This is a genomic window from Providencia sp. PROV223 (assembly GCF_028479245.1).
In the GTDB taxonomy this organism is placed as follows: Bacteria; Pseudomonadota; Gammaproteobacteria; order Enterobacterales; family Enterobacteriaceae; genus Providencia; species Providencia rettgeri.
Genome location: NZ_JAMPNG010000011.1, coordinates 56,253 through 144,347, shown reverse-complemented (window position 1 = coordinate 144,347; position 88,095 = coordinate 56,253). Strand labels below are relative to the sequence as shown.

Sequence of the window (88,095 nt, the reverse complement as noted above, 5' to 3'; positions counted from 1 at the left end):
TATGGGATGTAACACACAAACATGTGCTGTGAACCCAAATAGAAAACCCCTGACATCTTCTTCATTCTTGGCGGGACGAAAAGATTATCAGGGGTCATCAGAGTAATTCCGCTAGGGGGGAATGTTGAACTCCTAGCGGGGAGTATAGAATTATGCGCAAAAAAATTCAACTCCTTCCGTACAACATAAGTGCGGAGAGATATGTCTAATGGGATCTCAATTCCTGCAATTCCTTGTTCCATCGGTAAAATTCATCGGCATTATGCGCCAAAATTTTTAGGGCGATTACCGAAATTAGTGCCTGTGCGTCGCTTTGCGGCCGCATTAAAGCGTCACGATTGGAACCGCAACCCCCATATTTACCAACTGCGCTACAGCCGAAAGCAGCGGATATCCGTGCGTTCTGAGCGTCGAGAAACCTTTGATGCGCTAGCAATGGCCATGATTGCCTATGCGGATTACAACCCTGAAAGTGACGCGTTGTTTGAAGTGATGTGTTCGGTGGAGAAGTTGGCGGAATTGTGTGGTCAACTGTATCGCTATGACAGTGGTCGTAAAAGTTATGACCCCATACTTCATGCCTTACGCGATTGGGAACAAGCTAACCTGATTGTGATTGACCGCGATTTTGATATCGAGGCCAAGCAATACAAAGCCATGCGGATTTGGATACGGCCTGAATTTTTTCACGGGCTCGGCTTTTCGAAACTGGAATTACGTGACGTGGTGGCCAGTTTTAGCCGTTGGATGGAAAAACAAGGATTAAAGGAAAGCTATCAAAAACGGTACGCACAGCATGTATTGCGCCTCGCGCGCGCCAATGTCGCCTCCCTCGATAACAAGCATAAACTTCGCAACTTGCTCAACAAACTTAAAACGTTGGTGATTGGGGAAGATGAAGCGCTCAAACAAGAGAAAAAATATTTAGCTAAAGCGCTGAAGGAAAAGAAAGCCTTAGCGCAAAGTACGCGTGCGCCTGAAAGTCCAGAGCATGCCGCCTGGCGTCGCTTTGAAGCCTGGAAGGTAACGCAGCCTATCGCGGAGGTCATTGCCTTTGAGCGCAGAATGAAAGCCTTGTACCCGAGCCTTCAAGGACAAGCGCTCTATCTGCATTACTTGGCACACTTGCCCGACTCTTAATTTCGCCTGTTAAATTTACCGCCTTGACTGGCGGTGGTTTCGTTCGCCCTAAATCTGGATAGAGTGTTTTTTGAACAGCAAAATCATGATCTCAATCTCTGCATTCATCTCGACGATGACATCTCGACTATTTTCGTTGGATATTTATCCTATTAAATTCGAATGTATTTATTCTCTACAATTAACTTCGAATAATATTCGTGTTTTATCGTTAAATTCGTTTTTAGGTTCTGAACTAAACGTCCTTTTTTATAAAAGGAGTTGCGGCTCTGCTTTTTCAAGCCGCACACTCTAAAGAGATAAACCCAATAAAGCCTTCGCTTACAAGCCATAAATGGCTGTCGCTCAGATTACGGTGCAGCATTGTGCGATTGCCCCCGTAAAGCTGGCCTTTGGCCACCTTAACGCGCAGCTACAGCCGTTCATCGAGGCTACGCCTCTCGCCCGTCTCACTGCGTTTTTCAAAGGGTCAAATAACCTAAATAACAGTTTTAATATCATTGAGCTTAACCAGGACAGGGGGCGGATAGGGGGCATTAAACAGCGCGTAACCGCTAACGCGGGTCTCGACGGCCCTAACCACTATTCGTTCTTTGTGACTCTTTTTGCCGTCTACCGCCCTACGGGCTGGTGATTTAGGTGAAATTTCGTGATAATCTGCTATTAATGCATTGATGATAAAAATGATTTTGGTGTGAGGTTAGAATGGAACGCAAAACACTGACGTTAAAACGTTCGACGATAGAAAAAGAGTCGGAAAGTACCGAACCGGTTATTCAACGTCGCCGTAAACAGGTCGTGGTCAATACACAGCGTAAATCCCATAAACTCGCCAAAATAGCGCCAATCCAACCGCCTAAAAAAGAGACCTCTCCGCCCGCGAAAAATCAGAAAGCGGTTGTCATTCCGTTAGAAAAAAAAGTTATTCTGCCAACGCCGCCAAAAAAACATCTCCCCTTAGAGGAAGCTATCGCGAATATCTCAGCTTATTGGCCACAACTCTTTCCAAATGGACAACTTCGACCGATGGCGGTTGGCACACGTGAAGCCTTATTTGCCGATAAAAAGGTGCGTGAATTGCCGATTTCGTACAAAAAGCTAAAACGCAGCCTTGCGGCCATTAGCTATAGTGTCAAATACCGCACGACGATTATGCCTGGTGCGGTACGCTATGATAAAGACGGTCAACCGAACGGGACTGTCACGGAATCGGATGTCGCTGATACGTTAAAACGTATACAAAGACTCGCTAAACAACAATCACGATCCGCATGACAAAAACAATTCATTCCCCGATTTCTGTTGAAGAAAAAAATCATTGGTTAGGTAAATTAGCCTTTGCCGCTTTAGTCGCGCTCAAACTGGCGCAGTGGGATGGAAAAGCTGCCCGAAACGCCCAGTCCGAAAATCTTTTTCTGCTTCGCTGGTTACAAACGGCCCTGAAACAAAAACGATTTCACCGCTGCATCGTCCCTGATTTTGAATGGCTCATCCACCTTGGCTAACAACGGTTAATGACCTCAAAATTAAAATCACGGTTAGAATATTTATGGCGTTCGTGTTGTTGTGATATAGCCAGCCAAAGTGATTTGTTTCGCTTAACTTACGCGACTGAGTTGCTCAAAGATTTAGGGTGGGATAGCGTGGTACTCAGTGATGACCGCTGGCAAAAAATGATTGCGAAAAAGCCGAGGGTGACTGCAACCCCCACCTTCTATGTTACTGCCTCTGCTTTAACCACTGGATTCAGTGATGACGGAAAACAGATTGACTCGGTGGAGTTTTGGGTGCTGGGTGATAAAGCACAATTTAGTTAAGTCATCAAACAACACCATCTTCAGGGCGAATTTGATGACTCTTTACCGCACTATCATTTATTGCCGTTGTAGTCCCTCGTTTTTCTGTTTTTATCGATAAGAGGAAAAACAATGACTTGGGCTAAAACGCATTTAATTTTTTATTTATCGTCCATGATTTCGCTAATCCATTGAAATAAAGTCACTAAATGCACTGAGAGTGTGGATGAAAATGTAAATTAGACTTCACGTGAACATTGAAATCCGAAAAACAGACAGAAAATTAATTCTGCGTTATGATGCTCATTCTTTAGTGAGGAGTGAGTAACCGAATAATGAAACCTAAGCATACGCCGACGGCACATGATGCGGCTTTTAAAGGGTTTATGACGCAGATTGATAGCGCAAAGGACTTTTTTGACATTCACCTGCCTGAGCACATTAAAGCGTTGTGTGATTTCAGCACATTGGCACTGACAAATTCCTCGTTTATCGATAAACAGCTACGCTCTCGATTATCCGATGTGCTTTATTCGGTGCAAACAACGGAAGGTGAAGGGTATATCTACCTTCTCGTCGAGCACCAGTCCACGCCCGATAAACTAATGGCCTGGAGACTCATGCACTATGCTTTTTTAGCCATGAACCAACATCTTCAGCAAGGGCATAAAACGTTACCGTTAGTCGTGCCGGTACTGTTTTATCACGGTGGTCGTTCACCCTACCCCTATTCTCAATTGTGGACCGATTGTTTTCCATTACCGGATATGGCTAATGAATTATATACCCAGCCGTTCCCGTTGGTTGATGTGACGGTGATTGATGATAACGAACTAGTTAATCATCGCAAGGTGGCTGTGATGGAGCTGGCGATGAAGCACAAATATTTGCGGGATGAATTTGACACGATTATCCCCTTATTGGCACAAGCACTCAATCAACAGTATAATGATGATAACGACATCGTCACTATCCTCAATTACCTGTTCATTGCACTGGACTCCCCCAACTTTGAACATATTGTCCAGCAATTGAGTGAACAGGCAGATAAACATCAGGAGGTTATTGTGAATATTGCACAACGCTTACAAGATAAAGGACGTCAAGAAGGATTACAGCAAGGTATAGAGCTAGGTAGGCAAGAAGAACGACAACTTGCTCATCAGCGTCAACTGGATATGGCGCGTAACTTGCTTAAAAATGGGGTTAGCCTTGACCTAATTGTTGAAAGTACCGGTTTAAGCCGTGAAGAACTCATCTCCCTACAGTAGTCTGGCCCTATTTCGTTTTCATTTTTGTGCTTAACGCAAACGTCGCTAGCTCAATGAGTTCAGCGATGTTTTGCACTTTTTCATAACATTTATAGCTTCGCACGCTTACCTCCAGTTCCTCAGCCGCGCGTTCCTGACCCCAATTCATTCCCCGTCGCCACAGTTTCAATTCAAACCCAGTCATGAGTATTATTTTTCATGTTAAAAGTGTCATTATGTCACTTTTAACCGGTTTATATTGAGTTGTAAAGTGAGGAGTTTAGATCGCCATTTCGACTTTATTCATTTAGGGAAGATGGCATATAATCATCCAAATAATCATTTTATGGCGGTGTAAGGAAACCCAAATGAAAGACATTAACTTAATCTCACTCACGCAAGCAGCAAATACATTAAGTGAAGCCTATTTTACGCGTTATTATAAATATTAGGGGTTCTACGCCGGAACCGCCGAAATTTCCGAAATCAGTTTTTCAATGATCTTTAGGGACTTCAATAACACCATCAGCAAATCCTCTGTGCGAGTCGCTCCATCCATTTTGCAAAGCGATAATATCCTGGATATTGTTGGCATAGGTAATCCATCTGGACTTTTGATGTGCTATCCATTACCTGTTTAAATGCTTCCATATAGTCATAACATCCCTGTAAGAGTTCAGCATCTGCGCTTTCTGTTAGCGGAAATTGGCAGGTATAATCATGAACTATCTTAGCTAGCTGTCGTTGCTTTATGGTCAAGTCGATCATTTTTTTCCTCGTGAAAGAGTACGGTAAACTGTTGGTCGAGAGACCGAAAATAACTCAGCCAAATCACTAATCGAATATTGCCCAGTTTCATGTATCCGAAACAGCTCTTTTTGTTGTTTATCAGACAACTTCGGTTATTTCCCTCTAATTTTTCATTTTGCTTGGGTAATCGCCATCCCTTCTCGGGTTCGTAGACGTATTAAATCACCTTCAAATTCGGCAAAGGTCGCTAGCACATTGAAGAACATTTTTCCCATCGGGTCTGCTGGATCGTAAATGCTATTAGGGGGGCACGCCCATTTCATCGAAAAGTCCAATGTTTGCTCGTAACCCTGTAATACCAAGGTGTTAAGAGGATAATTGTTTTATAGATAAGTCATTTATTTCGCTGATTTCATCTATTTTGATATCTTTGAAATCGTATGTTTTGAGCAACCTATCAGGTTTTCTATCTAGCTATAACTTTTTCTCTCCCTCAGCAGGCCTTTAATTTTTTGGTGTAATATTTTGTTGATCGGACGACCTTTATATTTTCCTACTTGTTTGGCTTTTTGTGCCCCCTTGCGCTTGACGACGTCTATCTACATAATCCTTCCTAGCGACAGGTGCGAGCATGTCTAACATAAACATAAGACTTACTGTTACGTTTAAGAGCCGGATTTTAAATAAAACGGGAATAAGGTTTGCTATCCTATAAATTGTGTGGCTTAATGAACCTATTGGTTTGGAAGTACAGGCCTATTTATGTTAGTCAGTTTAAAGTTGTTCTCCATTTAGCGTTATCTAAGATACCTCTTCATTGCGAATTCCTTCTAATTAATTCCCATAAGTAAAAATAAAAATCAAACCTCATCTATGCCTTATGGCAATCAAAAATTAAAGGAAATTCTATGTCTAATACAATGACTGGTTTAGTAAAATGGTTTAACGAATCGAAAGGTTTTGGTTTCATTTCCCCACAAGATGGAAGCAAAGATGTATTTGTTCACTTCTCTGCAATCCAAAGTGATGATTTCAAAACATTATATGATGGGCAAAAAGTTAGCTTCTCATTAGAGAATGGCGCAAAAGGTCCAGCAGCAGCCAATGTGGTGGCGCTTTAAGGCAATATTAATATGAGATGTCCTTGTTGTAAGGGATCTCAGTATAGACGCTATCACTTTGATGTCTCAAAAAGTAATCCATATGGCGCTAAATGTATTTTCTGTAAATCTAATATGACGTCAGCTTAAATAACATATAGCTCATGAAGCCTCGTAAATACGGGGTTTTTTATTTTATATATCATTATAATCCCCTTGTGAGTGAGTTATGTGTTATAATACGTGACTCATCATACCTCATTGCTATAAAAAGCAAATCTTGCCGTTGCGAGTTTTTATTTTAAAAATAGATGTGGTATCCAAAGGATTTATTTCTTAAGGGATTACCTATGAACTTACCTACCTTTTATCAACGAATCTTATCACTTACGCAAAATGTATTAACTATTTCTGGGTTGCTTTTAGCGACACTTGCATTGGTCTACTGGATGTAAACGCATTCCGCCATTAACTCAATTGGAAGAGTATTTAGTCTTAGCAAAACTAAGAGTCGAGGTTCGATGCCTCGATGGCGGTCCATAAGTTATAAATCTTTTGTGAAATGTCAATGTGGAGATGTATGAACTATTATATTCAGACGACGATGGAACCCGAAGGTAATTACAAAATACACAAAATTGGGTGCAAACAAATGCCGATAACTTCAAATCGTTTCTGTCTAGGTAACCTACTTAATGCTATACGGGCAATAGAAGCCGCTAAAGCTTCAGGGTATAGCCTCATTAAGGTATGCTCATGTTGCATCAGTGGAAGTGCAAAGTAATAAGTTGAAAATAAAAATATACTGCCTAGTACAGCTAGTTTTTTTGTTTTCTATAACGACAAGATATAATTCACTTTGAGAGAGAAAGCTCAACTGCATTTATTTATTAGCAACAGTGCCCTTTGAGGGTATCTGGAGGAATTCTTTTTTCACGATATTTTTCGGCGATTTTTCTGAGTCCGTCATAAGTCCCAACTATTCCCTCGCAAATAATAAGTTGTTGCGTTTTTATCGCCTCATCTGAAGTAACCCCTAAATTATCGAGAGCGTGATTGAGCGACTGCATAAGAAAATCACCTGTTAATTTTATATTTTCCATACGATTAATTGAAATCAGATATTCTTATATAAAGTAAAAGCCCTAACATTAAATAAAAACTGTCAGGGCTTTTACGGTACTGCATATTTTACATTTAACATTAATGACTACTAACGTAATATTACTTTGATACTGCATTAAAAACGTACTTGCTTGTTACAATATGGTTTTTCTGAGTGATTTATTTCCTACAAACTTCGTTAAAATTAAATTTCTCTATAAAAACTAAACAGGTACATTTCTCCCTACGCGATATAGACTCTTGTTCCGTAGCCTTACTTCAGTTACTAACCATTGCAGTTGTAACCCACTAGAAAATCGCAGCCTGACATCATCGCGTTAATTACGTATTCCGTAATTATTGTATTAACAGCTTACATTTTGCTGTTGCGATAAATCTATCAAAAAAAAATTTGAAGTCAATACTGTTTTTGCTTACATATCTGATAAAATAAACAGCATTAACAATATATCATCCACTTTAATATTAACCGAGATATAAGGATCTTTCGTCTGCAGGTCTAGTTTTAAATCGTCGGTGTGCCCACAGGTACTGTTCTGGTGCTCTCATTATTTCTTTTTCTAGCACATGATTAATTGTCGTTGCATCTTGCAGTGCATCACCTGTAGGATAATTTTCTATTATTTTCCCCAGTACCAAATCATAGGGAATGCCATGACTATTGCGAATTAATGTGGCTGTAAGCGTTGGCGAATGAGATAACTGGGCTAATGTTGAGGGTCCTTTAGATGTTGACGTATTTTTAACAGAAAAAAATGGGGCAAAAACGGTACCTTTTCGACCAAAATCTTGATCTGGGGCAAACCAGATAGCTTGTCCTTTTTTTAATTCTTGTACCATAAATCTTAAATTTTTACGGTTAATCATTCCTTTCCCTGATCTACAACGTCCTTTTGTTTGAATGTATTCCATAGCCTTATTATTATGTGGCCTATACATCGCATTAACTGGAAAGCAAAGCCCCATTACCCTCCCGCCTAATTCTAATGACATAAAGTGAACTCCGATGATAATGACCCCTTTATTTTGGGAATATGCTTCTTGATAGTTAGATATCCCTTTGACTTGAAAAAGTTTTTTGATTTTTTTATCACTCCAAAACCACGCTATTCCTGTTTCAAATAATGCGATACCAAGCGCTCTTAAGTTTTCTACAACTAGAGCGTCAATTTCTTTGGCATTTTTATTTGGAAAACATAATTCCAAGTTTCTTTTTATTATTGAAACTCTTCTTTTAATAAAATACTTCGAATTTTTACCCAGAAACCCACCAAGTTTAATTTGCCATTTGTAAGGAAGTTGAACCAATAAAAATAAAGTCATAATCCCTATCCATGTAGTGGCATATTTGGGATGGAGTAACTTTAAAGAAAAAGGGTTTTTAGCATACATCAGATTTCTCAACATACAGTAATAATATAAGTTATGACGATAGATAATACTGATGTTATCGACAGATATCACGTATTCTATTATCCATTTTTCGTGAAAAATGGCTTTAAATAGTCACTCTTTGTATTTAACAAAACAGCTCTAGAACAATAAAACTACGTTGTAAGCCAGCCTTTTACATAGAATACTTCTGTCTTGCAGGCACAGAATAATAGGTTTTATCTTTTGCCATAATTTTAGCGCCACTTGATGATGGTTATGTATACAGTATTGGTGTGGGTACTAGAAGGTCAAAATAATTTCTTTGTGTACGAAAGCATTCGGTTTCGTACTGACGTAATAAGTGGTGTACGAAACCAAGCTTAATTAAATTCGTATATACGTTATTATTCGATATCTATTTCGGATGGATAATGTCGTTATGTCACGAGTTTTATGCTTATTGCTGAGTTTCGACACTGGAACAAAATACAGCAAACCAAAGAAGATAAATTGAAGTAGCTAGTTTTAAAGCTGAGCCCTATTGAATTATTTAAGAGCGTATTAGTGGATCGGTTGCAGCCAATGAACGACCCGGTTTTTCACGTCTACGGGATAAAGCCATAAAATACACACGGATCTAATTTATTATTTGCAACAAGCCTCTTCAAAACCGTCTACCCAAATTAAGTATTAATATAGTTTGTATTTATCACGTAATTTTAAATAAGCTTGATTTTCTTCACGCCAGCTTTGTTCAATCCAGGCAATAGTCTGCTCCTGAGTAAGCCCTTTTTCGGTTGCTTCATTCAGGATTGTTAAAAGCTTTTGGTTACCAACCAATTTAGCTAACCAGAGAGGGCGAATAACAAAATACTCATCCTGATATGTTAAATACTGAGCTTCTTTGTCACTGTCAATGCTAAGAGGATAACCTTTTTCATGAAATTTAAACCACCATTTTACAAAATAACTGATCGTTGGTTTAATATTCTCCTTATCGAGATGAACCAATGACTCTCCATAAACCTGTTTACCAGCTTGTGGCCATCCATACTGTTTTTGGCTAATATCAACAGTATATCGTGCAGTTTCGTAAAATTTTTCCGATGAAAAGCCCAATAGTTCAAATGGATGATCAGAGCCACGTCCCATATTAACACTCGTAGCTTCAAATAATGCTAATGAAGGATAGAGCTTTATCGATAAATCTGTTCTCAAATTTGGAGATGGGACCCTGGGTAGATGATATGGCATATCGTGACGATAATTATTCATCGGGATCACATGAAGTTTATCCGCAGGAAATTGATATTGGGCTTGGCCATGGGCTTTCCAATTAGTATCTTCACCACCCGTTAACCACCCCTCATTCACTATCATTAATGCAAACTCACCCGAGGTTAAGCCATGAACTATAGGGATGGGATGCATACCAATACCTGAAATGAATTGTTCTTCAAGTAGGGGGCCATAAACGATATCTCCCAGTGGGTTTGGTCTATCAAACACCATAAATTCTTTATGATGTTTTTGGAGGCTTTCGAGTAGATGATGCATAGAAATCGTATAGGTGAAAAAACGAACACCCACATCCTGTAGATCATAAACAACTATATCAACATCTTGTAACTGTTCTTCTGTTGGGTGTGCTCGTGAACGCCCCTTATCATCTCGCCCATACAGGGAAACGATAGGTAACCCACTTTGGCTATCAATATGGTCACTATCACCAAAACCAGCATCTTCGTTTCCTCGAATGCCGTGTTCAACAGAAAATAACTTAGTTACTTTAAAAGTGTATTTTTCTTGTTCCGATAACAACTTATCTATGGTATGCCTTTCATCTTTGTTAACAGAACTCTGATTGACCATTAAAGCGACTTTTTTACCTTTCAGGAGTGGGCCATAAATGGCCTCTCTATCTACTCCAAGTACAATATCTTTACTTAGCTCATTATTTGCTAACGCAAATACACTATATGCACTTGTCAGGAAAAAAGTTAAAAAATAAAAAATTTTTTTCATAATAAAACTCGCTATATCCAATAATCAACGGTTCGTGACATACTAAAAAGTATGGCGTAATTCGATTGCCCAGAACCAAAAATTATTATTTTCTTTAGTTCCTTTTGTCCATGTAACCTCGGGGCGATAGTACGTATCCCAGAATATGGATGTTCCATTTGTGATAGGATAGAGCAATTGAAAGCCATAGCGGCTTCTGTCTTTTTCTTTAAAAAGAAATTCCTGATTATTAGAATCACGGAAACTTTGTTTTCCTTTTGTTAGTGCATAACGAGTATAAGGCATAATCATGAGTCCATTATCAAATCGATAACGATATACTGCCCATAGAAAATGCTCATTATTATGTAATGTATTAATTAGATTTTCATCAATATAGAGGTAATTCACCCACAAAGAATTTTTCTTATTAAAGGTATACGTACCGCCAATAAAATGCTCATTAATTGAGCTCCAATTGCGCTTATAAACACCGTATTCACCTTTTGCACGTGCATAGTCGAGTTTTCGGTCAATAAAGCGAAATGATAAGCTTCCATTAAAACTAATATTATCTGAATATTTGTAATTGAATTGAGGCCTCACCCATATTTCATGGCGTTCTTCACCTTTTCGAATATCCCCTTTATATTGAGGCGCGGCTAATGCTGGATTACTGATGGATGCGTAATGCCAATTATCATTACGATAACCAAGACGTAATTTAAAGTTTCCAGGCTTATCATGAAACGTAAATGGAAAAGTTCGAGTAGCACCAACTTGCCAGCGAGTCCTATCATACTCAGAATTATTATCTAAATACGTTTTTAAAACCTGAATATCATACATCCAAAGTGAGTTATTTTGATAAATAAAAGCGCCAAAATAAGGAGATGTCGCTACACTCCCTTTAAGAAACTTCCAATTATCATCACTATCAATTTCTTGCTCAGTGCCAAGGTAAGATTCTACGTTCCATATTTTCTCTTTATTTTTTTTCTCTAAATCACTTTTCTTTTTTTCTAATTCATTAATTCTTTGGTTCAATTTTATAATTTGTTGGTCATAATCTATTTCAAACTCATCGGCTATTGACTGTGAGGAAGTAAAGATCATCATTAGTCCTATATATAAATAGCTTTTTTTAAACATAACGCATCTCCATTCAAATTAAGGACTAATCTTAATAAGATAAACCATGGCCATAAGGGTAAAGAATATCAGTGTCCTCAGGTGATTTTATATTGACAGGTAACTTACCTTTTGGAGTATTGATAACACCTTGCGTTGGTGTTGAAAGTAAGGAATTTAAACCACCACGAATATTAGTCTCTAAACTATTTCTCACATTATTTGTGACATCGAAGCCAGTGATACCATAAATGGCAATATTTGCATTTACGTTTTCTAGATACGCAATATCATAAGGATTTCGCGTTGAAATAACGACAAGTGGAACATTATTTTTATTAGCAATATTAATTATTTTTTGTGCATTTTTAGGTTGTAATGCAAGGTTATACGTCGCTAGGAGAACGAAATCCTGCCCCTTAATTATCTTTTCTATTTCATTTTCACTAAGGTCATCCGCCATCATTTTCACGACATGATCTTGGGTGGTAATTTTGATATCAGACTGGTTAGCAATATTCGCAAGATGTTTTTTAATTAATTCATTTCTTGGTTTTTCATCTGAAAAAATAATGAGGTTGTTATCACCCTTAAGTGAGTACGGTAAAACCCCTTCGTTCTTAATTAAAGTAATCGCATTTTCAGTCACCATATCTTCAATATTTTTATTGAAAGGCGAGGCTACTATTTTTTTAGCCTGCGCTATATCTTTCTCATCTGCACTAATTTTATTTTTTAATTTCGTCAAAACGACACGTTTTGCTGATTCATTAATACACTTTTCCAGCTCTTTATTTGTTTGTGCTTCTTTCTTTAAATAGTCATAAAGTCCATCAAGTTTTGTTATATGTTCAGGGTTAGAAAGCTCTAATGGCATTAAGATAATATCATTACCCGCTAAGATGGCTTGTTTGACAGCCCAATTGCCATCAAAATTTTTAGAAATTGCCCCCATATCCATGGCATCCGTCATAATTAGCCCATTAAAGCTCAATTCATCACGTAAAATATCCGTTAAGATCGCTTTAGATAAAGTGGCTGGAGTTCCAATTTCCTCTCCATTCAATGCCGTTATTGTATTATTGTCTAAGGAAGGAACAATAATATGCGCGGTCATTACTGCATCACTGTGGTTGATTGTATTTTTAAATGGGACTAACTCAACACTTCGCCAAGTTGCTGCATCAATAGGAATGATAGGGAGTGAAAAATGGGTATCTGATGAGACATTACCATGACCTGGAAAGTGTTTTATCGCCGTAAGAACAGGATATTTGTGTATCCCCATTATATAACTATTAGCGAGTTCAGTTACCAATTGAGGATTGTCTGAATATGAGCGCACGCCAATTACAGGATTATTTTGATTATTATTAACATCAACAACAGGACCAAAATTAAAATTAAAACCTAAATGAGATAATTCATATCCGTGGATCATCCCTGTTAGTTCAGCTAAGCCTTGAGAACGCGTCGCCCCTAACGCCATATTTCCCGGCATCTCTGTACCTTCGCGCAAACGAGTAACATATCCACCTTCTTGGTCAGTACTAATAAATAGTGGAAGATTACTTCTGGATTTTTGTAGCGCATTAATCAAATTAACTGTTTGAGGCGTATCAATTAAATTTTCTCTAAATAGGATGATTGAGCCTAAATGATATCTCTTAATGATATTTTCAATTTGTTCATTTGATTGAATAAATGGTTTTTTATTTCCCTTATTATCAACGCCCCAATATCGAAAATCTGGCATCAATAGCTGTCCAATTTGTTCTTCTAGGGTCATTGAATCCACAATAGTATTTGTGGAAACCTCAGGGTCACTCCAATATGTCTTTAATTTTTCATCAGGAATAATTTCAGCATAGGATAGGGATGTAGAAATTACCAACGATAACGAAACCAATACTTTTTTCATTTAATGTACCTATTTATTATTTACTTATTTTTACTTATAAAATAAGTTTTTTGATTAATATATCTGTGACATCACTCTCAATTAGAACTATTCCACTTTGCAATAAGAAGGGAATAATTAAATCAAAAAATAATATTTCACAATGAGATAACTTACAAATAGACGAGCTCACTCAGGAATATAAAAAAACAGAAAGGAATAAATCAATTGTAAGTATATGTTACAAGATAATATAAAATATAATTCTCTAATCAGATCCATCGGGGGATTCGAACAAAAAAGTACGGTTCCACTTTTGGTGATTTATTTAAATCATAAATTTTTTCATGCCTGTGCAATCTAAGAATACTTTAATACCTGTAGCCAACGATATAATGTTGGTATTTTAGCGACATATGGAATATCTTATTTCTGAGTTGGTAGATAGCTATTAAAAAGGGCTGTAAACGGTTTATTTGACCCTATATTTCCAGAAACTTTTTATCACTTATTTCATTATGAATTCGACACTGCAGGAACTTTAGCTGAGAACGATGACTCAGAGAACTGTGAGAATACCATTCATTCTAATGCTTGAAGGCTACTGTAAGATTCTTTACTGTAGTTAATCTATTAGGCTTTGGCATTAAACTTATGTAATCTCTCTTCATGATTTTTATAAAGCTTTCTGTAATACCGTTACTTTGGAGACTATCTACCGCTGTATGCCTAGCGGATAAACCAACTCGTTTAGGGAACCACCGCGCTTCATGGGCTCGATATGTTGAAATATTATCTACAACCACTCTACTGGCTTTGTCGGTAACCCGTTACCGAAGCGATGCTCCACTGCGCCTATCATGATATCTTACAAGGTTTCACTGTCAAAGCCTCTCGTACTAGCTGCCCAATGCACTGTTTTTCGAACACAACAGCCTAAAGCGAACGTGACGCACTGTTTTATACCATTATCACATTGGAATTCAAAATTATCTGAACACCAACGTTGGTTGCTTTCATTCACCGCCACTTTTGTTGTATGAACTTGTTTCTAGACAGAGATTGCGGGTTTACGTTCCAACAATAACGCTGACTACTTCATGATACTGTAAACATGTTTGTCATTAATTAGAGCGATATTTTCATTCTCAGATTGCCGACGTCACATCGGCCTGACCCGGCGATAGCCATACGTAAGCAGCTTACCAATAACATTATGTATACGAGCAAGCGCATCGCTACCATCTTGAGGTCTTGTCTTTCCAATCACTTTTTCGTTTTACTAAAACGTATAATTGCACTCGTGACACACATAAGGTTCGGTCACTAGGCTTCTTTTCCATCCTCGATTAATAAGGGGACGGGCACTATCAAATTTTTTTCTCGGCCATACCTGGTTGCTTCTTTAAGAAGTTAATTCTCCATTGTTTTTTTGCCGAGCAACTGTTGTAGTTCTTTAATTTGCTTTATAGCTGAGTCTAGCTAAGAGGCACTAACAGCCTGCTCACTTGCTGTCACCGGGTCAGACTTCGTTCTTGATACTGTTTATGTCAAAGGAAAAGCTGACTTGCCATCACACCATGTTGTCGATCAACCATGGAAACACTCATACCTGACTTAAAACTTTGCTGAGTAATGGCCATTTTTTCTTGTGGGGAACGTCATTTTCTGCATTCAGGACCTAATATCTCGAATATGTTATCTTCAAGAACTAGTCTAAAAGCTAGTATTAAGACTATCACTAATTTAAGTGATACGAACTCCCTGGAGACCTAAGGGATCAGTCAAACGTATTTATTTTAAGATCAATAATTTTCTCCCATTAACTAGTGTGTATGTAGAACACTTGTTGCAAATCAAGTTATGAGATAGAGCTTTTTTACTCAAAACTGGCTACACAACATAAATACGCTATTTATTAGGCGCTCTTTATCTAGCGATTGAACATAGTAAAAATACTTAATTTGATGATAAATTTCGACTTTATCCGTATTAATGACTCAAGTAATTTGTCGTTCTTAGCTATGATCTAGTGTATTTGAAATATAAAAATCCCAATTTGATTTCTCAGTATTGGTTTCGATATGATTTTCTTTAAAGTGCATTTAATTCAGAAGGTTACCGACTAATTATGAATAATACAGCCTAGCAAACATCGATGGTTATAACTAATTAATATTAGTGTATGAAAAATAGAGTCTATATGGGGTATTTTTTTCTCTCATATTAATGTGCCAGCTTTAACTCACTAAAAGGGAGCTATCGTTAGTTAAAGAGACATGAGTTAGCTAAGTATCAAATGAGATAAATGGCTGAATTAATACAGTTACAATTTACTCTATGTGTGAGTATTTGTGGCGCTTTATAGAACAATACAATTTTTAGTTATCGAATGTAAAATATTATCTAAATAAAATTGGATAATAAAAAAGGTGATAGAACAAGTAAAGAGAAAACACATAAACTAAAATATGAGTTCATATGTATCCAGTATGAAGTATTTTATTGATTTTAATTAATTATTTTATGTCATTCTTCGATATTTTTATGTGTAATCTTTAGGTGTAACGATAAAACGTCCATTAAATGGCATATCAAGTTTTATGATTATTTAGCCTCTAAATATACGGGAAGTATAGCGGGTTATTTTTTTAATGATATTACATTTTCTGAATGTGAATATTTATTATATATAGCTGGTTATAAATAGTACTAAAAATCTTGACTCAATAGAAGCTTTGTTAATTTTCTTTAGTTAAAATCCAGTAAAATCAATATGTAATGATTTATTCTGTGCTTTGCTTGAAATGTGTAATAGAGCTATGAGCATTAGAAATTGACGTATTTGAATAAGTTTTATTATGTCTAATTATGAAAAAATATTACATACAGATTTTTATTCTTTATTTTTTCTTTATTTTGATTGTTTTTGGGTTAATATTCTTTGTTATTTGTTTGTTTTATATTGTTTTTTAGTTAATGAGTTACTTTAGTTACTGTCTTATTTGGTTTTTTTGAAGTTAAGAATGGTGCTGTTAATATATTAATGTTGTATGAGTAGTGTTTTTTGAAGTTTGATTTTGATTTTGATGGATACTATAGTTGTTTATCTTGATTTGTGTCTTCTATGTATATGATGTATAAAAAGTCACTAATAAGTACATCTGTTTATATGAGTCTTTAATTCAACTTCTTTATGAGTTAAATCATGGATAGTGCCGAAGAAAAAAAATTTATTAATATTAGTTATCCTATATCAGAATTTGCCTATGAAATTGGAAGAGAGATCTATAGATTACGTAAGGCAAAAGGGATTACAGGAAAAGAGCTTGCCAAAATGCTAAAGGTGTCTCAGCAGCAAATTTCTCGTTATGAAAGAGGTGTTTGCTATATGAACTTTGACACTTTTTTGTTATCTCTCTTTTATTTAGATGAAAATTTTGATGGTTTTTTCTTCAAAGTATGGGGGAATCTTAGTAAGAAAAACACAACGAAATATAGAAAATATGGGTCTGTTTTTAACTCATTAAAAATTATTAACGAGTTTAGCGAGCATTTTTCTGAATCTTTTTGTAAGAGTAAATGAAATTATCTTTTTATAAAGATTATGAATAGATTTTTTAATGGTTTTTAAATAATGTTGAATTGAAATTTTTGATACATAAGGTTAAATTTAATTACTTTAGTACGTTAACTTTATATCTTCACGCTTACTCATATTTTTTATTTGTTCGTAATTTATTTTTGAATGTCTATTTTGGTAAGTAAACAATTATTTTTATTCTTTATCTTTAACTATTTTGTAAATTAATTAAAGATAAGAATGTTATCAAAACTGTTTGATAGCCAATTTAATAATTTTCTAGTGCTTTAGAGTAAATTTATTTTAAAATGATAATAATTATTGCTAGGAGGTGCGGGGATATCTTTATACATGAGACTATATCATGGAGCTGTCATTTATCAGTTAATGATAACAGCTCCATGATCATAAACTAAAATTTATCTAGTTATTTTTCAGTGAGATAATTCTACTTGAAAGAAATCATTAACATAGCATTCATTTCTCTCACTTTGATTTTTCATCCTCTTAATTTCTGAATTTAATTCAGAAAAGAAATGATTAATATCTACTTGTAATACCTCTAAGTAATTAATTATAGTATCTAAATCAATTTTATTTACACCTTTTTCATATCTAAATAGTTGCTGATCACTTTTATTTAATTTAATAGCCATGTCGTGAATTTTATATCCATGTGATACTCTTAGTTCTTTAAGTTTACTTGCAGCTAAATCTGATATTAATAACTTTTTCATTATTTATCTCCTTTGTTTTTTTCGTCTTTATAATACTAGTTTACTGATGATTATAAAGTGAAATTTATTTATTGTTTAAGAATTATTTAAATTGTACATTAATGATTTAATTGTAAAGGCTAATCATTAATAAATGGAATTTGTATTTTAATCTTTTGTTTCAACTAGTTTTTTTATTAATGCTCCTTCTTGGATATATTAACAATTAAATATAATTATTTATTTGGGTTGATAATAATTCACTTGCATTCAGAGTGAATAGTATAGAGATCTAGAAAAATTCAATTGTTATGATGTTAATTGGTAGTTAAAGAATAGCTAATTTAATTTTATATGATATTTATAGGTGACTATTAATATTGAAATTCTTATGATGAGTTAAGTTTTAAAATGATATTTTATATGTTGATTTTTAATAAAAAAAAGACATAACTAAGTAATTGCGGACATCATGCCAATCACCTTTAAATAAGTTGTTAAGTATAATAATTGTTAATAATATTATTATAAACGTTACTAAAAATTTGCTTGATTTTTTTATCATTAAATATTCATAAGTTATTTGATTTTCTATAAATATATCACATTGAGAATGAATGTAAAATTCAATTAAATATACTAACCTAGTAAATTATCACTTTAGTTATTAGTGTATTGGGCTTTGATACGTTACTTTATAGTAAAGATTGAAGGGAGGGGGAGCGCAATTTTTAAGTTAAATATTAATATGATGAGGTTACATTTAACGTATATTATTTTTTTAGTTGTGACAGATTAAATAATTACAAAAAAAATTCATACATATACATATCACTCATTATATACCCACTATCATTAAAGCATAGATAATACATATTATTATGTGTATATCCACATGAACTATAGTGATAATTTAAGTTTTTATTCTGTGATGGTTGGGGATTAATAGTATGATGTGTGGTCATTTTATGATGTAAAAATTGGTGAGTGTAAGATAAAAAGCAAATCACATATAAAATATGTTAGATAATATTTCATTTTTACTCGTTTGATGGGTTGGCAATAAAATATTGATAATTAATAGTTATCTTTCATTTTTTCAGATTTTTGCTTTTTTTTTAACGCTTAAAAGGCGTAACTCCTGATTGTTTTTCATTTATTTATTACATATTAATATAAAGTATTAATAAATATTAATTTCAGGTTAAAATTTTGTTTTTTGTTTGCTTGTTGAATTATAACACTATGGTAATGTTATCAAATTGTGATTGTTTAAAATTTAAACAAATGGGTTTTATTTTTTAATCGCATGATATTTAAGTGAATTTTTTGATTATTAAAAACTGTAACATTTAAATATTTAAGTAAATGTGCGAGGAGTGGGAGTTTGCTTTTAAAAGTTCACTCTTTATAATTGTACCCGTTCAGCTAAGTCCGTTTCGGATATTATATTTAATTACTAATTTTAAATTGGTAATTATTTTCATTTATTGGAAAGATTACTAATATGAATTTTGAAGAGAGTAGAATTAATAGCCAGTGCGACAATCAGGATAATCAAGTTTCAACTTACTGTGGAGCTGTTATTAAACAGATAAGAAGAGAGTGTGGAATGACTGGCGCTGAACTGGCAAAGAAACTAAATGTTTCACAGCAACAGATGTCTCGATATGAACGAGGTATTAATAAAATCTCAGTAGATATGTTATTTAATTTATCAATAGCATTAAATGTTCCATTTGAGAAAGTAATTAAACATGTTTTACTTGAGATGGAAAAATCAAATTCTGATGACGCATTAATGTTGAAAAAATTGATAGCGGCTTCTGATACTGTCTACTTTTATTAATTATAGTAGAAGAAATATTTTGTAGTAATAGAAATAAATCAAGTTGTTTATTTATAATTCATTGAGGAATATATGAAAAAATTATTTTTATTAGCATTAGTTTCTAGTGCTATGAGCACTTCTGTACTTGCTGCAGATATGGGGCACGGAAAAGTGAATTTCAAAGGCTCTATTATTGATGCACCATGCTCTATTTCACCAGATTCAATTGATCAAACTGTTGAGTTGGGCCAAATATCAAATATGGCGTTAGTGGATGGTGGTAAATCTAGTCCACGTAGTTTTGATATTGCTTTAGAAAATTGTGATGTAACAGCATTAACAAAAGGCGTTCAATTAACATTTAGTGGTGCAGCAGCTTCATTTGATAATACGAATAAAACGTTAGGTATCGTTGGTACTGGTTCAGGTGCTGGCGTACAAATTACGAATGGTAGCGGCAATATTATTACTTTAGGTACACCAACGCCATTCCAAAATATTCAAGATGGCAATAATACTCTGCGTTTTTCTGCGTATTTAATGGGTAATGGCGGTGATATTAAAACGATTACCGCAGGTGAATTTAGCTCCGTAGCTGACTTTACACTGTCATACGAATAATTGTTGTTTAGTAGCCAGCAAAAAAGGACATTTTGCTGGTTTATTTTAAAGGGAAGCCTGCGTAGAAGAGGAAGCAATGAAATATTTAACGCTCAGTAAACTGCTTTCATTGAGTCTCAGTATCTGTGCCCTCATCGATATTTCCCCTGCCACTGCGTTAGGCTCAGTAAAGATGAATGGCAGTATCATTGAAACGGCCTGCGCTATTGATGTAGGGAGTCGTGACCAAACTATTAATATGGGCAGCCTCTCTCTCAGTGATATCCGTCGAGATGGACAAGGACCTACACATCCGTTTGTTATTAAGTTAGTTAATTGCGTTCTTGAACGTCAAAACCCAAATAAACCTAATTGGCAATACTTTAGAGTCACCTTTGATGGTGCACATCAACGCGGATTATTTAGTGTGAATGGACAAGCCAAAGGTGTCGGATTGCAAATTCAGCGCAATGACGACGGAGCAATTATTGTTCCAGGACAGGCTCTGTCTCCTCAAACATTAACACAGGGCTCCCATGATTTAGCTTATGAATTAAAGTTGGTGGCTAATCATGCTCCATTAGTTTCAGGACAGTATTACAGCCAATTACGCTTTAAATTGGATTATGAATAATCCATTAATTGATTTTAGATGCCGAAATCCACACTTGGTTTTGCATCAAAATTAAAAGCTAAATGATTTTATTAATAAAAAAAGAAATAAGAAGGTCGAGATGATGGCCCTAGGTTATATTCATATGCCGTTGTTACGGATAAGCCGTCCTCGGTTGACAGCAATGCTTGTTGCTGTGTCCTTAAGTTGTAACAGCTATGCTGAGCAGATTGAATTTAATACGGATATTTTGGATGTTAATGACCGCGCAAATATTGATTTAGCCCAGTTTTCGCGTCCGGGCTTTTTAATGCCGGGTGAATATCGTTTTTCTATTTTTATAAATAAACATCAATTACCGGAACAAACCGTATTTTATTACGTCCCCGACGGCCAGCCAGATGAGAGCGTTGCCTGTTTAAGCCCTGTGTTAGTTGAGCAACTAGCGCTTAAACCTGATTTATTGCCAACATTAAAATGGTGGCATGATGGTCAGTGTTTATCACTCGATAGCTTACCGGGTACGGAAGTTAAAGGGGATTTAGCCGCTTCTGCTTTGTATATCAGTTTACCCCAAGCCTATTTGGAGTATACAGCCGAAAACTGGGATCCGCCTGCTCGCTGGGAGGATGGATTACCCGGCGCCCTTTTTGATTATAACCTCAATGCTCAGGTTGGTCAGCAAACTCGGGGCGGACAACGAACAAATGCTAATGTTAGCGGCAATGGTGTTGCGGGTGTGAATTTAGGTGTGTGGCGTATGCGTGCGGATTGGCAACTACGTTTAGACAAGCAGCAAGGTCAAGGTACTTCCCGTTCATTAGATTGGACGCGGTATTATGTCTATCGTGCAATTAAATCTCTCGGAGCAAAACTCACCTTAGGTGAAGATTATTTAGCTTCCGATATTTTTGACAGCTTTCGATTTACGGGGCTGAGTTTGATCACTGACATCAATATGTTACCGCCAAATCTACGGGGATATGCTCCCGAAATAACGGGGGTAGCCAAAAGTAATGCTACTGTTATCGTGAGTCAGCAAGGCCGTATTATTTATCAAACGCAAGTTGCTGCAGGTCCTTTTCGTATTCAAGACTTAAATGATGCGCTATCCGGTGAGATTAATGTTGAAGTTAAAGAACAAGATGGAACTATTCAAACGTTTACAGTGAATACAGCCAGTGTTCCTTACCTCACTCGCCCTGGGCAATTGCGTTATAAGCTTGCCGCTGGACGCCCAACTGATTGGCGCCACCAAGTGAGTGGTGAAACATTTGCGAGCGGCGAGTTTTCGTGGGGAGTCAATAACGGCTGGTCATTGTATGGTGGCGGTGTTGCTGCAGAGAATTACGCTTCTGCAGCGGTCGGTATCGGTCGAGATTTAATGATGTTTGGCGCGCTGTCTTTTGATATCACCCATGCGCGTTCACGGTTAAAAGGGTTAAGTGAAGTCGGTGATAAAACGTATCACGGTAATTCATATCGTTTGAGCTATTCAAAACGATTTGATGCCTACAATAGCCAAGTGACATTTGCGGGATATCGCTTTGCTGAACAAGGTTTTATGAGTATGTCTGAGTACTTAAATGCACAGTCTACGGGTGTCCGCCAGTATAGCAGTAAGGAAATGTATACGGTTTCCTATAACCAACAATTTCCGGAGTTGGGGCTCAGTGCTTATATAAATTATTACCATCAAACCTACTGGGATCAGCCTGATAATGACCGTTATAGTCTGTCTTTAGCACGCTATTTTGATATCGGTAAATGGAAAAATTTAAGTGTTAACTTGACGGCTTATCGAAATCGGTATCGGCAGACTAATGATGATGGCGCCTACCTTTCCCTTTCATTGCCTTGGGGGGAGAGTGGTTCGCTTAGCATGAACAGCAGTTGGGATGAGCGTGATAATTCTCAACGAGTTAGTTATTACGACCGATTAGATGAACGGACTAATTACCAATTAAGTACCGGATGGTCTCGTTCTGGTGGGTTAGTGAGTGGTTATTACACGCATCAAGCTGATTTGGCACAAATCAATGCAAATGCCACTTATCAGCAAGATAGATATCGTTCTGCTGGCTTATCACTTCAAGGTGGTTTTACGGCGATTAAGCAAGGTGTGGTGATGCATCGTGGTAATCAGCTTGGGGGGACTCGAATTTTTGTTGATACGGATGGTGTTCCTGATATTCCATTACGAGGTTATGGCTCAACCATACGAACAAACTATTTTGGTCAGGCTGTATTAACAGACGTGAACAGTTATTACCGTAATCAAGTCAGTGTCGATTTAAATACATTACCTGAAGATGCTCAGGTATCACAATCGATTAAGCAAGGTACTTTAACAGAAGGTGCTATTGGCTACCGCCAGTTCGATGTTGTGGCTGGGCACAGTGCAATGGCCTTATTGCGTTTATCTGATAATAGTGTTCCCCCATTTGGGGCACAAGTTTTCAATGTGAAAGGCCAACAAGTGGGAATGGTAGGGGATGATGGGAGTACGTATTTAACGGGGCTCAACCCTAACGATAAGTTACAAGTTCGTTGGGATGATAAAGCACAATGTGAAATCACCTTACCTAAAATATTGCCGAAGAGCGACACATTGTTAACGAATTGGTTATTACCGTGTCATGCGACTGACATCTTACCTCTTGAGCAGACTGAGACGGTTGTTGAATCGGATGCGGTAAGTTTACCGTCATTCTCTACGCCTCATTCATTAACTTCTGGGGCATCGGATAAGCCAAATTTGGTCAGCTCAAAGAGCTGGTTAAGAAAATAAAAACGACATGATTGAAGAGGTTTATCTCTTCTTCATACTAAGGTAAAAGAATATGTTACAGAGCAATAAAATCAATAAAAGAAATCATCATCCTATTGCCACTTTTTTGGTTGGAGCAATGTTGATATCTACGACACTGTCTTCCGCACAAGCTGCAGTCGCTTTAGATCGCACTCGTGCAATTATGACGGGTGAAGATAAATCCATTAGCTTAAATATCAGTAATGAAAATAAGCAATTACCTTATTTAGCACAAGGTTGGATTGAAAATGCCCAAGGTGAAAAAATCACGGAGCCCTTTACGGTATTACCTCCCGTTCAGCGTGTTGAGCCTGGCGCTAAAAGCCAAGTAAAAATTCAAGCACTGCCGAGTGTAGCGTCACTGCCGCAAGACAGGGAGTCCGTTTATTATTTCAATTTACGTGAAATCCCACCTAAGAGTGATAAACCCAACACACTTCAGTTGGCGTTACAAACGCGAATTAAGTTGTTTTATCGCCCAAAAGCGATTATTCCAACTCGCCAACAGATGGAAAATCCATGGCAAGAAAAAATCACACTTACTCGTCAAGGTGATCAATACAGTGTAGAGAATCCAACGCCATATTTTGTAACGCTTGTTGATGCCGCTTCAGTGAAAGACGGAAAAACGGTCTCGGGATTTGAACCGTTGATGGTTGCACCTAAAAGCAGTTTGCTGATGGGGGGGAGTGCAAAAGCCTTAGGAAGTCAGCCTGTGCTTACTTATATCAATGACTACGGTGGGCGACCAACGTTGACGTTTACTTGTCAAGATAATCGCTGTCATGTGGTATCAGATAAACAGTAACTTCAAACAAGATGACGTTAAAGCAGATTTCAACGCAGGAGAGCATCATGAAAGAAGCCAATAAGATACCTCATTATATGATGGCGTACGGTTTAGGATTGTGCTTATTCAGTAGCACAGCCCTCAGTACTGAACTTGACAAAGTGGATAACTGGGATGTCGATGGGGCTAATGGCACATTGTATATACATGGGGCTTTAACGGAAAGTGCTTGCCGATTAGCGATGTCCTCCGCATATCAAACGATTGAACTCGGGACATTAGGCACGGCGCAATTACAGAAAGTCGGTCAAACAGGTACCCCTGTCGCGGTACAACTGCGTTTAGAAGATTGTTTAAGTGGTGAAAGTCGTAATCGTAATAAACTCGGCAACTTATTGTGGAGTCCTGATATGCCTGCGATGAAAATTCGTTTTTTAGCTGCGGCAGACAATCAAAACCCACAATTAGCGGCCGTTACGGGGGCGAAAGGAATTGCATTACAATTGAGTAATGCTTCTTATCATCCTCTTGCAATAGGGCAATACAGTACTCCTGAGCTTGTTTCTCCGGGACAGAATCAATTGACTTATTATGTTACCCCGATTCGCACTACAGCAGGTTTAAGTTCGGGAGCTTATCAGGCAATTATTCGCTTTCAGGTAAGTTATGATTAGGAGTCAACGATGTTATTGATACAGCATGTGACCGTAGGAATTAAAGGCCTTATTGTGTTCAGCGTTCTTTTTTTTAGCACGCTATTGTTTGGAAGTTTATTCTATGTCGTACATGCCGATACCGCAAATCTGAATTTAACGTTGACCATTACGATGCCCCCACAGTGCACGTTTAGTAGTGGTAGTTCAATACAAATTGTGCGTTTTGAAGAGGTACAACAAGGATTAATTGATGGGGTGAGTTATAAGCGAACCCCCATTGATACCGGATTATCTTGCAGTGCATTAGAAAAAAATGCGTTGAATATGACGTTGTCATGGGATCCAGTAACCTTTAATGGTGTTTCTGCTATCAGCACAAACCGAACAAATTTGGGTATTGCCATTTATCGGGATTCGACTCGCTTAAGTAACGGAGCGTCAATTAACTTTACTTACGGTAATCCGCCGAACTTGTATGCGGTACCGATAAAACCTAGCGGTATGATGCTCAGTGATGCGGGATCTTTCACTGGCACAATGACCGTGACGTTAAATTATCAATAAACGCGGGACTATTTCATGAATAATACTCTCTTTGTTAGGTATTTTATCGGCCTACTTTGTTTATTGAGTCCGGTATTATCACGAGCATTGGATGTCTATTTTACAGGAACGCTGGTTGTCACGCCGCCAGAATGTACCGTGAATAGTGGTACGGTGGCAGATGTCAATTTTGGCGATATCCATGAAACACTAATTGACAATAGCAGTTATAAACGCACACGTATTGATTACACCTTAAATTGTACGAATGTCTATAGCAATGCATTAAAAATGACGGTTAGTTGGAGCCCGATTACGCTCAATGGACAAAATGTCATTCGTACTGGTCGGACGAATCTGGGGATAGCGGTTTATCAGGATTCGACTCGATTAAGTAATGGTGATGTTGTGAATTTCACTTATGGTAGCAATCAGCCTGCGCTTTATGCGGTGCCAGTAAAACCCTCGGGAACGGTATTAACTGATGGCGGAAATTTTAATGGGACATTAACTTTTGTGGTGGATTACCGTTAAGGAGAACAAGATGAAATTTATTCACCGACAACAAGTGGCACTCTGCTTTTTTTGTGTAATAAGCTCTCCATTTGCATTGGGGTTAGGGGCAAATCTTTATGGTAATTTAATCGTGACGCCACCTGAATGTATTCTAAATAACAATAATCAAGCGGCGATTCATTTTGGTGATATTTTATTAACGCGCATTGACGGTAATAACTACTTACAAACATTGCCATTGAGTCTATCGTGTACAGGATTAGCAAAAAATAATCTGACATTGACCTTAGAAGGTGACCCTACATTGTTTAATAGCAATGGAGCATTAAAAACAAGCAATGATAAATTAGGCGTTATTTTTTATATTAATAATATCCGGCAAGCAATTAATCAGCCAGTGAATATTAATTATACCTCTTTGCCTTCTTTAAAAGCCGCGCCGATTAAAAATATGACGGCGGGCTTTAATGATACAGATGGTGGTAGTTTTACTGCGTTGGCAACATTAAAGGTGAATTATCAATGAAAAAATTACTGATAAGCACAAGTCAACGTTATTGTTATTTATGCAGTTTAGGGGGGCTATTCATGATGATTTCCTCAGCGGTGGAAGCCAGTTGGGTTTTTGATGGTACGCTAGTACTGCCCCCCGCCTGTGAATTAGGACAAACAAATCCTATACGCGTTTCTTTTGGAAAGGTGGGGGTGCGTAAAGTGGATGGGAATCTATTTAAACAAGACATTCCGTATCAATTGAATTGTCAAGGTGACTTAAATCAACCATGGAATGTGACATTGACGTTCAGTGGTACACTGGCGGGTACGGGATTTGATAATGCAACATTACGAACAAGCAGCCCGATGAATAACGGAAAATTAGGCATTCAAATTCAAAAGGACGGGATACCGTTAGAGCTGAACAAGGCGTTTGCCATTGATAGTTCAAATCCACCCAGATTATCGGCGGTTCCGGTTAAGCGTGCTGGAACTGAACTGGTTGGTGATAATTTTTCTGCGACCGGGACATTGACCATCGATTTTCAATGACACGATAAAAGGAAATGAAAAAAATGCAAATACCATTACATCAATTATGGCCTTTAGTCTTGTCACTGAGTTTAGTGGCTGTGCCGCTTTGTGCGCAGTCGGAAACCGTACAATTTGATGGAACGTTGGTTGAGGACGCTTGCGAAGTATATCCTGGCGATGAAAATATCGAATTGGATTTTGGTACTATTGTAGATAAATATTTGTATTTGAATACTCGAACACACAGTCAGCCATTTACAATTCGGTTAATTAATTGCGATTTAGTGTTGGGGAAAGAAGTTCAAGTGACCTTTATGGGAACTGAAAGTGCCGCTTTACCGGGATTATTAGCGCTTAATGCTGGAAGTCAAGCAAGTGGTATTGCCATAGGATTAGAAGCTGGAAATGGAACACCAATTTTATTGAATAAACCAAAAAACTATATTCAGCAATTACATATGGGGAATGGTAATAATCTTAATCTGAAAGCGTATGTACAGGGTGAACCTACTCCCTTATTGACTAAAACAATAGGACGAGGAGCCTTTGAAGCGACTACAACCTTTATTTTAGAGTATGAATAATTATTTGAATTTTTATATATGAATAAATTATCAAAAATATATTTTATAATTGAGATATCTTTTTTATAAAAAATAAAATCATTAATTTTAAATATTAGGATATATAAGTGAAAAATAAACTTAATATAATTATGGCTTTACTAATTCTAATAGTCAGTGAGCAAAGTATTGCAAAAAATGTTACCCTTACTCCAGGAAGTAGTGAGGCGACTACAGGTAGGGTTGTCTCCTCAAAATGGTTAGATTATCAGATAACTAATGGCAGATTTATAGGAAATTTAGAAATACGAGTTCGTCTAGTGCGAGCTTCGTTTTATAGTGGTTCAGCAGCTACTAGTTACAATTTGTCAGCTCAGGGCTCTCCTCTTACGGTAACGCCTTGTATATCAAATGATGCTGGATATGGTGGTTGTTATCATAGGACTCCTTTTCCTGTAGTAGGCTGTACTAGTGCAGATCAAGGGGATATTAACATTTGTATGAATCGTATAGTTGGCACTGAAGGAACGATAGTGATTCCAGTAAATGAATCGACATATCAGCTCTCTAGTCCTAATTTCTGTATGCGAAGTTATTTACAATATCCTGATGTTAAAGCCCCTTATCCTGTCGATAGCTTGAGCATTTATTTTGACCCATATACAGTTTGTGGCGAGGATAATGGCGCACCTCCTCCTATACCTGAGTTGACTGGTTCTGTATGTAACCTAAATAGCCAAAATTTAAATTTAAATTATTCATCAACAAGCTTGAATGTTGGAGGTATTACAAAAAGTACAAGTTTAAATGTCTCATGTACTACGGGTGCTCCCCAAGATTACCAATTAAAATTAATCGGAAGTAATGTAGTAGCTGGGCGTCTTAATTTTGGAAATGGTGTTTCTGCTCAAGTCTCGTTAAATGGGAGTCAAGTTGAAGTTAATGGCACAGGGATTCAATTAAACAGTTTAACTAGCCAAACTATTCCGGTAAGTGCTACGTTAACTGGTAATGCATCAGTATCTGGTGTTAGTCAAGCGACAGGAATATTAATATTAGAAGCGTTATAGATAGGGGTTAAACTACATTATTGTATTAACTAATTAACTAATTAACTAATTAACTAATTAACTAATTAACTAATTAATTTCTTTATCATTATATACTTGATTAGAAAGGATGTTAAATTTCAAAATAGACATAAAATTTATTTGGCTTCTAAATTTTGCTATTCAAAAAAATAATTTATATTAGATAATGAAAGGCTGATTTTTTCTTAGGATAGATTGTATAGATCTTTCCTAAGAGAAATTTTATTATTGATAATTTCACAATGTTGCTCATATATAAACGGTATTATACATGCATCATTGCATATGTGGTTGTAAGTGATTATTTTAAGCAGAGTAGTGATTTAGTTATAGATATGGCTGAGAATTAGATACTAAAATCATCGCTATCATTTTTTTTGTATATGTGTAATCTGTTAATTTTAAAATACATTCCTATGTTATGATTGTATAGTGATCAGAAATTAGATATGCTTTTTCATATGTTTTTATAAAAACTGTATTGAATGATTTAAATATGAAAGAATATATATAATTATCTTGATAGTATAATAATTACCCATAATATGAACTAAATACTCAATTTTCAGCTCTGGTTGTAAATGAGATAAGAGTGCTTAGAAAACAAATATTATTACACTTGTGTATGAAACAAAAGTCGAAGATGAGATTATTAATGAGTTTACCAATTTTCAAATAGAGATGAATATTAACGATGAACATGTGATAATTATTCAGTGTAAGGGTTTATTTTAGTATTTTATTAATAGGCGTAAATAGTAAATTGATTGTAGATTTTTATAACATTAAATCTACATATAAGTAATTTTTGTAATAGTTCTCTCTAGTGTAGTCTTTTCTAAAATATAATTCCTAATATCATTGGGCTTTAACATCATATCCGTTTCTTGCTTAACATAATTAATGCAATCATTATTATATATGAAATTTTTTTTTGGTTAAAAAATATACATATAAACAAGATTGCTGATGTTTTAATTTTGTTTTATTTGTGCATTTAATGTTTGTTAATTGTTTCAAAAAAATGTTATGTAACTTTTTATATCAAGAAATGGGTTAAATTTACAGAAACATAATATAACTAATTGAATATATTTGCTTTTTAAATCTGTCGAAATATGATGCATTATACATGTTAAAAAATGTTTAAACTTATGAGTATGTGTAAATATCAATCATTACGATCATTATTTTGCTAAAATTTAGTGAAAAATTCTTAACATAAGCTATTTTCAAGAGGGTTATCACAAAAATTTTTTTTATCACATTGTTTTTTATTAAATAAATTTTAAGGATTCAATTTTAGTTGTTTCCTATCATATAAAGACGATCATTTGATTTTTATTTCAAAATTACTACATTATTGAGTAAAATACATCTAATCACTCTATTTTAGCCGGTGATAAAATTTCTTATTGGAGTTGCTATGATAACTGTAAATGATAACGTTAACATTGTTGTGGGAAATCACTTTTCTAAAGCTGTTGCGTCAGAAATTGCATATTTAAGGAAAAAAAATGGTTATACAGGTAAAGAGTTAGCACAATATGTCGGAGTCTCTCAGCAGCAGATATCTCGCTATGAATCAGGTACAAGCAATATAAATGTGGGTACACTAGCGATAATTTTAAACATTTTGGGATGTTCTCTTGAGAAGTTTTTTAAGAAAGTTGATACTCGTATGAAAGAAGATATTCAATCATTGGTAAATTAATTAACTGATTTCTATATTTTTTATTTTTGTGCTGATGAAATAATACTGAATACAATATTTGTTATTGGAATTCTTAATAGAGCTACTTTGTAGAAGTGCAGGGAGACAGTAAAGTTGCTTTTAAAAGTGAAATTATCAGCACTCTTTGTTAGATTAAACCGAATTCTATAGATAAAACTATAGAGTTTGGTTTAATAATTAATTTAAAATGTGAAAATATAGAGTTTATAACCAGTACTATTTGCAGTTTAACTTCACTATTGAGTATTACCCAAAAATCATCAATTAATGGTAGAATTTATGCTAACTATTTCAAGTGATTGATTTAATATTGAATTTTTGGTATTGAAAGTAACTAACTGCTTTTGGTATTTTTAATCATACACTTCATTAAGTGATCTAATCCATTGTTCTAACCTATTGCATATATTTTTCCATTCATCTAAGTGTATTTTATCACTTTGCTGCTTTGTTAGTTCTATTTCTAATTTTTGTAATTGGGTAGAGATATCTTTTCTATTTACAATGCCTAAAGCCCCTCTTAAGCGATGTACTATTTGTTTCATATCATCACTATTTTGTTGTTCAATGGCGTCATTAAGCTGAGTGAGATCATTCTGTAAATACTCAATTATTTTATCTTTATCTTTTGTTTTTAGAGGATTAATAAAGCTTAAAGGTAAGTGCTCATCCGTAATTAACTTATGAACAAAATATTGTTCTAATAATTGAGATAATCGCTTCAATTCAAGTGGTTTAACAAGCCAATCATTCATTCCTGAATGAAGGCAACGCTTTTCTTCTTCTTTTAGCCCATTTGCGGTAACGCCAATAATTGGACATACGGCTCCTTCATCTCTTAATATTTGCGTTAACTGATATCCATTCATGTAAGGCATATTTACGTCAGTGAGTACAAGGTCAATATTTCCACTGTAGCTATCCCATATTGCTAGCGCTTCTTCACCATCATCAGCTAATAAAACATTACAGCCAAATAACTTTAATTGTTCTGTTAAAACAGCTTGATTTATCGGGTTATCTTCCGCAATCAAAACAGTACAATCATATAGTTGGGTATGTGTTGTTGTACTTGTTTCAGAGACGTCCTCATTGTTATATAGGCTCAAAAGTTGTTTTGATAAGGTATGAATATTGATATTTAAATCATGAATAATAATTTGTTCTCCATGAAATGTAGTTAATTTATCTATATTATCTGCACCTATACATAATCTAGCCGCTTCAATATTTTTTTCTTGAAGTTCGATTTCATCCAGCCACACATTTACCTCCCAATGAATTAACCAAGAGTAGATATTCTCAGTTATTTTTTGATAAGGTGTTTGTAACCAAATATTCATACCGTTCAAACTAGGCCATGTTGTTTGATTTGATGAGGGAGGAAGGGGGATCTGAACTGTAAATTTACTTCCTTTATTTATTTGACTCTCAACATTTATTGTTCCGCCCATTAGTGTAACTAAATGTTCGCAGATAAATAATCCAAGGCCGGTTCCACCATACGTGTGTTGATCTGTATGCGCTTGAAAGAAAGGTATAAACAGTTTCTCTTTTTGCGATGATGATAGGCCCATGCCTGTATCAACGACAGATATGTCTATCTGAGCATCTTCTGATGAAACATAAATTGTAATTGAGCCTGTTTTAGTAAACTTAATTGCATTACTTAATAAATTACCTAAGATTTGTTGAAGTCGATATCCATCACCAAATCTTTTTGGAGCAATCTTGCAGTCAATACAACTGAAAAGAAGTAATCCTTTCTTATCAGCTAAATGGGTATAGGTTTCTATGGTAGAATGTATCGTATCTAGTATATCAAAAGGCTGATTATGTAAATGCAACTGATTAGCTTCAATTTTACTCACATCAAGTATGTCGCTAATTAAATGCATGAGGAGTTGTGAGGTTGTAGATATACGATTTAAATATCGGTTTTGCTCCTCTGATAGCTCCGTTGTGGAAAGTAGTTCGAGTGTTCCGATTAAACCATACAGGGGGGTTCTTATTTCGTGGCTCATTGTCGATAGGAAGCTTGATTTTGCTCGATTAGCATCTTCAGCTGCCATTCTAGCTTTATCAAGTTGTTGCTCAATTTCTATTTGCTTAGTAATATCTGTAAATGCACATAAAATAACCTCTTGCTGTCTATAATATGTAGAGGTATAAGCAATATATAATGTAAATTCACCAGAGGTAAAAGATGAAATATTACCGTAACTACTATTTTCTATCGATAACGAAGATATAAATTGACGATATTCACGAGAATAAAAAGGGGTGTTATTTTTGGGTAATTTTAACCATATTTCAGCTAATGGATTTGCAAAAATAATTTTTTGATCGGTTTTAGAGATAACACAGATCCCAATAGGTGTTGTATCAACAAGTGTTCGATTAAATGATTCACTTTCAAGTAAATGATTTTGAAATTCAATGGCAGGTTCAAGGACTGTACGTTTATACCATAGCTGGTATAACCAACCACAAAGAAGGCTAAAAAATACAGCACCAATTAGGCTAAGCGGTAACCATAAATTATCATCAAAAAAAGAATGATATTTAACCTGATAATAGCCTATCCATTCACCTGTTTTATTTTGTAACTTTAGAAATAAGCCATCTTTAGTATAATTCAAACCATCAGTGAGACCTTCAGGCAGAGATGAAGAACCTAGCAGTTGTCCATATTGATGATGTATTAACCAAAAATTATGGTTTAGTGTTGGATTAAGGATCCTTTCTAAAACACTAATCCTCTGAGGATTAAAAAGTGTTACTGCATAGATATCTTTTGGTGATAACTCAGCACCTTGCCATAAGTTAAAGTCAAATCCAGCGGGAATAATACCGACTAAATCATTCCCTAGCTCTAGAGTATGTATCCAGATAATTTTATTTTCATACGTATGTTTACCAAGTTGCTCTTGTTCGTTTGAATAGTGGGTGAGTTTTTCTTTGATGTCGGGAATTGAGCGACGTACGGTTTCTGTTACTGTTTTAAAAAGCTCAGCGTCAATAGTTTCATTACCAGTAAGTGTATTCACTGCGGGTACACTGATACTGATATTATCATGTTCATTGACAAAAAATACAGCAGCAGCCGGGAAGTAAGATGAACCCCAAAATGTGGAGTAATAATCAGCTAGATAGGCACCTAATGAAAATAATATGCTAGGGACGTGTGTACATTCTAAGTTATTATCACAAGCTAAGGTGAATGGCATTCCAACTAATGTTTCTTTTCCTTCCAGTAAGCTTAAAGGCCATTCTTCTGGAGTTTTCTGATATTCTAATGAATAATTTCGGGTTTCTATCATTTCAGAGAGATGGTTATTTTCTTTAGCTAGCTCGAGTAAGAATCTCTCTTGTTCTCTTAAATATCCAATATATGATGAAAAATCAACCTCAAGGCGACGTTTTTCTTGTTCAATGATTCGCTCTGCACTCCAGAACAAGGCTGCAAGCAATACAAGAAGAAGAGGAAGAGCGACAAAAATCAAACTATTGAGTTGATTTGAGGTATGTGTAATACGTGAAAAAGGAGATGGATATTTTTTCATAATATTGATAATTTCTATACAATGACTATTTATAATATAGGATTATTTTTATGAACTGTCGATTTTTCTTAGCAGTTTATCTTACGGATAATTGAATTAGTCTAAGTTATTTATTGAATATCAAATATTGAGTGTCTCCTTTTAGGAGTATCAGTTATTTTTCGATTCTTAATAAGAAGGTCATTAAAATTGAAATGAATTATTTTTTCTATCATGTTTAAATATTTTAGAAAAATTATATAATTATGACCACTATAAATTTAATTTAACTTTATGATTTTTATGAATAATATTTGGAGTGTTAATATGTCGCGATCATCTGCTAGTAATGAAAAATTGAATCCTAAAAATAAAATAATTGTCGGTATTAGCTCTTGCTTATTAGGTCAGCAAGTTAGATTTGATGGTGGGCATAAACGATTAGCTTTCGCTGTTGATGATTTATCTGACTATTTTGAATATCAATCTGTTTGTCCTGAAATGGAAATAGGGTTACCAACACCTAGGCCTGCATTGCGATTAGTTAAAGAAAATGAAATTAAAATGAAGTTCAGTGATGGGCGTGAGGGAGATTTAACCGATAAAATGTTACAATTTTCTACGGAATATTTAGAAAAAATAAGTAATTTAAATGGTTACATTGTATGTAAAAACTCACCTAGCTGCGGTTTAGAGAGAGTTCGTGTATATGATCCCGTTGGAAACGGTAATAAAAAAGCAGGTACAGGCATTTTTACGAGTCAATTATTAAAAAATATGCCTTGGTTACCGATTGAAGAGGATGGACGTTTAAGTGATACTCACCTTAGAGAAAATTTTATTAATCGAGTTTTTGCATTAAGTGAACTTAACCATTTAAAAATAAACAATTTCACACGTCAATCATTAATAGATTTTCATACCCGATATAAGTTAGTTTTATTAGCTCACTCACAGCCACTATTCCGGGATCTAGGTCGTTTTGTAGCTACAAATAGAGATTGGAGCTCATTAGATACGCTTTTTGCCGAATACCGGAATAGATTTATGTCTATATTACAGCAACAAGCAACAAGGCGTAACCATACAAATGTCTTGATGCATATACAAGGTTATTTCAAACAGTACTTAACCTCTAAACAGCGCCAAGCATTGAGTCAGCTGATTTTAGATTATAGACATGGGATCCAGCCGTTATTAGCGCCATTAACACTGCTAAATCATTATTTATCGGAGTATCCAGATAGTTACCTTAGTAAACAAAAATATTTCAGTCCATATCCACAATCATTGAGACTTCGTTATGGGCTATAAATTAATTCTACATACACAAAACGCTCATCTTCAATATACTTTCTAATATGATTCATGGTGATATGTGATTATGTATTGCCATAATTATGTTTTGATTTATAGCTTACTAAGCATTATCAGCGATAAATAAAGATAATAATGACGTCATACTCAAATTAATCCTTGTAAAACTGACCAATATTTATTATATAAAGACTTGGTAAGCGATAAAATCATCTAAATAGATATAAATTACTCTAGTAAGGATAAAAAACATCGAGTATAGCAGTGTTGACAAATAGATCTACACCTTATCATTGGAATATTACGTTTATCAATAGATTCTTCTGTTAAGAATATCTGTGAAATATATTTATCGTTAAGATTTTTGATATTTAATGAAGAAAAATCAATAATATAAATATTTAATAGTAAATATAATGACTCATGTATCATTAAAAATGACAGCATGAAAAAGATCGGCTTATTTTAAAAAATTTTGAAATGATCAATATATTTAGTTTATGTTTTTCTAGAATAAAGCATGATATTAATCAATAATATTTTTTTCTTGAAAGGGAATAAAATTTTAGGTTTATTTATTTTTTAGCATATTAAAAATATGTTAAAATTAAAACCACAGAAAGTTGATAATATTTAATTTTTATCTTTATCTTATGTAATACTTGGTATTATACTAGAACATTTAAATTTCATTTTGAAGAGTGAAACTATGAGAACACCTGTATTAGTGACTAAAAAAAATTTGTTACATCTTTGGATAACTACAAAACAAGTCTATCTTATGAAGGTTTATCTTTGAAAAATAAAGAAAAAAAACTGTCTATTCCAGAGCTAAAATATAAATATGCACGATAAATATGGTATATACTGTTATTCAGACACTGACGTTCTTATTAATTTGCTTAATATACGTGATGTAGAAGTTCTTGAAGAGGCCGAAAATAGCTTTTACAACAGAGAGATATCTTTCATATCAAAGTGATAAATTCGATATTTCTTAATTTAATTTTTCTCATTTAAATTTTTTTATTTTTATTTTTATTTTTATTTTTATCTTTTTCAAGATGTTTATGAGTGGGCAGGTAAGATTAGGAAAGTGGATATTTCAAAAGGTAATACCCGCTTTTGTACTTTTTCAAGGATCGAACCTGAAGTAATAAAGCTTTTTAATAACATCCCACAACTTGCAGATCATACTCATCTTACTGATTTAGTTAAAGATTTGGTAAGTTTATTCTGTGAACTTAATCTACTCCATCCTTTTAGAGAAGGAAATGGACGTACATTACGATTCTTTTTTGAAGATATGCTTTTTGTACTAGGCTATGAAATAGCGTGGCCCAATATCTCTCAGAATGATTGGATAGATGCGAATATTGCTGGTGTTTATCTGGATCTTGAACCACTAATTGCCATTTTTACATCAGCTGCACAGCCTAGATAGTAATTATTATTTATCTTCACACCGTGGTGTCTTAAAAAGCTTGTTATTAACTTAAATCCTTTTTGGTTGTAAATCATACCTTGTTTTTCGTCAAAAAGCCTTAATATAGCTAAATCTTTCTATAATCAATTTTAAGCCATTTTTATCATTATTTAATGAATCACATTAGAAGTGGTTAGAAATCCTCTCCTAATAGGTTTTGTGAAGCCTGTTTTTTGACCAATCCTTTTTGTTTTTTATTATTGCGCTTTATCGTCATTCTCCGCAAATGATGTATTTCGCTTATTTTCCCTTATTTAGTACGATCGTTATGAGGATCTTCACTATATCTTGTTTTTTTGAATGATTAATATTATCCGTGTTATGTAACTTATTGCGGTTTAAGGGAAAAAACGCAATAATACCTAAATTTAGCAGAGTTAAAAATCGGCTCTAAAAGGTGAAAGGATCCGATGATCGTCATGCGCGTGTGCGCGATTTTTCTGTTACCGCGTCACCTTTAATTTCAATAGACGATAATATTAAAGGTAACTATAAGTATAGTGATTATTAAGGTAATGTATTATGTCTGCTTTTTTTCCGGTCAAACCTGAAAGTGGTAAATCAATTTTACAGCGACAATCTCAAGCCCTTTTACAAAATGGTTATCTAGAGCGTGTGCGACAATTACGAAATTTGGCCATTGCAGCAGAGTTAGATTGTCCAAAATATTTATTGGCCCCAGAAGTGAATCAACTTTTACAATTTATTCCCGATCTGCATCAGCGTACGTTGATTGATACGTTATGGAATACGGGCGCTCGTATCCATGAAGCGTTGGCATTAACGAAAGGGGATTTTTACTTAGATGAAGAAACTCCTTTTGTGGTGTTAAGGACACTCAAGCAGCGGGAAAGGCAAACAAGCGTTGGTCAAACAAAGGTTAAATCTCGGCCTAAACGGATTGTTGCACTCTTTGATCCTCAATATGTGCAATTGATGAAAAGTTACTTTGCGACGATGCGATTGAAGAATCAAAGCCAGATTTGGCCAATCCAAAGTGATAACACGGTCCGAAATTGGCTACGTTCTGCGGTTGAACAAGCGGAAGTGAATGGTGCTTCATATGTTGTTAATCCGATCACCTGCAAAACATTTCGGCACAGTTTTGCGATGCACCTCATTTTTAATGGTGTCCCGATGAAGGTCATCCAAGCATATTTAGGACATAAAAAGTCAAGTTCTACAGATATATATACGAAAATATTCACTCTAGATACGATGTTGCATTTTGATATTTCTTTTAGATAACTATATTGGAAATTATATTTTCAATATCATGGTGATTTCAGATTGAAATACACAGTTAAAATTTAATAATTATAATAAAAATCAATAAATTATAGTGACCAAAATGATGGGGAGAGTGATTTTTAAAGAATAATATTACATAAGTAAATTAATTTTAAAATAATAAATATTTACTTATTTAATTTTAATATTAGTAATTTTTTTTACTAAATATAAAATATCTTCTTAATTTTAATTTTCCTAAGATCTATTAACATTGGCGATTTCAGACTGAAATACATTCCCGTTTTTATAATTAACTGTATATTTATCAATTCGTTATGGTTTATTTCTTGATGGGGATAAAATAATTCTGAAAAGGTTGTTTACAATATCTAACTTATGTAGGATTATTCTTTCTAGTTAAGAATGCTGCATACGGAGATTATCTAGCATGGTTAGGGTAAATAATCAGTTCAACAAAATTGCAAGCCGTTCTGTAAGATTGTTACAGTCATTGACATCTCAAGTTCAATCGCAAAAAGAAGAACTCAATGAAACGACTTATTATCAAGTTTACTCTAAAGCTGCGGTCGCTAAATTGCCTAAACTTACTCGAGCTAGTGTCGATTATGCCGTCAATGAAATGGAGAATGATGGATACTTGTTTGAGAAAAGACAAGCCGGGACAGCATCAAAATATGCGATGACGATCCAAAATATTATCGATATTTATCATCACCGTGGTGTACCAAAATACCGTGATCGTTATTCTGAAGCGTTTACTTTTTTTGTTGGTAATTTAAAGGGAGGGGTATCAAAAACCGTCAGTACAGTATCATTAGCGCATGCATTACGTACGCACCCTCATCTTATATATGAGGATCTTAGGATCTTAGTGATAGATCTTGACCCTCAGGCATCTGCAACGATGTTTTTGGATCATATGCAATCTATTGGAACTGTTGATACAACAGCCGCTCAGGCAATGTTACAGAATGTTAGCCGTGAGGAATTATTTAACGAGTTTATTTTACCTTCTGTTGTACAAGGCGTAGATGTTATCCCAGCGTCTATTGAAGATGCATTTATTGCATCTCAATGGGAGTTGTTGTGTGCGGAACATTTACCTGGGCATAATATTTATACTGTTTTACGTGAGAATATTATCAATAAAATTAAGCAAGATTATGATTTTATTTTTATTGATAGTGGTCCTCATCTTGATGCTTTTTTATCTAATGCAATCGCAGCAGCAGATATCTTAATGACGCCGGTACCACCTGCACAAGTTGATTTTCACTCAACATTAAAATATTTAACTCGCTTACCCGAGCTCATTGACTTGATAGAATCAACGGGGGTAAGCGTTAACTTGATCAGTAACATTGGGTTTATGTCTAAATTAGTCAATAAAACAGATCATAAATTATGCCATAGTTTAGCAAAGGAAATTTTTGGTGGAGATATGTTAGATGTTGCCTTGCCAAGACTCGATGGGTTTGAACGTTGCGGCGAATCATTTGACACGGTTGTTTCTGCTAATCCAGCCACATACATTGGCAGTGCTGAAGCGTTAAAAAGTGCAAAAATTGCTGCGGAAGACTTCTCTAAAGCTGTTTTTGATCGGGTGGAATTTCTTCGCATGAATAGAGGTTATTATGCAAACTAAAAGAAAAACTATCGGAAGAACGTTGAGTGCCTCAACGTTAACGCATTTAGCAACAGATCAAAAGCACTCACAACGTTTTATGCTTAAATCAGGTAAGTCAGCTATTTTTTATTTGACTGACATTCCTGCCGATGAATTAGCAGAGAAAACTTTTGTAAGGTTCTTAGTTAATGGTCGAGATCAAAACGCATTAACGCCAGAGTCACTTGCGGATATTACAAGAACCATTAAGTTACAACAATTTTTTCCTGCTATTGGTCACAAAATAAATGGAAAAATCGAAATTTTAGATGGCTCAAGACGACGTGCCGCTGCTTTATTATGTCATGTTGGATTATCTGTTTTAGTCACTGATTCAGAAATCAGTAATGATGATGCTAGGCAATTGGCTCTCGATATTCAAACTTCAAAAGAACATAACTTAAGAGAAGTTGGACTGCGGCTTTTAAAGTTACGAGAGAAGGGGATGTCACAAAAAGAGATTGCTCTTTTTGAGAATTTATCAGCGGCAAAGGTTACGCGAGCAATTCAAGCAGCTTCGGTAACAGATGACATTATTGCATTATTCCCTGTTCAATCTGAATTGGCTTATAGCGATTATAAATTACTGCTTACTATAGACCAACTCATTGATTCAAAAAAGCTTATTAAGAAAGACATCATTAATGACGTTAATGAAAGAATTGAAAGACTAATAGACATAAACAAAATAGCACCTGATGAGTTAAAGAAAACAATTTTAACTACATTAAAAAATATTACAGATCAGTTAGTCTCTAAAAATAAAAAAAATGAAGTGACAGTAAAACAACTTTGGGGTTTTGAAGATAAGAATACTTATGCCAGAAAACGAGTAAAGGATCGAGGATTTAGTTACGAATTTAATCGGATGCCAAAACAATTACAGGAAAAACTAGATGAAACAATTCAAACTGTAATGCAGACGTATTTTGATAATATAAATAAAGAATAAAAGAAATTAAGCCTAAAGTGACCACGCTATAAGGTGGCAAGACATGGGATGTAACACACGAAATGTGCTGGGAACCCACAAATAGAAAACCCCTGTAATCTTCTCTATCTTGGCGGACTGAAAGATTATCAGGGGTCATCAGAACAATTCTGTTAGGGGTAATGTTGAACTCCTAATGGGGAGTATAGAATTATGCGCAAAAAAATTCAACTCCTTCCGTACAACATAAGTGCGGAGATGCATGTCTAATGAGACCTCAATTTCTGTAATTCCTTGTTCTGTCGGTAAAATTCATCGACATTACACACCAAAATTTTTAGGCGAATTACCTAAACTGGTGCCCGTACGTCGTTTTGCCGCGGCGTTAAAACGGCATGACTGGAATCGCAACCCGCATATTTACCAACTGCGTTATAGCCGAAAGCAGCGGATATCGGTGCGCTCAGAGCGTCGAGAAACCTTTGGTGCGTTAGCGATGGCAATGATTGCCTATGCGGATTACAACCCAGAAAGTGATGCATTATTCGAAGTGATGTGCTCAGTGGAGAAGTTGGCAGAGTTGTGTGGTCAACTGTATCGCTATGATAGTGGGCGTAAAAGTTACGACCCGATATTGCATGCACTGCGTGATTGGGAGCAAGCCAAACTCATTGTGATTGACCGCGATTTTGATATCGAAGCCAAGCAATACAAAGCGATGCGGATTTGGATACGTCCGGAGTTTTTTCATGGACTCGGTTTTTCACCGTTGGAGCTGCGGGGTGTGGTATCCAGCTTTAGTCGCTGGATGGAAAAGAAGGGATTAAAAGAGAGCTACCAAAAACGGTATGCGCAGCATGTGTTACGGCTCGCCCGTGCAAATGTGGCATCCCTCGATAATAAGCACAAGCTTCGCAACTTACTTAACAAGCTCAAAACACTTGTGATTGGGGAAGATAATGCACTCAAACAAGAGAAAAAACATTTAGCGAAGGCGTTGAAGGAAAAGAAAGCTTTAGCGCAAAGTACCCGCGCGCCAGAAAGTCCGGAGCATGCGGCATGGCGGCGTTTTGAAGCGTGGCGAGTGACACAACCGATAGCCGCGGTTATGGCATTTGAGCGTGAAATGAAAGCGTTATACCCGAGTATTCAAGGCCAGGCGATTTATCTTTACTATCTAGCGCATTTACCTGACGCCTAATCCTTCTTTTTAAATTACCGTCTTAATTGGCGGGGGTTTTGTTCACCCTAAATTTGGTTCTCTTATTTTTTAAGCGAAATTCTTGTCACTTTATGCTTCTCATTCATCCCGATAATGAAGGCACCTACATATTCGTTCTTTATTTATCCCATTAACTTCGAATGTTGTTTTCTTTTCCAATTACCTTCGAAGGGTATTGGTCTTTTACAGTTAAATTCGTTTTTAGGTTCTGAACTAAACGACCTTATAAATAAGGAGTTGCGGCTCTGCTTTTTCAAGCCGCACGCTCTAAAGAGATAAAACCAATAAAGCCTTCGCTTACAAGCCATAAATGCCTGTCGCTCAGAACATAGCTTCCGCACCGTGCCATTGCCCCCGTAAAGCTGGCCATTGGCCACCTTAACGCGCAGCTACAGCCGTTCATCGAGGCTACGCCTCTCGTCCGTCTCACTGCGTTTTTCAAAGGGGCAAGGAAATCAAATTATCGTTTTAATTTCACTGGGCTTAACTAGGACAGGGGATAGATAGGGGAATTAAACAGCCTAATACCGCTAACGCGGGTCTCGACGGCCCTAACCTAATATTGTTCTCTGACACACTGTTTGCCGTCTACAGCCCTTCGGGCGGATGATGTCGGTAGGAGCTTTAAAAATATGAGGTCAATGTTGATAATGAAATAACATGCTAATAAATAAAAAAATAATTCAATAGTATCGTTAGATGAAATCTGTATAGGTTTCTAATGTAAAACTACAAATCAGGTCTATTAGATTAAATGATAATTAGAATTCAACTATGGTAGTTATAATGAAATTAATCATTTCATTAACCTATATATCTATATATTTCTTAATAAAGGTACATTAAATAATACAGAAAGTTACATTTTTAGAATCAAGTAACTTGTGAAATAATGTTTTAATTCGATAATATAACGTTATCATACTCAAGTTATGATAATGATTTTTACTCATTTAAAAGGAAATAGAATGCCATTATCATCAGAAAAAACAAGAAAGTGGGGGAAAATAAATCCGCCCGTTTTCTTTATTTCTGCCTTTATTATTTTATGCGTCGTTGCAGTAGCCGCTATTTTTCCTCAACGTTCTGAAATTTTGTTAAAAGCCCTACAAGCTCAACTTTTTGAGAATGCCAGTTGGTTTTATATTCTAGCCGTCGCATTGATTTTATTGACAGTCGCCTATTTAGGACTCTCTCGATTTGGCCAAATTAAACTCGGTCCAGATCATGCTCAACCACAGTTTAGCTATCTTTCCTGGTTTGCTATGTTGTTTTCCGCAGGAATGGGTATTGGACTCATGTTTTTCGGGGTAGCTGAGCCAGTAATGCACTATCTTGCTCCCCCTGTTGGAGACCCACAAACGGTTCAAGCTGCAAGAGAAGCAATGGAAATTACATTTTTCCATTGGGGTTTACATGCCTGGGCTATTTATGCCATTGTCGCCTTAATTCTCGCTTTTTTTAGTTATCGACATGGCTTACCGCTTACATTGCGTTCAGCTCTCTATCCCATCATTGGTGAACGTATCTATGGCCCAATGGGACATGCTGTTGATATTTTTGCTGTTGTTGGTACCGTTTTTGGGGTTGCAACTTCGCTTGGATTTGGTGTTTTGCAAGTCAACGCAGGATTAGCGCACTTATTCGGTTTTCCTGTCAGTCCAACGATGCAAGTAATTTTGATCGTTGTGATTACGGGATTAGCGACGTTATCAGTCGTCAGTGGTTTAGATAAAGGCATACGAATTCTCTCTGAACTCAATCTAAGTTTAGCGGGTTTATTATTATTATTAATTGGGATTTTAGGCCCGACAGTACTGTTACTTAAATCTTTTGTCCAAAATACCGGAGCTTATCTTTCAGATATCATTAATAAAACCTTCAATCTTTATGCCTATGAGCCGCAATCGAGTGAATGGTTGGGGGGATGGACATTATTGTATTGGGGATGGTGGCTTTCATGGTCCCCTTTTGTGGGCATGTTTATTGCGAGGATCTCTCGAGGCCGTACTATTCGTGAGTTTGTTACAGGTGTTTTGTTTGTTCCTGCTGGGTTTACACTGCTTTGGATGACTTTTTTTGGAAATAGTGCCATACATTTGATCCGTGATAATGGAGCAGAAATGTTGGCACAAGTCGTACAAAAAGATGTTGCTCTCGCCTTATTTGAATTTTTAAATTACTTTCCATTTTCATCTGTTCTTTCTTTTGTCGCTATGTTGATGGTCATTGTTTTTTTTGTGACATCTGCGGATTCTGGAGCGATGGTTGTCGATACATTAGCCTCTGGTGGTGAAATACACACTCCCGTTTGGCAACGTATTTTTTGGGCCTTTTTGATGGGTGCTGTTGCAATCACACTTTTACTGGCAGGCGGATTAACGGCATTGCAAACCATGACGATAGCTACCGCACTACCTTTTGCAATTATTTTATTGATTGCTATTGTCGGATTACTAAAAGCCTTACGTATTGATGTGTATAAAAAAGACAGTCAACAGCTTGCTACCTTAGCACCAAGTACTGGGCGAGGGGGATTATCATGGCAACGTCGATTACGTAAAATAGCTTTTTTCCCTAAACGTAATCAAGTTAAACGTTTCATGGCGGAAGTGATTGAGCCGGCTATGCAGTCTGTCGTTACTGAGTTGGAAAAGCAGGGGACCGAGGCCGCTATCCATAATGAGAAAGACGATAGGGTGACTCTTGAAGTACAATTTGGTGAGAACCTCAATTTTCTCTATGAAATACGATTACGAGACTATTTGACGCCTTCTTTTGCATTAGTGGGTATGGATGATGATGAAAATAATGAGTCTCAGAAATATTACCGTGCTGAAGTTTATTTAAAGGAAGGTGGGCAAGACTACGATATTATGGGATGGAGTGAAGCGCAGATTATTCATGATATCCTCGATCAATATGAAAAACACATTCATTTTATTCATATTGTCGATAAATCGTAGCCATTTATTATGATAGAGAGGTGACGAAAGCGAGTCACCTCTCTTGGTAATAATGACTATAGACGAAAAGACTAACGAATGATGAGTAATGACACGGACGTTTTATGTATCATATCTGTTGTATGACTTCCGGTAAAAAATTGCCTCAATCGCGAATGACCAAAAGCCCCCATGATGATCAAATCAATATGGTGTTGTACTGCAAAGTTACACAACTCATCAACGATGCTATTGTCACCCTCAAGTAAATTGACTTTCACCTGAATACCGGCTTGATGAAGTTGGTTTTGTGCTTTTTTGAGCTGACAGTCTTGGTTACCGTACATCACCAGATAGCAATCACTACCAGCTAATAATTTCACTTGTGTTAACCGATGAATGACTCGTTCACCTTCCTCACTGCCATCAAATGCAATCATTATCTTTTTCGGTGGGGTAAAGTTTCGCTTACAGATAAGCACTGAGTTTTTTTGAAGTCGAATAATGCCTTCGAGTTGACGGCCAATATGGCCCGTTAATTCAGATTGCTCGCCTCGACGACCAAGTACAACAATATGCGTATCTTCTTGATTTAGCACTTCGGCTAACGTTCCTTGTCGCTGAAGTGTATTAACATCATGAAGACCTAAATCTTGAGTGATTTTTTTTGCACTCATCAATAATTGTCGGCCTTCCTCACGGGTTAAACGCGCTCGCTTTTCCTCAATATCCACGAGTTCATTCAATAAAGTTTCTCGGGTATCAAATCCGATGATCCCACTTAAATCATGGTGTGCTGATGTCGAGATTTTTTCATTCATGTGTAACAGTGTCAGTGGTAGGTCGAGTGTTTGAGCTATCCAAGCACTGGCGTGACATACAGCAATTGCCGAGGACGAACGGTCAATACACCCAATTACGCAATTTTTTTGAATGATATCTGCTGCCATAATTAATGACCTCCCATGAATTTTTCAATTTTTTTCGGATCGTCATGAATACCAAATTTATCAACCAACGTTACGGTGGCTTCATTCATCCCCTTAATTTCAACATCAATCCCTTCACGTCTAAACTTAATCACCACTTTATCTAACGCACTGACTGAGGTGATATCCCAAAAATGAGCTTGATTCACATCGATAATCGCTTTATCAATGTCTTCTTTAAAATCAAAGGCATTAACAAAGCGTTCTGATGTGGCAAAGAAAATTTGCCCCCGAACTCCATAATGGCGCACTTTTTTATCTAGCGTTGATGTAACTGTCATGTATCTCGCCACTTTATTGGCAAAATTAAGCGCTGCAATGAGCACTCCGACAAGTACCCCATAAGCCAGATTATGGGTCCAAACGACAACAATTACTGTGGCTATCATAACAACGCTGGTTGATAGCGGATGAACTCGTATATCAGCAAGGGATTGCCAAGAAAAGGTCCCAATTGATACCATAATCATCACAGCAACTAAGGCCGCCATTGGAATTTTTGATACCCAATCATTAAGAAAAACTACCATTAGCAATAAAACAACGCCTGCAACCAGTGTCGATAATCGACCTCGACCACCCGATTTAATATTGATGATGGATTGACCTATCATGGCACATCCTGCCATCCCGCCAATAAAAGCGGTGGCAATATTGGCAATACCTTGCCCTTTACATTCTCTATTTTTATCACTGGTTGTATCGGTCAAATCATCCACAATCGTTGCGGTCATCATCGACTCAAGTAACCCAACAACCGCAAGAGCGAGCGAATAAGGTAGTATGATAATGAGTGTTTCTACGTTTATTGGCACATCGGGTAAAAGGAAAATAGGTAAGCTATCGGGTAAAGCCCCCATATCCCCGACGGTGCGGATATCAAGGCCAAGGCCTATTGAAATGACCGTTAATACAACGATACACACTAATGGTGAAGGAATGGTCTTATTGATTAATGGAAACAGATAGATAATCCCTAAGCCTGCCGCGGTCATCGCATAAACATGCCAACTCACATGGGTTAACTCAGGAAGTTGGGCTAAAAAAATCAAGATAGCTAACGCATTAACAAACCCTGTTACGACAGAGCGTGAAACAAACCGCATTAAATTACCGAGCTTTAAATATCCTGCGATAACTTGAAATATCCCGGTTAAAACCGTCGCGGCTAATAGATACTGAAGGCCATGTTCTTTCACAAGAACGACCATTAAAAGTGCCATTGCTCCCGTTGCGGAGGAAATCATACCGGGGCGTCCCCCGATAACAGCAATAATCACTGAAATAGAAAATGCTGCGTATAACCCGACTTTAGGGTCGACGCCGGCAATAATTGAAAAAGCGATTGCTTCAGGAATTAACGCTAAAGCAACAACAATACCGGCAAGCACATCCCCACGGATGTTACCTAGCCAGTCCTGACGAGAGGAGGACAACAGCATATTGGACTACCTTGTAATCTATCTATCCCATGATGGGCGAGTGTATTTTAAATAAGCGAAATTATCCCTAAGAAGGGATGACGAAATTGGCTGATTTAGTATCAACCTAAAAGGAGGAGGGGATCTCAGGGTGGCGTAAGACGCATAGTGTAATTATCTGTTCCTATTGATAGTAAGTTTTTAAAAATCAAGACTAACAGTACGTAATTAAGTACCCGATTAGCATGAGCGTATTGGTACTATACATTAATACGCTCACCATGATAAGTATTGTCAGAGCGTTACTTAACTCTGACACCTTGTTTGTCTATAATAAGCTCGCCATCTTCTTTGATAAACTCACGCTGTTGCGGATGAGGTAATATCTCTAATACGACTTCTGAAGGTCGGCAAAGTTTAGTTCCTATTGGCGTAACAACAATGGGTCTATTAATCAGTATTGGGTACCGCAACATAAAATCAATGAGTTGGTCATCGGTATAAATATCTTTTTCTAAGTTTAATTGTTCATAAGGTTCAACATTTTTTCGTAGTAACGTCCTTACCGTGATTTTCATATCGGCAATAAGTTGTACTAACATATCCTTAGACGGCGGTGTTTCCAGGTAATAAATAATCGTTGGCTCAACACCACTATTGCGGATCATAGCAAGCGTATTGCGTGAAGTGCCACAATTTGGATTGTGATAAATGGTAATTTCATTCATTCGGTTAGCCTTAATTTAACAGTGAAAGTCGAAGCACTAAAGCAACGAGAGTGACAATGAGCACAGGGAGTGTCATGATGATCCCCGTTTTAAAATAATATCCCCATGTAATGGTCATGTTCTTTTGTGATAAAACATGCAACCATAACAATGTTGCCAAGCTGCCAATTGGTGTAATTTTTGGCCCTAAATCGGCACCAATCACATTGGCATAAACCATCGCCTGTTGGATTAACTCTGTCGCATCACTCCCTTCAATAGATAGCGCACCAATTAATACCGTTGGCATGTTATTCATTATGGATGATAAAAATGCGGTAATAAATCCAGTGCCTAGAGTAGCTGCCCATAACCCTTTATCGGCAAGGTAATTGAGCGTTTCAGAAAGATAATCGGTTAACCCTGCATTTCTTAAACCATAAACAACCAAGTACATACCTAAAGAAAAAATGACGATTTGCCACGGTGCTCCACGTAACACTTTTTTGGTATTAATCGTATGGCCTCTGGCTGCAATCACCCAAAGAATTAAGGCGCCAATAGCCGCAATTGCACTCACTGGAATACCTAATGGTTCTAAGACAAAGAAACCAATAAGTAGCAGTACCAATACCAGCCATCCTGCTTTAAACGTTGTTATGTCCCTAATGGCTAAAGTTGGTTCACTCAGTTTGGTAACATCATATTGTTTAGGAATATCTTTACGGAAAAACCAATGCAGCATCACGAGTGTTGCAACAATTGCTGCAATATCCACAGGCACCATAATCGAGGCATATTCCGTAAATCCAATATTAAAGAAGTCCGCAGAAACGATATTCACGAGGTTCGAAACGATCAGCGGCAAACTTGCCGTATCTGCAATGAACCCAGCAGCCATGACAAATGCTAATGTCGTGCCTTTGTTGAAACCAAGTGCCAATAACATCGCAATCACAATGGGCGTTAATATCAATGCCGCACCATCGTTGGCAAATAAGGCGGCAACAGTTGCACCAAGTAACACGATATAACTGAATAATAGCTTTCCTTTACCCCAGCCCCACTTGGCAACATGTAATGCAGCCCATTCAAAAAAGCCACTTTCATCTAAAAGTAGGCTAATGATAATGACGGCAACAAATGTCGCCGTGGCATTCCACACAATATTCCAAACGATTGGAATATCTTGAAAGCTAATGACACCAAAAATAAGGGCTAAAACTGCCCCTGCCGTTGCACTCCAGCCAATACCCAGTCCTTTAGGCTGCCAAATAACAAAGGTGATCGTTAAAATAAAAATTAAAGCGGCAATAAACATAACAACCTCATTTAAAAGGTGCTTTTCCGCACCTTTTATTTTTAGAAAATAAAACTTATTCTGCGAGCTGACTTAATGCAGATATCCCCACAGGCTCTGTTTCAAGCAAAGGAACGATAGCAACACGTTTTGCCAATGTTGATGTCACCTTTTCAATCTGAGCGACTTCCTGTTCTGCTCTTAAAAGTAACAATGGTGATGTTGTTTCCGTGATAGATAAACTGTTATTGATCACCCACGCCCACGGATGTATGTCTGCCCGTATTAAATCATTTTGCAAATTTTCCGCCTCAAGCACAGGCGTTGTTTCAGCGAGAGTCGTAATAATAACTTTGGTGCGTTCAGGATCTTGTAATTGCATCATCGGCGTTAAATAGTGGCCTTTTTCACCCATTTTTTTAGCAATTTCTTTATGGTATGCCCCTGTTGCATCCAGAAGTAATAATGTATGCCCAGTCGGTGCAGTATCCATGACGACAAAACGTTTACCCGCGTCTCTAATGATGCGAGAAAAAGCCTGAAATACCGCAATTTCTTCTGTGCATGGAGAGCGTAAATCTTCCTCAAGTAATGCACGCCCCTCGGCATCTAAATCTTTCCCTCTGGTTTCTAAGACATAATTACGATAACGCTCAGTTTCAGCGATAGGGTCAATTCGGCTAACTTGAAGGTTGGGTAAAACACCATCGAGGGTTGATTCAATATGTGCTGCTGGATCAGATGTGGTCAGATGTACATCAAGCCCTTTTTCTGCCAATTTAACTGCGATTGATGCCGCAATCGTTGTTTTCCCTACACCCCCTTTGCCCATTAACATAATCAGCCCATGCTGTTGCTGAGATATTTCGCCAATCAGTTCTGACAAGGTAGGTAAAGAAATAGGTTGTTTTGTCGGGGTAATAGTTGGAATTTGTGGCATGTCATTAGATAACAACTGCTTCAGTGCATCGACACCCACCATATTGATCTTTTGTAAATAAAGAATATCGACAGGTAACGAGCGTAGTGCTTCAGGCATAGACTCTAATGCCGCTTGTTCACGAGAGTACAGCGCATGGGATAACTTATCATTTTCAGTCACCGCAGTTTCAGGGAAAACACCATTGACAATCAATTGCTGATTTTTGATACCCAGAGATGATAACTCACTATAGGTTCTTGCGACTTCCCTCAATGCGGCAGACTGAGGTCGTGCAACCAAGACTAGCCTTGTTAGTGATTTATCACTCAGCGCTTCCACCGCCATGCTGTACTGCTCACGTTGTTTATCAAGACCAGACATTGGCCCTAAACATGACGCACCATCAGGATTGTCACTAATAAAATCACTCCATGCACTCGGGAGTTGTAATAAACGGATGGTATGCCCCGTTGGTGCGGTATCAAAAATGATATGGTCAAATTGCTCTGTAATTTCGGTATTGGTTAACAACCCAGTAAATTCATCGAAAGCTGCAATCTCTGTGGTACAGGCACCTGATAGCTGTTCCGTAATACTCTGAATTACCGCTTCAGGTAAACTTTCTTTGATTGGATTAATAATTTTGTTTCGATATTCTTCGGCTGCGGTTTGAGGGTCTATTTCAATAGCAAATAGATTTGGAACCAATGTTACTGGCTTAATATTGTTGCCTATCGATTGAGAAAATACTTGCCCAACATTAGAAGCTGGATCAGTGCTCACCAGTAAGACTTTTTTCCCTTTTTCAGCCAACTTAATTGCGGTCGCACAGGAAATAGAGGTTTTACCCACACCACCTTTTCCAGTAAAAAATAAATAATTAGGTGTGTTATTTAAAAATTTCATTTTATTGCTCCTGTTAACAACACGTTGTACCATTACCACAACACGATTTAACAATTTCGACTTTTTCAATATTCGGTCGAATACCAAACCATCTTGCTAGCTCATGTCGTTTTGGGTATCGACCAGTCAGCACAATCTCACCATCAAGAATCAATAGTGGAAGTGACTCGGCACCTGCGGTTTCCAAAAATATTTTTGCTTTTGTGTTGTTAACGAACTCTATAGGCTCTTGCGCTAAATTAAAACGCCTTATACTTGCCCCTTGTTTTTTTAACCAATCCACATCTGTTGCGAAGTCTACCAATGCTTGATCGACTTCGGTTCCGCAAACACCAGTGCTACAACATAATGCGGGATCAAATACTTCTAGTTTTTTCATACCTCAACCTTATATATGATTTTTCGAATATGTTAACTTAAAAATTTTTATATAGAACAGCTACTCGCAGACTCTTTTGTCTCTAGACTCTTAAGCAAACCTGCAACTCTATTTTTCTCTGTGGCGTAAGTGACATCAATGATACTCTTCACCCAAGGTAGTAATGCCGGAGATAATCGATAATGAACCCATTTGCCATGCTTTGAATCGAGCAAAATACCTGATTCTCTTAGCATTGCTAGGTGCCGAGAAGTCTTTGGTTGCGATAAATTTAAGGTCGTATAAATATCGCAAACACACAGCTCACCTGATGCTTTCAAAAGCAACACGATATCTAATCTTGTATTGTCACCTAGAATTTTAAACAGCTGAAGTGGCTCCATATTTTCTCCTAATATTAATATATATAACGTACACGTAGTAATCACATCCGTCAAACTGTATGTGTTGCACGACTATAAATTGCCTAAAAAGTTATTTATAACCGTCTGCTAATGAGTTTAACCCATCAAGTTTGGCCTAGTTCTATAAGTCTTTGTATCAATGACAGAATGACAATCTAAATATTTCGAAGAAATATGGTCTAATTCTATAAAGTATTGATTTATTAAGATAATTAATGGATTGTGTTTTTAGCTATTAATAAGTGTAATAAGTATCATGACAATATTGATTATATCAACTAGTTTTCTTCCTTAAAAACGTAATCAAGCTAAATTTTTTTATGTTAATGTGATTAGATATATTATGCAATGTATCGTCATCAAACTGCAAAAGCGGGGAGGACAGAGAAGATGCTATTAGTAATAGAAAATTTTTTTACGCGGGAAGCATAATCTGGTAATAATCTCAATCTTTGTTTGATAGGGTGTATCTTTCTAAACTTCTTATGATAATAATACAAGTATAAATTAGTATTTTTTTATGAAAAAAATCATTTTTATTTTGGTGATTTCATCATGAAATAGATATATTTTTTTGGTGATAATCATTTAATATCAATTAGTTGCCCTGGATATTGTACTTGGAGCTGACTAGATGAATCTATTATTTATATCAATATATAATAGATTTTATTTATCATTTCTTTGTTACACAACGAGTTTCCCAAAGGCTATCAAATTCATCTTGTGATAACATGTCATCAATTTTTTCTGCCATAGGGATTGATATATCTATATCACCGTTAGAGTGTTTTAGTGTTCTAACAAAAAAACGTTTGAATCCATAAGGTAACTCATTTTCGAATCCAAAGACTTCCCCACAATAAAAACCTATTTCACGACCATGACTATCACTTCTAAAACTATGGTAAGTCATATTCCTAAAGCTAGCAGCAGCGGGATATGCTAATAAATCAAGAACAGATTCTTTAGCACGCGCTTCAGGCTCCATTTTACTATGAGATGAAACAGGTGTTAGCAATCCCCCAATGTATGAGACTAAAGCTATTAGAAAAACGATTAAATAAGAATATATATGTTTCATATGCGCTCTTGTGCTGCCTTCTACCTGAGCAATTATTCAATATAACCCAATATTAGTTAGATACTTTTATATGTATGAGTTACCACCAATCAATAGACATCAATTAACCATCATTATGCATTTTTTTGTGCTCTACTGAAGTATGCTATTTTGTCTAATCATGACAGTATTGAATGTTCTAGAGCATCATTATATGTCAAACACTGTCTATACATCTCCTTTCTAAAGTTAAATCACCTTTTCTCGTTTTAGGCATTGATAAAATACTTTAACAATCAGATTATTATAATAATTTCTTTCAGTGTCGCAAAATTCGGCATATCTTTCTATAGCCATAAACAGTATCAGACCTTATCTAGAGTTGTTTAATCTCTCTGAGAAGTAAAGAATATGCTTTTTATGCTGACTAAAATATTAGGATTTGAGCTTAAAAGCATCTAGTAGGTATGCTAAAAATTTTATATGTGAGATGAATTAGCCAAGCAGATTCAATAAAGGGAATATCTTCATTGGGTTGCCTTGTAAAGCAAGTTGCTGTTTTTTCATGTATCTTGCGGTTTTGTAACGCGTTATGATTTCTTTTTCAGCTGATAAATATCATTAGAAACAAAGAGATATTTGATACGGATAAGAGCTTGGGTTAGGGAAGCTTAATACGTTCATAAAAGATAGGTATTGTTATACACATCTGTTAGTAAGCTAGGTTCGCACTAACTTTAGGATGTCAATAAAGTCTATAGTTATTTGGTAATTATTATAGAAGCATCTTGTATTTAGATGCTCCTATATAATGTTAATAATTAATGTCTGCAAGTTGGCTATTAAATTTATTTTTTTCTTTATATATGCACAAATGTTTTTGATCTTCTTCCTCAAATTCTAAAGATAGAGACTGCATAAAATCGCACATATTTGCATTTAAGGCCTTTAGATACAAAAATAGTGTTTCTAAGTCGATTTTTGTTATGCCTGACTCATAGCGTATTAGCTGTTGCTCACTTTTTTGAATTAGTGCAGCAAATTCAGATATTTTATATCCTGCTTCTATTCTGAGTTTTTTTAATTTAACTCCTGCAGTTACTGATATGAGGTTAGCTTTTTTCATACCTACCTCCATTTTTTTGTTACATTTAGAAGTGATATTTTACATTTTGATTTTGTTTGTCATACTTACTATACCTTATCGTTTTTTGCAATAAAATTCTGCGCCTTTATCTATTTTGTTTTTATTTTGATTTTTTTGTCTGTATTTGTTTGATTTGTTAGTTTTTATTACTGTTGTGGTTCGATGGTATGGTGCTTTGTGCTTGTTGTGTTATGGATTAGTATGTGGAGGATTATCTTTTTGAGAAAATGGTTCTTAGTGATTGTTTTTATTTTGTTTTTTATAGTTACGTATTTCACAAAATATAATTTTGGATTTTAATTTTTCTGGTTAACTAGTATTAATCTTTATATTTTCTTATAGAAATTGATTTGTAGCACCTACTTCATAGACAAGTTATATTAAAAATATTATTAATTTTAATTAATGTTTAGTGATAACATCTATTAATTTACTATTTATGTGATTAAATTAAAAGGATATACCGAAATTAATATAATAAAAACTAATAAATATTTTAAATAGATTCCATCTGTGAGACGAATGAAAGGCTAAAAGTAAAATGCAATCCTAAAATAAACTACAGTGGCTTTAGTATGAGCTAAGTGGAAAAGAATTAATAAGCTAAGAGCATTTTTGCAATTTTATTATTACTCTTTACGAGTTATTTTAAAGCTTTATAGGCGGCCTTGCTTACTTAAAAATAGAATGATAATACAAAATTAGATATAGATTATATCATTATATAAGCAAGCATAGAATTTAACTGATTTAAGATTTTTTAATGAAAATTAGATAGCGCTAATCAGTATATATATAAATTAATTTCTAGCTCTATAAATATGACTGCAATAACCAAGAGTAAAAAATAATTAAACTAAATTAATGGTTATTCGATTAACCATATTGTTTTTACTTGGTGAATTTCTTTTTTTATATACCGCGTTAAGATTGTTCTTGTTTTTTTAGTGTTTTTTTTATATAGAAATAAATCTTACAAATTTAATTTGTATTAATTTTATTTGAACTTCCACTTACACGCATTTAATGTGTATTATCTTAACTTTAAAGTATGAATATATTTATTGAATTGTAATAAAATGTAATATTTTATTGGATTTTACTCGGTTTTATTATGATTACATATATTTAAACATAATAGATAATAAATTTTTATCTATAAAACACAAAAAAATAAAAACATTTAATTTAATATTACTAATCATACGCTTATAAAAACTAAAAACACTCCGTTTACGCGTAAAATTGGTATTTAGTTGATATTTATCACGTTTTAATGACTTTTTGATTGCTTCTATCTATTGTTATGTTGTTTTTGATTGGTTATAACACTTTTACTCTTATTTTAATATATTTATTATTAACGAAAATTAAATATGCAGAAATTAAGTTTTTATAGTAGGCACCATATGAAAAATAATATACTAAGTAATAGAGTAGGTTGCTTTTTAAGAAAGGCTCGTAAAGATAAAAACTTAACAGGAAAAGATGTAGCTAAATTAATAAATGTTAGCCAGCAGCAGGTATCGCGTTATGAAACAGGGATGACTTCACTAACATTAGATCAGTTAGACCAGTATTTAATTGTATTAGATAAAAAATGGATTGAACTATTTAAGTATATGGAGAGTGAATCAATTAGAAATAAAGCAAAAACTTCTTAATTTTATTTTTTAATAATAAAAGTTTCTGTGTTAATTAATAACATAGGATGATTATATTTTATAAAAAGCACGGTTAAAAGTGTTTTTTATACTATGTAATTAATTTTTGATGTTCATTTTAATTAGAGAGAATAATATGCTAAATAAAAAATTGGGTACTATTTTATTATCAACAGTTATTGCAGCTTCTTTTGCTACCGTTGCTAATGCTGAAACTCGTACTGCTCAAGCAACAGCAACATGGCAAGCAACAGCAATTAAAGATACAACGAGTATGTTAGTTGTTACTCCATTAAAAAGCCTTACTTTTAATTATGCCGAAGGTCAAAAAAGCTTCAATCAGCAAAACGGCGCATTTGATATTGCTATTCAAGGCCAGTCTGGTGCTACAGATTTTAAATTAGCATCTAAAATTATTGCTAATACTTTAGCAAGAACAACAGATGATTCTAAATTAACAGTAGGTGTTAAATGGAACGGGGAAGATTTAACTAAAGATTCTGATACTGTATTAATTGATACATCTACTGGATTGACTTCAGGTTTAGACAATTTAGCTGCTGATGGTGTTTATAATAGTTCTGATCGTGCAACAGATCGTGGTGAATTCACTTTTGTGATTGCAAATGCAGAAGCTGCAGGTGCAGCAACAGACTTTAGTTCTCTCACAGACGGTACATGGGATGGTGATGTGAAAGTTCAATTTACTGCAACTTGGGATGGTTCTTTTACTCCAGCACCTAATCCAGAATCTTAATTTTTCCTAAATTTTATAACTGATATTAAGATAAAGATATTATAAGGAAATAATATCTTTATCCTTCTATAAATAGAAATTTTATTATGAAAAAAATAATTTTTGCATTAATTTTATTATCAATTCTACCATTAAAAAACAGTTTTGCTGTTAATGTAGGTAATATCACCGAAATAATATCAGCTGATGAAGATACACTAGCAAAAGAAATTGAAAATACGGTTGATACAGCAAGGTTAGTAAATTTAACAATAGAAAAAATCGATTCTCCACTAGAAAATGGAAAAGTTATTTCTGTAAATGACCCTAATGAAATTTTATCAACACCTGCAAACTTAATTCTTCCTGGTAAAGCAAAAGATGTATTTAAGATTATTTATCAAGGTCCAATGGATGATAAAGAACGTTATTATCGATTAAATTGGAAAGATGATCCTATTGGTGAAAGTGGTGTAACAAAAAGTTCAAAATCAGCATCAGCTACAACATCGGCAACAATTAGTACAATTCTTGTTGTTTCACCAAGAGTTGAAAAATTTAATTATGAATTTATTAATTCACAAGTATCTAATATTGGTAATAGCTCATTCCGTGTAGTGGCTTCAGGTCCTTGTTTAGCAGAAAAACAAAAATATGGAGTGGATGGAATCTGTCGCGAGCGTTATTACCTCATGCCACATTTAGCCGTTAAATTACAATTTGTCGATGTGAAAAATAAAAAATCAAGCGTTGGTATTTGGCACAAAGGAGAGTTCATTGTTGTCAAATAATTAAGAATGGACTTAAATTATGCGTAAGAGTGCTATTGCTTTATCAATATTGAGTATTGTTTTTTCGAATTCAGTTTACGCCAATGGAATTAAAAGCATAAAAATTGGTGGATATATTATTCCTCCTGCGTTTGTTAATGCGCTAGAAGAAGGAATGTCTGTTCCTGTTTTTTTACGATTAAATGATGATACTAAAAAGAATCAAAGTGATAGTAAAATTGCAGATGCAGTCATTGTTATTGAACAAGATAAAATTAAATTAGCAAGCATTCATCTCATTGAAAATAATAAAGGCGCAAAGCTTAATAATTTATTAATGGATAATCTTGAAGGCCTGCAAAATGTTATTTTTAATGGTGAAAACAATATCGCTATTGATAATAATGCAACACTTCAATTAAACATTTCTTCATTTAATTTATCATTAGATGTTGATAAAACTGCATTTTCACCAAAAGAACATGAGAGACAGTCTTTACTAGGAAATTCTTCAGTTAATTCATTCTCAGCGGTAGCTAACTATGATTTAGGTGTATTTCAGAGTCGAGTTAAAGATGCTAAAGACTCATCTAGTAGTTATTTCAATTTAGATACATTATTCGCAGCAGCAGAACATCATTTTAATGTTAATGCCTCAGCATATAGTATTGGAAAATCTAATTCGAATATTGAGCTATATCGTGCAATGTACGAAAGGGACTTTAACGGACTCCGTTTTGCTCTTGGATTAATGAGTACTTGGAATTTACAGTCCATTGCCAGTTTAACTGCTCTTAGTAGTAGTAAAATTTATGCAGCTTCAATAGGGAATAACTCTGCCAGTATGGTGACAAATAAACAGCAATCACTCACGCCGATTTATGCTTTTTTAAATAGCCCTGGTGAAGTCCGTATTTATCGACAAGGTAAATTATTAAATATTCAAAATTTTCCAATGGGTAATTTTGAAATTGATACAAGTGTATTGCCATATGGTATTTACGACGTCACTATCGAAACAGTTGTAGATGGTAAAGTTGTCACTACACAACAGCAAACAATTAATAAATCTTTTGGTGCGATAACAGGTAATTACGACAAACTGAATTGGGAAATATATGGTGGTTATATTGATTTTGATAAACGTCACTATGTTAGAGGTGATGATTCATATAGCCAAACGCCGGGGAAAAGTGCTTTAGCTGGCGTTTCTTTTGCATATAACTTTCCTGTACTATCGGGGGTTCGTTTCCAAATGTCAAATTATGGATTCGATAAATTTGTTGTTCAAGAAACAAGCGTAAATGCATCATTAAATAATTATATTTCAGTGGCTTGGCAAGGTTTATTGGATAACCATGGAAGTCATCGTAATATCACAACTATCTCTGTTAATATTCCTGAAGGCTATGGATCTTTGTGGGCATCTAAAGAAAAGACTATAGTGAGTGGTGAGTTACCACTCTACGATGCAGACAGTTATTCTTATGGTGGAACCATTAATTTTGACAAAATTATTAATAGAACAGGATCATTTACTATAAGTAATACGAAAGATAATCGTGTTGGTAGTGATTCTATTAACTATGAATACGCAAATACATTATTCTCTGGTCGCTATGGTACTGTTGGATTAAGAGCAGGCGTTCAGCGTTATCATTATGATAATCAAAACAGCACAAACGAAAAATATATTAACCTTGATTTTTCCTTACCACTTTCCACTTGGTTAAGCACTGGTGTTTCATCTACAAATGGTAATGTTAAAGCGAATATTTATGCGAATAAAAATTTTGAAGATTCGGTGATTACCAATGCAGGGGTTTCCGTTTCCAAATTAGTCAGAGATAAAGATAATGGTGAATCTGATTTTTCAACATTAGGCTATGCTTCTTATGATACTAAATATAACTCAGGTACTGTGACGATTAATCGCCCCGATAATGATAGACTTAATGGCAACTTAACCTCTCGCGGCTCTGTGGCATATAGCGACGGCATGATCACGCCTAGTGGTCAGCAAGGTAAATCGGGCGTTATTATTAATTCCGATATAAAAGGTAGCGGCAGTATGGTCGCAAAAGTAAATGGACAAAATTATCCAATTAGTGGAAAAAATACCTTTATTCCGTTATCTCCTTATTCTGATTATGATATTCAATTAATGAATGACGGCAAATCAAAAGACAGCTTTGACATTATCTCTGGGCGAAATAAATCTGTCACGTTATATCCTGGAAATATTGCTCTCTATCAGCCTGAGGTCAGACAACTTATAACAGTTTTTGGACGTCTAAAATCGCCTGATGGTGAATATATTAAATTTGCTGCAATTAGAAACCATATAGGGCATACAAAAACAGACGCAAATGGTGAGTTTTCTATGGATGTTGATGTTAGATATCCAGTTATATCGTTATTACAAGATGATCAGCAAACTATTTGTGAAGCAGATTTAGATCTTCAAGGCGCAAGAGGTGCATTGTGGGTCGGAGAGGTTACTTGTGAACCTCAGTCTAGCTTGGCAAAAAGATAATAGGGTATTTTAATGAGAATAATTCTTAAATTAACATTAACTACATGTGTTATTGCTAATTACTTAATGGCATTTAGCGCTCTCGGGGCAAATGTAACAAATAGCTATGTTTTTGTTGAAAATAATGTGGATAACGAATATTTCATTACTCCAAGAACAACAGATCCTCGTTTCTCAGGTTCCAATAAATTTACTAAATATGCGGGAGCTTCTCAACTTAGTCTCGGCTATATGGGATATGTGAATACAGGAATTCAGGCTAATCGAAATATTGATATTTGGTTAGAAAACTCGCAAATAGACAAGCCATTTACAGGAAATCGATGCATGCGAGGCTATTGTTCAGATAACAGTGGTTACTGGCCAGCTCAGTACATCGGAAAAAATGGGGCTTATAAAATAGTCCAAAGTAATATTAATGGAGAATCTTATTACGCACGAGGTATATTTAGCGATTCAGCCTATCATTACTTTCTTCAATTACCAGTAGGTACAGTTGAAAATTATAGTTACAGAGCTTGTATGACTAATATTGATTATGACCCAAGCAAGGGTGAGTCTTGTCAAAGTGTTGGTGGGAATATTATAGCCTCACACGAATTTAATATAACAAAGTCAGGACATATAAAATTAACATCAACAGGCGCATTACAAGAAATTTTTATTGACAGTAATGGTAATCCTAATATAGGTTTGGGATCACAATTTTGTCGAATAGGCATTATATCAAATCAAAATGGTATTATCTGTAAAGTAATTGATCATGAAACAACAGGTGATATATTTGCAAATATTAGATTGGCATTAACCATAAATCGAACATTAATACCTTTTGCACCAGCTGCAAATACTATATTAATAGGCCCGGATGATGGTAGTAATAGCTGGTATTATTATAATACAACATATCCCGCAAATTATTACTTTAAAAGTAATAATAAAAATGTATCAATATTTTTATCTAATACTTTTTTAAAACAATTAATTACTTCTGGTGTTGATTTTACTAATAGTCAGGAGTTTTTTACTTTTTCTTTTACAAATACTGCTGTACCTCAATCCGGTTACTATGAGTTCACTCCATCAAATACATTGATTATAAAACCCAGAGATTATGGTATTAGTATTATTCCAGCTGATTTTAATCCTAATCAATCTAAAACAGGGAAAGTCGGTAATGATGAGCCTCCTATCGAATTTAATTATATAGTTACAACGAGTGGACCACGACAAGCTGATTCTATAACAGCTAAAGTAGAAGGGCCTATGACTATGCTTAAAGGCCAACCATATTGTTTATTTAGCTCAAATGATGATAAATTTAAAGTTCCTTTTTCTGCTTATCTTTCATTTAAAAATAGTGATGGCACAGATGCAAAGTTTAGAGCTAGTTGTGATAGTAATGAAATCTCTCTAAAAAATGCTTTGTGGTCTGAAACGCCTTGGGATAAACCAAATCAAGATTTAGGTTCATTTTATAGAACAAATTTAGATTTATCCTTTCCAATGAACGAGTCGAATTCTTTTTTCACTTTAGATGGAATTGATTGGTTAGGGACTGTCTCTGCTACGGGCAACGTAACTGTTAAGGCCATTTGGACAGGGCCAGATATTCAATAATCTTTATCTTGGGCTACATAATGTTTTAGTAGCCTACTTTTTTTATATAAATTTAGATGATTAGTTATGAAAAAAAATCTATGCAATATAATAATATCTTTAACTTTATTTTTTAGTGAAAGTGCACATGCATTATATATAAACTCAGATATATCCTCTATGGAGTCAGGTGAAGAATTTTTTTCTAAGTCATATATAAATGATACAAAAAAAACAAACTTATATACATTTTCTGCGTATAAAATAGATAAGCCTGGTAGCAATGAACATGGTCAGCCAATTGAAAATGGTGAAATAATATTTACACCTCTTAAGAAAATTTTGTTACCAGAAGAGCAGGAGTTTTTTAAAATTTTTTATAGAGGAAAGAAAGATAGTATTGAACGGTATTATAAAATTACTATTAGTGAAACATCATTAGACATCACAAGCGATGACAATAAGAATAAAAAACCATTATTCTATCCAACTGTAAGCTTAGAAACATACTTTGTAGTCAGGCCATTGAATCCAAAATTTACATATGAGTTTGAAAAACAGACTGGTAGTATCAAAAATACGGGTAATACTTACTTTCGAGTTCTGATTCATAAGAGTTGCGATATTGATGAAAATGAAGAGCCTTTAGTTCTTTATTTACTACCTAATCAACAATTCCAAAATGATATTCTAAAGAGTAAAGGTCATAAGTATATTGTTATTTTTAATAAGTATTATTCTATAGGAAATTGCGATTAATTATACGATTAAATTCAAAAGCTGATACGATAATGCCGTCCAATGTATTAATTTAACATAAGATAGATTATGCGAATCTTTATAGTAATAGCAAAGTTGTAATGTCCGCTCTGGGCTAAGTTAAGATGTCCGTCACGTAGGCTCACCATTAAGGGGTTCGCATGACGGCTTATAGAGCGGAGTTTTTTACCTTGGAAGATGTTAAACGACTTAAAGTGATCCAGGATGTGATTGACCAGCGCCTGCTAACCAAAATGGTTGCTAAATTACAGAGCAATAGCTCTGTTCACTAGACGCACTTCTTCTAAGAGATGCTAGTAATAAAATTACTCAGCCAGACTTTTTCGAGGTATATGCATCGCATAATTTTGATTAACTGTGGAATAAGCAGTGTTTAGTGATTTTAACCCTAATGTCGGATTTATTATAAGCATCCCACTTATTATCATTATCGCTTATTCAGGACATTGTTTTGATACATTATTTAGGCCTTGTTGTGTGTGTTCAAAGGTGACAATTTTTGAGTCGTTATCGTGATTAATTCTTAACACATAGATACTATCAAAATCAATACTTTGCCATTTTGGGATCTCGTCAGGATTTCCACCTTCATTTTTCATTATATCTCTAGCGGCTTTGACTAAGTTGTCATGCTCCCATGCGATAAAAATGACTGAGTTTTCGTATTCGCGGCTCAATAAAGTGTCTTGTAACCCTTTGGTTTCTTTAGCATGATAATTCAGATTAATTGGAAGTGATAATTTTATCGCGGTTGGAGTAATTGTTTGAACCGCCCGTAATGAGCTACCTAACTTATTCTGTTTCGGCGCTGAAGCAAATAGCGAATCAGGTTTACCAAACAGAGAAATAAGCGTATCAGGCAGTGCTAATGCGCGATTTAATCCCTTACAAGTTAACTGTCCACTATCATTATTTGGCTTCTCACCATGCCGAATAAATACAATTGTTTGCGTTGAATATGCCATAGGGCTAAATCCCAAAAATAGCATACTTAAAAGTATGAGTATATGACGCATAAATTATACCTTTATTTGAAATTAACAATATAATTATCTCGGTATTAAGTCCACTATTATCTCTATATAAAATAGAGATAAATCGTAGAGCGGTGTACGGAAATATCACCATTGGTGGTATTGCCATAGATCAATGCTGTGTAGCTATATCAACTTAAGTACCAAAGAATGATGGTGTGAACAATTAAAGGGGAGTGAACAATAGCATATGAGCTGTACAGTGCAAGAATTGGCTGAGTATAGGCCATTATTTGTTAAATAATGGCCAAAGCGTGGGTGGGATATTCAGCTATTCATAATATGAGGTAAGATATTGCGTTGCTGGGCAATTCATTATTCAGTACTTTTCAGCCTGCAAGCACTGCAGATTTTAGGTTTACAGAGTAGCTAGATCAATATAACTATTGAAAACGGGTTTGAGCTAAATATTACATAACCTAGCTCATTAAAAGTGTAAATGAAATAAAATACAATTAAAATCAATGTATTAATGGTTTTTTGTTTGTTGGTTTGATTAAGTCTATCTGACCGTTATTTTATGGGTTATTATCAAAAAAATGAAATTATAATACTATTTTCTCAGGAATATATATTTTTTGAATAATATTCAAGCACAGTTATATAATTGTGCTTGAATTTTAATCAACATAGGTTAACTTTAATATACAGTCCGATAATGTATTAATTAATCCCATGATACATTGACAGTAGCTTGTGCATTACCCTCACCAAATAATCCTGCGCTATTATTACATAGTGACCAAGAAATTGGTATTTTAGTTTGCCCTACTCCAATATTATTTAATACTTTACTATTTGTATTATTAAAATAGACATCTTTCGATGGATTAGAAACGCATGTACCATTTTCAGTAGAATATTGCCCACGAATATATCCCATGACAGCATTAGTTGAGCTTAAAATCCCAAGTTGAGTTGGATTGTTATTAATATAATTTCCTGAAAATGAAGTTGTTATATTTGTAGTAATTGTTTGGGAATCAGCCGAATTACAATTAATAGTGAGCTCAGTTGAGCTTGTTGCAAGTTGCTCGTTATTTGACTTCCCTGTTACATTTACTATACCAAAATCAACTTCAGCAATAGGTAATATAGAGCAAGTCATTGGGCTAACTATAGTAACATTTGGTAATTGAGCTGTGTTAAATCCACTTGTAGCATCACGTACATAGTAACGTAAATTTGATAATGTAGGGCTATAGGTTGCCCCCTTGATCGCCTTGGGACCAACATGAACTGTTGCGACTAAATTTGCAGTTGAACTACCACTACCTCTATTACTTCCGCTTGTATATGTTGGTGTTAAGTTCCATGGATATGAAGTTAGACATTCTGAATAGCTAGATGATGCAGATGGCTTACCATTAATCCAGCTAACTTGATAATTTGAGACAATACCAGCTCCGGTTGCAGAAGTAGTTCTATTCGTTGTTGTTGTTCCATTTAATGTCACTACGGTATCGCTTGCAGGCCAAGGTTTATAGACGAGCCCGAATACGCCATCGGAAGTTGTTCCATAGCTACTAGAAGAATAAGAGGAATTGGAAGTGCTCACTATTCCTGCTGTATACGGTTGACTACACACCCAATTTCCTTGTGCGCTCACTTGAATATTAATTGAGCCTGATAAAGGTGTATTGAATACATCTCCTTTACCAGGGTATGTTGTGATATCAGCATATGAGTTAAAATTTATAAAAATAATAAAAGGTAAAAGTGGAATAAAGCTTTTCATATAATAAACCTATATTTTTGACATTTTATGTATAGTTAATTTTATTAATAACAATGAAATTATTTTTTACTCTGACATACACTACTAATTTGATGTATTAAGTTGAATTTGTTTACGATAGAATCATTAATATTAAAGTTAACGATACATTGTTCATCAGAAGAATTTCCCCAATGTAAATGTAGACTACCTTTCTCTGGAAGTCCTGATAAATAAACTTGTCCTTGGTCTCCAACAATACCCGTAATACTTTCATTATTAGTACCTTGTAAGCTCGCTATGGCTCCAAATGGTACTATCGTATTGTTTTTATTAATTATTGTTATTAGAGCTTGATAGCCAATTCGGGTTTTCAAATTAGCTTTGACTACAGCTCCTTTAGTAGGATAAATATTGACATTGGAATGTATTAGGTCAACATTATCAGGTAGAGTCGTTGGATCAATTCCTATACTATTTTTTGTATAATCGGTTAAATATGGGGCAACCGCATATCCTCGGTGGTCAATAATAGTTGAGCCATTATTTAAACTGGCACCGTAAGCGCCTGGCGCACTAATCAATGCAACAGAATCTCCCATTGAAGTTGAAAGTGTAATTCCATCACTATGAATTAATATTCCTCCATTCGTATTCATATTTATTGAACGAGAATCATTACTATAGCTATATCCAGAGCTAATAGTACCTTTACTTCCTTGATAAGCGACATTAGCATTACTAGTAGCAGCTTGTCCTTGATTTCCCCAGTTTTGAGAAAGGCTGTAAGAAATTGAATTATCAAACATACTACCACTAACACCAATTTGGTTTTGGGTCTTTCCGTGATTATCTTGCATATACATCGATGTTGCATAGATAGAGGTATTTTGTGAGAAAGAAAAATTTCTAAATGGGATACTAATGTTTGCACTAACCTGTTTGTTTTCTGGCCAATGTCCGTTTGTATCCTTGACTCTATCAATACTATAATTTAAGCCAACGCTAACCCCTTTTGCTGTTCCACTGTAGCCTAATGATAGTCCCGTTAATGTTTTATTGCTTCCCCAAAAATCATCTTTGCTTACCCTAAATCGCAATGAGCCATATTTAGCTAATTGTTGGCTAAGCTGAGTTTGAAAACTACTACGGCGATGTTGCAAAACCCAAGGGTTAACGCCATTTCCTAACTGATAGCCTTGGCTATTAAATTCATTAAAATTATAAAAATTTTTAGTTGAGTATCGTAGTGCAGTTAAGTCTACTGATGTACCTGTTGTGTCTAAACTTTTTGAATATCGTACTCGATAAGACTGACCAACTTTTGAATTAGATTCTGAGTTATTGTCTATTAACTTAGTAGAAGAATGGGTGACATCTCCAGATAGTGCGCCTATTTGTCCTAAAGAAATTCCAGTACCTAAGTTGTAAGACTGATAATTTTTTGAGAGTATTGTTCCTCCATAAACAGTAATTCCGCTAGATAATCCATAAGCAGCGGTACCTAAAATAAAATCAGATTCTCGGGAGCCTTGAGTTAATGAACCATTATAGCGACCCATGGTTAATTCATATTTTGATCCCTTTGGACGCAACATCATTGGCAAAGCTGAATAAGGAATAATGAAACGACGCTCAGAGCCATCAGATTCCGTAACTGTTACGTCGTAATCACCAGATAAGCCAGCTTGCTGGATATCATTAATGTCAAATGGGCCTGGTGCAACATAAGTTTCATATACTACATTGCCATTTTGGCGAACAGTTATTCTCGCATTAGTATTTGCAATTCCAGTAATGGATGGTGCGTATCCTCTTAATTGACTAGGTAGCATTTGTTCATTAGAGGCTAATTTAATGCCTTTAAATGCTATACTATCAAAAACATCACTACTTGTAGTTGCTTCACCAATTAGTAATGAGGAACGAATGTTATTAATATCTCTTGCTACATACGTATCAGAAAATTGAGTTTGCTGTTGCAAACTGTTTAGTTGATTATAAGACTCTCTCGTTTTTGAGCGAGTATAAGTCATTGTGCTACGTAATCTCCACGCAGAAATATTTATACCAGAACGAATAGATGCATATAAATTATCATTCTTCACAGAGTTATTGTTATCTGAATGCCCTACACTTATATTATAGTTCATCAATATTGCAGGTATACCATTGTCCCACAAGTTAGGGTCTGAAATTTTATCAAAATTCGGGTCCATAGCGACTTGAGGAATACTTATATCTAAACGTAATCTTGCCAAGTCTAGTTTGCTTGTTGCATGTGGAATATAACTATCTAACTCATCAATAGATTCATTCTTTGGTAAAGAATTTAAAGAAGATATATTATTTATATCGACTCCCCAACTTTTTAGTAATTCAGTTGTAAGCTCTGGGGTAATTGTATCTTTCTTATTCCTTGAGAAAGTAAGAGTATATTGACCTACATCTTGATTATTTAAAAATACTGTTAGAGTATATTTACCTTCAGCAACTGAATTTTTATTAGAAAAAATAGATAAGTCTATATTATTACTTTCACCACTTAAAGTTAAAAAGCTAGGGTCAAAATAATCTTCTGCACTAACAAAACTAGATATAACAAATAAATAAGAAAAAGTTAACTTGTAAATAAATTTTTGTTTTTTTGTAATGTTTTTTTTTCGAAAGCTCATAGTAAATTCTCAATTTAACATGTCTATTTTAATTTTTGATTTATTTATACTTTTACTTAGTTAATAATTCTCTCAGCAACTTTTGACATTCGACCATCATCATCTAGAATTTGCCATTGAATAATATTGTTTAACTCTTTATCTGATAAATAATCAATTTCTTCAAAAGGAGCTATCATGTTATTTCCATTGCTTAATAAATTTATCTTGTTTGAACTTAGCTTACTTAAAGTTAAATAATAAGGTGTTGTATTTTTTACTGTTAATTTTTTATTATTAATATTAAACTCAATGCCATTTAACTTTGAATTAGAATCCATTTCTATTAAATCAGATGGCCGATAAAATAACTTTATATTGTTTTGTAGTGCAATTATCAGTTTGTTGTTTTTATCTGATTTCTCTTGACTAGGGATCGTTTTTAATGATAATGAAAAAATAGACTCTCGATCTTTTGGTAAAGTATCCTTAATCATTTGTATGTGAAGCGTCATTTTTTGCTCTGATTCAAAACGAGAAAGTGGAGGAACAACGATGAACGGTAATTCATCGTTGTTCCTTTTTTTTAAAACATTATTTTTTGCTTCATCAGAAGATTTGATCTTATCCCATTCTAATATTCTTGATTGCAATAAAAAATTTTTATCTGTATTGTTAGTTATATTAAAAGTAACTCCATTTTTTTCATTTTCAGAATAAATTACACGAGTTCCTTCTAAAAGAAGGCCACTATTCATAGAGTAAGAGAAATAGCTAATTAAAAATAAGCAATATAGAAAATATTTTTTCTTATAAAAATTAATCATTATTATATTCTTTTTTATATGTTTTAGTTAAACCGCCATGTTCATTTATAGCTGACCACGAAACTTTGTTAATTTTTTCGCTATAAACGTAATTGTTACTTGAGAATGGAGCTATCATTGCACCTTGTTCTCTGATGTTTATTGGTTTTTCATTTATATCGAGCTTAGCAATTGTTATATAGTAAGGAGTTGGGTTTTTAATTACTAACCTATTATTTTCATTTGAAAATAATAGGTTACCAAACTCATTACTAAGTGATGAGTTTAAGTTATCAGGACGGTAAAATAATTTAATCCACATACGTATCCCAACAGAAACTTTACTAGACAGTAAAGTTTCTTGTTGTTCATCAGACTTTTTTGTAGATGGTATAGCTAAAATGCTTAGATAAAAAACTGATTCTCGATCTAAAGGTAATGTAGATAAATTATTTGGTGTTATCATTAATGTGTTCTGAGTATTGTTTTCTAGTCTAAATAGTGGTGGCGTAATCAAAAAACTATCCGTGATATTATTCTTTTCCAAGCTATTATTGTCGTAAATTCTACTATTTATCAAATAAACTCGGTCACTTTGATTATTTATAGATAACTTTGCATTTTTCATATTAGAGTCGAAAACTATCCTAGTTTGACTTAGACTAATACCTCCATTTGAGTAGGCGATATTTGAGAATAATGTTGATAGAAATAATATTAAAATTTTAAATGTTATATTTTGTTTTATCATATTATTTACCCTTTTTTATTCATATGAAAAATTAAAAGTAATAGTTGCGTTAAAATCTCCACCACGTTGTGTTGTTGAATTGCAATTTCCACAAGTTAATATAGCTTTCATCGGAAGTGTTTTATCAATTGAACTTAATGAGTTATTATAATCCCAATCTTTGGAATGAATTATATTCTCTACAGCTAGATTATTGTTTGCAACAAAAGAATTATTACCGATTGTACTTAATAAGATACCATATCCATCTGCATCTGTTTGACTAGGGGTATTTCGGAATACAGCAATACCTAAGTCAGTTGTTGACTCACCACTAACTGTTATTGTCGGAATTAAGCCTAAACCTGAGCAATTAGATAGGATTAAATTAAAGTTTTCAATAGTTTTTGATAATTTCTGTCTAATCTCAGTAGGCATTATCATTTCTCCACCATTAAATTGAATGACTGATGGTGCGGTAATTTCACAAGCACCGCCAACAAATGTTGCTTTGAAATAAATATTACTGTTTGCATTTCCCGCAACTGCAAAAGCTAAATTACTATTAACTACAGTAAAAAAAAATATACCAATCACTTTAGATAAAATATTTATGAAATAATACTTCATGGTATTTATACCTTATAATTATTGAAAAGCTACATTGACAGTTAATGTGGCGCTAAAGTTACCAGGTGTGACTATAGTGTGTAATGGGCCGACCAATCCAACCCATAATAATGTTTCAGATTGATAAGCATTAATTGAATTTAATTTACTTAACTGTTTAGGAGTACCATTATTTTGTATTGCTTCCGTTGGGTTATAAAAATCACTGAGTGAAATTTGTTGATTATCAATTGATTGGCGAACCATAAATCCAACACCATTAGTATTTCCATCTAAAAAGATAGATTTTGTTGTATCATCTTGATAAGGTGTTAACCCACTTATAGTTAATAAAGGTAGTAGTTCTTCTGTTTCATCAACACATGATAGTCTTATAATTAATGGATTTATTTGAAATGTTTTGATATTACCTATTACTTCATTAGATTTTAATGGAGTAAATGACAATACATTATTAGGTATAATAACTTTACATCCTAATCCTACGCTATTTGAAATTAATGCTTTAAAAGAAACGGTTGAACTAAAAGATTTAGATAACAATAAAAAATTAATTAAAAAAAACATTGAAAGTATTATTAAATTAGTTTTAAAAGATTTTTTTAAGGTCATTGCATTTTCTCTAAAATTGATTTCTTAGTGTTATTATTTTATTTCTGTATTAAACTTTTCTAATCCACCATAATCATTAATAGCTTGCCATGATATTTTTTTACTTTCTAAATTTATATTGTTATAGGTCATTTCTCCAAATGGTAAAATCGTAGTGTTTTGCTTGATTACACTGATAGGTATATTTTTATTTCCAACAGATAGAGATGCTAATGTAATAAAATAGGGACTTGGATTTTTTATTTTTAGAGTGTTTCCTATTTTAGTTACCTGTAATCCACCCATTGATTCTGTTAAGGATGGTTTTAATCCATCAGGCCTGTATATTAATTTTATTATACTACCCGTAGATATTTTTATATTACCTCCTAATTCAGATTCTTTCTGAGAGTTATTACTTTTTCCGGCAGGCATGGCAATCACTCTTAAATAGAAAATTGATTCTTTATCTTGATCTAATTTTCTATTTTCTATTTTTAGTATTCTTAGTTGATTTGTACTTCCTGGTTCTAATCTAAAAATAGAAGGTGTTACTGTAAATGGAGTTTCTAAATTATTACCAGAAATATCTTCTAATATTTGAGCCTTTACTAAATATGGTTCACTAGAGCTTGAACTACTAGTTACACCAATAGATTGGCCACGTTGCTCATTAGTGCCTGTAAAGATAATTCGTGTATTGTCTAGTGATATTCCAGCAAATGCATGAGTAGATATTGTTAATAAACTAGCTATCAGAATACCTAATAAACGATAAACGTACATATAAATTCCTTTATTTAAATTGGTTCAGTATATCTTCTTTACTGAACCAATTTTACAACTAATGACTAGTTAACTACATATGCAACTAAAATAGGAGCGCTATAAGCACCAGCTTTTGGGGTTAGTGAGGTAGATGCCATACCTACTTTAAACGTATATGATGCGCTACTCTCATCTTCTGCAATTGTAACTTGAGCACCTTGACCATTTTTTAAAATAGTAGTGTTATCTGATTGTGCAACCATAAAACCTACTGTGTCTGCATCGTTTCCTACAAAAATATTTTGATCATTATTAGCCACTGTAGTTAAACCTTGAATAATTAATTCTCCAGTTTCTTCTGGGGTGCAGTTTGTTAATGTAACCGGCATATCTACCGTGCCAACTTTATTATTTGCAGTAAATTCACTTGATTTAAATACACCGACATTTAAAACAGATTTACCACCGTTGATAGTTACATCACATGTTGTATTAGTAATAATTCCTTGCAGGGTAACTTCAGCTGAAGCATCAGCATTCGCATTTAAGCTAATAATTGAAACTGAAGAAAATAGCGCTAAACCTAATAAATTTTTTTTGAAAGACATTAAATAATTCCTATTGATGTATAAATATAAATTTTATTGAGTATTCACTTTATATCGCTAAATAATATAAAGTTTACAAAGAAATTATTTTTTCTTTGTAAACTTTATTTTCATAACTTTAATTATGGATGTTTATTCGATTAACTTGATTACAATTATAATGAGTTATTTAATGTTAATGCAAATCTGAATAAATGTAATCAGTAACCGAAAGCATAATTATTACAATTGTTACATATTATAAATGTTGTTAAAAAACAATACCTTATGGAAAAACTTTAATTTAGAGTATTTTATTCCTTCAATAATTGATGTCTCTATTTGTGTTTAAGTTCTGTATTAGTGGTAAAAAACAAAAGATATAACTATAATTAATAAAATTTCATATATATACGTATTATGTAACAAAGATAGTCAGAAATACTCGATAAAACTCATTTTTGGAGTTTGATTGATATGTGGAATTTGTCTCTCATCATTCGATGATGTATGGTTAACTTTATGATACTAAATCAAAAAGTCAAATTTTCTGGGATCGTTATTTATCGAAATATGTCTATTTGGATAAATAGTAATTCCATTTATAAAATTTTGTTTCCTTGGTTATTATTTAGCATAAAACTATTTGTATTGCAAAATTAGTAATAGCTTTAGATACTCGATAGGAAGGGATTAGTCAGTTAGTAGCTAAGAAGTATAAAATCTCTGTATTGATAATAATACTCAAGGGAGATAGAGGTAAGTAGTATACTAATGCTTTGAATTTATTGGTGAAATTTTTACTTTGATGTTAAGTAAATACAGTTGAATAATGTATAGAACCTCAAGATATTAACATGAGATAATACCTATTAACGTGAAGCGCCAGAATATCGTTAAAGCAGTGAGGTATCGGCAATTAGAGGGTTGATTTTAGTATCTATAGGTTTGATGTTTCAATTTCTAATGGTATGTTTTCAATGAGAAAGATTTTTAAATTTTTTTATAGGTACAGACTATTAATAACAATGGTTATGATCGCTTTTATTACTGGATGGGCATTACAATATGTCGAAGAGCCCATAGCTTGGCTCAACATTTTTAATGAGGAGTGATGATAAGATTTGTATTATTTTTATTCGATTAATAATAGATAATAGTTCTATTGGTTAACTAAAATTACTGACTTTTCATGACCATTCGAATATTGTGCTAACATAGATAACCTCTTGATTTTATAAAAGTATCGCTACCTAATCGTAACTTGTTATAGTATATAGATATATAACAAGTTACAATATATGGGGACTATGATTCCTATTAATAGCAATGTATCAAATAAGTCTATTTGCCTTTGTGTTTTTTCCAAATTACAAAATGAATAATTCCTAATGTACCGTGAGCATAAATATAAATCTCAATTAAAATTGTAAGTGATTTATGAATACTTCTCGCCTCTAGAGTGAATGCTGACTGCTGTAACCATAAAATGAACCATGCAACACCAGATAATATAACAATTGATAAAGCTCCTAATCCTAACCCTTGAACTGTTGCTGCTAGTCCTTTAGGAGCGCTATCTGGTAGCTTTTTAGCTAAAAGGTAACGTATGTCTTCTTTGATTTGTTTAAAGTCACCCCAAAGGTAGGGATAAAAATATCTAAGTCCGCGTTGTTTAAAACACGATAGGACTAAAAAGAAAGTTAAAAAAAGGAGTACAAAACCCGAAAAAATATGAATCCAAGTGAACAAATAAATCATGTCAAAAAAAGGAGGAACCACTGACTTTGTCCCCATCATCCAGTTGCTAACAATGATTTGCGATATTACTAAGAGTAGAATTAACATATGTAAAATTCTTATTTTTTTAGTTTGATAAATACCAAAAAAATCCCAGATCGATTTAAATATGTTCAAAATATTTCACCTTTTTATAGTCTTTTGTACGGTTAAAGATTGATAGATTATAATCTGATTATATTTGAGATTAAATTCTATTTAATATAAAAAATAGTCTATATCCACCATCTAATTGTGACTTTCTTTTTTTGATAATTTTATTTGTCTTGTCAATTTTACTAATGTATATTTTATCAGTGAGCAAGCTTTGTAAACTGTCGTACTTATCCATTTGGTAAATTGAACGATCTACACGCCAGTAAAACAGTTTGTCAGTAATGATATCCAGAGGATTTCCTTTTAGATTATCAATAGATAAAATAGTATGTTGCTTGAAATATCATGAATAACTTGATTTACTGTTTATATAGTAAGTTAATTAGTTAACATTTAAATTTGTAAATTATGAATATTCATCATATATAGTCGTTTCACTTAATATTTTAGAAAAAGCTAGCATTTATCTGAAGTTTTATAAATTAGCAAATCTAATCTAATTTTCTTATGTATTTATGATTTAGTTCATAATTGAACTATTTTTGTTTCAAGTATATAGATACAATTAGTTAGTTGATTAATGTTTTTTATTTGTATGGCTGAATAGCCATCAGTAATAATGAGTGCGTTACTAACTCTATGGCATTTTTTATTGCCACTCTTGCCGCTTATAGTACCTAGCGGTTTTTTTGTAACAAAATGTATTGAAAGAGGGATTATGAATTTTTTAGCCTATTTCTGACTAGATATCTCTTATTGATTTAGAGATTTCTTTTTCTCCATACTCTTCAGCTATTGATATCATTTATCTGTGTAGCTTACAAATGAACCGACCACAAAAGTGATTTTACGCTTTGTCATTTCTTCAGATGTTAACTTTCTCATCTCTTGTCATTATCGATGCAACCTTCAAAGTGATACCAGTTCATTTTTAAACTGTAATTAAGCCTTCTCGATTTATACATATTCAATTAATTAATTTCTTTGATATTTGTTTCGCATAAAAAGTCTGCAAATTAACCTATTCAGGTGATTCAAGGTTGAATATAGGTATTTTAATTTGGATTGAATAATAGTGATTATATTATCTGGATGCTAATTATAGAAGTGGATCGTACAAAAGCAGATTATATTTTCATTAGATATACTCTCTTCTAGAGTGATTTTTTATATTATTTAATAATTATAAATATAATTACATTTTGAAATAATCTACTAGAATTAAGTCTAACGTTCCTCATACGTTAACACTTTAGTCTACCACTGTGTAGTATTTGTATACTCAGTTAGCAATATTCTTTTCCGTATTTAGTAACAGTTTAATCATAGATTATATAATTTATATTGATATAATTGGTAAACCTATATGACATTTAGGTTTATCATAAACAAAATTAAGTTCGATTGGTTGAACGTCTTTCCCCCTTCTCGCGAAGAGGGCGGTTATGGTTTTGAACGGCTTTTTCACAAATTTTAAAAAATGAGCTGATTTATTGAATGCTTGTACTGATATTGTATTTTCTAATAGAGATAAAAAATTTTATGATATTGCTTAATTGTTCTTACTTAATTGCTTAATTGTTCTTACTTAATTGTTTATTTGTCTCTAGAATAATACTGTTACAACTGTAATGCTTTAATTTAAATAATAATATTTTCCTGAGATAGATAATTCACTAACTCGACTTAATCCGAAACTTAAAATAATAACTCTATAACATTTATTCCAATCTTAATAAGGTTAAAATAGACGAAATTATATGCGTAAAGATATTATTAACATGCTTGTTGAGCTTACTCATAGAAGCAATGATGAGGTTAAAATAGCTGCAGTTAGTGCACTTGGTGACTATAAAGCAACCATTGAACAACAAGCTGCTGTTTCTAGACTTATTGAGTTATGTAAAGATCCTAATAAGGAGGTTGCAATTTCAGCTATTAGAGCTTTAAGTAAGCTCTCTTCATTTCTTTAATTGGTTTATTGTGTGTTAAACGTACTATTAAGTTTGTCATAGATTTTGGCAGATTTTCACGTTCTATTTTGTATTTAGCTAGTTTATTAATAAGGTTATTTATCATTATTAATAGCAGGTAAGCCCGGTATTACTAGGATTGAATATCAAACCGAGAAAGCAGCCTTACATGGCTTTTGCAGGCTCTTCCGACTCTTTGAGTCGAAGATATATGGCACTATTCGTTTTAACTAGGTGACCAAGCATACTACAACTAACGTTATCGTTTTTTTTTATCGACAAACGACCGTATCTCATCGATCGCACAAAAAAGCTGAATTTATTAATTTTGTAAAGGCAATATGGTTATCTAACGAAAGTTGAGTAATCTAAAGTGCGAATAATGGTATTAATACTTTATGTCGTCTAATGCTCTTGCAGTTTCACGGATAACTGCATTATTCATCACCAATTCAATTACCTGTATCTTTGATAACGGGTTGATAGGTCTTGTAGGTATATATAATCGAGCTAAAAGGTACGACAATATATCTGATTATGGTAATGAAGTTGACTGCTACTATCATGTTTTTTAGCAGAAGAGATTAATCTTTAGAAGCGAAATTTCGTTGAAATGATAGGCATGCTGAGCTCCAATAAAAAAGCGCATTTCATGCTCGTTGACTAAAAAATAAAAAGCCAAAAAAATTTTTTATGCAATATTAAACTCGGAAAAATATACATATTTTTTGTTTTTTTTATATGATTAATTTATTAAGTTACTAAGGACAAAAATAGAAACAAAATATTAAAAATTATTTATATAAATATTTATAGTATATGAAGAGTTGTAATGTAATATAACAATAAAATTAGTATTAATTATACCCATAATATTGGTAATTAATAAATTACATTGATTTAGGCGAGTGAAAATGGTGTACTATGAAAGAAGCTACCACTAGTTATTTGTTATCATCTCCATATACAAAATTATTTTGGAATGAGTATTTACTTAACCCGGAAAGTTGCGAATATAACCTTGTACTTGATCAAGATTTATTTGGTAATATTGATGTTAATAAAATAGGGAAAACAATAAGTATCCTATCTAAAAGGTATCCATTATTTATAATGAATTTAAATTATAATGATGGACAATTGTTTTGGAGGCCATCTAGCAATAAGTCTAGCCTAGAAATTATAAATGATATAAACGATATATCTGAAAAGTTAAAGTTACCGTTTAATTTGGAAAATGATAACTTAGTTCGTTACTATCTCTTTAAATATGCAGATAATCATTTTCGTTTTTTTGTTGTATTGCATCATGTTGTTATTGATGGGTTATCCGCCCAAGAGTTTTACGATTCAATCTCTGAAATCTATAATAATATAGATAACTACGAGAAATCCATAAATGAAAATAAAGAACAGGATAACTATCAATATACTACTGATTATGATGATATCCAAAAAACGTTTTTAGATTTTAATGATTCAGTGAGTTTACTTATTGATAAACATGATTCTGTTTCATATTGGCAGAATATGCTTAAAAACTGCCCTTCTAAATTAGACCTACCTTTTATTAAAAATAATGAAATTGAACAGTATGAAAGTGCGGAAGTTAGATTTAAATTAAATCAACATCAATGGTTAAAACTAAAAAGTGGTTTAAAATACGCTAACCATTTCTTAGTATTTAAAACACTTTGGACATACTTAATTGGCCGCTATACTGGGCAAAAAACCATTTATATAAATTATCCAATTGCTATCGAAGGTGGCACATCGCTCTGTTTTGGAGCACAAGTAAATACTGTTATATTCCCACTCACGCTTTCTGATAGAAAAAGCTTTAATGATTATTACCAAGATACCATCGATTATACTCGCTCATTAAAAGTGATGGGTAAGTTACGCCATTCTCAATTACCTATCTATGAAGTGCTTTCAGCCACTCCTATAAAAGAAATGAGTGTCAGTTTCAGTCAGGCCTATCTAAAAGATAACTCTCTTCAATTTTCAGGCTGTGAAGCAAGAGTTAATAATCAATTTAACAATGATATGGCAGGCTCTGCATTAATATTGGAGTACCAACTACAAGGTAATGATTTTGCCTTTAGGATCCGTTACAAAAAAGCTCAATTTCATGAACAACAAATGCAAGAAATGGCTCAACAATTTCAACATTTAATAAATATTGTATCTCATAACCCTTACGCAATTCTATCCGATATTTCATTGCTGACTCCTAATCAGCAATTGTTTATTACTCAGCAATATCAATCTAACGATAATCTAGAAAAAACGTTAATTTCATCGTTTGATGATCAAGTATTACAATACCCTAATTACCCTGCTCTAAGTTTTAATAATACAACACTAAGCTATCAACAGTTACAACAACAGACAAATCAGCTGGCTCGGCATATACAAGAACGTTATAAAAAAATCACAGGACGAGAAAATTGCCATCAAGCTTTAATTCCTTTTATTCATCATCGGGGTATACATGCCATTATCTCAATGATAGCAATTATGCGTACTGGAGCAGCATATGTTCCTTTAGATCCTCAAGCTCCTGAGGAACGTATAAAATGGATCATCCAAGATATAAACAGTCCTATCATATTAACAGAACAATCTATCACTCCATTACTTAACCGTATAGCTCCATCTTTGACGTGCTTAAATACTGATAATCTAAACGAGTGGAACATTGAGCCAACGAATACAATTATTGATGAAACAGCTCCTCACCTGACAGCCTATACGATTTATACTTCGGGCACAACGGGACGCCCTAAAGGGGTTTTGATCCCACATCGTGGTCCTGTCAGTATGTTAAGTGCAGTAAAAAAAGAATTATCCGTAAATAATATCAAGCAATCCAATGTCTTACAGTTTTCATCCTTTGTGTTTGATGCCCATGTATTAGAAGTCTATATTGCACTACTTTCTGGTTGCCACCTTTTTGTTACCGATGATGCAGAAAGAAAAGATTTGTCATTACTCCAGCAAAAAATGGCGCAATGGGACATCCATTTTACGATTTTGCCTCCTGCATTATTGAGTACCAAGCCGATATTTCACGACTCTTTACAAACGTTATGCTCGGGAGGAGAAGCCGTTTCACAAGAGGTAGTAGATTTCTATAGTATGAGTAAGTTCACTTTATCTAATATGTATGGTCCTACTGAAGGCTCTGTATTGGTCACGATGAACCCAAACTTCGAAGGTGGAGCTCGTAATATAGGGAAAGCATTACCTGAATGTCAGTTATTGGTTACAGATGAGAAACTTAATATCCAACCTATCGGTGTTGTAGGAGAACTTTGTATAAGTGGGCCGAGCCTTGCTACTGAATATTTCAACCAACCTGAGCAAACAGAGCAAAAATTTGTTTTAAATCCTTATTCAAATCAACCTCTTTATCAATATTTGTACCGTACAGGAGATCTTGTCCGTCGGCTTGCTGATGGTAGCTTTGAATACTTAGGTCGCAATGACCACCAAGTCAAAATTCACGGTCATCGTATTGAATTGGACGAAATTGAGAGCGCACTACTATCATACATAGGAGTTATTGATGCTAAAGTAGCTGTACGTTCTCTGCCAAACCCAACGATATGTTGCTGGTACATGACTGATGGTTCAGAGCTTAATCCCCAACAAATCCAAGATCATGTTGCACGTTTTTTACCTCATTACATGGTGCCACAAGCGCTTATGCGTGTGGAAAAATTCCCCCTTAATATAAACGGTAAAGTAGATTTAAACGTATTACCAACACCGATAATTTTACATAGCGAAACGATGTGGCGTGGTGCAGAAACCCCTCTACAGCAGACTCTATTGACTATTCTATGCCTAACTTTTAGTGATCAAAAGATTGGGATTGATCATAACTTCTATCGCTGTGGGGGGAATTCAATTCTCGCGATTCGCTATTGCCATGAAATAAGCAAAGTAACAGGTTATCCCGTTACTGTGAACATATTGAGTACTTATCCAACAGTTGCCCTGTTAAGCCAATACTTATTAACCATACAGAAAGCAGACATTCAGTCTAATGAAATTAAAGCCTTAGGGATTGATCGTACACCGTTGTCATATCAACAAGCACGCCTTTGGTTTGTTGATAGGCTTGATGAAGGAAAAACTCACTACCTTTCCCCTATCATGTTCAAGCTGCACAAACAATGTGATACTGAATGTTTCGTTATGGCATTACAGCAATTGGTTGAACGGCATCAAATTTTACAGAGTGTGATCTACCAAGATGATCAAGGCAAAGCTTGGCAACAGCGAGTGAACAAACAGCTTGATATTCAGCATGTTCACATCACAGAAGATGAATATCATACATTTGTTACACAAAAATTGACGACTCCTATCGACCTCACAAAGTCGATCCCTATTAATGCGACGCTAATTTATTACACTAATGCATCAGGAGAAAAATGTTGCGATTGTTTATTAGTCATTCACCATATTGCGATTGATGGTTGGTCACAAAACATTTTCATTCGTGAATTGACACTACTTTATAACCAAAATAGTTGTCATGATGTACTCGATATTCCATTGAATGATCTCATGATACAATATAGTGATTATGCCTATTGGCAGCAAACACAAGCTCCATCGCCAGCACATCATTTAGAGTTTTGGTATCAGCATTTGGCTGATTACCAACAACTTGACTTGCCAATCGACTTTACTCGCCCTAATCATTTTGACACTAAAGGTGATAATTTCGAATTCATGTTACCGGAATCATTAACCAGTTCATTAAAAGCTATTGCAGTAAAACAAGGTATTACCTTGTATTCTGTAATGTTAGCCGGCTTTTCAATTGTTTTATCGCGTTACTGTGCCCAAGATGACATTATCATTGGTATGCCGTTAGCAAACCGCGAACATGTACAGCTTGATAGTGTGATAGGCTTCTTTGTGAATACTTTACCCATTCGATTAAAAGTTGATCCCAATTACTCTGTCCATCAATGGTTAAGACACGTTTTTGAAACTACACAAGATGTTCAACTACATCAACAGCTTCCTTTTGACCAATTAGTTGCTAGTTTACATACATCACTGGATCTCTCGCGTCACCCAATATTTCAGGTTATCTTTGCATTGGAACAAGATGAAAGTCACTTACTACCTGAATGGATGGAATTAGCCGATCTGTCGAATTATGAGAATAATGCTAAATATGACTTAAACTTGACCCTGCACCAATCCGAAACAGCAATAAAAGGAGTGATAAACTATGCAACTTCATTATTTCAACCTGAAAGTATTGCCAGTTTAGCACAATACTATGTCACAATATTATCCCTCATGGTTGATCATTATAACGACTCTATTCAAACGCTCTCACTGATTGATAATAAGAATTATCAGGAAAATATACCTGAATATGACTATCAGCGGGCATTACATGCCGACTTCATTCTTAATGCCTCTCAATCTCCGGACCTTGTGGCTGTAATTGATAATATAGGCAGTATGACTTACAACACGTTATATCTTTCTGCTCTTATTCTCTCTAATCAACTTCGTGAGCAAGACTCTATAGAAGGAGAAGCTATAGCAGTACTTCTTCCCAAAGGTCGTCTACAACCTATCGCATTACTCGCGATATTAATGAGTGGAAAAGCATTTTTACCGTTAGATATGAGTTGGCCGCTAGAACGTAGAATATCAGTTATACACCAAGCAGGTATCAATACATTGTTGTGCGCGGAAGAAGATAATTATGGTGATGATATTCAGACCTACATTCTTGATGAAACTGGACGTGTGCAAGATTTCGCTGATCCTGAAATACTTCAGGCTCCAGTAAAAGTAGCACCAACTGATTTAGCTTATATTATTTATACTTCGGGCTCGACTGGAAAGCCGAAAGGAGTGGCTATAGAGCATCAAGGAGCAACCAATACTATTGAAGGTTGTAAAAGACTCTTTAATTTTAGTGCTAAAGACCGTACTCTCGCACTCAGTGCATTAAGTTTTGACTTATCTATATATGATATTTTTGCAGCGCTGTCCTCTGGCGCTGCTGTTGTGATGCCAAACGAATCTGAACGTTATTCACCAAAACATTGGTATGAATTAATGGTGAAACATAATGTCAGTATGTGGCTGAGTGCACCTGCAATGATGGAACTATTGATAAGTTATATGGAGCAATCGGCTAATGTAAGTAATCTATCTAGTTTACGCATCACTATGGTAGGCGGGGATTGGATCTCGGTCAAATTACCTGAAAAATTAAGAGCCAAAGCCCCTAACTGCACAATTTATAGTGCAGGAGGGGCAACTGAGGCATCAATCTTTTCTATTCTCTATCGTATTCCTGAGACACCTATTCTCACATCTACTATTCCATATGGTAAAGCTCTACCTCATCAGTCATTTTTTATTTTAGATAGCCAGCTTAATCCTGTTCCTGTTGGAGTTAGAGGAGAGCTTTATATTGGTGGTGTTGGGCTAGCCCGTGAATATTGGCGAGATACAACGCGTACTGAAGAAAGCTTTATTTTTCATCAAGGATTAAATCAAAGGCTATATCGCACAGGTGATTTAGGTCGCTGGTTACCAGATGGCAATATTGAGTTTATGGGACGTAGGGACTTTCAAATAAAGTTGAATGGTTATCGTATCGAATTGGGGGAAATAGAGTTTGTATTACACACGCATCCGCAGGTAGATAAAGCGTGTGCATGGGTAGTTGAGCTACCACAAAAAACATTAGTTACTTGGTATGTTTCGAAAAAACCAATTGCTGATAGTGAGTTAGCAAATCACGCTAGCCAACATTTGCCTCACTATATGTTACCAAACTATTATGTTTGGGTACCTGAGCTACCATTGAATGAAAATGGTAAAATTAATTACAAGCGATTACCGTTGCCTGATATAAAACAACAAGATAATTGTATGCCAGAAAATGAGTTTGAAAGTGTTTGTACCACTATTTGGCAGACCTTACTCAAACAAGATAATATTGGTGTGAACAGCAATTTTTTCACATTAGGTGGAAATTCGTTGCTAGCAATTCAAGCATGCTATCAAATTAATCAGGCTTTAAATTCACAGTTTACATTAACTGATCTAGCTCAAAGTACTGGAATTCGTGCGCTTTATCAACGCCATCAAGCACAATCTGCCGAGAAAACACTTATCATTATTGAGGAGTCACGACAACTTCAGCACCCGCTCTCATCAATGCAAAAACAGCTATGGTTTATTGAACAATTAAATACATCAAGTCAGCTATACCATATACCACTATTATTAAGTATAGCTGATGACTGTGATTGGACTTTATTACGTCAAAGTATTGAAATGGTAGTCTCTCGCCATCAAGTGTTGAACTGTGTATTTACTCAAAATGAACAAGGTGAATACATCAGCCAACAAATAAACACTTCTTTTAATATTAATGAGAAATATATACCGGTCGATAAGTGGGAACAATTGCAGGTTGAATTAATCAATGCTCCATTTGATTTAACTCGCAATATTCCTGTCCGTGCTGGTATTTATCACTGCCACTTTGATAATCAAATAAAATATCATTATGTTTTATTTGTTTTTCATCATATTAGCTTTGACGGAACCTCTATTCCTGTTCTATTGCAAGATATCATAGAACACTATCAAGCATTAAGTAATAATCCTCATGCAGTCATACCTGCACTACCTATTCAATATGGTGACTACGCAAGGTGGCAGCAACAGCAATTAACTGGCGAACATATCAAATCAACAGAACTGTGGTGGCAGCAAAATTTAGATGCTTGGCAGCCATTAGCTCTACCACTAGATTTTGTGCGCCCTGCTCAATTCAATCATCAAGGTCGTAATTATTCTTTCACTATCCCTTCATCATTAGTTGCTAAGGTTGAACAAATGGCTCGTCAAGAAGGGATCACTCCTTATATAGTATATTTTAGTTGTTTTAATCTACTGTTGAGCTTATTTAGTGGTCAGCAAGACATTATTGTTGGCACACCACTAGTGCATCGACCAACTTCTTCATCGCAGCAGTTAATTGGTTTCTTTGTTAATACATTACCTATTCGTACCAAAGTTGATGATGATATGACACTCAAGCAACTGAGAAGTATGTTGTTTGAACAAATTTTGCTTACTCAACAGAACCAGCTACCATTGGAACAATTGATTGCAAAAATGAACGTATCACATGATCTCGCCATTAACCCACTATTCCAAGTCATGTTTTTATATGAGCCTAGATTAGATGATAATTTACCTTCATGGTTAAGTATTGAGCCTTTCTCTAACAACTATGAAATGGCTAAATTTGATCTAACACTTAATGTGATTGAAACCCCAGATCAAACAATTGCTACACTAAACTATGCGTCATCTTTGTTTAAACCTGAAACTATCGCGCATTTAGCTGACTATTACATAATAATTTTGCAGCAGTGTTTGGAGAACAGCAAGAATAACGTTCGTGATATCGTACTTGTTTCAGAAGAAGAGACGCTACTTACGCGTGATCTATGGCGAAATCAGACTCGTTGTTATCCCTATGAACGAATGATTTGGCAAGACTTTGTCTGTAAAACGAATCAGCAACCTCAAGCTATTGCGATTATTGATAAACTAGGTGAGATGACTTATAGCCAGCTCTACCGAGCCGCTTTACTGCTTGCTGGTCAATTATCGCAGTCACCAGCCATGCTTGGAGATACAATAGGAATATTAATCAACAAAGGTCGAGCACAGATCATTGCCGTTCTTGCTTGCTCATTTGTAGGGAAACCTTATTTGCCGATGGATAGCTCTTGGCCAGAAAAACGCTGTAGAGATGTTTTACAACAGGGGAATGCACAATTGGTGATTAGCAGTAAAAATTGGGAAACGCCAATTGATGTCACTATCGTCACGATTTCTGAACAAGGTGTGGTTAATAACTTACCGGTTGCCCCTCATTTTACGAACCCAATTAAAGTATCACCTGATGAGCTGGCATATGTGATCTTCACTTCAGGTTCAACAGGTAAACCTAAAGGTGTTGCAGTTAAGCACTCGGGCGCAGTAAATAGCATCATTGATACCTTGAGAAAAATGAATATAGGCTCTCAGCAGCGCCTATTTGCCATTAGTGCTTTAAGTTTTGATATCTCCGTGTTTGATATATTTGGAGCGCTTTCTGCGGGGGCCTCCATCGTCATACCATCAGAAGAACAACGTTATGATCCCAAAGCCTGGGCAAGCATAATTCAAAAACATCAGGTGAACTTTTGTAATGCGGCTCCATCTGTTATTGCGTTATTAATGGAGTACCTTGAAACAAGCGATACACCACAACAACTTAAATTAGAAAAAGTAATTTTAGTTGGTGAAATTATTCCTAAGTCTTTACCCGCTCGAATTCGCCGTTTTTCATCTCAATGCCAAATTGTCAGTACAGGAGGTGCGACAGAAAGCTCTATATGGTCTATTTATTATGATATTCCATTTGGTGATTTAGATTCACCCAGTATTCCTTATGGAAAAGCGATGGCACATCAGCGTTTTTATATATTAGATAAACAACTTCGTCTATTACCTTGCGGAATACCTGGTGAGCAATATATTGGTGGTGTAGGAGTTGCTGAAGGTTATTTTAATAATCAGCAACTTACTGATGAACGTTTCATTTGGCATGAAGGGCTTGGAGAGCGACTTTATCGTACAGGAGATATGGGACGATGGTTACCTGATGGTAATTTAGAATTTTTAGGGCGAATCGATTTCCAAGTTAAAGTGAATGGCTACCGTATTGAACTTACAGAAGTAGAAAATTGTGCTCTAAGTTACGATAAAGTTACCGCCTGTTGCGCAATTGTTCATCATAGTGATTCATTACAACAATTAGTTCTTTACTACGTGGCTAGTGAAGAGATAGAAGAATCTGAACTTTTAATGCAGATGTCACAAAACCTTCCTCTTTATATGTTGCCATCTCAACTTATAGCTCTTAATGCTTTACCCTACAATACGAGTGGTAAATTAGATAGATCTGCACTACCAACTCCTGAAATACATACTCAAGAGCAATATAGTGCACCACAAACCCCACAACAAGAGCAGCTTTGTCAGTTATGGCAAACTATTTTAGATGTTAAGCAAGTAGGGATCCATGACGATTTCTTTCAATTGGGTGGAAATTCACTTAAAGCCATCTCATTATGTCAAAAAATGTCAAACATTATAGGTAGAACATTAACGATTGTTTCTTTATTCCAATATCGAACAATTGAAAAATTACTAGCTGCAACAGATCGTATCATGTGCGGGGAATTAAATAAGCTTATAACTCATAATGAACCTAAGTTATGGATGATACATCCAGCCCTAGCAGGTGTAGAAGTTTTCTCAGATTTTGCTAAACAAGCTCAAGGAAAAATACACTGTTTTGGATTAGATAATTACAATCTTTATCACGAACCCGCTATAGATGAGCTCTCACTGCTTGCATCTTTTTATCGCGCTGAGATAGAGAAAAGTAAAACATATCAAGAAGGTAAACCTATTTACCTATTAGGATGGTCATTAGGAGGGCTAATTGCTCTAGAGATAGCTGCGCAGCTTGAAGCTAAAGGCATCAAAAATATTTCCTTATGGTTACTTGACAGTTTTTATCAGCATTCGGTTCAAAAGTCATTATCACGCTCTGAATTACTTTCCGCTATAGGTATCACCGGTGAGATGGCACAGCGAGCAATTAGTATTGAATCTGCTGAAGATAAACTTGCGTCTAGTTCAATTAGCTGTAAATTAATATCAACAAAAGTGACCTTATTTAAGGCACTCAAAATACACCCCAAATTTAAAGGGGAAACCATGCTGCCACTTATTAATAGCCCTGATAATGGATTAACTAAGATTTGTTCAAATCTTGTAGTGATTAAACTTGATTGTAACCATTATGATATTATCGAGAAAAGGAATGAAATTATTCAATTAATCACTGATACTATTTATGAATAGCTTAAAATCGGTACTTTTGTCTTACATCGTCGAAAGTCTACCGCCTTCGATAGTTTGCACTTTGTACCATCAACATGAATATCAACCAGAATGGCGGCTTCAAGTCGCCATACCTGAAGATATTCAAAGTAGTATTCCGAAGCGGCAAAATGAGTACGTAAGTGGGCGAATTTGTGCTGCTGAAGCCTTACAGAAATTAGGAAGTTCGAAATGCTATGTGGGGAGAGATCCACAATATGCACCAAAATGGCCTAAAGGAACAGTGGGTAGTATTTCTCATAACGAGCATTGGGTGATTGCCTGTGTTGCCTGGAAATATAAGTATATTGGATTAGGTATTGATATAGAAACATGCATAAACTCTGATTATTTAGAGTCTATGCATCAATATATCTACACTAAAAATGAACTCATACTACTGCAACAAGCTGATTTTGATGTGCTCACCGCAAGTACAATTTTATTTTCTATTAAAGAATCTGCTATCAAATTACTTTTGTCTCAAAATTTAACTATAAATAATTTTAAAAATATTCAAGTGGTTCAAGTGAATGGCAATCAAATTATATTACGAATACTTTTTTCTACCCCTAAATTTCTTATTGGACAATTTTGGGTACAACAAAAAACAATCGTTACATTGGTTACAGAAAAATAGGTTAAAAGTGATTTTTTTGATTAATCATACACTGAAAAATAGAAAAACAACTTCTTCACTTTGATTAATAACCACCTTAGTATAGGATATTTTTCAGCTTTTCAAGGGGTTCCTTTGATAACTTTCACTTAGTCAAACTCAGTAACAATTGAGCAAATAATATTAATGTATTACGTGGAGATATTGATATAATTCATGTTATAAAAAGAATAAAATTATTCTTTTTATATGTATATAGTTATAGCTCGACTTCTACTCAGTAACTGGGAGGGTATCAAAATTAATTTGACGTAAAAAAGATTAATGTAACATAATGTTAAGCTTATTGAGGTGTTCTAAATAATTGATAAGTTATGGAGGTATACCCTCTGATGTGACTCTGTCGGCTTTTTCAATGATTCGTAGGGCATTATCGGATTAAAAATGTCTTACTGAACTTAGAGCTAGTGATTAAGTACTGCTTAGCCAATAATGCTTGGAACTTAAATTGTAGTTACGTAGGCATAAGAACAATCGCAGCGATAGTGATGACTCAGTATGTTGTGAAGGTTAACAGTTATCTTGTAGGTAACCTTCAGTTATAAAGCATTAATTATCTATAAATAATTCTTAATATTAGTTTAAGATATTTTAAATTAATAATAATTTATTGGTTTAGCCCAAAATGATAAATTATGGATATATTATAAATAATATATAAAGATTAT

Annotated in this window: 63 protein-coding genes and 5 pseudogenes; 39 read left to right on the top strand and 29 right to left on the bottom strand. The window is 34.6% G+C overall.

The genetic code is table 11. The features are described 5' to 3' along the window. The first annotated feature begins 201 nt into the window (after positions 1 to 201). The 5 genes from PR767_RS13835 (at position 202) to PR767_RS13815 (ending at position 4,207) form a co-directional block, all read left to right on the top strand. Positions 202 to 1,140: a RepA family replication protein gene (locus PR767_RS13835; RefSeq protein ID WP_272520456.1), complete on the top strand. Its 939-nt coding sequence runs from the start codon at positions 202 to 204 to the stop codon at positions 1,138 to 1,140. A gap of 705 nt (positions 1,141 to 1,845) precedes the next feature. Continuing rightward, entirely contained in the window at positions 1,846 to 2,415 is a 570-nt protein-coding gene (locus tag PR767_RS13830) for a ProQ/FINO family protein (RefSeq protein WP_272520455.1), read from the top strand. Further along, positions 2,412 to 2,645 carry a DUF2913 family protein gene (locus PR767_RS13825; protein WP_232801087.1) on the top strand — a complete coding sequence of 78 codons (234 nt, stop codon included), beginning with the start codon at positions 2,412 to 2,414 and terminating at the stop codon, positions 2,643 to 2,645. Before PR767_RS13830 ends, PR767_RS13825 begins: the two co-directional genes overlap by 4 nt. A 9-nt stretch (positions 2,646 to 2,654) precedes the next feature. Then, positions 2,655 to 2,957 (top strand): hypothetical protein, encoded by a 303-nt coding sequence (locus PR767_RS13820; RefSeq protein ID WP_272520454.1) that lies wholly within the window; start codon positions 2,655 to 2,657, stop codon positions 2,955 to 2,957. A gap of 314 nt (positions 2,958 to 3,271) precedes the next feature. Next, the gene (locus PR767_RS13815; RefSeq protein ID WP_110592970.1) at positions 3,272 to 4,207 is read left to right on the top strand and encodes an Rpn family recombination-promoting nuclease/putative transposase; all 936 of its coding nucleotides are present in this window, start codon (positions 3,272 to 3,274) and stop codon (positions 4,205 to 4,207) included. Between the two features lie 473 nt (positions 4,208 to 4,680). Here the strand turns inward: PR767_RS13815 and PR767_RS13810 are convergent. Together PR767_RS13810 and PR767_RS13805 are read right to left on the bottom strand one after the other, a co-directional pair. After that, positions 4,681 to 4,954 (bottom strand): annotated as a pseudogene (locus PR767_RS13810) (arylsulfatase regulator). Beyond that, positions 4,951 to 5,235 (bottom strand): annotated as a pseudogene (locus PR767_RS13805) (helix-turn-helix domain-containing protein); the annotation flags it as partial. The pseudogenes PR767_RS13810 and PR767_RS13805, both read right to left, overlap by 4 nt. A gap of 609 nt (positions 5,236 to 5,844) precedes the next feature. Between PR767_RS13805 and cspE the strand changes: the two are divergent. Both cspE and ymcF read left to right on the top strand, forming a co-directional pair. Further along, entirely contained in the window at positions 5,845 to 6,057 is a 213-nt protein-coding gene (gene cspE, locus PR767_RS13800; RefSeq protein WP_110592971.1) for a transcription antiterminator/RNA stability regulator CspE, read from the top strand. Between the two features lie 12 nt (positions 6,058 to 6,069). Next, positions 6,070 to 6,186 (top strand): cold shock small protein YmcF, encoded by a 117-nt coding sequence (gene ymcF, locus PR767_RS13795; protein WP_232799088.1) that lies wholly within the window; start codon positions 6,070 to 6,072, stop codon positions 6,184 to 6,186. A gap of 740 nt (positions 6,187 to 6,926) precedes the next feature. Here the strand turns inward: ymcF and PR767_RS13790 are convergent. Together PR767_RS13790 and lpxL are read right to left on the bottom strand one after the other, a co-directional pair. Continuing rightward, positions 6,927 to 7,106, bottom strand: coding sequence for a hypothetical protein (locus tag PR767_RS13790; RefSeq protein WP_110592972.1), 180 nt, complete (start codon positions 7,104 to 7,106; stop codon positions 6,927 to 6,929). Between the two features lie 520 nt (positions 7,107 to 7,626). Beyond that, a complete protein-coding gene (gene lpxL, locus PR767_RS13785; protein WP_267751237.1) occupies positions 7,627 to 8,553 on the bottom strand; it encodes an LpxL/LpxP family Kdo(2)-lipid IV(A) lauroyl/palmitoleoyl acyltransferase in 927 nt (308 codons plus the stop codon). A 458-nt stretch (positions 8,554 to 9,011) separates the two neighbouring features. Between lpxL and PR767_RS21220 the strand changes: the two are divergent. Then, positions 9,012 to 9,152, top strand: a pseudogene (locus PR767_RS21220) (recombinase family protein); the annotation flags it as partial. Positions 9,153 to 9,225: 73 nt separating this feature from the next. Here PR767_RS21220 and PR767_RS13780 read toward each other — a convergent pair. The 4 genes and pseudogenes from PR767_RS13780 to PR767_RS13765 form a co-directional block, all read right to left on the bottom strand. Continuing rightward, positions 9,226 to 10,551 carry an exo-beta-N-acetylmuramidase NamZ family protein gene (locus tag PR767_RS13780; protein WP_371021571.1) on the bottom strand — a complete coding sequence of 442 codons (1,326 nt, stop codon included), beginning with the start codon at positions 10,549 to 10,551 and terminating at the stop codon, positions 9,226 to 9,228. A 51-nt stretch (positions 10,552 to 10,602) separates the two neighbouring features. Continuing rightward, on the bottom strand, positions 10,603 to 11,691 hold the full coding sequence (locus PR767_RS13775; protein ID WP_123382856.1) for a hypothetical protein: 1,089 nt from the start codon (positions 11,689 to 11,691) through the stop codon (positions 10,603 to 10,605). 31 nt (positions 11,692 to 11,722) lie between these two features. Then, positions 11,723 to 13,591 (bottom strand): glycoside hydrolase family 3 protein, encoded by a 1,869-nt coding sequence (locus PR767_RS13770; protein WP_272520453.1) that lies wholly within the window; start codon positions 13,589 to 13,591, stop codon positions 11,723 to 11,725. A 461-nt stretch (positions 13,592 to 14,052) separates the two neighbouring features. Further along, a pseudogene (locus PR767_RS13765) lies at positions 14,053 to 15,213 on the bottom strand (IS3 family transposase). Between the two features lie 1,565 nt (positions 15,214 to 16,778). Between PR767_RS13765 and PR767_RS13760 the strand changes: the two are divergent. Next, entirely contained in the window at positions 16,779 to 17,156 is a 378-nt protein-coding gene (locus PR767_RS13760; protein WP_272520452.1) for a helix-turn-helix domain-containing protein, read from the top strand. Positions 17,157 to 17,587: 431 nt separating this feature from the next. Here PR767_RS13760 and PR767_RS13755 read toward each other — a convergent pair whose 3' ends face one another. Continuing rightward, on the bottom strand, positions 17,588 to 17,890 hold the full coding sequence (locus PR767_RS13755; protein WP_110592978.1) for a helix-turn-helix domain-containing protein: 303 nt from the start codon (positions 17,888 to 17,890) through the stop codon (positions 17,588 to 17,590). Between the two features lie 1,486 nt (positions 17,891 to 19,376). On the opposite strand from PR767_RS13755, the gene PR767_RS13750 reads away from it, so the two are divergent. From PR767_RS13750 to PR767_RS13690, 13 genes are all read left to right on the top strand, one after another. Further along, positions 19,377 to 19,718 (top strand): helix-turn-helix domain-containing protein, encoded by a 342-nt coding sequence (locus tag PR767_RS13750; protein ID WP_123382859.1) that lies wholly within the window; start codon positions 19,377 to 19,379, stop codon positions 19,716 to 19,718. 72 nt (positions 19,719 to 19,790) lie between these two features. Next, positions 19,791 to 20,321 carry a fimbrial protein gene (locus PR767_RS13745; RefSeq protein ID WP_110592980.1) on the top strand — a complete coding sequence of 177 codons (531 nt, stop codon included), beginning with the start codon at positions 19,791 to 19,793 and terminating at the stop codon, positions 20,319 to 20,321. Positions 20,322 to 20,397: 76 nt separating this feature from the next. Next, positions 20,398 to 20,934, top strand: coding sequence for a fimbrial protein (locus PR767_RS13740; protein ID WP_110592981.1), 537 nt, complete (start codon positions 20,398 to 20,400; stop codon positions 20,932 to 20,934). 100 nt (positions 20,935 to 21,034) lie between these two features. After that, positions 21,035 to 23,704, top strand: coding sequence for an outer membrane usher protein (locus PR767_RS13735; protein ID WP_272520451.1), 2,670 nt, complete (start codon positions 21,035 to 21,037; stop codon positions 23,702 to 23,704). Between the two features lie 52 nt (positions 23,705 to 23,756). After that, positions 23,757 to 24,533, top strand: a complete 777-nt coding sequence (locus PR767_RS13730; protein WP_198634036.1) for a fimbria/pilus periplasmic chaperone — start codon at positions 23,757 to 23,759, stop codon at positions 24,531 to 24,533. Between the two features lie 47 nt (positions 24,534 to 24,580). Further along, entirely contained in the window at positions 24,581 to 25,189 is a 609-nt protein-coding gene (locus PR767_RS13725) for a fimbrial protein (RefSeq protein WP_272520450.1), read from the top strand. Positions 25,190 to 25,198: 9 nt separating this feature from the next. After that, the gene (locus PR767_RS13720) at positions 25,199 to 25,735 is read left to right on the top strand and encodes a fimbrial protein (protein ID WP_272520449.1); all 537 of its coding nucleotides are present in this window, start codon (positions 25,199 to 25,201) and stop codon (positions 25,733 to 25,735) included. A gap of 15 nt (positions 25,736 to 25,750) precedes the next feature. Continuing rightward, on the top strand, positions 25,751 to 26,248 hold the full coding sequence (locus tag PR767_RS13715) for a fimbrial protein (protein ID WP_166685613.1): 498 nt from the start codon (positions 25,751 to 25,753) through the stop codon (positions 26,246 to 26,248). Between the two features lie 10 nt (positions 26,249 to 26,258). After that, the gene (locus PR767_RS13710; RefSeq protein ID WP_272520448.1) at positions 26,259 to 26,756 is read left to right on the top strand and encodes a fimbrial protein; all 498 of its coding nucleotides are present in this window, start codon (positions 26,259 to 26,261) and stop codon (positions 26,754 to 26,756) included. A gap of 62 nt (positions 26,757 to 26,818) precedes the next feature. After that, entirely contained in the window at positions 26,819 to 27,277 is a 459-nt protein-coding gene (locus PR767_RS13705; RefSeq protein ID WP_336297927.1) for a fimbrial protein, read from the top strand. 23 nt (positions 27,278 to 27,300) lie between these two features. Then, positions 27,301 to 27,843, top strand: a complete 543-nt coding sequence (locus tag PR767_RS13700) for a fimbrial protein (RefSeq protein ID WP_272520446.1) — start codon at positions 27,301 to 27,303, stop codon at positions 27,841 to 27,843. A gap of 107 nt (positions 27,844 to 27,950) precedes the next feature. Beyond that, a complete protein-coding gene (locus tag PR767_RS13695) occupies positions 27,951 to 28,892 on the top strand; it encodes a hypothetical protein (protein ID WP_272520445.1) in 942 nt (313 codons plus the stop codon). A gap of 1,447 nt (positions 28,893 to 30,339) precedes the next feature. Further along, entirely contained in the window at positions 30,340 to 30,627 is a 288-nt protein-coding gene (locus tag PR767_RS13690) for a helix-turn-helix domain-containing protein (RefSeq protein ID WP_198634028.1), read from the top strand. A 374-nt stretch (positions 30,628 to 31,001) separates the two neighbouring features. Here the strand turns inward: PR767_RS13690 and PR767_RS13685 are convergent, their stop codons facing one another. After that, positions 31,002 to 34,214, bottom strand: coding sequence for a hybrid sensor histidine kinase/response regulator (locus PR767_RS13685; protein ID WP_272520444.1), 3,213 nt, complete (start codon positions 34,212 to 34,214; stop codon positions 31,002 to 31,004). Between the two features lie 306 nt (positions 34,215 to 34,520). On the opposite strand from PR767_RS13685, the gene PR767_RS13680 reads away from it, so the two are divergent. The 7 genes and pseudogenes from PR767_RS13680 to PR767_RS13650 all read left to right on the top strand — a co-directional run bounded on the left by PR767_RS13680 (position 34,521) and on the right by PR767_RS13650 (position 45,035). After that, positions 34,521 to 35,507 carry a YbgA family protein gene (locus PR767_RS13680; RefSeq protein ID WP_272520443.1) on the top strand — a complete coding sequence of 329 codons (987 nt, stop codon included), beginning with the start codon at positions 34,521 to 34,523 and terminating at the stop codon, positions 35,505 to 35,507. A gap of 1,066 nt (positions 35,508 to 36,573) precedes the next feature. Next, positions 36,574 to 36,954, top strand: a pseudogene (locus PR767_RS13675) (Fic/DOC family protein); the annotation flags it as partial. A gap of 564 nt (positions 36,955 to 37,518) precedes the next feature. Further along, the gene (locus tag PR767_RS13670; RefSeq protein ID WP_272520442.1) at positions 37,519 to 38,244 is read left to right on the top strand and encodes a tyrosine-type recombinase/integrase; all 726 of its coding nucleotides are present in this window, start codon (positions 37,519 to 37,521) and stop codon (positions 38,242 to 38,244) included. 433 nt (positions 38,245 to 38,677) lie between these two features. Further along, positions 38,678 to 39,895 carry an AAA family ATPase gene (locus PR767_RS13665; protein ID WP_110592996.1) on the top strand — a complete coding sequence of 406 codons (1,218 nt, stop codon included), beginning with the start codon at positions 38,678 to 38,680 and terminating at the stop codon, positions 39,893 to 39,895. Next, positions 39,885 to 40,868 carry a ParB family protein gene (locus tag PR767_RS13660; protein WP_123382871.1) on the top strand — a complete coding sequence of 328 codons (984 nt, stop codon included), beginning with the start codon at positions 39,885 to 39,887 and terminating at the stop codon, positions 40,866 to 40,868. Before PR767_RS13665 ends, PR767_RS13660 begins: the two co-directional genes overlap by 11 nt. 241 nt (positions 40,869 to 41,109) lie before the next feature. Continuing rightward, on the top strand, positions 41,110 to 42,048 hold the full coding sequence (locus PR767_RS13655) for a RepA family replication protein (protein WP_272520441.1): 939 nt from the start codon (positions 41,110 to 41,112) through the stop codon (positions 42,046 to 42,048). Between the two features lie 989 nt (positions 42,049 to 43,037). Beyond that, a complete protein-coding gene (locus PR767_RS13650; protein WP_198642056.1) occupies positions 43,038 to 45,035 on the top strand; it encodes a BCCT family transporter in 1,998 nt (665 codons plus the stop codon). A gap of 71 nt (positions 45,036 to 45,106) precedes the next feature. Here PR767_RS13650 and PR767_RS13645 read toward each other — a convergent pair whose 3' ends face one another. The 9 genes from PR767_RS13645 to PR767_RS13605 all read right to left on the bottom strand — a co-directional run bounded on the left by PR767_RS13645 (position 45,107) and on the right by PR767_RS13605 (position 54,231). Next, positions 45,107 to 45,964 (bottom strand): universal stress protein, encoded by an 858-nt coding sequence (locus tag PR767_RS13645; protein WP_198642055.1) that lies wholly within the window; start codon positions 45,962 to 45,964, stop codon positions 45,107 to 45,109. Positions 45,965 to 45,966: 2 nt separating this feature from the next. Continuing rightward, positions 45,967 to 47,445 carry a SulP family inorganic anion transporter gene (locus PR767_RS13640; RefSeq protein WP_272520440.1) on the bottom strand — a complete coding sequence of 493 codons (1,479 nt, stop codon included), beginning with the start codon at positions 47,443 to 47,445 and terminating at the stop codon, positions 45,967 to 45,969. Positions 47,446 to 47,726: 281 nt separating this feature from the next. Next, the gene (gene arsC, locus PR767_RS13635; RefSeq protein WP_198642054.1) at positions 47,727 to 48,152 is read right to left on the bottom strand and encodes a glutaredoxin-dependent arsenate reductase; all 426 of its coding nucleotides are present in this window, start codon (positions 48,150 to 48,152) and stop codon (positions 47,727 to 47,729) included. Between the two features lie 10 nt (positions 48,153 to 48,162). Beyond that, a complete protein-coding gene (locus PR767_RS13630; protein ID WP_198635328.1) occupies positions 48,163 to 49,452 on the bottom strand; it encodes an arsenic transporter in 1,290 nt (429 codons plus the stop codon). Between the two features lie 55 nt (positions 49,453 to 49,507). Further along, positions 49,508 to 51,259: an arsenical pump-driving ATPase gene (gene arsA / locus PR767_RS13625; protein ID WP_272520439.1), complete on the bottom strand. Its 1,752-nt coding sequence runs from the start codon at positions 51,257 to 51,259 to the stop codon at positions 49,508 to 49,510. Between the two features lie 13 nt (positions 51,260 to 51,272). Then, on the bottom strand, positions 51,273 to 51,638 hold the full coding sequence (gene arsD, locus PR767_RS13620) for an arsenite efflux transporter metallochaperone ArsD (protein WP_110593002.1): 366 nt from the start codon (positions 51,636 to 51,638) through the stop codon (positions 51,273 to 51,275). Between the two features lie 47 nt (positions 51,639 to 51,685). Further along, positions 51,686 to 52,021, bottom strand: coding sequence for a metalloregulator ArsR/SmtB family transcription factor (locus PR767_RS13615; protein WP_110593003.1), 336 nt, complete (start codon positions 52,019 to 52,021; stop codon positions 51,686 to 51,688). 697 nt (positions 52,022 to 52,718) lie between these two features. After that, positions 52,719 to 53,126 (bottom strand): hypothetical protein, encoded by a 408-nt coding sequence (locus tag PR767_RS13610; protein ID WP_110593004.1) that lies wholly within the window; start codon positions 53,124 to 53,126, stop codon positions 52,719 to 52,721. Between the two features lie 793 nt (positions 53,127 to 53,919). Beyond that, positions 53,920 to 54,231: a helix-turn-helix domain-containing protein gene (locus PR767_RS13605; protein WP_110593005.1), complete on the bottom strand. Its 312-nt coding sequence runs from the start codon at positions 54,229 to 54,231 to the stop codon at positions 53,920 to 53,922. Positions 54,232 to 55,661: 1,430 nt separating this feature from the next. On the opposite strand from PR767_RS13605, the gene PR767_RS13600 reads away from it, so the two are divergent. From PR767_RS13600 to PR767_RS13570, 7 genes are all read left to right on the top strand, one after another. Then, a complete protein-coding gene (locus PR767_RS13600; RefSeq protein ID WP_110593006.1) occupies positions 55,662 to 55,916 on the top strand; it encodes a helix-turn-helix domain-containing protein in 255 nt (84 codons plus the stop codon). Between the two features lie 136 nt (positions 55,917 to 56,052). Further along, positions 56,053 to 56,673 carry a common pilus major fimbrillin subunit EcpA gene (gene ecpA, locus PR767_RS13595; protein ID WP_272520437.1) on the top strand — a complete coding sequence of 207 codons (621 nt, stop codon included), beginning with the start codon at positions 56,053 to 56,055 and terminating at the stop codon, positions 56,671 to 56,673. Between the two features lie 86 nt (positions 56,674 to 56,759). Beyond that, positions 56,760 to 57,443 carry a hypothetical protein gene (locus PR767_RS13590; RefSeq protein WP_110593008.1) on the top strand — a complete coding sequence of 228 codons (684 nt, stop codon included), beginning with the start codon at positions 56,760 to 56,762 and terminating at the stop codon, positions 57,441 to 57,443. Between the two features lie 19 nt (positions 57,444 to 57,462). Further along, complete coding sequence (locus tag PR767_RS13585; RefSeq protein ID WP_198635236.1) at positions 57,463 to 59,958, top strand: TcfC E-set like domain-containing protein; 2,496 nt, start codon at positions 57,463 to 57,465, stop codon at positions 59,956 to 59,958. Between the two features lie 66 nt (positions 59,959 to 60,024). After that, positions 60,025 to 61,578, top strand: coding sequence for a fimbrial protein (locus PR767_RS13580; protein ID WP_371021572.1), 1,554 nt, complete (start codon positions 60,025 to 60,027; stop codon positions 61,576 to 61,578). Positions 61,579 to 61,644: 66 nt separating this feature from the next. After that, entirely contained in the window at positions 61,645 to 62,316 is a 672-nt protein-coding gene (locus PR767_RS13575) for a fimbrial protein (RefSeq protein WP_110592917.1), read from the top strand. 161 nt (positions 62,317 to 62,477) lie between these two features. Then, positions 62,478 to 62,609 (top strand): hypothetical protein, encoded by a 132-nt coding sequence (locus PR767_RS13570; RefSeq protein ID WP_267748356.1) that lies wholly within the window; start codon positions 62,478 to 62,480, stop codon positions 62,607 to 62,609. A gap of 162 nt (positions 62,610 to 62,771) precedes the next feature. Here PR767_RS13570 and PR767_RS13565 read toward each other — a convergent pair whose 3' ends face one another. From PR767_RS13565 to PR767_RS13520, 10 genes are all read right to left on the bottom strand, one after another. Further along, positions 62,772 to 63,353: a phosphoglycerate mutase family protein gene (locus PR767_RS13565; RefSeq protein WP_198635237.1), complete on the bottom strand. Its 582-nt coding sequence runs from the start codon at positions 63,351 to 63,353 to the stop codon at positions 62,772 to 62,774. Between the two features lie 685 nt (positions 63,354 to 64,038). Then, the gene (locus tag PR767_RS13560) at positions 64,039 to 65,109 is read right to left on the bottom strand and encodes a hypothetical protein (protein ID WP_198634001.1); all 1,071 of its coding nucleotides are present in this window, start codon (positions 65,107 to 65,109) and stop codon (positions 64,039 to 64,041) included. A 59-nt stretch (positions 65,110 to 65,168) separates the two neighbouring features. Continuing rightward, positions 65,169 to 67,763 carry a fimbria/pilus outer membrane usher protein gene (locus PR767_RS13555; protein WP_272520436.1) on the bottom strand — a complete coding sequence of 865 codons (2,595 nt, stop codon included), beginning with the start codon at positions 67,761 to 67,763 and terminating at the stop codon, positions 65,169 to 65,171. Between the two features lie 56 nt (positions 67,764 to 67,819). Then, positions 67,820 to 68,569 (bottom strand): fimbrial biogenesis chaperone, encoded by a 750-nt coding sequence (locus PR767_RS13550; RefSeq protein ID WP_198635240.1) that lies wholly within the window; start codon positions 68,567 to 68,569, stop codon positions 67,820 to 67,822. Further along, positions 68,562 to 69,299 (bottom strand): fimbrial biogenesis chaperone, encoded by a 738-nt coding sequence (locus PR767_RS13545; RefSeq protein WP_198635241.1) that lies wholly within the window; start codon positions 69,297 to 69,299, stop codon positions 68,562 to 68,564. The genes PR767_RS13550 and PR767_RS13545 overlap by 8 nt, the downstream gene beginning before the upstream one ends. 15 nt (positions 69,300 to 69,314) lie before the next feature. Further along, on the bottom strand, positions 69,315 to 69,908 hold the full coding sequence (locus PR767_RS13540) for a fimbrial protein (protein WP_272520435.1): 594 nt from the start codon (positions 69,906 to 69,908) through the stop codon (positions 69,315 to 69,317). A gap of 18 nt (positions 69,909 to 69,926) precedes the next feature. After that, on the bottom strand, positions 69,927 to 70,520 hold the full coding sequence (locus tag PR767_RS13535; RefSeq protein WP_198635243.1) for a fimbrial protein: 594 nt from the start codon (positions 70,518 to 70,520) through the stop codon (positions 69,927 to 69,929). Between the two features lie 33 nt (positions 70,521 to 70,553). Then, positions 70,554 to 71,285: a fimbrial biogenesis chaperone gene (locus PR767_RS13530; RefSeq protein ID WP_198633995.1), complete on the bottom strand. Its 732-nt coding sequence runs from the start codon at positions 71,283 to 71,285 to the stop codon at positions 70,554 to 70,556. A 65-nt stretch (positions 71,286 to 71,350) separates the two neighbouring features. Continuing rightward, complete coding sequence (locus PR767_RS13525) at positions 71,351 to 71,875, bottom strand: fimbrial protein (protein WP_198635244.1); 525 nt, start codon at positions 71,873 to 71,875, stop codon at positions 71,351 to 71,353. 1,323 nt (positions 71,876 to 73,198) lie between these two features. Continuing rightward, positions 73,199 to 73,771, bottom strand: coding sequence for a cytochrome b/b6 domain-containing protein (locus tag PR767_RS13520; protein WP_110592923.1), 573 nt, complete (start codon positions 73,769 to 73,771; stop codon positions 73,199 to 73,201). 1,739 nt (positions 73,772 to 75,510) lie between these two features. Between PR767_RS13520 and PR767_RS13515 the strand changes: the two genes are divergently transcribed. From PR767_RS13515 to PR767_RS13505, 3 genes are all read left to right on the top strand, one after another. Continuing rightward, positions 75,511 to 75,723 carry a HEAT repeat domain-containing protein gene (locus tag PR767_RS13515; protein WP_198633993.1) on the top strand — a complete coding sequence of 71 codons (213 nt, stop codon included), beginning with the start codon at positions 75,511 to 75,513 and terminating at the stop codon, positions 75,721 to 75,723. A 924-nt stretch (positions 75,724 to 76,647) separates the two neighbouring features. After that, positions 76,648 to 86,730 (top strand): non-ribosomal peptide synthetase, encoded by a 10,083-nt coding sequence (locus tag PR767_RS13510; RefSeq protein ID WP_272520434.1) that lies wholly within the window; start codon positions 76,648 to 76,650, stop codon positions 86,728 to 86,730. Beyond that, positions 86,723 to 87,388: a 4'-phosphopantetheinyl transferase family protein gene (locus PR767_RS13505; protein WP_198635246.1), complete on the top strand. Its 666-nt coding sequence runs from the start codon at positions 86,723 to 86,725 to the stop codon at positions 87,386 to 87,388. Before PR767_RS13510 ends, PR767_RS13505 begins: the two co-directional genes overlap by 8 nt. Positions 87,389 to 88,095 lie beyond the last annotated feature (707 nt).

What these genes read in the sequence shown, in the direction of transcription:
- PR767_RS13740 (WP_110592981.1), top strand. Translation starts at nt 20,398, where the DNA reads ATGAAATATTTAACGCTCAGTAAACTGCTTTCATTGAGTCTCAGTATC.
- arsD (WP_110593002.1), bottom strand. Translation starts at nt 51,638, where the DNA reads ATGAAAAAACTAGAAGTATTTGATCCCGCATTATGTTGTAGCACTGGT.
- PR767_RS13530 (WP_198633995.1), bottom strand. Translation starts at nt 71,285, where the DNA reads ATGTACGTTTATCGTTTATTAGGTATTCTGATAGCTAGTTTATTAACA.
- ymcF (WP_232799088.1), top strand. Translation starts at nt 6,070, where the DNA reads ATGAGATGTCCTTGTTGTAAGGGATCTCAGTATAGACGCTATCACTTT.
- PR767_RS13820 (WP_272520454.1), top strand. Translation starts at nt 2,655, where the DNA reads ATGACCTCAAAATTAAAATCACGGTTAGAATATTTATGGCGTTCGTGT.
- PR767_RS13700 (WP_272520446.1), top strand. Translation starts at nt 27,301, where the DNA reads ATGCAAATACCATTACATCAATTATGGCCTTTAGTCTTGTCACTGAGT.
- PR767_RS13690 (WP_198634028.1), top strand. Translation starts at nt 30,340, where the DNA reads ATGATAACTGTAAATGATAACGTTAACATTGTTGTGGGAAATCACTTT.
- PR767_RS13575 (WP_110592917.1), top strand. Translation starts at nt 61,645, where the DNA reads ATGAAAAAAAATCTATGCAATATAATAATATCTTTAACTTTATTTTTT.
- PR767_RS13685 (WP_272520444.1), bottom strand. Translation starts at nt 34,214, where the DNA reads ATGAAAAAATATCCATCTCCTTTTTCACGTATTACACATACCTCAAAT.
- PR767_RS13630 (WP_198635328.1), bottom strand. Translation starts at nt 49,452, where the DNA reads ATGTTTATTGCCGCTTTAATTTTTATTTTAACGATCACCTTTGTTATT.
- PR767_RS13755 (WP_110592978.1), bottom strand. Translation starts at nt 17,890, where the DNA reads ATGAAAAAGTTATTAATATCAGATTTAGCTGCAAGTAAACTTAAAGAA.
- PR767_RS13665 (WP_110592996.1), top strand. Translation starts at nt 38,678, where the DNA reads ATGGTTAGGGTAAATAATCAGTTCAACAAAATTGCAAGCCGTTCTGTA.
- PR767_RS13515 (WP_198633993.1), top strand. Translation starts at nt 75,511, where the DNA reads ATGCGTAAAGATATTATTAACATGCTTGTTGAGCTTACTCATAGAAGC.
- lpxL (WP_267751237.1), bottom strand. Translation starts at nt 8,553, where the DNA reads ATGTATGCTAAAAACCCTTTTTCTTTAAAGTTACTCCATCCCAAATAT.
- PR767_RS13655 (WP_272520441.1), top strand. Translation starts at nt 41,110, where the DNA reads ATGTCTAATGAGACCTCAATTTCTGTAATTCCTTGTTCTGTCGGTAAA.
- PR767_RS13535 (WP_198635243.1), bottom strand. Translation starts at nt 70,520, where the DNA reads ATGACCTTAAAAAAATCTTTTAAAACTAATTTAATAATACTTTCAATG.
- PR767_RS13815 (WP_110592970.1), top strand. Translation starts at nt 3,272, where the DNA reads ATGAAACCTAAGCATACGCCGACGGCACATGATGCGGCTTTTAAAGGG.
- PR767_RS13710 (WP_272520448.1), top strand. Translation starts at nt 26,259, where the DNA reads ATGAAATTTATTCACCGACAACAAGTGGCACTCTGCTTTTTTTGTGTA.
- PR767_RS13735 (WP_272520451.1), top strand. Translation starts at nt 21,035, where the DNA reads ATGATGGCCCTAGGTTATATTCATATGCCGTTGTTACGGATAAGCCGT.
- PR767_RS13565 (WP_198635237.1), bottom strand. Translation starts at nt 63,353, where the DNA reads ATGCGTCATATACTCATACTTTTAAGTATGCTATTTTTGGGATTTAGC.
- arsA (WP_272520439.1), bottom strand. Translation starts at nt 51,259, where the DNA reads ATGAAATTTTTAAATAACACACCTAATTATTTATTTTTTACTGGAAAA.
- arsC (WP_198642054.1), bottom strand. Translation starts at nt 48,152, where the DNA reads ATGAATGAAATTACCATTTATCACAATCCAAATTGTGGCACTTCACGC.
- ecpA (WP_272520437.1), top strand. Translation starts at nt 56,053, where the DNA reads ATGCTAAATAAAAAATTGGGTACTATTTTATTATCAACAGTTATTGCA.
- PR767_RS13525 (WP_198635244.1), bottom strand. Translation starts at nt 71,875, where the DNA reads ATGTCTTTCAAAAAAAATTTATTAGGTTTAGCGCTATTTTCTTCAGTT.
- PR767_RS13825 (WP_232801087.1), top strand. Translation starts at nt 2,412, where the DNA reads ATGACAAAAACAATTCATTCCCCGATTTCTGTTGAAGAAAAAAATCAT.
- PR767_RS13650 (WP_198642056.1), top strand. Translation starts at nt 43,038, where the DNA reads ATGCCATTATCATCAGAAAAAACAAGAAAGTGGGGGAAAATAAATCCG.
- PR767_RS13600 (WP_110593006.1), top strand. Translation starts at nt 55,662, where the DNA reads ATGAAAAATAATATACTAAGTAATAGAGTAGGTTGCTTTTTAAGAAAG.
- PR767_RS13760 (WP_272520452.1), top strand. Translation starts at nt 16,779, where the DNA reads ATGGATAGTGCCGAAGAAAAAAAATTTATTAATATTAGTTATCCTATA.
- PR767_RS13730 (WP_198634036.1), top strand. Translation starts at nt 23,757, where the DNA reads ATGTTACAGAGCAATAAAATCAATAAAAGAAATCATCATCCTATTGCC.
- PR767_RS13590 (WP_110593008.1), top strand. Translation starts at nt 56,760, where the DNA reads ATGAAAAAAATAATTTTTGCATTAATTTTATTATCAATTCTACCATTA.
- PR767_RS13680 (WP_272520443.1), top strand. Translation starts at nt 34,521, where the DNA reads ATGTCGCGATCATCTGCTAGTAATGAAAAATTGAATCCTAAAAATAAA.
- PR767_RS13585 (WP_198635236.1), top strand. Translation starts at nt 57,463, where the DNA reads ATGCGTAAGAGTGCTATTGCTTTATCAATATTGAGTATTGTTTTTTCG.
- PR767_RS13640 (WP_272520440.1), bottom strand. Translation starts at nt 47,445, where the DNA reads ATGCTGTTGTCCTCCTCTCGTCAGGACTGGCTAGGTAACATCCGTGGG.
- PR767_RS13775 (WP_123382856.1), bottom strand. Translation starts at nt 11,691, where the DNA reads ATGTTTAAAAAAAGCTATTTATATATAGGACTAATGATGATCTTTACT.
- PR767_RS13670 (WP_272520442.1), top strand. Translation starts at nt 37,519, where the DNA reads ATGTCTGCTTTTTTTCCGGTCAAACCTGAAAGTGGTAAATCAATTTTA.
- PR767_RS13580 (WP_371021572.1), top strand. Translation starts at nt 60,025, where the DNA reads ATGGCATTTAGCGCTCTCGGGGCAAATGTAACAAATAGCTATGTTTTT.
- cspE (WP_110592971.1), top strand. Translation starts at nt 5,845, where the DNA reads ATGTCTAATACAATGACTGGTTTAGTAAAATGGTTTAACGAATCGAAA.
- PR767_RS13545 (WP_198635241.1), bottom strand. Translation starts at nt 69,299, where the DNA reads ATGATAAAACAAAATATAACATTTAAAATTTTAATATTATTTCTATCA.
- PR767_RS13610 (WP_110593004.1), bottom strand. Translation starts at nt 53,126, where the DNA reads ATGAAACATATATATTCTTATTTAATCGTTTTTCTAATAGCTTTAGTC.
- PR767_RS13555 (WP_272520436.1), bottom strand. Translation starts at nt 67,763, where the DNA reads ATGAGCTTTCGAAAAAAAAACATTACAAAAAAACAAAAATTTATTTAC.
- PR767_RS13510 (WP_272520434.1), top strand. Translation starts at nt 76,648, where the DNA reads ATGAAAGAAGCTACCACTAGTTATTTGTTATCATCTCCATATACAAAA.
- PR767_RS13770 (WP_272520453.1), bottom strand. Translation starts at nt 13,591, where the DNA reads ATGAAAAAAGTATTGGTTTCGTTATCGTTGGTAATTTCTACATCCCTA.
- PR767_RS13745 (WP_110592980.1), top strand. Translation starts at nt 19,791, where the DNA reads ATGAAAAAATTATTTTTATTAGCATTAGTTTCTAGTGCTATGAGCACT.
- PR767_RS13830 (WP_272520455.1), top strand. Translation starts at nt 1,846, where the DNA reads ATGGAACGCAAAACACTGACGTTAAAACGTTCGACGATAGAAAAAGAG.
- PR767_RS13570 (WP_267748356.1), top strand. Translation starts at nt 62,478, where the DNA reads ATGACGGCTTATAGAGCGGAGTTTTTTACCTTGGAAGATGTTAAACGA.
- PR767_RS13720 (WP_272520449.1), top strand. Translation starts at nt 25,199, where the DNA reads ATGTTATTGATACAGCATGTGACCGTAGGAATTAAAGGCCTTATTGTG.
- PR767_RS13835 (WP_272520456.1), top strand. Translation starts at nt 202, where the DNA reads ATGTCTAATGGGATCTCAATTCCTGCAATTCCTTGTTCCATCGGTAAA.
- PR767_RS13550 (WP_198635240.1), bottom strand. Translation starts at nt 68,569, where the DNA reads ATGATTAATTTTTATAAGAAAAAATATTTTCTATATTGCTTATTTTTA.
- PR767_RS13560 (WP_198634001.1), bottom strand. Translation starts at nt 65,109, where the DNA reads ATGAAAAGCTTTATTCCACTTTTACCTTTTATTATTTTTATAAATTTT.
- PR767_RS13715 (WP_166685613.1), top strand. Translation starts at nt 25,751, where the DNA reads ATGAATAATACTCTCTTTGTTAGGTATTTTATCGGCCTACTTTGTTTA.
- PR767_RS13505 (WP_198635246.1), top strand. Translation starts at nt 86,723, where the DNA reads ATGAATAGCTTAAAATCGGTACTTTTGTCTTACATCGTCGAAAGTCTA.
- PR767_RS13605 (WP_110593005.1), bottom strand. Translation starts at nt 54,231, where the DNA reads ATGAAAAAAGCTAACCTCATATCAGTAACTGCAGGAGTTAAATTAAAA.
- PR767_RS13615 (WP_110593003.1), bottom strand. Translation starts at nt 52,021, where the DNA reads ATGGAGCCACTTCAGCTGTTTAAAATTCTAGGTGACAATACAAGATTA.
- PR767_RS13705 (WP_336297927.1), top strand. Translation starts at nt 26,819, where the DNA reads ATGATGATTTCCTCAGCGGTGGAAGCCAGTTGGGTTTTTGATGGTACG.
- PR767_RS13660 (WP_123382871.1), top strand. Translation starts at nt 39,885, where the DNA reads ATGCAAACTAAAAGAAAAACTATCGGAAGAACGTTGAGTGCCTCAACG.
- PR767_RS13540 (WP_272520435.1), bottom strand. Translation starts at nt 69,908, where the DNA reads ATGAAGTATTATTTCATAAATATTTTATCTAAAGTGATTGGTATATTT.
- PR767_RS13725 (WP_272520450.1), top strand. Translation starts at nt 24,581, where the DNA reads ATGAAAGAAGCCAATAAGATACCTCATTATATGATGGCGTACGGTTTA.
- PR767_RS13645 (WP_198642055.1), bottom strand. Translation starts at nt 45,964, where the DNA reads ATGGCAGCAGATATCATTCAAAAAAATTGCGTAATTGGGTGTATTGAC.
- PR767_RS13750 (WP_123382859.1), top strand. Translation starts at nt 19,377, where the DNA reads ATGAATTTTGAAGAGAGTAGAATTAATAGCCAGTGCGACAATCAGGAT.
- PR767_RS13790 (WP_110592972.1), bottom strand. Translation starts at nt 7,106, where the DNA reads ATGCAGTCGCTCAATCACGCTCTCGATAATTTAGGGGTTACTTCAGAT.